At 66.1% G+C, this 115343-nt stretch carries 87 protein-coding genes and 2 pseudogenes (2 of these 89 only partly in view); 55 read left to right on the top strand and 34 right to left on the bottom strand.

What is annotated here, in order from left to right; genetic code table 11:
- From ABIA73_RS10330 to ABIA73_RS10320, 3 genes are all read right to left on the bottom strand, one after another.
- On the bottom strand, positions 1-1214 hold the 5' portion of the coding sequence (locus ABIA73_RS10330) for a UdgX family uracil-DNA binding protein (RefSeq protein WP_354275733.1). Its footprint begins 286 nt before the window's first position; the window shows 1214 of its 1500 coding nt (coding positions 1-1214); it begins with the start codon at positions 1212-1214; its stop codon lies beyond the left edge, outside the window.
- Complete coding sequence (locus ABIA73_RS10325) at positions 1195-2478, bottom strand: putative DNA modification/repair radical SAM protein (protein ID WP_105163373.1); 1284 nt, start codon at positions 2476-2478, stop codon at positions 1195-1197. The genes ABIA73_RS10330 and ABIA73_RS10325 overlap by 20 nt, the downstream gene beginning before the upstream one ends.
- Before the next feature lie 130 nt (positions 2479-2608).
- A complete protein-coding gene (locus tag ABIA73_RS10320) occupies positions 2609-3736 on the bottom strand; it encodes a PilT/PilU family type 4a pilus ATPase (RefSeq protein WP_025878450.1) in 1128 nt (375 codons plus the stop codon).
- Between the two features lie 121 nt (positions 3737-3857).
- Between ABIA73_RS10320 and ABIA73_RS10315 the strand changes: the two genes are divergently transcribed.
- The 14 genes and pseudogenes from ABIA73_RS10315 to ABIA73_RS10250 all read left to right on the top strand — a co-directional run bounded on the left by ABIA73_RS10315 (position 3858) and on the right by ABIA73_RS10250 (position 20979).
- A complete protein-coding gene (locus tag ABIA73_RS10315) occupies positions 3858-4223 on the top strand; it encodes a DUF4398 domain-containing protein (RefSeq protein ID WP_099820401.1) in 366 nt (121 codons plus the stop codon).
- Entirely contained in the window at positions 4220-5104 is an 885-nt protein-coding gene (locus ABIA73_RS10310; protein WP_025878452.1) for an OmpA family protein, read from the top strand. Before ABIA73_RS10315 ends, ABIA73_RS10310 begins: the two co-directional genes overlap by 4 nt.
- 323 nt (positions 5105-5427) lie before the next feature.
- Positions 5428-5664 carry an HP1242/YdcH family protein gene (locus ABIA73_RS10305; RefSeq protein WP_025878453.1) on the top strand — a complete coding sequence of 79 codons (237 nt, stop codon included), beginning with the start codon at positions 5428-5430 and terminating at the stop codon, positions 5662-5664.
- A gap of 353 nt (positions 5665-6017) precedes the next feature.
- Positions 6018-7388: a pyridoxal-phosphate dependent enzyme gene (locus ABIA73_RS10300; protein ID WP_025878454.1), complete on the top strand. Its 1371-nt coding sequence runs from the start codon at positions 6018-6020 to the stop codon at positions 7386-7388.
- A gap of 123 nt (positions 7389-7511) precedes the next feature.
- Complete coding sequence (locus ABIA73_RS10295) at positions 7512-8696, top strand: cystathionine gamma-synthase (protein WP_025878455.1); 1185 nt, start codon at positions 7512-7514, stop codon at positions 8694-8696.
- A 3-nt stretch (positions 8697-8699) separates the two neighbouring features.
- The gene (locus ABIA73_RS10290; protein ID WP_080278351.1) at positions 8700-9482 is read left to right on the top strand and encodes an ABC transporter permease; all 783 of its coding nucleotides are present in this window, start codon (positions 8700-8702) and stop codon (positions 9480-9482) included.
- Positions 9479-10711 carry an ABC transporter ATP-binding protein gene (locus tag ABIA73_RS10285; RefSeq protein WP_025878457.1) on the top strand — a complete coding sequence of 411 codons (1233 nt, stop codon included), beginning with the start codon at positions 9479-9481 and terminating at the stop codon, positions 10709-10711. The genes ABIA73_RS10290 and ABIA73_RS10285 overlap by 4 nt, the downstream gene beginning before the upstream one ends.
- Positions 10677-10958, top strand: a pseudogene (locus ABIA73_RS10280) (class I SAM-dependent methyltransferase); the annotation flags it as partial. The gene ABIA73_RS10285 and the pseudogene ABIA73_RS10280, both read left to right, overlap by 35 nt.
- A gap of 48 nt (positions 10959-11006) precedes the next feature.
- On the top strand, positions 11007-11918 hold the full coding sequence (locus ABIA73_RS10275; protein WP_025878458.1) for a hypothetical protein: 912 nt from the start codon (positions 11007-11009) through the stop codon (positions 11916-11918).
- A gap of 241 nt (positions 11919-12159) precedes the next feature.
- Positions 12160-13806 carry a glycosyltransferase family 2 protein gene (locus ABIA73_RS10270; protein WP_025878459.1) on the top strand — a complete coding sequence of 549 codons (1647 nt, stop codon included), beginning with the start codon at positions 12160-12162 and terminating at the stop codon, positions 13804-13806.
- Entirely contained in the window at positions 13803-15056 is a 1254-nt protein-coding gene (locus tag ABIA73_RS10265; RefSeq protein ID WP_218788613.1) for a rhamnosyltransferase WsaF family glycosyltransferase, read from the top strand. Before ABIA73_RS10270 ends, ABIA73_RS10265 begins: the two co-directional genes overlap by 4 nt.
- A gap of 16 nt (positions 15057-15072) precedes the next feature.
- Positions 15073-17367: a hypothetical protein gene (locus tag ABIA73_RS10260; protein WP_154879284.1), complete on the top strand. Its 2295-nt coding sequence runs from the start codon at positions 15073-15075 to the stop codon at positions 17365-17367.
- A gap of 34 nt (positions 17368-17401) precedes the next feature.
- Positions 17402-18403 (top strand): glycosyltransferase family 2 protein, encoded by a 1002-nt coding sequence (locus tag ABIA73_RS10255; RefSeq protein WP_154881307.1) that lies wholly within the window; start codon positions 17402-17404, stop codon positions 18401-18403.
- 197 nt (positions 18404-18600) lie between these two features.
- Positions 18601-20979: a hypothetical protein gene (locus ABIA73_RS10250; RefSeq protein WP_218788617.1), complete on the top strand. Its 2379-nt coding sequence runs from the start codon at positions 18601-18603 to the stop codon at positions 20977-20979.
- Positions 20980-21019: 40 nt separating this feature from the next.
- On the opposite strand, the gene ABIA73_RS10245 is transcribed toward ABIA73_RS10250, so the two are convergent.
- The 13 genes from ABIA73_RS10245 to ABIA73_RS10185 form a co-directional block, all read right to left on the bottom strand.
- Positions 21020-21424 (bottom strand): GtrA family protein, encoded by a 405-nt coding sequence (locus tag ABIA73_RS10245; RefSeq protein ID WP_025878464.1) that lies wholly within the window; start codon positions 21422-21424, stop codon positions 21020-21022.
- Between the two features lie 58 nt (positions 21425-21482).
- The gene (locus ABIA73_RS10240; RefSeq protein ID WP_154879286.1) at positions 21483-22769 is read right to left on the bottom strand and encodes a hypothetical protein; all 1287 of its coding nucleotides are present in this window, start codon (positions 22767-22769) and stop codon (positions 21483-21485) included.
- A 123-nt stretch (positions 22770-22892) separates the two neighbouring features.
- Positions 22893-24215, bottom strand: coding sequence for an NAD(P)/FAD-dependent oxidoreductase (locus tag ABIA73_RS10235; protein ID WP_025878466.1), 1323 nt, complete (start codon positions 24213-24215; stop codon positions 22893-22895).
- A gap of 29 nt (positions 24216-24244) precedes the next feature.
- The gene (locus tag ABIA73_RS10230; protein WP_088101619.1) at positions 24245-25189 is read right to left on the bottom strand and encodes an NAD-dependent epimerase/dehydratase family protein; all 945 of its coding nucleotides are present in this window, start codon (positions 25187-25189) and stop codon (positions 24245-24247) included.
- Between the two features lie 29 nt (positions 25190-25218).
- Positions 25219-25890, bottom strand: coding sequence for a class I SAM-dependent methyltransferase (locus ABIA73_RS10225; RefSeq protein ID WP_025878468.1), 672 nt, complete (start codon positions 25888-25890; stop codon positions 25219-25221).
- Between the two features lie 26 nt (positions 25891-25916).
- A complete protein-coding gene (locus tag ABIA73_RS10220) occupies positions 25917-26648 on the bottom strand; it encodes an SDR family oxidoreductase (RefSeq protein ID WP_025878469.1) in 732 nt (243 codons plus the stop codon).
- Between the two features lie 2 nt (positions 26649-26650).
- Positions 26651-27964: an FAD-binding oxidoreductase gene (locus tag ABIA73_RS10215; protein WP_218788619.1), complete on the bottom strand. Its 1314-nt coding sequence runs from the start codon at positions 27962-27964 to the stop codon at positions 26651-26653.
- Complete coding sequence (locus ABIA73_RS10210; protein ID WP_354275734.1) at positions 27961-29352, bottom strand: UbiA family prenyltransferase; 1392 nt, start codon at positions 29350-29352, stop codon at positions 27961-27963. Before ABIA73_RS10210 ends, ABIA73_RS10215 begins: the two co-directional genes overlap by 4 nt.
- Positions 29353-29421: 69 nt before the next feature.
- Positions 29422-30456 (bottom strand): lysylphosphatidylglycerol synthase transmembrane domain-containing protein, encoded by a 1035-nt coding sequence (locus ABIA73_RS10205; RefSeq protein ID WP_025878472.1) that lies wholly within the window; start codon positions 30454-30456, stop codon positions 29422-29424.
- A 219-nt stretch (positions 30457-30675) separates the two neighbouring features.
- Positions 30676-32454 (bottom strand): LTA synthase family protein, encoded by a 1779-nt coding sequence (locus ABIA73_RS10200; protein ID WP_025878473.1) that lies wholly within the window; start codon positions 32452-32454, stop codon positions 30676-30678.
- Between the two features lie 396 nt (positions 32455-32850).
- On the bottom strand, positions 32851-33234 hold the full coding sequence (locus ABIA73_RS10195) for a GtrA family protein (RefSeq protein WP_025878474.1): 384 nt from the start codon (positions 33232-33234) through the stop codon (positions 32851-32853).
- Positions 33235-33293: 59 nt separating this feature from the next.
- Positions 33294-34232, bottom strand: a complete 939-nt coding sequence (locus ABIA73_RS10190) for an electron transfer flavoprotein subunit alpha/FixB family protein (protein WP_080150063.1) — start codon at positions 34230-34232, stop codon at positions 33294-33296.
- Positions 34232-34978: an electron transfer flavoprotein subunit beta/FixA family protein gene (locus ABIA73_RS10185; protein ID WP_025878476.1), complete on the bottom strand. Its 747-nt coding sequence runs from the start codon at positions 34976-34978 to the stop codon at positions 34232-34234. Before ABIA73_RS10185 ends, ABIA73_RS10190 begins: the two co-directional genes overlap by 1 nt.
- Before the next feature lie 288 nt (positions 34979-35266).
- Here ABIA73_RS10185 and rfbB point away from each other — a divergent pair, with 288 nt between their 5' ends.
- From rfbB to rfbD, 4 genes are read left to right on the top strand one after another with little or no spacing between them, the layout of a single operon-like run.
- Entirely contained in the window at positions 35267-36322 is a 1056-nt protein-coding gene (rfbB, locus tag ABIA73_RS10180) for a dTDP-glucose 4,6-dehydratase (protein ID WP_059065941.1), read from the top strand.
- Between the two features lie 14 nt (positions 36323-36336).
- Positions 36337-37224, top strand: coding sequence for a glucose-1-phosphate thymidylyltransferase RfbA (gene rfbA / locus ABIA73_RS10175; protein WP_025878478.1), 888 nt, complete (start codon positions 36337-36339; stop codon positions 37222-37224).
- Complete coding sequence (gene rfbC / locus ABIA73_RS10170; RefSeq protein WP_025878479.1) at positions 37221-37778, top strand: dTDP-4-dehydrorhamnose 3,5-epimerase; 558 nt, start codon at positions 37221-37223, stop codon at positions 37776-37778. The genes rfbA and rfbC overlap by 4 nt, the downstream gene beginning before the upstream one ends.
- Positions 37775-38671 carry a dTDP-4-dehydrorhamnose reductase gene (rfbD, locus tag ABIA73_RS10165; protein WP_354275732.1) on the top strand — a complete coding sequence of 299 codons (897 nt, stop codon included), beginning with the start codon at positions 37775-37777 and terminating at the stop codon, positions 38669-38671. Before rfbC ends, rfbD begins: the two co-directional genes overlap by 4 nt.
- A 91-nt stretch (positions 38672-38762) precedes the next feature.
- Here the strand turns inward: rfbD and ABIA73_RS10160 are convergent, their stop codons facing one another.
- The 3 genes from ABIA73_RS10160 to ABIA73_RS10150 form a co-directional block, all read right to left on the bottom strand.
- A complete protein-coding gene (locus ABIA73_RS10160) occupies positions 38763-40166 on the bottom strand; it encodes a mannose-1-phosphate guanylyltransferase/mannose-6-phosphate isomerase (RefSeq protein ID WP_025878481.1) in 1404 nt (467 codons plus the stop codon).
- Between the two features lie 14 nt (positions 40167-40180).
- Complete coding sequence (locus ABIA73_RS10155; protein ID WP_025878482.1) at positions 40181-41527, bottom strand: phosphohexomutase domain-containing protein; 1347 nt, start codon at positions 41525-41527, stop codon at positions 40181-40183.
- Positions 41528-41622: 95 nt separating this feature from the next.
- On the bottom strand, positions 41623-44244 hold the full coding sequence (locus ABIA73_RS10150; RefSeq protein WP_354275731.1) for a DEAD/DEAH box helicase: 2622 nt from the start codon (positions 44242-44244) through the stop codon (positions 41623-41625).
- A 173-nt stretch (positions 44245-44417) separates the two neighbouring features.
- Here ABIA73_RS10150 and ABIA73_RS10145 point away from each other — a divergent pair, with 173 nt between their 5' ends.
- Together ABIA73_RS10145 and ABIA73_RS10140 are read left to right on the top strand one after the other, a co-directional pair.
- Complete coding sequence (locus ABIA73_RS10145; protein ID WP_025878484.1) at positions 44418-45149, top strand: CoA transferase subunit A; 732 nt, start codon at positions 44418-44420, stop codon at positions 45147-45149.
- A gap of 1 nt (position 45150) precedes the next feature.
- Positions 45151-45783 carry a CoA transferase subunit B gene (locus tag ABIA73_RS10140; RefSeq protein WP_025878485.1) on the top strand — a complete coding sequence of 211 codons (633 nt, stop codon included), beginning with the start codon at positions 45151-45153 and terminating at the stop codon, positions 45781-45783.
- 38 nt (positions 45784-45821) lie between these two features.
- Here ABIA73_RS10140 and ABIA73_RS10135 read toward each other — a convergent pair whose 3' ends face one another.
- The gene (locus ABIA73_RS10135; protein WP_354275730.1) at positions 45822-47879 is read right to left on the bottom strand and encodes a glycoside hydrolase family 99-like domain-containing protein; all 2058 of its coding nucleotides are present in this window, start codon (positions 47877-47879) and stop codon (positions 45822-45824) included.
- 118 nt (positions 47880-47997) lie between these two features.
- Here ABIA73_RS10135 and ABIA73_RS10130 point away from each other — a divergent pair, with 118 nt between their 5' ends.
- On the top strand, positions 47998-48585 hold the full coding sequence (locus tag ABIA73_RS10130; RefSeq protein ID WP_025878487.1) for an alpha-ketoglutarate-dependent dioxygenase AlkB family protein: 588 nt from the start codon (positions 47998-48000) through the stop codon (positions 48583-48585).
- 85 nt (positions 48586-48670) lie between these two features.
- Here ABIA73_RS10130 and ABIA73_RS10125 read toward each other — a convergent pair whose 3' ends face one another.
- The 4 genes from ABIA73_RS10125 to ABIA73_RS10110 are packed head-to-tail and all read right to left on the bottom strand — an operon-like array spanning position 48671 to position 52189.
- Complete coding sequence (locus tag ABIA73_RS10125; protein WP_033830299.1) at positions 48671-49312, bottom strand: ABC-type transport auxiliary lipoprotein family protein; 642 nt, start codon at positions 49310-49312, stop codon at positions 48671-48673.
- A complete protein-coding gene (locus ABIA73_RS10120) occupies positions 49309-50235 on the bottom strand; it encodes an MlaD family protein (RefSeq protein ID WP_025878489.1) in 927 nt (308 codons plus the stop codon). The genes ABIA73_RS10125 and ABIA73_RS10120 overlap by 4 nt, the downstream gene beginning before the upstream one ends.
- 3 nt (positions 50236-50238) lie before the next feature.
- The gene (locus tag ABIA73_RS10115; protein WP_080150051.1) at positions 50239-51066 is read right to left on the bottom strand and encodes an ABC transporter ATP-binding protein; all 828 of its coding nucleotides are present in this window, start codon (positions 51064-51066) and stop codon (positions 50239-50241) included.
- 1 nt (position 51067) lies between these two features.
- Positions 51068-52189 (bottom strand): MlaE family ABC transporter permease, encoded by a 1122-nt coding sequence (locus ABIA73_RS10110; protein ID WP_177177018.1) that lies wholly within the window; start codon positions 52187-52189, stop codon positions 51068-51070.
- 92 nt (positions 52190-52281) lie between these two features.
- On the opposite strand from ABIA73_RS10110, the gene ABIA73_RS10105 reads away from it, so the two are divergent.
- Positions 52282-53541, top strand: coding sequence for a threonine/serine exporter family protein (locus ABIA73_RS10105; RefSeq protein WP_025878492.1), 1260 nt, complete (start codon positions 52282-52284; stop codon positions 53539-53541).
- A gap of 136 nt (positions 53542-53677) precedes the next feature.
- Here the strand turns inward: ABIA73_RS10105 and ABIA73_RS10100 are convergent.
- The 3 genes and pseudogenes from ABIA73_RS10100 to ABIA73_RS10090 all read right to left on the bottom strand — a co-directional run.
- Positions 53678-54055, bottom strand: a pseudogene (locus ABIA73_RS10100) (H-NS histone family protein); the annotation flags it as partial.
- 223 nt (positions 54056-54278) lie between these two features.
- Positions 54279-55982 carry a proline--tRNA ligase gene (locus ABIA73_RS10095; RefSeq protein ID WP_354275729.1) on the bottom strand — a complete coding sequence of 568 codons (1704 nt, stop codon included), beginning with the start codon at positions 55980-55982 and terminating at the stop codon, positions 54279-54281.
- Between the two features lie 637 nt (positions 55983-56619).
- Positions 56620-56997, bottom strand: coding sequence for a DUF4124 domain-containing protein (locus ABIA73_RS10090; protein ID WP_354275728.1), 378 nt, complete (start codon positions 56995-56997; stop codon positions 56620-56622).
- 80 nt (positions 56998-57077) lie between these two features.
- Between ABIA73_RS10090 and pssA the strand changes: the two genes are divergently transcribed.
- The 3 genes from pssA to rimI are packed head-to-tail and all read left to right on the top strand — an operon-like array spanning position 57078 to position 58860.
- Positions 57078-57857, top strand: coding sequence for a CDP-diacylglycerol--serine O-phosphatidyltransferase (gene pssA, locus ABIA73_RS10085; protein WP_025879365.1), 780 nt, complete (start codon positions 57078-57080; stop codon positions 57855-57857).
- On the top strand, positions 57854-58366 hold the full coding sequence (locus ABIA73_RS10080) for a hypothetical protein (protein ID WP_033830302.1): 513 nt from the start codon (positions 57854-57856) through the stop codon (positions 58364-58366). The genes pssA and ABIA73_RS10080 overlap by 4 nt, the downstream gene beginning before the upstream one ends.
- The gene (gene rimI, locus ABIA73_RS10075) at positions 58363-58860 is read left to right on the top strand and encodes a ribosomal protein S18-alanine N-acetyltransferase (protein WP_032952160.1); all 498 of its coding nucleotides are present in this window, start codon (positions 58363-58365) and stop codon (positions 58858-58860) included. Before ABIA73_RS10080 ends, rimI begins: the two co-directional genes overlap by 4 nt.
- A gap of 58 nt (positions 58861-58918) precedes the next feature.
- Here rimI and ABIA73_RS10070 read toward each other — a convergent pair whose 3' ends face one another.
- The 5 genes from ABIA73_RS10070 to ABIA73_RS10050 form a co-directional block, all read right to left on the bottom strand.
- Positions 58919-59740 carry an EamA family transporter gene (locus ABIA73_RS10070; RefSeq protein WP_354275727.1) on the bottom strand — a complete coding sequence of 274 codons (822 nt, stop codon included), beginning with the start codon at positions 59738-59740 and terminating at the stop codon, positions 58919-58921.
- A gap of 129 nt (positions 59741-59869) precedes the next feature.
- The gene (locus tag ABIA73_RS10065) at positions 59870-62713 is read right to left on the bottom strand and encodes a valine--tRNA ligase (RefSeq protein WP_354275726.1); all 2844 of its coding nucleotides are present in this window, start codon (positions 62711-62713) and stop codon (positions 59870-59872) included.
- A 34-nt stretch (positions 62714-62747) separates the two neighbouring features.
- Complete coding sequence (locus ABIA73_RS10060) at positions 62748-62939, bottom strand: YqaE/Pmp3 family membrane protein (RefSeq protein WP_025879360.1); 192 nt, start codon at positions 62937-62939, stop codon at positions 62748-62750.
- 19 nt (positions 62940-62958) lie between these two features.
- Positions 62959-63384 carry a DNA polymerase III subunit chi gene (locus tag ABIA73_RS10055; RefSeq protein ID WP_025879359.1) on the bottom strand — a complete coding sequence of 142 codons (426 nt, stop codon included), beginning with the start codon at positions 63382-63384 and terminating at the stop codon, positions 62959-62961.
- A 97-nt stretch (positions 63385-63481) separates the two neighbouring features.
- Positions 63482-64960, bottom strand: coding sequence for a leucyl aminopeptidase (locus tag ABIA73_RS10050; RefSeq protein WP_025879358.1), 1479 nt, complete (start codon positions 64958-64960; stop codon positions 63482-63484).
- A 104-nt stretch (positions 64961-65064) separates the two neighbouring features.
- Between ABIA73_RS10050 and lptF the strand changes: the two genes are divergently transcribed.
- Positions 65065-66147 carry an LPS export ABC transporter permease LptF gene (gene lptF, locus ABIA73_RS10045; RefSeq protein WP_032977254.1) on the top strand — a complete coding sequence of 361 codons (1083 nt, stop codon included), beginning with the start codon at positions 65065-65067 and terminating at the stop codon, positions 66145-66147.
- Entirely contained in the window at positions 66144-67250 is a 1107-nt protein-coding gene (gene lptG / locus ABIA73_RS10040; protein WP_025879356.1) for an LPS export ABC transporter permease LptG, read from the top strand. Before lptF ends, lptG begins: the two co-directional genes overlap by 4 nt.
- 82 nt (positions 67251-67332) lie before the next feature.
- On the opposite strand, the gene ABIA73_RS10035 is transcribed toward lptG, so the two are convergent.
- Positions 67333-67821: an RDD family protein gene (locus tag ABIA73_RS10035; protein ID WP_080150045.1), complete on the bottom strand. Its 489-nt coding sequence runs from the start codon at positions 67819-67821 to the stop codon at positions 67333-67335.
- A gap of 56 nt (positions 67822-67877) precedes the next feature.
- On the opposite strand from ABIA73_RS10035, the gene xerD reads away from it, so the two are divergent.
- Both xerD and ABIA73_RS10025 read left to right on the top strand, forming a co-directional pair.
- Positions 67878-68855 carry a site-specific tyrosine recombinase XerD gene (gene xerD / locus ABIA73_RS10030; RefSeq protein ID WP_033830309.1) on the top strand — a complete coding sequence of 326 codons (978 nt, stop codon included), beginning with the start codon at positions 67878-67880 and terminating at the stop codon, positions 68853-68855.
- Positions 68856-68955: 100 nt separating this feature from the next.
- Positions 68956-69747, top strand: a complete 792-nt coding sequence (locus ABIA73_RS10025) for a thioredoxin fold domain-containing protein (RefSeq protein ID WP_025879353.1) — start codon at positions 68956-68958, stop codon at positions 69745-69747.
- Positions 69748-69866: 119 nt separating this feature from the next.
- Here the strand turns inward: ABIA73_RS10025 and ABIA73_RS10020 are convergent, their stop codons facing one another.
- Positions 69867-71978, bottom strand: a complete 2112-nt coding sequence (locus ABIA73_RS10020) for a glycosyl hydrolase family 18 protein (protein ID WP_223483413.1) — start codon at positions 71976-71978, stop codon at positions 69867-69869.
- 834 nt (positions 71979-72812) lie between these two features.
- On the opposite strand from ABIA73_RS10020, the gene purL reads away from it, so the two are divergent.
- The 26 genes from purL to bcsZ all read left to right on the top strand — a co-directional run.
- Positions 72813-76697, top strand: coding sequence for a phosphoribosylformylglycinamidine synthase (gene purL / locus ABIA73_RS10015; RefSeq protein ID WP_282280454.1), 3885 nt, complete (start codon positions 72813-72815; stop codon positions 76695-76697).
- 440 nt (positions 76698-77137) lie between these two features.
- Positions 77138-85594, top strand: coding sequence for an ESPR-type extended signal peptide-containing protein (locus tag ABIA73_RS10010; RefSeq protein ID WP_354275725.1), 8457 nt, complete (start codon positions 77138-77140; stop codon positions 85592-85594).
- A gap of 185 nt (positions 85595-85779) precedes the next feature.
- Positions 85780-87642, top strand: coding sequence for a S8 family peptidase (locus ABIA73_RS10005; RefSeq protein ID WP_099785925.1), 1863 nt, complete (start codon positions 85780-85782; stop codon positions 87640-87642).
- Positions 87643-87777: 135 nt separating this feature from the next.
- Positions 87778-89499: a type II secretion system ATPase GspE gene (gene gspE / locus ABIA73_RS10000; RefSeq protein WP_059065971.1), complete on the top strand. Its 1722-nt coding sequence runs from the start codon at positions 87778-87780 to the stop codon at positions 89497-89499.
- Positions 89500-89523: 24 nt separating this feature from the next.
- Positions 89524-90744: a type II secretion system protein XpsF gene (xpsF, locus tag ABIA73_RS09995; protein WP_025876710.1), complete on the top strand. Its 1221-nt coding sequence runs from the start codon at positions 89524-89526 to the stop codon at positions 90742-90744.
- A 49-nt stretch (positions 90745-90793) separates the two neighbouring features.
- Positions 90794-91237, top strand: coding sequence for a type II secretion system major pseudopilin GspG (gene gspG, locus ABIA73_RS09990; protein WP_032951922.1), 444 nt, complete (start codon positions 90794-90796; stop codon positions 91235-91237).
- A 6-nt stretch (positions 91238-91243) separates the two neighbouring features.
- Positions 91244-91738, top strand: a complete 495-nt coding sequence (xpsH, locus tag ABIA73_RS09985; protein WP_025876706.1) for a type II secretion system protein XpsH — start codon at positions 91244-91246, stop codon at positions 91736-91738.
- Positions 91735-92154, top strand: coding sequence for a type II secretion system protein XpsI (xpsI, locus tag ABIA73_RS09980; protein ID WP_025876704.1), 420 nt, complete (start codon positions 91735-91737; stop codon positions 92152-92154). The genes xpsH and xpsI overlap by 4 nt, the downstream gene beginning before the upstream one ends.
- Positions 92151-92783, top strand: a complete 633-nt coding sequence (locus ABIA73_RS09975; RefSeq protein WP_032977169.1) for a type II secretion system protein J — start codon at positions 92151-92153, stop codon at positions 92781-92783. Before xpsI ends, ABIA73_RS09975 begins: the two co-directional genes overlap by 4 nt.
- On the top strand, positions 92780-93643 hold the full coding sequence (locus ABIA73_RS09970; RefSeq protein ID WP_025876700.1) for a type II secretion system minor pseudopilin: 864 nt from the start codon (positions 92780-92782) through the stop codon (positions 93641-93643). The genes ABIA73_RS09975 and ABIA73_RS09970 overlap by 4 nt, the downstream gene beginning before the upstream one ends.
- Positions 93640-94809 carry a PilN domain-containing protein gene (locus tag ABIA73_RS09965; RefSeq protein ID WP_354275724.1) on the top strand — a complete coding sequence of 390 codons (1170 nt, stop codon included), beginning with the start codon at positions 93640-93642 and terminating at the stop codon, positions 94807-94809. The genes ABIA73_RS09970 and ABIA73_RS09965 overlap by 4 nt, the downstream gene beginning before the upstream one ends.
- Positions 94784-95503, top strand: coding sequence for a type II secretion system protein GspM (gene gspM / locus ABIA73_RS09960; RefSeq protein ID WP_099841886.1), 720 nt, complete (start codon positions 94784-94786; stop codon positions 95501-95503). The genes ABIA73_RS09965 and gspM overlap by 26 nt, the downstream gene beginning before the upstream one ends.
- Positions 95493-96281, top strand: a complete 789-nt coding sequence (locus ABIA73_RS09955; protein WP_248151373.1) for a type II secretion system protein, XpsN-like — start codon at positions 95493-95495, stop codon at positions 96279-96281. The genes gspM and ABIA73_RS09955 overlap by 11 nt, the downstream gene beginning before the upstream one ends.
- A gap of 9 nt (positions 96282-96290) precedes the next feature.
- Complete coding sequence (gspD, locus tag ABIA73_RS09950) at positions 96291-98501, top strand: type II secretion system secretin GspD (protein WP_354275723.1); 2211 nt, start codon at positions 96291-96293, stop codon at positions 98499-98501.
- A 560-nt stretch (positions 98502-99061) separates the two neighbouring features.
- Positions 99062-99916: a glycosyltransferase family 2 protein gene (locus ABIA73_RS09945; RefSeq protein WP_025876690.1), complete on the top strand. Its 855-nt coding sequence runs from the start codon at positions 99062-99064 to the stop codon at positions 99914-99916.
- Entirely contained in the window at positions 99913-100752 is an 840-nt protein-coding gene (locus tag ABIA73_RS09940) for a glycosyltransferase family 2 protein (protein ID WP_025876688.1), read from the top strand. The genes ABIA73_RS09945 and ABIA73_RS09940 overlap by 4 nt, the downstream gene beginning before the upstream one ends.
- Before the next feature lie 109 nt (positions 100753-100861).
- A complete protein-coding gene (gene pncB, locus ABIA73_RS09935; protein WP_025876686.1) occupies positions 100862-102049 on the top strand; it encodes a nicotinate phosphoribosyltransferase in 1188 nt (395 codons plus the stop codon).
- Between the two features lie 238 nt (positions 102050-102287).
- Positions 102288-103826: a BcsE family c-di-GMP-binding protein gene (locus tag ABIA73_RS09930; protein WP_134831988.1), complete on the top strand. Its 1539-nt coding sequence runs from the start codon at positions 102288-102290 to the stop codon at positions 103824-103826.
- Complete coding sequence (bcsF, locus tag ABIA73_RS09925) at positions 103823-104002, top strand: cellulose biosynthesis protein BcsF (RefSeq protein ID WP_025876682.1); 180 nt, start codon at positions 103823-103825, stop codon at positions 104000-104002. Before ABIA73_RS09930 ends, bcsF begins: the two co-directional genes overlap by 4 nt.
- A complete protein-coding gene (gene bcsG, locus ABIA73_RS09920; protein WP_025876680.1) occupies positions 103999-105627 on the top strand; it encodes a cellulose biosynthesis protein BcsG in 1629 nt (542 codons plus the stop codon). The genes bcsF and bcsG overlap by 4 nt, the downstream gene beginning before the upstream one ends.
- Entirely contained in the window at positions 105627-105806 is a 180-nt protein-coding gene (gene bcsR / locus ABIA73_RS09915) for a cellulose biosynthesis protein BcsR (RefSeq protein ID WP_025876678.1), read from the top strand. Before bcsG ends, bcsR begins: the two co-directional genes overlap by 1 nt.
- Positions 105803-106558 carry a cellulose biosynthesis protein BcsQ gene (gene bcsQ, locus ABIA73_RS09910; RefSeq protein ID WP_025876676.1) on the top strand — a complete coding sequence of 252 codons (756 nt, stop codon included), beginning with the start codon at positions 105803-105805 and terminating at the stop codon, positions 106556-106558. The genes bcsR and bcsQ overlap by 4 nt, the downstream gene beginning before the upstream one ends.
- Positions 106555-109179, top strand: coding sequence for a UDP-forming cellulose synthase catalytic subunit (bcsA, locus tag ABIA73_RS09905; protein ID WP_025876674.1), 2625 nt, complete (start codon positions 106555-106557; stop codon positions 109177-109179). Before bcsQ ends, bcsA begins: the two co-directional genes overlap by 4 nt.
- Positions 109176-111548: a cellulose biosynthesis cyclic di-GMP-binding regulatory protein BcsB gene (bcsB, locus tag ABIA73_RS09900; RefSeq protein WP_354275722.1), complete on the top strand. Its 2373-nt coding sequence runs from the start codon at positions 109176-109178 to the stop codon at positions 111546-111548. Before bcsA ends, bcsB begins: the two co-directional genes overlap by 4 nt.
- Before the next feature lie 6 nt (positions 111549-111554).
- Positions 111555-115127, top strand: coding sequence for a cellulose synthase complex outer membrane protein BcsC (gene bcsC, locus ABIA73_RS09895; protein WP_354275721.1), 3573 nt, complete (start codon positions 111555-111557; stop codon positions 115125-115127).
- Positions 115111-115343: the 5' portion of a cellulose synthase complex periplasmic endoglucanase BcsZ gene (bcsZ, locus tag ABIA73_RS09890; protein ID WP_312310791.1), read on the top strand. The gene runs 901 nt beyond the window's last position; only the first 233 of its 1134 coding nucleotides appear in the window; it begins with the start codon at positions 115111-115113; its stop codon lies off the right edge, out of view. The genes bcsC and bcsZ overlap by 17 nt, the downstream gene beginning before the upstream one ends.

Raw genomic sequence — 115343 nt, 5'->3', positions numbered from 1 at the left:
ATCTCGCCCTGCAGCCACGGCCGGCAGGCATGCACATGGCGGCTCTCAGGGCGCTTATGCAGGCGCACCTTGCCTCGGCGCTCGTGATGGAAGTGCTTCACCGCGTTGGTCAGGTACAGGGCGCTGCGTTCGATGCCCAGCTCCTGCAGCGCACGGTCCAGCAGCTTGCCCGCCGGCCCGGCGAAGGGGCGCCCACTCAGGTCCTCGACATCACCGGGCTGTTCGCCCACCAGCATGATGCGTGCATCGGCACGACCTTCGCCGAACACGGTCTGGGTCGACGCTTCCCACAGCGGGCACTGCCGGCAGACGGCGGCCTGCTGGCGCAGCGCCTGCAGGCTGCCATTGTCCGCAGCGGCATCGGTTGCATCATTCGGCCGTGCGGGAATACGTCGCTGCGGTGCCTGTGCCGGTCGATCATGCATCTCCTGCACGCGGCCGGCTGCGTCGCGCACAAGACCCGGCAACAGGTGCGCTTCGGGAAGATGCTTCCAGTAACGGGCGGGCATTTCCTGCTGCATCATCCGCGTGTTGAGCCGGGCCGGATTGAAGATGCTGGCGTAATAGGTCTGCCACAGCGTCTCACGGGCGTCTTCGGCGGGTGCATCGCGACGGCTGCCGCCATCACCGAATGAGAGCGCGCTGCCATCCCAGCGGACACTGCGCGCGGGTGTCAGGATCGCCCAGCGCATGCCGGCAAAACGGCGGGCGAAAAACGGCGCGATCCGGTCGACGATGTTGTGATCGGGCTCGAACCAGGCGATGAACGCGTCGGTCTCGCCGGGCACCTCCCGGAAGCGTACGAAGGCCTTCATCTTGTGCGTGTCGCGGCGCACCGCCTGCGCCAGCGCCATCAACCGCAACACATCGGCGTCGGCCGGGTTGGACAGCACCGTGCGTTCGCCATGCGCGATGCGCCACAGCAGGCGGTACAGCAGCGGCAGGCGCTGCGGATCGCGATGGCACAGGCAGGTAGCGGCCAGTTCGACGAAGTCGCGCGGCACGTTCGGGACGGTGGCGCCGTCGAGCAGTGGCGCCTGCTGCACCGCCGGCGCGTCCAGCAGCGACGCTTCGCTGCCCGTGATCCAGTCCAGCTGTTCCGGCAGCACCCCGCGCAGCAAGGCCTCACGCGCCGCACCGCGCCAGGCATCCAGCGACCACGGCGGGTCTACGCGCAGCGACCAGCGCTGCAGCTCAGGCAGCGGGCGTGGCATCGAACAGCGAGCCCTGGCGGGGTGGTGGCGCCAGCTTCGCGCGCAGCGCCGCCGGATCATCCAGCGCACTGCGCGGATGGTGGTCGGCCAGCTGCACGAACGGCAGCAGTTTGCTCATCGGCGCCTTCAGTCGGGCAACGTCGGCCACCCGCAGGCGACCGTGGCGGCGTGCCATCAACACGCGCTTGACGTTGCGCACTCCCAGGCCTGGCACCCGCAGCAGCAGCTCCTTCGGAGCAAGATTCAGGTCCACCGGGAAGCGTTCGGGATGGCGGATCGCCCAGGCCATCTTCGGATCGATGTCCAGATCCAGCATGCCACCCTGGGTGGTGTCGGTGATCTCCTCCACGCCGTAGCCGTAGAAGCGCAGCAGCCAGTCGGCCTGGTACAGCCGGTGCTCGCGCTGCAGCGGAGGAGGCTGCAGCGGCAGCTGGCGGCTCGCATCGGGAATCGGGCTGAAGGCGGAGTAGTACACCCGCCGCATGCGGTAGTTGCCGTAGAGGCTGTCGGCACTGGTCAGGATCTGCTGGTCGCTGGCACCGTCGGCGCCGACGATCATCTGCGTGCTCTGCCCGGCGGGTGCAAAGCGGGGAGGGCGAGGACGCGCGCCGCGGCTGGAAACCGGTGCGATCACTGCCGGCGCCTTGCGGGCCTCCTTGGCTTCTTCGATGCGCCAGCGCAGTTCACCCATCGCGCCGCGGATCGATGTGCTGGTCTTTTCCGGGGCGAGGGTGGCCAGGCCCGCCTCGGTGGGCAGTTCGACATTGATCGACAGGCGATCGGCGTAACGACCCGCAGCGGCCAGAAGTTCTGGCGATGCCTCGGGGATCGTTTTCAGGTGGATGTAGCCGGCGTATCGGTGCTCCTCGCGCAGCCGACGAGCCACCTCCACCATGCGCTCCATCGTGTAGTCCGCGTTGCGGATGATGCCGCTGGAAAGAAACAGCCCTTCGATGTAATTGCGCTTGTAGAAGTCCAGGGTGAGCGTGACCACCTCGTCCACGCTGAAACGCGCGCGCGGCACGTTGCTGGACACCCGGTTCACGCAATAGGCGCAGTCGTACACGCAGAAGTTGGTCAGCAGGATCTTCAGCAGCGACACGCAGCGGCCATCGGGCGTGTAGCTGTGGCAGATGCCCATGCCCTCGGTACTGCCGATGCCGCCGGAGGCGCGCGAATCGCGCTTGCCCGCACCACTGGAGGCGCAGGAGGCATCGTACTTGGCGGCATCTGCAAGGATGGCCAGCTTGCGTATGGTTTCCATTGAAGAAACCTACGCACGAGGGGTCTCATTGGATGAGACCGCCCCTTAACTCTTCAGGATTCCGCCGGGCATGGACCGGCGCTACCACCACGCGTCCGGTAGCGCCGGGCCATGCCTGGCGGGCGCGCCGTCAGAACCCGTGGGTAATGCTCGGCGCGCCGGCCGAGAAGTCCGCATACGGATCGTGCTCGCCGCTGCCGCCTTCTGACAGGCGGAACTTCAGCGCCAGGCCATCGCGCGAGTCGGCCGCGCGCAGTGCTTCTTCCTGATCGATGGTGCCGTTCTTGGCCAACCGGAACAGGCACTGGTCGAAGCTCTCCATGCCTTCTTCCAGCGAAGCCTCCATCGCCGCCTTGATCTCGTGTACCTGGCCGCGACGCAGCAGGTCGCGGATCATCGGCGTGTTGATCAGTACTTCGGTGGCCGGCAGGCGGCGCCCCTCCTTGTTCTTCACCAGACGCTGGCTGATCACCGCACGCAGGTTCAGCGCCAGGTTCATCAGCACGTTCTTGTGCGCGCTTTCCGGGAAGAAGTTGAGGATGCGCTCGATGGTCTGGTCGGCGTTGTTGGAGTGCAGGGTGGCCAGGCACAGGTGCCCGGTTTCGGCGAAGGCGATCGCCGCCTCCATCGTTTCGGCATCCAGGATCTCGCCGATCAGGATCACGTCCGGCGCTTCACGCATCGCGTTCTTCAGCGCATTGTGGAAGGCATGGGTATCGAGCCCGACCTCGCGCTGGTTGACGATGGACATCTTGTGCTTGTGCAGGTATTCGATCGGGTCCTCGATGGTGAGGATGTGACCGGTGGTGGTGCTGTTGCGATGGTCGATCATCGACGCCAGCGAGGTGGACTTGCCCGAGCCGGTGGACCCCACCACCAGCACCAGCCCACGCGGGGTCATGATGACGTCTTTCAGCACCTGCGGCAGGTTGAGCTCTTCGATGCTCGGAATCCGGCTGCGGATCGCGCGGATGACCATGCCCACTTCACCGCGCTGCTTGAACACGTTGACGCGGAAACGCCCGGCATCGGCCAGGGCGATGGCCATGTTGAGTTCCAGCTCGCGCTCGAACTGCGGCACCTGGCCCTCGTCCATCAGCGAGTAGGCGATCTTTTTCACCATTCCCGGCGGCAGGCCGGTATTGCCGAGCGGATACAGCTTGCCCTCGATCTTGATGTACACCGGCGCGCCGGTGGTCAAGAACATGTCCGAAGCGTTCTTTTCGGTCATCAGCTTCAGGAAGTAGCCGATATCCATTGCGAATTTTCCCCAACGAAACTGCCGGTGCCCGTTGCAAGCACGGTACCGGCTTGACGACAATGGCCGCGAACCGACAACCGGTACGGCCTCCCCAATGAAACGACTTAGCTTCGCACGAATGCGCCACAGCCTGTATGTGATGGCGTTTGCATTCGCACTCTCTGCTCCCGCCTGGGCGCAGGATGGCGCGTTGGAACTGGCCCAGGCCCGGCAGGCGGTGGACAAGGCCACCCAGGCCGACGCCGACCAGTACGCCCCGGACCTGATCGGGTTGGCCCGCCAAGGGCTGGAGCAGGCCCAGCGTGCCGCTGGCGACCGCCGCGAGCGCAAGAACGCACCGGCGCTGGCCCTGCGTGCCGCCGTTGACGCCGATCTGGCCCGTGCCCGCAGCGAGGAAGCCACGGCGACCGCACAGCTGCAGCTGCGCCGCAACGAGGTCAACCAGCTGCAGCGCCAGTTGTCGACCGGGGAGGACCGCCGATGAAGACGATTTCCGCGCTGACCCTGGCCACGCTGCTGGCCCTGCCGACGCTGGCACTGGCCGCTGACAACCCGATGGTCGGCCAGCTGAGCCAGCGCCTGATGGCGATCCAGGCCAATCCGGACACCGCCGAACTGGGCGCCTTCGAGCGCATGCAGGCGCAGCAGGCCATCGCCACCCTGGAAAAGGCCAAGCGCCGTGACCAGGAGCTGGCGACCTATCTGGCCGAGCGCCGGGTCGAGATCGCCGAGACCGCCGTGCGGGCTGCGCTGGCCGCGCGCGAGGTCGACCGCCTGGAGCGCACCCGCGGCGATCTGCTGATCGAGGCCAGCCGCCGCGATGCCGCCCGTGCCCGCCAGGAAGCCGAACAGCTGCGCATGCAGGCGCAGATGCAGGCAGAAGAGGCCGAACGCCTGCGCCAGGCGGCCGAGGCCGAGACCCTGGCCCGCCAGGATGCCGAGAACGCCCTGACCAGCGTGGCCGGCAAGCAGCAGCAGCGCCTCAGCTCGGCCCAGCAGAACGCGGCCAAGCTGGCCCGTGAGGAAGCCGAGCTGGTGTCCGGGCAGAAACTGCCGGGCTCGAAGTTCGATGGCCGCGGCGAGGTCTTCACCTTTGCCGGTGACGCGTTTGCGGCCGGGGCCTCGAGCCTGTCCGGTGGCGCCCGCAACCAGGCCAAGGCCCTGGCCGAGTACGTGAACATCGGCAAGAAGGGCAGGATCCGCATCGAAGCCTATGACAGCGCCAATGGCGTCGGCCAGAAGCGCGCCGAGGCACTGCGCGACGCGCTGGTGTCGGCCGGTGTCGCCAGCAGCCGGATCCAGGTGGCTGGGAAGAAGGCCGCCTCCACCCGGGCCCGCTCGGCCGAGGTCGTCATCGCGCCGTAATTGATTGATATTGTTTGTTTTTCGTTGTGTTGAGTATTCAGCCTGAACCCCGCCTCGGCGGGGTTCGGTCTTTTTGCCGCAGGGGCTTGAACCCCGTCCAGAGCAAGCGTAGGGTCAATTGTCCGGGACGCAATAACGCGGACCGGACGATGGGAGGGCCGGGCCGATGCAAGCAGGGCGCGAACCGCAGCAGATCGAAGTGCGCAGGCCAGTGCCGCACGTCGTTGTGGGCACCCATGTGGGCATCGACCGGCACTCCTCCATGAACAACGCCCCGTGCCTCGCGGCCGGGGCGTTCGTGTATCTGTCGAAGGAGGTCCATCATGTTTGAAGATCAGCCCCAGAGCGAGATCGACGCCCGTCGCGCGCGCGATCCGGAGTTCCGGGCACTCCATGACCAGCACCGCAAGTTGAACAAGAAGTGCATGGATGCGGAGTTGGGTGTACTCCCGATCGATGATGTCACCCTGGGTCGAATGAAGCGCGAGAAGCTGCTGGCCAAGCAACGCCTTCTGCGAATGTACGAAACACCGCTCGCAACCTCGTCCCCCACGCATTGACGCACCCCTGTCGTGCCCGGAATGGCATGACCTGGCCATCGATGGCCCTGCCAGGCTCTCCTGACCTGGCAACGCGGCGCCGCTGAACGCAGGCGTCGCGCCAAGGCACCACACGCGGTGGTGCCTTGGCCCCGCAGGCACGTCCCCCGATGCGGGCGGTACCGGTCTCCTCGTCGATCCGGGGCCGTCCGCATCCCCTTGGGCCGCCAGCCGAGCTGGTGGGTGCCGACCGTGGGTCAGCACGCCTCCCGCCGGGCATGGCCCGGCGCTACAGAAACGGCTCCTGACTTTCGTCGCCATCCGTCGGATAATCACCGGTCCGGCCCTGTGTGGCGCGAACCGAAGTCCCCCGAATGCCCATCCATTCTTCCGTCCTCGAACTCATCGGCCAGACCCCTATCGTCAAGGCCCAGCGCCTGGATGCTGGCGTCTGCGAGCTCTACCTGAAGCTCGAAAGCGCCAACCCGGGCGGATCGATCAAGGATCGCATCGGCCTGTCGATGATCGAAGCGGCAGAGAAGCGCGGCGACCTCAAGCCCGGCGCCACCCTGGTGGAAGGCACCGCCGGCAATACCGGCCTGGGCCTGGCGCTGGTGGCCCAGCAGAAGGGCTACAAGCTGATCCTGGTGGTCCCGGACAAGATGAGCCGGGAAAAGATCTTCAACCTGAAGGCGATGGGTGCCGAAGTGCGCCTGACCCGCTCGGACGTGGCCAAAGGCCACCCGGAGTACTACCAGGACCTGGCCAAGACCATCGCCGAGCAGACCCCGGGCGCCTACTTCGTCAACCAGTTCGGCAACCCGGACAACCCGGCCGCGCATGAATTCGGCACCGGCCCGGAGATCCTCGAGCAGATGGATGGCGATCTGGATGCCATCGTGTTCGGCTGCGGCAGCTCCGGCACCATGACCGGCCTCTCGCGCGCCTTCGCCACGCTGTCGCCGAAGACCGAGCTGGTGCTGGCCGACCCGGTCGGCTCCATCCTGGCCGAGTACATCAACGACGGCGTGCTCAACGACAAGTCGGGCAGCTGGCTGGTGGAAGGCATCGGCGAGGATTTCCTGCCCTCGATCTCCGATTTCAGCCGTGTGAAGAAGGCCTACGCCATCACCGATGCGGAGAGCTTCCATACCGCGCGTGAGCTGCTGGGCAAGGAAGGCATCCTCGGTGGCTCCTCGACCGGCACCCTGCTGGCGGCGGCGCTGAAGTACTGCAAGGAGCAGACCACGCCGAAGAAGGTGCTGGTGCTGGTCTGCGACACCGGCAACAAGTACCTGTCGAAGATGTACAACGACTACTGGATGCTGGACAACGGCTTCCTTGAGCGCCCGCAGCACGGTGACCTGCGCGACCTGATCCTGCGCCCGTACGGCCAGCGCGACACCGTCGTGATCGGCCCGAACGACCTGCTGACCACCGCCTATCAGCGCATGAAGCTGTATGACGTGTCGCAGCTGCCGGTGCTGGACGGTGACCAGCTGGTCGGCATCGTCGACGAAAGCGACGTGCTGCTGCACGTCTACGGCGACGAAGCACGCTTCCGCGACCCGGTGGCCACCGCCATGGTCAGCAAGCTGGACCGGCTGGACGTGAAGTCGCCGATCGAGGCGCTGCTGCCGGTGTTCGACCGCGGCCAGGTGGCCATCGTGATGGACGGTGACACCTTCCTCGGCCTGATCACCCGCATCGACCTGCTGAATTACCTGCGTCGGCGCGTTCAGTAAGGCGTTTATCGCCGCAGATCGCTGCTGAATCCCGGTTTATCCGCGTCAAAGCTCGTTAAGGCCGCGCTGATAGACTCCCGCTCCTTCGACGGCGCCGGTCATCGGCGCCAATCAGGAAACGACATGTCCAACGCTTCTTCCCCGGACCGCGCGCTGGCGCTGGCCACCCTGGCCATCCATGGCGGCCAGTCGCCCGACCCGAGCACCGGCGCGGTGATGCCGCCGATCTACGCCACCTCGACCTACGCGCAGTCCAGCCCGGGCGAGCACCAGGGCTTCGAGTATTCGCGTACCCACAACCCGACCCGCTTCGCCTACGAGCGTTGCGTGGCCTCGCTGGAAGGTGGCACCCGTGGCTTCGCCTTCGCGTCGGGCATGGCTGCCAGCTCCACCGTGATCGAGCTGCTGGATGCCGGCAGCCACGTGGTGGCGATGGACGACATCTATGGCGGCAGCTTCCGCCTGTTCGAGCGCGTGCGTCGCCGCACCGCTGCGCTGGACTTCAGCTTCGTCGACCTGACCGATCTGGCGGCCTTCGAAGCGGCGATCACGCCGAAGACCAAGATGGTCTGGATCGAGACCCCGACCAATCCGATGCTGAAGATCGTGGACATCGCCGCGGTCGCCGCCATCGCCAAGCGCCATGGCCTGATCGTAGTGGTCGACAACACCTTCGCCTCGCCGATGCTGCAGCGTCCGCTGGAGCTGGGCGCGGACCTGGTGCTGCATTCGGCCACCAAGTACCTCAACGGCCATTCGGACATGGTCGGTGGCATGGTCGTGGTCGGCGACAACGCCGAACTGGCCGAGCAGATGGCCTTCCTGCAGAACTCCATCGGTGGCGTGCAGGGCCCGTTCGACAGCTTCCTGGCCCTGCGCGGTCTGAAGACCCTGCCGCTGCGCATGAAGGCGCACTGCGCCAACGCGATGGCGCTCGCACAGTGGCTTGAAAAGCACCCGGCGGTGGAGAAGGTGATCTATCCGGGCCTGGCCTCGCACCCGCAGCATGAGCTGGCGGGCAAGCAGATGGCCGGCTACGGCGGCATCGTCTCGATCGTGCTGAAGGGTGGTTTCGACGCGGCCAAGCGCTTCTGCGAGAAGACCGAACTGTTCACCCTGGCCGAGTCGCTGGGCGGGGTGGAAAGCCTGGTGAACCACCCGGCGGTGATGACCCATGCGTCGATCCCGGTGGCACGCCGCGAGCAGCTGGGCATCAGTGATGCACTGGTAAGGCTGAGCGTGGGTGTTGAGGACCTGGGGGATCTGCAGGTGGATCTTGAGCGGGCGCTGGAAGCAGGGAATCGCTGATCCATGCAGAAGCATGCCAATCTCCTGTTCCTGTTCCGCCAGCTGCTGGGGCGCGAGTTGGCAGCGCGGTATCGCACCACCGTGCTCGGTGTGTTGTGGCTGGTGTTGCAGCCGCTGCTGATGCTGAGCGTCTATACGTTGGTATTCAGTGGCGTCTTCAAGGCCCGATGGGCTGGCGCCGAATCCACCGGTGATTTCGCGTTGATGTTGTTTGCCGGCCTCGTACCGTTCACGTTGTTGTCAGAAGTACTGATCACTGCGCCGGGCATCATCGCCGGTCAACCCAACTTCGTTAAGAAGGTGGTGTTCCCGCTTCCAGTCCTGTCAATGGTGAAGGTCGCGGCCGCGCTGACCACTTCGGGCATCGGCTTGGCCATTCTGCTGATTGTGTTGACCTGGCAGTCGGGTCCGCCGTCTCCGTGGGCACTGGTCTCGCCGCTGATCCTTCTGGAAATGACCCCCATGCTGCTGGCCATCGCCTGGTCGCTGTCGGCATTGGGTGTTTACCTGCGCGACATCGGCCAGTTCGTCGGTATCCTCAGTAGTGTGCTGCTGTTCCTTAGTCCGATCTTCTTTCCGGCACATGCGATGCCGGAAGCTGCGAAGGGGCTGGTGTACTTCAATCCGCTGGTGACTCCAATCGAACAGTTGCGAGCGGTGACCTTGCAGAACACGGCCCCCGACCTGGCCGTGCTGCTGCCGCATTTCCTGCTGTCGATTGTGGCGGCCATGGTTGCCTACGCTCTATTCCGTCGCTTGTCGCGCGGTTTTTCGGACGTCCTATGAACAATACGCAGCCCGTCCCGACGCAGGGCAGCGCCGATGCGGCCATCGAAGTGCGGGGCGTGACCAAGGATTACCCGGTCTACGCCAGCCCACGTGATCGCTTGCTTTCGCTGCTCAAACCTTCAGGTGACCGCGCCAGCCGGACGTTCCGCGCCTTGGACGGTGTCAACCTGGTGGTACCCAGAGGCGAAACCGTCGGCATCATCGGTCGCAATGGCGCCGGTAAATCCACCTTGCTGCAGATTCTGTGCGGCACCGTTCGTCCGACCTCCGGCACGGTCGCCATCCATGGCCGTTTTGCGGCCTTGCTCGAACTCGGTGCAGGATTCAATCCGGATTTCTCGGGTCGAGACAATGTCTACCTGAGTGCTTCCCTGCTTGGCTTGAGCCGCAAGGAAGTGGACGACAAGCTGGAGTCGATCATCGCCTTCGCCGACATCGGCGACTTCTTCGATCGGCCGGTCAAGACCTATTCCAGCGGCATGTACGTGCGCCTGGCATTCTCCGTGGCCATCCATACCGAGCCGGACGTGTTGATCATTGATGAAGCGCTGTCGGTGGGAGACATCCGCTTCCAGATGAAGTGCCTGGCAAGGATCGAGCAGATCCGCGCGCGGGGCGCCACGATTCTGTTCGTCTCCCATTCGTTGGAGCAGGTCAAGCGTTTCTGCCAGACAGCGCTGTGGCTGGAAGGTGGCAAGGTCAAGCTCCACGGTGAGGCGAGTTTTGTCGCCGACCGTTTCCGCGATTACGAGCTGGGGCGCGAACAGGCCAGCGAGGCGGCGACCGAGTCGTGCCGCACACCGCGTCCGGACAGCATCCCCGCGCATCTGGAGACGGTTGCGTTGAGCACTGACATGCTTGCGCCGTTCGAGCCGCTGAGCGTTGACATCAGCTACACGGTGGTCGACGAGGCAGTGCAGGGGCTGTTGCTGGGGGTGGCCATCAAGGGCATGGATGGTCTGCACATCTTCGGACCCAATACCTATCTCGAGCGCGTGCAGATCCCGACTTCACGCGGGTCTCATCGGGTTACCTACCACATCCCGTCGATGACCCTGCTCACCGGTACCTATCGTATCGATGTTGGCCTGTTCACCGACAAAGGGCTGGTATGCCTGGACTATCTGTCCGAAGCCAGCGTGTTCACCGTGGCCGCGCCGTATTTCAGTGAAGGCGTGGTCTATATCCCCCATGAGTGGAAGGTCCATGACGTCGACGCTTCTTGATATTCCGTTCGACCACTACCAGCGTTACGGTGCGGCCGCGTACCTGCTGAACGCTCTGGACCTGGCCGCACCGCGCGTTCTCGAGGTCGGTGCCAACCGCCAGCGATTGCTGGGTCAGTTCCTGCCGGAAGCTTCGTTCCTTTACACCGATCTGCACGCCGAAGGCGACGAGAAGGATTTCATCGTTGCCGACGCGACGGCCCTGCCGTTCCCGGACCAGGGTTTTGACGCGGTGGTCTCGCTGGACGTGCTCGAGCACATCCCTGCGCCGCTGCGGGCACGTGCTGCCGCCGAAATGGCGCGCGTGGCCGGTCGGGCTGTCATCGTCGGATTCCCGCCGGAGCAGGCTTGGGTCAAGGACGCCGAGCTGGATGCAAACAACCGCTGGTTCGAGCTGTTCGGCGAGGATTACGTCTGGTTGCAGGAGCACAAGGAATTCGGCCTGGTCGATACTGCCGAGATCGTGGCCACATTCGAGGCCGCAGGCTTGACCGTGCTGCGTTTCGGTCAGGGCAATGCCGAGCTGTGGTCCAGCCTGATGGGGGCACATTTCATCAAGGTGAAGTTCCCCGAGCTGGAACCGCTGGTGAGCGCAGCCGATCGCCTGTACAACAGCCGCGTGTTCGCTGGCGACCATAGCGACCAGCCCTATCGCGAGTACTGCGTGGCACTGCGTCTTGACAGCGATGTCGATCGGTTGCGGGCGGATCCGCCCTTCCAGGCTGGGCAGGACGAAGAGGCCACCTCGCTGCTGAAGGGCTTGGCCCGTGGCCTGCGCGACCTCGCCGTGCGTACGCGCAATTCGGAAGCCGAATGGGAGTCGACCGCGCGCGCACTGGATGCCTACATCGTGGACCTGGACTCTGCCAAGCGCGAATGGGGCGGCACGGCCCGATATGCGCTGGAGCTGCAGGCGGCCAAGGACGCAGGCGATGCTGATTGGTTGGCGCGGCAGCAGCAATGGGAGCAGCGGGACCGGGAAGGCGCAGAGGAGCTGGCGCTGGCAAAGGAGCGCAACGAGCAGTTGATCGCGGAGGCATCAGCCATCGAGCAGCGTGCCGAGCAGGCCCGGCAGAAGATCGCTGATGAGTTCGAATACCAGGCCGCCGCCTACGCGCGTTCGCGCAGGAAGTGGAAGGTCGCAATGCTGCTGGTAGGCATTGCTGGCGCCGCTGCAGGGATCCTGCTGGGCTGGGCGGTCCTTTGAGCCACTACCAATTCTGCAGCGTGTACCTGCTGAACAAGAGAGGAAACACTTGATGTCCAAGCTGCGCAACCTGACCAGAGGAATCTACTGGGGCCTGCGCCGGGCAAAGAGCCAGGGCATTCCCTTGCGTTCGATCTTTTCCGCCCTGGTGCGCGCTTCGCGCAAAGGGCCGCGTCATCTGGTGCGCTCCATCCTGGCTTATGCCAACGGGGGCCATCGGGTGGCGATTACAGCAACCACGATCGATGCCTATGAGCGGTGGTTCAAGGCGCAGCCCCCGTTGCCGGTGCCGGCCGATGCCGGCCTGATCAGCATCGTGATGCCGGTCTGCAACACGCCGGAGGCGTTCCTGCGTGAAGCGGTGGCCAGCGTTGAGGCACAGACCTATCGCAACTGGGAGCTGTGTGTCCATGATGATGCCTCCGACAAGCCGCACGTCGCGCGTGTGCTGGAGGAATTTGGCGAGCGGCTGCCGAACCTGCGGATCTCGCGCTCGGCCACGCGCCAAGGCATCGCCGCGACCACCAATGCAGCGGTGTCGCTGGCCGAAGGTCGCTGGATCACGTTCCTTGATCACGACGACCTGCTGGAGCCGGACGCGCTGGCGGCCGTTGTCGCCTGCCATCTGGAAACGTCCGCCGACGTGGTCTACACCGACCACGACGTGCTGGGCGAAGATGGCCGGCTGCGCAATCCCTATTTCAAGCCCGACTGGAATCCTGACCTGTTCCTTTCGCAGATGTATCTGGGCCATCTTGTGAGTTTCGAGTCCGGCCTCGTCCGCCGGCTGGGAGGCCTGCGCAGTGATTGCGACGGTGCTCAGGACTATGATCTGGTGCTGCGCTGCGTGGCAGCAGGTGCGCGCGTGGCACATGTGCCGCGGGTGCTCTACCACTGGCGCGCGCATGCCGGGTCGACCGCGGCCAATGCCGCTTCCAAGCCCTACGCGCATCACGCCGGCCAGTTGGCGTTGCAACAGCACGTGCAGACCGGCCACCCGGGTGCCCGGGTTGAAGAGGGCGAGCAGCTGTTCTGCTATGACGTGCGCTATTCCTATGCCGATGAGGGCCCGCTGGCCAGCATCATCATTCCCACACGCGATGGGCTTGACCTGCTGCGGACCTGTGTCGAATCGCTGTATGCCAAGACCCAGTACCGTGATTTCGAGATCATCGTCGTCGACAACGGATCGACCCAGCCCGAGACCCTGCAGTGGCTGCAGGCCATGTCACGGCGACGCAACTTCCGGGTGATCGATGCCGACGTGCCGTTCAACTGGTCGGCGCTGAACAACCTGGCCGCGCGTGAAGCGCGTGGTGAGGTCCTGGTCTTTCTCAATAACGATACCGAAGTGATCGACGGTGAATGGCTGCAGCGGCTGGCCGAGAACGCGTTGCGGCCGGACGTTGGGGTGTGTGGTCCGCTGCTGTTGTACGGGGACCGCACCATCCAGCATGCTGGCGTGGTGATCGGCATGGGTGGCTGGGCCGACCACGTGTTCAAGGGCGAGCCCCCGATCCACTTCCAGAATCTGTTCGTGTCGCCAGTGCTGCAGCGGCAGGTTCTCGCTGTCACCGGTGCCTGCATGGTGGTGGCACGCGATACGTTCGAGTTGCTCGGCGGTTTCGATGAGAGCTTCATCGTCTGCGGAAGTGACGTCGAGCTGTGCCTGCGTGCGCACGCGCGTGGCCTTGCAACGGTCTACGTGGCGCGGTCGGTGATGATCCACCACGAATCCAAGACTCGCGACCCGCGTGCGATTCCTGAAAGTGATTTCGTGCGCTCGGCGCAGGCATATTCACCTTATCGCGAAGAGGGCGATCCGTTCTTCAGCCCGAACCTGGATTACATGGCCTCATCGCCGCGTCTGCGTGGGGGCGTGCAATGAGCCGTATCGGCCAACTCCTGCGACGCATCGCCGCTCGTCTGGAAGCCAGCGCGCCAGGGACCCCCACCCCCAGCACGAATGTCGCCGAGATCACCCCTTGCACGCCACGCCATGACCCGTGGGTAGGCCAGCGGCTGAATCTGGTGCTGCCCTCGATCAACAAGCAGCATTACTTCGGTGGCATCCATACGGCGGTGCTGATCTACCGAGAACTGTGCAGGCACTTTCCGGCATCGCGGATCATCCTGGTAGACAGTTCGCCGGATGAAGAGGCGCTTTCGCGCTTCTCCGACCATGTGCTGGTGCCTGCGGACCAAGCCTCATCGGCGCTGCGCCAGATCGTGCCGTTCAGCGATCGCTACCAAAAGACGCTGCCGGTTGCCGACGAGGACATCTGGGTCGCCACTGCCTGGTGGACTGCGTACGCGGCCCAGCGCATGTCGCAGTGGCAGGGGGAAAATGGTGGCGTTGATCGCCCGATGGTCTACCTGATCCAGGATTTCGAGCCGGGCTTCTATGCCTGGTCAAGTCAGTACGCACTGGCATTGAGCACCTATCGCCGTGATCGGGATATCGGCATCTTCAATACCGGCCTGCTGGCTGACTTCTTTGAACAGCATGGCCTGCGTTACACGCAGCGTTCGGTGTTCGAGCCCGTGCTGCATGATGGCCTGCGTCCGGCACTGCAGCAGGTTCGACAGGCACCGGCCCCGCGCAAGCGTCGCATTGTTGTCTACGCACGCCCGGGTACGCCGCGCAACGCGTTCGAGCTGATCTGCGAAGGCTTGCGCCTGTGGGGCTGGAAGGATCCGCGCGCGGCGCAGTGGGAGGTGGCGGCGCCGGGTGAACTGCAGGCGGACCTCGACCTGGGACCATTCGCGCTGAAGGCTCTGGGCAAGCTGGACATCGACGCCTATGCAGAACTGCTTTCCAGCTCTGCCATCGGCCTGTCGTTGATGGTTTCTCCCCACCCGAGCTATCCCCCGCTGGAAATGGCGGCGTTCGGCATGGGCGTGGTGACCAATCGCTATGACAACAAGCGTCTGGATGAAACCATGGCGAATGTAGTCTCCCTGGACGCAATGACGCCTGAAGCAATCTGCAGGGCATTGATGGGGCAGGTTGACCTCTGCGAGGCTCGGGGTATGCACCCGGGTGTGACCGCTGGCGAGGATGATCCGCTGCTGCAGGTTGGTAGCTTCGACCGCGTGGCGGACGACGCGGCAGCTGCGCTGGGTTTGTCGATATAAAAGCAATGGACCTGTAATGCTGAAGAATCGTTTTGCCTGGCCCGGGAACGGCCGGTTGATGCGTGCCCCTGTGCTTACCGCGTTGGCGGTGTTGCTGCTGGCCTCGCCCTTTATCCACAGCTTTGATCAGGCAAGATTCCTGGTGCTGCTGGGAATTTCCATGGCGGGCATGGGCTGGCTGGGCGGGATGAGTGCCCGTCTGCTCAGGCTTGAGGTATTGATTGCGTCTCCGGCCCTGTTCACCCGGATCCTGCTGGGTCAGGTGGCATTGGTCGTGATGTGGTTGTTGCTCTCGCCATTGACCTTGTTGTGGTCGCGTGGGCTGGGCCTGTCCCATGGCCTCCCGCTGGTCATCATGGGGCTGATGGCAGGTACGTTGTGGTGGCGTCGCGGGCAGCTGTCCACCTGGAAGCATGCGGCCTCCCACGTCGATGGCGCGTGGCTGCTGATCGCGCTGCTTGCCACGATGGTGTTGCTGAAGGCGGGCACCCATTATTCCCTGCGTGCGGGTGCATTGGGCCTGGATACTCACCAGCACATCGCCTTTGCACTGGACCAGTTCACCGCTGGTTATCCGAAGCTGTCGGCCGGACACACGCTGTGGCTGGAAAAGTATCCGAAGATGCTGCATGTCCTGGCCGCCTTATGGGCCTGGCCGGGGTTTGGCCTGCATATCGGGCCCTTCCTGAAGATCCAGCCGGTGCTGCAGGCCACGTTGGCAATCTTCGCCATTGCCGAAGTCGTCCTGCTCTGGATGCGTCAGCGGCAGGTGTCAGTGCCGATGTCCCGCGCCTGGGCTGTCATGGTGGTGGTCGTTCTGGGGTACTGCATCCTGCGCGGCACCAGCTTCCTGTATCCGGTGGATGACCTCAACAGCACCGGTCGCCTGGCCGCCATCTCCACGCTGTTGTTCCCAGTGCTTTGCGCGATGCTTTGCTGGTTGGAACCAGCGAAGAGTGGTAGGCCCTGGGTGCTGGCTTGGCTCAGTCTACCGCTGGCAGGGGCGATGGCGGCAAAGTTGAATCCTTCGCTCGCCATTGCTTTTGTCAGTTTCGCGGTGCCGGCATGGGCGTTGTTGATGCTTCCCTTGTGGTTCCGGGTCGATGGATTGCGCGGAAAACTTGGCCTGCCGTTGCTTGGCCTGCTGGCTGGCGGAGTACCAGGAGTACTGCTGCTGGTGACCGATCCCTACTACCTGCAGTTGCTGGCCGAGGCCTCGCCAGTGGTGCGTCGGTTCGTCGAACAGACGCTGGGGCTTCGACTGCTGGTGGCGCCTGTCGAGTTGGGGCGGTCGTCGGCCGAGGTCGTCGAGCGCCTGGTCCAGGTGCTGCCCTGGGAGCTTTGGTATGGGCCGCAGCCTTCGATGGGAGGACAGTACCTACCCGATTCACAACAGGTGGTAGCCCACACGCTCCTCCCGCTGACCCGCCCACTCGCCGTGTTCACCTTCCTGGTGGGCATGGCGATGATGACCATCGCTCCTGCTTCGATCCGAAGCCGTCGGGCCTTCGGACTGCTGGTCATCGCCCAGTTTGCGCTGGCGGTGGCGGTGGCTGTCGCCCTGCGAGTCTCCAATATCACTACCCTGACGCTTGGACACGACACGCTCGAAGCGAGCCTGCTCAGCACTTATACCCAACGCTACATCGGTCTGCTGACCATGTACGCGGTGTTTCTGCAGTGGATCCTGATGCTGGCGATACTGGTGATGGCGGTTGATGCCGGGCTTCAATGGCGTATGCCCCGTGTGCTGCAGGGCAGGACAACGGATCTGGTGAGCCGGTGTGCGATGGCGGTGGCGGCACTGGCGGTGGTGGCCAGCTTCATCAGCATTGATATCAAGGGGGTGACACCTGCAGATCAGGGTTGGACCTTCCCGATCAATGAGTCCGACGTACGCGCCTTCCAGGCTGCCGAGCGCGCGCTGCCCGACGACGCCGTAGTGCTCGCCCCAGCCTATGCCATTGTTCTCAACGGACGCGAGGACTGGGTTCTGCCGTCCATGTACGTGACGCCCTACCTGCCGTTTGCACACCGCGACTATTTGTTCAATGTCAGGCTGGGCTCCGGGTATGGGTTCTTCGCCAAGGATCTGCGCTCGATGTTCTGCCGCTCGCAGGTGCAGCAGACCCGTGAGATCCTTCGTCGAGCCGGCGTAACGCACCTGCTGGTGCATCGCTGGGAAGGGCAGGGTGACGAGCGGGCGCTGGATGGACAGTACTGCCTGACCGGTTACCGGCAGTTGGGCGCAGCTGGCAAGCCAGTAGCTACCGGTCCAGACGGCCTGGTGTTCTACCGTCTGGATCCTTGAGGCAGAGATGGGTAACAACGAAGAGGAGAGGGATATGCTCGGACAGTCCGACAGCGCGCTGAAACGGGGAACGCAGGCAATTGCCGTGGTCATTCCCAGCTACAAGGTCACCCGGCATATCCTGGGCGTAATCGCTGGCATCGGTCCCGAGGTGGATGCGATCTACTGTGTCGATGATGCCTGTCCGGAGCAGTCCGGCCGCTTCATCGAGCAGAACAACATCGATCCCCGCGTTCGCGTGCTTTACAACCAAGTCAATCAAGGCGTAGGCGGCGCGACCATGACCGGCTACCGCCAGGCTGCCGCTGACGGCATGGCCGTCATCGTCAAGATCGATGGCGACGGCCAGATGGACCCTACGCTGCTTCCGTCGTTCGTTGCGCCGATCCTCAATGGTGAAGCCGACTACACGAAGGGGAACCGTTTCTGGGACCTATCCCAGATCAGCCAGATGCCGCTGCTCCGTCGCTTCGGAAACTTGGGGCTCTCGTTCCTGGCCAAGGCATCCAGCGGATATTGGCGGCTGTTCGATCCAACCAATGGCTATACCGCCATCCATGCCGCAGTCGCCCAACGCTTGCCGATGGAAGCGATCAGTACGCGTTACTTTTTCGAGACCGATCTACTTTTCAGGCTCAACGCCATGCAGGCAGTGGTCCAGGACGTGCCCATGGATGCGCGTTACGGCGACGAAGTGAGCAATCTGAAGGTCAGCCAGGTGCTTGGTGAATTCGCGCTCAAGCACGCCAGGAATTTCTGCAAGCGAATCGCCTATCGCTATTATCTGCGCGATCTGACCATCGCTTCGCTTGAGCTGGTTGCTGCGCTCGCGCTTCTTGCTGGCGGCACACTCTACGGTGGCTGGCATTGGATCGCCGCTGCCGGTGCCGGCGTGTCTGCGCCCGTGGGTACGGTCGTGCTGCCTGCCATCGCCATTGTCAGCGGCCTGCAGTTCCTGCTTGCATTCCTCAGTTACGACATCGCCAATCAACCCGTGACGCCGGTTCATCGGTCGCTGATGGGGCTGCGCCGCTGAGTCCCCCATCGATGGGGCGGTGAGCAGGGCAGAACCTAGCTCTGCGCTGGTTATGCCGAGAGGGCGCCTGCTACTATCCCACTCCTCGATTCTCCAAGAATCGTGCGGGTGGCTGCTGGCATGCTGCATCGTAGTTCGTTCGCATGTGACATAGCCAATCCCATATCCACACCGTTTCTGTATTTTCTGGAAGTAAAATGGACAACAACAGCACGTCGGCGCGGGCTTCCACCCTGACAAAGTGGGGCTGGGGCGCCTCGATCATCGTCGGCATGCTGATGGTGCTGCTGTTGACACCATTCGCCTCACCGATGCCGAGCGCGGGCCTGGATGGCTCCTGGTCCTTCGCGATGAATGTCGCGACGGCTGAGCACCTGCGCTTCGGCAAGGACATCATCTTCACCTTCGGTCCCTGGGCCTCGGTATATACCAATGTCTATCACCCCGGCACCGATGGCCTGATGATCGGTGGTTCGCTGCTGATTGCAGTTGCGATGTCAGCGGGTCTGTTCGCGGTCGCCCTGCCAAGACGGCGCATTCTGCTGTTGCTTTTCCCGCTCGTTGTTGGCCTGATCTGGCTGCCCTATGGGAGCGGATGGCGGGACGCAACCCTGATGCTGCTGCCTCTCCTGCTGCCTTTGGCGGTTGTGCGCGGCATCGAAGCGGGGCGTCAGCAAATCGGTATTCTGTGCGTACTGGCTGCGGCAATTGCGATACTGCCGTTGGTGAAGGGCAGCTTCAGCCTTCTGGCGGCGGGCTCAAGCTTGGTCGCTGTGTTGATGTGCTGGCGGACGTCGCCACGACTGGCGATCGTCATTGTCATCACCGAAGTACTGGCCATGGTTGCAGCATGGCTGATCGCTGGGCAAGCGCTGTGGGATCTGCCGGGTTATTTCATTGCCCAGGCTGCGATCGTTTCCGGATACACAAATGGCATGTCGGCCTCCGGTGATCCGAAGTTGACGAGCCTTTTCCTCTTCCTTGCAACGGCCGTTGTGTTGGTTGGCATTTCCGCTTTCGGCAATGTGCGGCGTCGATGGTATGCGCCGATTCTATTTGGCCTCTATCTGTTTGTAACGTTCAAAGCCGGCTTCGTCAGGGGCGACCAGGCGCATGCGATGATCGCATCGACAGGGTTGCTATTGCTTGGGTTGCTGCTTTGCATTGCGCCGGGCAGTGAGCACGGCCGAGGCATCGCTGCGCTCGCGGTCGGAGTGCTGGGTTCTGCACTTATCGTTTTCTCCTACGAAACTCACAACCCTGCGACAGCCGTGGCTAATCTGGGCGAAGCGGTCAAGTCGCCTGCAAAGGGCCTCTGGCAGCGCCTTTCCGACGGCCAAGCGCTGGAAGACAGCTTCCAGAGGCGTGTCGCAGAGTTGCGCGCAGAGTCTCCCTTCTCGTCGGAGAGGGGAGAGGTGGACCTGTACTCTTATGACCTCACGCAGGTACTGGTTGCGGAGGGTCTGAAATGGAAGCCGCGCCCCGTCCTGCAGAGCTACACCGCTTACGCGCCGTCACTGATCCGGACCAATGCCGAGCATCTGCGCAACAATCCACCGGCGCGGATATATTTCAACGCAGACACCATCGATCATCGATATCCCGCTCTTGAAGACGGCGCAAGTTGGCTTGAACTACTTGGCAGCTTCAGGCCGCAGCGGGTCGATTCCGGGTACGCGGTGCTGGAACGTCGCGCTGGATCGGCGGCGCCTCTGCAGCCTCAGCCTGCGAAGGAGATTGAAGTCCGCCTTGGCCAGGAAATTGCAGTTCCAGGATCACAAGGGCCGGTGTGGGCGACGCTGGACATTCAGCCTACCTTGCTTGGGAAGCTGCACGGCGCGTTGTATAAATCTCCGCAGTTGGTGCTGTCGGTGCGCTATGACACGGGTGAAGTCGCAACGTTCCGAATGATTGCGGGTATGGCTTCGACCGGCTTCATGCTCTCACCGACGGTGACCGACGCTACCGGATTCGTCGCGTTGGGCTCGCATTATCGCGATGACCTCTTGGGCGAACGTAAGGTTGTTGCGATGAGCGTACGTGGTGAGAGTGGTACGCGTTTCATGTGGAAGGGCTCTTATCGCGCCACGTTGGCGCCCCTGGAGATTCCCATGACGGCCGATGCAGACCGTGCCCTGACCGGCACATGGGAGGAAGGGCTGCCTTCCGATGCCTACGTTACGGGTGGCAACTGCAATATCGAGGAAGTCAGCGGACAAAGCGTCACCGTCGAATCAATGGCGCTGCCCGGCCGTTTGTTCAAGGTGCGTGGCTGGGCAGCAGTGAACGCTGAAAAGGGTGTCGCCAATCAGGGCGTTTCCTTGCTTGCCGCGATGCCTGACGGCCGCACGCTCATCCTGCCTGCGAGGAATGTGCCGCGCCTGGATGTGTCTGCCCATTTCAAGAAGCCCGCACTCGCGTATGCCGGATATGAGGCCTATGTAGATGTACGCAAGCTGCCCTCGGAAGTGCATTTCCGTGTGCTGCAGAGCGATGGCCGCCAGTGGTTGATCTGTCACCCGCCACTATTGACCATTCACCGCACCGATACGCTGGCCGCGCCCCCCAGCAACTGATGGCGGGCACCTGAAGGCTGCCGCTGAGCGGATACGCCGCTCAGCGCCGGAAGGAAAACTTCTTGTGGCCGATATAGCTGGTGATGGCCGGAATCATCACGCCGATCGCATGGGCGATGGTTTCATTGTGGAAATCAATTCTCAGCGCGGGGAGCAGCCAGCGAGCGGTGATCAGGCTGGCCAGCACCGTCTGCGCGACCGCTGCAAGGTTGATCAGCAGGAACCATAGGAATTGATGGTGCAGCCGATTGCTGGACTCGCTGAATACAAACACTTTGTTGAGTGAGAATGCAGTGATCAGGCCAAGGCAGAACGCCAAAAGTATTGCCGGAACATAGGGCATCCAGTGGCTGAGTATGATGCGAGAGCCAACATTGACCAGGGCGGCAACGCCGCTGGCCATCAGGAAGCGCATGAACTGGGTAGAGGGGGGGCGTACTTTCATGCTGCTTCTGCCATTGGGTGGTTGCCGCGGGGAGTGCCGCGGGTAGGTGGAGCAACTGTCATTTTTTCTCGTCTGGCACTGCGGTTTCCACCTCGATCTTCCAATCGTAGGGATTGACGGGAATGGTATGCGGGCCCGGTTGCTTGAGTTGTGCCGACTGACCCTTCCAATCGAAATCCTTGAATGGGGGCCGGCGGAGGTACTGCGCATTGGTCAGGGCGAACAGGCTGATCAATGCGGTGGTCATGGCGGTAGCATTGGCGCGGCCGCGTCGCGTCTGGCCACTCAACGCGAGCCATACGGCCCACCACCAGACCACCTTCACCAAATAGAAATAGCGATCCCCATTGAGTGGAACAAGGTCTGATGGAGTGGTCATCCTGAGCATCGGCACAAACGTCTCGACGATGGCAAATGCGATGAAACCAAGTACCGTCAGACGTGCATGGCCGTCGATACGGCGTGCCAGCAACAGCGTACCGATCAGCATGCCGTAAAGCAGGAGCCAAGCTGTGCCGGTAAGGAAGTCGACGCCGAAGATGTGAGGCGGCACCAGTTTGGTGAACGTTGTATCGAGCACCCAGGCCGGTCCCATTCCAGCCAGACGCTGGGCTTCGGGATAGGACAGGATAACCACGGCCTGTACGATGCCGCCGATCGTCATCGCGGCCACGGTCGGCCAGTCGCGGTTGGCCATGAAACCAGACAGGGCGCCATTGAAGGGATCGATGCGCGTACGTTTCGCCAACCAGGCTGCGGCCGCGATCGCACACATGACCGCAAGCAGCAGGGTGGAGAAAGGCCCTGTAAGGGCGATGAGCATGATCAGAACCGCGCGCATCCAAGGGGTGATGCGCGATGTCGAAGCCTCAGCAGGCAGCAGGCAGCAGGCGGCCATCGCAAACTGCAGGAACCACTGGACATTGGTGATCGTGCCGAAGATCTCGCCATTGGTCGGCACCGCCAGCATCGACAACGCGACGATCCAGGCTGGTATATGTCCGCGTAGGCGCCGGCAGGTGTAAGTTATGGCCATCGTCGAAAAAAGGATGGCCGCAGCGTTGTAGATCAGTGGTGCCTTGGCAACTGGTAGCCAAGCGGCGATCCAAGCAACCAGGCGCGGAATCGCCAGCAGATAGCCGGCGTAGGGAGCGAATATCTGCGGCAATCCCTGCCCGTACTGATCGGTGAAGAAAACCGTGGCATCTTCCGCCCAGAACTGCGGAAGACTCAGCGCGTCGTTGCTCTTGTAGGCCATCACGAAGAGAACGACCAGGAAGGTTCCCAGCCGCTCCCCGAGTGTGCCTTCACGGCGTCCCGGTGTGGTCAATGAAAGCGAGGTCATGGAAGTATCCGCAAAGGGAGAGCAGATCCGGGAGGCGGCGGAATTGGTTTGGCATCTCCTTCGCCCCTAGATCATCGAAGAACTGTGGGTCCAACGTGCGGATGGCCGGCCGGGGGCGGCCCGCTACTTGCCGCTCGTTGCTTGGCGAAGCCGTGTGTTGCCCGCGGCGGCGGCCAATGCCGAGCCGACCGCAATACTCTCATTGATCGAGCGATCTTCCGGGTAGTAATACGCCGTATCGGCCATGAAGAAGCCCTGCAGCGGTGTCTTCATTGGCGGCAGCATGTCCTGGAAGCCGGGCGGGCAGATCGTCTGTGCGTACTCATAGCGATGGCAATGCGTGGCCTTGATCCATTCCTGCTTGAATGCTGGATTGATCATCGGCAGGTAACTGATGACTTCGTCGATCAGTTGCTGGTTGCTCCACTGCCACTTGGGGTGCGATTTGGGCATGTAATAAGGCGCGTACACGATGTGTTCGCCCGGACCCTTGCCTGGGTTGAGGTTGCTGTACTCGATCAGCCCTGGAATCTCGATGCGGTCGTCGCTGATATTCATCCAGAAGTTCTCGCTGACTGGCCGCGAGAGCTTCAGGATGACGCAGGCCACCGGGATGTTGTCGATGGCACCAACCTTATCGGCGAATGCCTTCGGCAGGCCAGGAACCAGCTTCGGTACGTACTGGATGGGGGCGGTGGACACCACCGCATCATAGGTGTGGTGTCCGACCGGAGTGCGGATGCCGGTCACCTTGCCGTCTGCAGAGGTCACTTCATCGATCGGCTGTGAGAGCAGGATGCGGCCGCCACGACGCTGGACGTCGGCGGCCATCTTCTCCAGTAGCACGGCGGAGCCGCCTTCCAGATAGCCCATGCTCTCGTTCAGCAGGTTGCGTCGGGACAGCGCCACACGCTTGATGCGGGTGCCGATCCATGACGCGGACAGGCGATCCTGATATTCGAAGAACTTCAATGCGAACGCTTTTTCCCACATCACCTTGTAGGCCTTCGGGCCGATCCAGCGGGTGATCCAGTCGCGTGCGTTTTCCTTGTCCAGTGCTGTCCAGTCCTGGATGCCCTTGGTGTGCATTACATGCAGGGCATAGCGCACCTTGTCGATGATGCCGAGGTGCGGGAAGCCCAGCAGGGCGAACGGCGTGCCCCACTTGTGCAGCTTGCCCTGGTAGTAATAGCCCATCTTCGTGTCCGTCCAGTGCAGGCGGTCGGACAGCTGCATCTCATCGAGCAGCTTGAAGAGCGGATAGTCGGTCTTGCAGATGAAGTGGTAGTAACGCTCGATGCGCAGGCCGTCGAAATCGAAGTCTGCCGACATGCCACCGATGCGATCGTCGCGCTCGTACACGTCGACCTGGTGGCCCTGCTTCAGCAGCTCCAGGGCTGCCATGAGGCCCATCGGGCCACTGCCGATGATGGCGAAAGTGCTCATTTGAATGGATTCCCGTGTGATCTTCTGGGTCAGCGCTGCAGCACGATATGGCTGTAGCGCGGGTCGGTGTAGCTCTCGCGGATCGCATCCTCGAAAGGAGTCTGCCTCACCCCGAACACCGCCTCGGTATCAATGCCCTTGAAGTCATCACCGGCGCTGAGCGCTTTGAGCTGGTCTGCGGTGAACGGCGGCTTGCTGCTGAACAGGCTGTAGACCTTCAGCAGGAAGGCAAAGAAGCCGATCGGAATGTGCACGATCCAGGTGCGCAGGTTCTTCACCCGCTTGATGGTACGGATGATGTCCACGTAGTCCACGCGGGTATCGCCAACGATGTCGAAGACTTCGCCGTCGGGCTCGGTCTCGATGCACTTGGCAATGCAGCGGCAGAAATCGCGTTCGTACAGCGGCTGACGCATGAATCTGCCGTCGCCGGGAATCGGGAATACCGGCGTGCGCGCCATGAAGCGCGACAACCAGCCCAGGTGCTTGGGATCGAACCAGCCGAACATCAGCGTCGGCCGCAGCACGCAGTGGCGCTGGCCGCTGGCCACGACCATTTCTTCCTGCTCGCGCTTGGTGTTGGTGTAGTCATCCTTGGCCACCGAGTTCACTACCGAGGAACTGATGTGAACCATGTACGGCACGGCGGCATCCTGGGTTGCCTTCAGCACTTGTCCAGTAGCGGTGATGTTGTTGCGCACGAACAGGTCGGTGGTCTTGCCGGTGATCTGCGCGTGCAGTTGTACAACCAGTCGCGCACCGGCAAAGCGTTCGGCCCAGTCGCCGGGCTCGGCCAGATCAGCCAGCACTGTCTCGACCTCCGGGTGCAGCTGGCGAAGGATCTCCAAGTTGTGCGCATGCTTGTCGATCGCCACCAGCCGGGTGTAGCCCTGCTGCTTCATTTCCACGATGAGGTTCTGCCCCACCAGGCCGGCTGCGCCGGTAATGACGATCTTGTCGTTCTTCTGTGCCATGGACCAACTCGACTGCTAAGGGAATGGGGTCAGCGCGGCTTGTACGCCACAACCAGCGCCTGCTTGCCCAGGATGTGCCACGCCAGCGGGATCTTCAGGTACAGCGACACCAGCCAAGGCGCCTGTGGCAGACGGCTTTTGGTGGTGTAGGGCAGGAACTTCGGGATAACGACCCTTGGCTCCAGGCCTGCCATCAGCACACCTTCCACAAGGCTGCGATCACTCAGGGCGGTGTGATGGTCGAAGTAGTCCCAGTATTCGTCGTACAAGAAGCGGATATTCGGCTGCAGGATGATCGCTCGGCCACCGGGCTTGAGCATGCGCGCGCTCTCCCGCAACGTCTGCAGCACCAGGTCCTTGCTTGGCAGGTGTTCCAGGAAATTACTCATGAACACCGCATCGACGCTGGCGTCGGGGATGGACGCTACCGCAGTGCAGCTTTCGTTGATGATGCGGACACCGTCAGAGGCGAATTGGCGGACGTCTGGATTCAGATCCACCGCAATCTTTCCGGCTGCCGGAATGTTGTTGATGAACTCGCAGTAGCCCGCACCGATATCGACCACGGTGTCGGATGGATTCACGAACCGGCTGAAGTACTGGCTGCACAGGACCTGCCAGATCCGGTTCTTGTTTGCGAGCTCTTCCTTGGGAAAACGGTGTTGATACAGTACGTCGAGGTCGCGATCGATATCCGGCATGTGGAGCATCCAGGTTCTGGTTCGGGTCAGAGGGAGATTCGGCGGAACACAAATTCGGGAATGTTCTTGATGATCATCATGATCGCCCACCAGAAGCCAGGCAGGTAGGCCACGGCTTTACGCTTGTCGATGGCCGTGAGGATACCGGCAGCTACCCTGTCCGGCGTCGCCCACAGGGCGCCCTTCTTGAATGCGGCGGTCATCGGGGTGTCGACGAAACCGGGCTTGATGACCAGAACGTTGATGCCGGCCGGGCGCAGGCGTTGGCCGAGACCGCTCAGGTAGGCGGTGACGGCGGCCTTTGCGCTCCCGTACAGGTAGTTGCTGGCACGGCCACGGTCACCGGCCACCGAGGAGATGACCGCCAGGCTGGCACCGGACTGCAAGCGCTGCGCAAGCGCCGCGGACAGGGCGATGGTGGAGGTGCCATTGGTCGCGAATTCCCGCAGGGACAGGTCGACCGAGGCATCGCAGGCAGCCTGGTCAGGCAGGGTGCCGTGGGCGATCAGGACGGTGTCCACACCGCCCAGCGCAGCCCAGGCATTGTCCAGCAGGGCACCATGGGCAGCCACATCGTTCACGTCCAGCACGCCGTTGTGCACGTGCGGGGCACCGCGCACGCGCAGGTCGGCAGCGATGGCATCCAGCTTGGCGGCACTGCGGCCCACCAGGTAGAGCGCGGCACCGCGTGCGGCGTATAGACGCGCTACCGACTCGGCAATGGCAGAGGTGGCGCCGATGATCAGGATCTTCTGCATGATTACTCCATCACCCGGCGCCAGAAGCCGGATGAGAATCGAGGGTCGATGAAGCGGGAGAATGCTTCCCAGGCCGGGTAGGCCTGGCGGAACAGGGCGCCGGACATCCGCGCATCCTTGGCGGGATACACTGCGCCGCCGGCGTCACTGACGATGCGATCAAGTCGATCGAGCATTTTCAGCAGGTCCGGCCCGTCATTGGGGAAGTCAAGCGCCAGGGTCGTGCCCGGACGCGGGAACGACATCAGGCCCGGTGAGGGACGGTCGCCAAATTCCTTCAGCACTGCCAGAAACGAGCCACGTCCGCTGCGGGCGATTTCCGCCAGCAGTGCTGCCGTGGCATCGCGGGCGGTTGCCGGAGGCAGCACGCATTGGTGCTGCAGGAAACCGCGCGGGCCATACATCCGGTTCCAGTGGTTGATGCCATCCAGCGGATAGAAATAGCTCTGGTAGTGCGATATTTGGCGGGCGTGGCGCGCCGGCTGCCGCCAGTAGTACAGCGTATTGAAAGGACGCAGGGTCAACCGGTTGACCAGCGACACTGGCGGTACCAGTGGCATGCTGCGTCGCGGTGCCGAACTGGGCGTGGCGGCCTGTGCATCGCCGGGTGCATGGTCGCCCCGGAGGAAGTGGCCGCGGCCGAGGTTGGCGCCCTTGGCCAGGCAGTCGATCCAGGCCACCGTGTACTCGAATCCTTCGGCCGAGTCGCGCGACAATTCGAAGAATTCATCGAGATTGTCGAAGCGGATCGACTCGGTTTCGATCCACGGGCCAGGCACACGGCGAAGCTGCAATTCGACCCAGGTGATGAATCCGGTCAGGCCCAGCCCGCCAGCGGTGGCCGCGAACAGGCCGCTGCTGTCGGCAGGCGTGAGTTGCTGGCGCGAACCATCGCTACGCAGCAGTTCGATGCAGCGCACGTGATGGCAGAACGTACCTGCACGGTGATGATTCTTGCCATGCACGTCATTGCCGATGGCGCCGCCAACCGTGGCGTAGCGCGTACCGGGGGTGACCGGCAGGAACCAGCCACGGGGCAGGGCGATATCCAGGATGTCGGCCAAGGTGACGCCCGCCTCGCAGCGTACGACGCCGGTGGCGGGATCGAAATCGATGAACCGGTCCAGGTTACGGCTGGTCAGCAGCGTGGCGCCGGGGTTCAGGCAGCTGTCACCGTAGCTGCGGCCATTGCCATGCGCCAATACCGTACCCCCGTCTGAGGGCAGCGGCAGGGCGCCATTGCGGTCGAGCACCGGGATGATCCGTTGCTCCACGCGCGGGTAGCGCCCCCAGGATTGGCCGATCGCCCGACTCATATCGCCAGCAGTACGATGAGCACACACAGGCCGATGACGATCTGGCTGCTGCGGTCCATGGCCGCGAACACGATCGGGTCGTCATGCATGTCGCCGCGGTGGGACACGATCCACATGCGGCTGATCCAGTACAGCAGGATGGGGCACAGCAGCCAGAGCAGTTTGGGGCTCCTGTAGAGCTCCAGGCTCTCCGGGCTGTTGATGTACAGCGCGAAGACCAGTACACCGATGTAGCCGGCGGCTGCGCCCAGCGACTGCACCAGCGGCAGGTCGGCGACGGAGTAGCCGCGACCGATCGCCATTTCCTTGCCGTTTGCCAGTGCCGAGGCCAGTTCGGTATAGCGCTTGAGCATGGCCAGGCTGAGGAACACAAACATTGAGAACGCCAGCAGCCAGAACGACAGTTCGGAGTTGATCGCAACCGCGCCGCCGATGATGCGCACGGTATAAAGCGCAGCGAGCATCACCACATCGATCATCACGATGCGCTTGAGCTTGAGCGAGTAGCTCAGGGTCATTACGTAGTAGCACAGCAGGACGCCGGCAAAGGCCGGGCTGCAGAGCAGTGCCAGTGCGAAACCGGCCAGGGTGATCAGTGGTGCCACCAGCAGGCCATGCAGCAGCGGCAGTGTGCCGGCCGCGAACGGCCGCCTGCGCTTGCGCGGATGCATGCGGTCCGGGGTCAGGTCCAGCAGGTCGTTGAGCAGGTAGACGCCCGACGCGCACAGGCCGAATGCCAGGAAGGCCACGCCGGCATCAATGACGGATCCGATGTCGAAGAACCGGTGAGCTGTCAGCAGCGGCACCAGCACCAGCAGGTTCTTCAGCCACTGGTAGACGCGCAGGGCCTTGACCCAGGTCAGCAGACCGCCGTTCTGCGGGGGCAGGTGGGCCAGAACTTCGGTCTGGCGGGCGGCATCCCGGGCCAGCGCCGTGCCGTTGTTCACCACGATCGCGCCGCCGGCGTGGGCCCAGACTTTCAGGTCGACGCGGCCGTTGCCCATGTAATCGAAGCCGCGCTCACCGAAACGCTCGGCCAGCGCCGCGCCCTTGTTGTTGCCCGACAGGTTGGTGTGGCCATCGCTGGCCATCACTTCTTCGAACAGGCCCAGGTGGTCTGCAATCGGCTGCACCAGCAGGCGGTCCGACGCCGTGCACAGCACGCGCGGACGTTGCGTAGTGGTGCGCAGGATCTCCAGCACCCGCTCGTCGTAGGGCAGCGTTTCGGCGGGCAGCTGCACGCGCGAGGCCAACTGGCGCTTCACGTAGGCTTTGCCACGGAGCAGCCAGAACGGCACCAGGAACAGGTACAGCGGATTGTGCGCCAGCAGGGTCAGCAGCGATTCGTAAAGGATGTCACTGCGCAGAAGCGTGCCATCAAGGTCCACGCAGAGGGCACGAACGTCAGTGGCCAAGGTCGGGGGCTCCAGGAAACAATCGGTACATGGGGACTTCTATCAAGAATCGGATGCGCGTTCGGTGGATACGGTGGCGATGGCGCTGGCCTGTCTGGAGTACTGCCGAGCCGGGCAGATTTCCATGCTGGTCATGGCCAGCATGCCCACCGCGATTGCCAGCCATAGGCTTGCAAGCCGTATACCGATTGCGGCGGCGATAGCAACGTCCATGTTGGCGCCCGCCGCACTCAGCATCAGCACGATGGCGGCTTCGGTCGTGCCTACACCGCCGGGGACGAAGGATGCCGCACCGGCCAGCATTGCCATTGGATAGATGCCAAGTGCCTGCGGCCAGCTCAGATGCATACCGAGCGCAGAGCAGAGAACTGCGAATGCGAGTGCCACGAGAAGCCATGCGAAGGTGCCCAGTGCGAGCCAGGGCAGAGAAACGCGCGGGCTCAGCAGCGGGCCGACACCTCCGATACCGGCAATGATAAAGGACGCCAGGCGACGGCTCCACGCGAACGGAAGGCGACCTCCGGCCGCGGCCAGTTGTTCCAGCAACCATGGCCAGCGACTGGCAAGGTAGAGTACCCCTAAACAGCACGCTACCAGCATGACCAGTGCGCCAAATCCGGGAATCAACGCGGTCGTCCCAATCCCGAGTACGGTGATGATCAGCAGGTCCAGACTCCGTTCCACGATGAAGGTCGACAGCACTGCATGTGCTGGGACGTTCAGGTCCCCGAAGTAGCGGATGCGGAGTAGTTCGCCGGCTTTGCCTGGTGAGGCCGTGAAGGCGAACCCGGCCAAGTAGGCGCGCAGACCTTCACGCCAGAGCAGCTCATGCCCCTGGACGCGGAGGACGCAATACCAGCGTTGGTAGCGCACGACGAAGCTGCCGAGTACCAGCAAGGCACACAACGCCAATGTCCCCGGTAGTTCGGCGAGGCGTGAGAGCACGCGGGTATCACGGTCCACGTAGAGCATCAATGCCACGTAGGCCGAACTCAAGATCAGCAGAAAAGCGAAGCCATGCCACCGGGAGCGCAGCGCAATGGTTGACACCGGATGCTGGTCAGGGAGCGGACGCAAGTTGGCGGGGCTCCGGTAGACGGCTTAAACGGCCTGGCCGGGCATTCTAACGGTATTTTTTAACAAGTTTTCGCCTGCCCCCCGCGACCGCCGCCACGCTTCACTGGCCAGGCCTGGCGGCCGCCTCTGCCCCGCCTTCCCCAATGGTGAACTTCGGGCAGGCGCAGGTCAGCTGCCTGCCCCACCTGCCAAGGGGAGATCTGCCAAGACGCTGTTCGTTCAGTGCTCCTGGGTGTCGATTACCAGGTCCATCGATTTGTAGCGTTCGATGGTCTGCTTTGCCCGGTCGTAATGCGCCTGCTTCTCTACCGGGACATCTGATTCTCGGTAGGATCCGTGCGCATCGGTCAGGATGTACTCGCCGCCGATGTTGGAAATACGGTCCAGTTGGCATTGCTCGAAGAACGTGCAACCCAGGAACAGATTGTGGCTCTTCCTGGCGCCCAGCAGGCTCAGGAGTGAGGGAGCAAGGTCCAGGGAGTTCTTGCCGGCCACATCAATTACCCGGTGCTCGATGCCTTTCCAGTAGATCAACAGCGGGATGGTGTCAACAAAGTATCCGTTGATTCGGCTATCCGCATCGACGGTCACTGGTTCAGGGAACGTCGAGTGGTCGGCTGTGACCACGAGAATGGTGTTCTCGTGCAGTTGGCTGGCCATGAAGCGGTTGATGAAATGACCTATGTCGCGATCATACGTATGGAAACGATTGAGGACGATATTGCCACCGTCACCATATTTTTGTTCGCCGTCCAGGAAGGCATGGGTCTGGAAGTTGTATGCTGCGGCGAAAAATGGCTTGTCCCGGGGTTGTGCTTCCAATTCGGAAAGCATGCTGTTGAATAGTTCCTGGTCACTCAGGTACTTGGGCATGACGGATGTGGCATCGCCACGCACATGGGACTCATAAAGGTAGTCCCGCCCCAGCGTGCGGTCGAACCCTAGGGTCTCGATCATTTTGTTGATGTACTCCTGCTGAGACAGGAAAAAAATGCTGCGATAGCCGTGTGCACGCAGAATCTCCGGCATGCTTATTCGCGATACCGCAGTGATGTCCCCTGATACATCGCGTTGCCCGATCCCGGTGCCTTCCTTGTTGTAGCCATCAATTTCCTGATGGCCGGAAGTGAGCTGGCCCCGCAGGCCACGGAATGTTGCTGCAGTGTGATTGTAATAATTGGTGAGTACCAACGAGCCCCCTGCCAGTCGATCAAGGTTGGGGGTCAGTCCCGGATGGATGCTGCCATAGGTTTCCATCCAGCGCGCGGACATGCCCTCGGTGAAAACCACTATGACATTCGGTCGTGGCCCAAGCGCGTTGACTATTTCTGGTGGGAACCCGGTCTGATAGGTCGTCCGCCGCGAGAATTCAGCACGTGCATCGACCAGTTCCGCTGCGCTGAGCTGCACTCGACGACTCATGCCGATGTACGCCGTGTACGCCCGGGCCAGCGAGGCCACCGGAGCTTCGCCACGCGCAACGATGATACCGCGGGCCAGCGGCTGGTCGTGGATCATGCCGGTATAGGCAGTCGCAGCCACGCCCAGGCAGACCAGGGAGGTGCGCAGATTGAAGCGTGGCTGGTCAGCACGATGGAAGAACGCAAAGGCAATGAAGGCAAAAAGGTAGGCAGCCAACATTGCGTAGACACCGTTGAACGCAATAAGGCCAACCACTTCTTGGTTGGCAAAGGCGATGGGTGGAATCAGCCCTCCCGAAAGCCAGATTGAATACAGCTGGGCAACGTAGATGAAGCCGGCAGTCGCTGGCAGCAGCAGGGCGGTAATCCGCATTCCGCGATTGCGCAGGCCGAGGGCGAGGTGGGTCACCAGGTCGATCAATACCAACTCCAACAGGAAGCTGGTGGACAGGTACAGGAGATCCGCGGGAGCGTAATAGCGGCTCATCCGCAACAGCAGGACGCCGGTCAGCAACGCTGCGACGCAGGTTCCCCATGCGGGGAATCGTCGCGAGATATTCAGGATATTGATGCTCATCAGCCAAACGGAAGAATCTCCAAGGAATCCTTCCTTGTTGCCTCTCTAGAATGTGGAAAACAGCATTGGAGGCTGATCTGCAGCAATGGGCTTCCATGCCAGCTCCAATCATACGGCGTTCGTCACGCCGTTTGCACATTGGTGAACGTATGAGGGCTGGTTGCCTTGTGACTTCTTTCGATACTCAGGGATACATTCCGGCGTCGAACATTTGTTACTTTGCTGATCGTGGCGGAAACACTTCACTGAGGACGCTTTTTCGTATCCCTGCAAGGAAAAAGGCCAGCATCTCCAGATGCTGGCCTTCGACGTTGGAACGCAGTGTTCTCGTTACGGGCTTTTGCATGCGCATGCAGTCTGCACTTTTCGTTGCAACTCCCGCAGGCCGAGCGCGCGCTACGTGGCCGGCTTCCTGAAAACCAGTCGCGAGAAAATAAGATAATTCCACGCCGCGATCATTCCCATTACCAGGAACTTCGCGATCAGCGGATGGATATCTGCGGGGCCAACCAGCAGGAAGATTGCCAGATTGCCAGCGGCGAGATTTATTGTCGCAACGATGCCGTACTTGAAAAGCTCGCTTCCCATGTGGCCGTGGCTTTGGAACACCCAGTGGCGATTCAGCAGGAAACTCACCACGAACCCGCAGCCGAAACTCAGCGACTGATTGGCGAAAAGCCATTTGTCGCTGAGCGCCATCTGCAGGGCAATGAACACGGCATATTCGACTGCAGCGGCCGAGCCGCCGGAAATCAGGAAACGGAGAAGTCGTTGTTTCATGGGGTTTCCAGGCGGGGGCCAGGGTATCGAGTGATACCCTGGCCTTCAGCCTTTGAGACTCAGAGCGCCTTTTCCAGCTCCGGCAGGATCGCAAACAGATCCCCGACCAGGCCGATATCGGCAATTTCAAAGATCGGCGAATCCGCATCCTTGTTGATCGCCACGATCGTGCCAGCATCCTTGATGCCCGTCAGGTGCTGGATGGCGCCGCTGATGCCGACGGCCACATACAGCTCCGGCGAGATGATCTTGCCGGTCTGGCCGACCTGCAGGTCGCTGGGCACATAGCCGGCATCCACGGCGGCGCGCGAGGCACCCACGGCGGCGCCGAGCTTGTCGGCCAGCTGGAAGATGACCTTGAAGTTCTCTTCCGAACCAACACCACGGCCACCGGAGACCACGCGCTTGGCGCTCTGCAGGTCCGGGCGGTCGCTGGCGCCGGCGGCCAGGCCGACGAAGCGGGTGTGGACGGGCAGGGTGGCATCGACGCTGGCGGCTTCAACCGAGGCACTGCCGCCCTGGGCGGCTTCCGGCCACGACGCGGCACGCACGGTAGCGACCACGATCTGGTCGGCCGGGACTTCGACAGTGATGATGGCGTTGCCGGCGTAGATCGGGCGCTTGAAGGTGTGGCTGCCTTCGACGGCCATCAGGTCGGAGACCTGGTTGACGCCGAGCAGGGCGGCCACGCACGGCATCAGGTCCTTGCCGAAGGTGGTCGACGGGCCGAACACGTGGGTGTAGCCCTTGGCCAGCTGCGCGATCTGCGGGGCCAGTACTTGGGCCAGCGCCTGCGCGTTGGCGGCATTGGCCACGGTCAGGACCTTGGCGACGCCGGCGATCCTGGCCGCTTCAGCCGCAACGGCGGTCGGGTCGGCGGCCAGCACCAGCACGTCAATGCTGGCGCCGGAAATGGCGGCGGCCGCGCTGACGGTCTTGGCGGTAGCGGCGTTGAGCTTGCCGTCGTGGTGCTCGGCGATGACGAGAATCCTGCTCATTACAGCAACCCCTTCTGCTTGAGTGCGGCAACCAGTTCGGCCGCGTCCTTGACCATCACACCCTTGCTGCGCTTGGACGGCGCGGCGTACTGGGTGGTCTTGAAGGTGTCGGCAGCTTCAACGCCGAGGTCGGCCAGCTGCAGGGTTTCCAGCGGCTTGGCCTTGGCCTTCATGATGTCCGGCAGCTTGATGAAGCGCGGCTCGTTCAAGCGCAGGTCGGTGGTGACCACGGCCGGCAGGTCCACTTCCAGCGTTTCCAGGCCGGCGTCGACCTCGCGGGTCACCATGGCCTTGCCATCGGCAATCTCAAGCTTGCTGGCGAAGGTCGCCTGCGGACGGCCCCAGAGCGTGGCCAGCATCTGGCCGGTCTGGTTGGCGTCATCGTCGATGGCCTGCTTGCCCAGGATCACCAGGTCCGGCTGTTCCTTCTCGACCAGCTTGAGCAGGGTGCGGGCGGCGGTCAGCGGCTGGATGGCCTGATCGGTGACCACATGAATGGCGCGATTGGCGCCCATGGCCAGACCGTTGCGCAGGTGCGCCTGGGCGTCGGCCGGGGCGATGGTGGCCACCACGACTTCGCTGGCGATGCCCTTGTCGCGGAGGCGCAGGGCCTCTTCCAGGGCGATTTCATCGAAGGGATTGGGAGACAGCTTGACGCCATCGGTGACCACGCCGGAGCCGTCCGGCTTGACCTGAATGCGGACGTTGTAGTCCACCACGCGCTTGTACGCGACGAGGATTTTCATCTGGTACGAGATCCTTGTAGTGCCGGTCGCTGGCCGGCTCGCATTTGCTGGAGAACGTCCGGTCCTGCAACAGCAACCGGTTCGGGGGTGGGACCCCGATTCTAGCTGGCTTGGGGCAACCATGCGAATGCGTATGGTCTACTTGTTTCCTGGTGCGATGCAGCAATCCAGTGGGCGCCAGTTCACCTGTGTGATCGCCCGCTACAGGAACTGCGTTGTATCCTTTCAAGTTGCATTGTCGGGGCCACGAGGGCCCTGTCCCGCGAATCATCATCAGGAGAACAGGTAGTGCCCACATGGCTTGTCACCGGCGGCGCCGGATTCATTGGCGGTAACTTCGTTCTCGAGGCCGTCGCACGCGGCGTCAAGGTCATCAACCTCGATGTGCTGACCTACGCCGGCAACCTGAAGACCCTGTCCAGCCTGGACGGCAATCCCAACCACGTGTTCGTGCAGGGCGACATCGGCGACAGTGCGCTGGTTTCCCGCCTGCTGGCCGAGCACCAGCCCGATGCGGTGCTGAACTTCGCCGCCGAAAGCCACGTCGACCGTTCGATCGACGGCCCTGGCGCCTTCATCCAGACCAATGTCGTCGGCACCCTCGGCCTGCTTGAGGCAGTGCGGGACTACTGGAAGGCGTTGCCGCCCGAGCAGGGCGCGGCGTTCCGCTTCCTGCATGTCTCCACCGACGAGGTGTACGGCACCCTGGGGGAGACCGGCAAGTTCAGCGAAACCACCCCGTATGCCCCGAACTCGCCGTACTCGGCGTCCAAGGCCGCCTCGGACCATCTGGTGCGTGCGTTCCACCATACCTACGGGCTGCCGGTGCTGACCACCAACTGCTCGAACAACTATGGTCCGTACCACTTCCCGGAGAAGCTGATCCCGCTGGTGATCGCCAAGGCGCTGGCCGGTGAGCCGCTGCCGGTGTACGGCGATGGCAAGCAGGTGCGTGATTGGCTGTTCGTGTCCGACCACTGCGAAGCGATCCGTACCGTGCTGGCCAAGGGCCAGGTGGGCGAGACCTACAACGTCGGCGGCAACTCCGAAAAGCAGAACATCGAAGTGGTGCAGGCGATCTGCGCGCTGCTGGACCAGCGCCGCCCGCGTGCGGACGGCCAGCCGCGCAGCAGCCAGATCACCTACGTTGCCGACCGCCCGGGCCATGACCGCCGTTACGCGATCGATGCCTCCAAGCTGAAGAACGATCTGGGCTGGGAGCCGGCCTACACCTTTGAACAGGGCATCGGCTTCACCGTCGACTGGTACCTGGACAACCAGGAATGGGTGAACGGCGTGCTCGACGGCAGCTACCGCCTGCAGCGCATCGGCACCGCGGCCTGAACCAAGGACACGACATGACCCAACGCAAGGGCATCATCCTCGCCGGCGGTTCCGGCACCCGGCTGTATCCGATCACCAAGGGCGTCAGCAAGCAGCTGCTGCCGGTGTATGACAAGCCGATGATCTATTACCCGCTCAGCGTGCTGATGCTGGCGGGCATCCGTGAAGTGCTGATCATCAATACCCCGCACGAACAGGCCTTGTTCCAGCAGTTGCTGGGCGATGGCTCGCAGTGGGGCATGGACATCCAGTACGCCGTGCAGCCGAGCCCTGATGGCCTGGCCCAGGCGTACCTGATCGGCCGCGATTTCGTGGCCGGCAAGCCGAGCTGCCTGGTGCTGGGTGACAACATCTTCCACGGCCATGGCCTGCGCGAGGTGCTGCGCAATGCCGATCAGCGCGACCACGGCGCGACGGTGTTCGGCTACTGGGTCAATGATCCGGAGCGTTACGGCGTTGCCGAGTTCGACAAGTCTGGAAAGGTGGTCGACCTGGTGGAGAAGCCGGAGAACCCGCGTTCCAACTATGCCGTGACCGGCCTGTATTTCTACGACGGCAATGCCAGCCATCATGCGGCCGAGCTGAAGCCGTCGCCGCGCGGCGAGCTGGAGATCACTGATCTGAACCAGCGCTACCTGCGTGAAGGCAACCTGCATCTGGAGGCGCTCGGCCGCGGCTACGCGTGGCTGGATACGGGTACCCACCAGTCGCTGCTGGAAGCGTCCAACTTCATCGAGACGATCCAGACCCGCCAGGGCCTGCAGGTCTGCTGCCCCGAGGAAATCGCCTTCGGCCAAGGCTGGATCAGCGCCGAGCAGTTGGAAGCGCTGGCTGCACCGCTGATCAAGAATGGCTACGGCCAGTACCTGCACAAGCTCGCCCTGCGTGGAGTCGTTCCGTGAAAGTGATTGAAACCAAGTTGCCCGGCTGCGTAGTGATCGAGCCGGCCGTGTTCGGCGATGCCCGTGGTTATTTCTTCGAAACCTGGAATGCCGAGCGCTTCGCAGCGCTCGGCCTGCCGGATCGCTTCGTGCAGAGCAATGTTTCCACCTCGGCGCAGGGCGTGCTGCGCGGCCTGCATTACCAGTGGCCGCGCCCGCAGGGCAAGCTGGTCAGCGTGCTGGAAGGCGAGGTCTACGACGTGGCTGTGGACATCCGCCGCGGTTCGCCGACCTTCGGTCAGTGGGAAGCGGTGGTGCTGAGCGCGGAAAACAAGAAGCAGTTCTGGATTCCGGAAGGTTTCGCGCATGGTTTCGCGGTGCTGTCCGAACGCGCGGTGTTCAGTTACCTGTGCACCGAGGTCTACCTCAAGGACTTCGATGCCGGCGTGCGCTGGAATGACGCCGATATCGGCGTGGACTGGCCGGTCAGTGCACCGACGCTGTCGGCCAAGGACGAGAACGCTCCCTTCCTGAAGGACATTGCTGAAGACCGCCTGCCGGTCTACGTGCCATGACCGTTCTGGTATTCGGCGGCAACGGTCAGGTCGGCCAGGAGCTGCTGCGCGCGCTGGCACCGCTGGGCAAGGTGGTTGCGACCACCCGCAGCGGCGTCCTGCCCGATGGCAGCGCCTGCGAAACCGCCGATTTCGGCCAGCCTGACAGCCTGCCGGCGCTGCTTGACCGGCTGCAACCGTCGATCGTGGTCAATGCGGCCGCCTACACCGCCGTCGACCGTGCCGAACAGGAGGTCGACGCCGCCTTTGCGGCCAACGCGCAGGCGCCGGGCGTGATCGCGCGCTGGTGTGCGGCGCATGGCGTACCGTTCGTGCATTACTCCACCGACTATGTGTTCGATGGCCAGGGCACGGCTCCGTACCGCGAGAATGAACCGACCGCGCCGCTGGGGGTCTATGGCACCAGCAAGCGTGATGGCGAAGACGCCGTGCGCGCTGCCGGCGGCCGTCATCTGATCTTCCGCACGGCATGGGTGTATGCCTCGCACGGCGCAAATTTCCTGCGCACGATGCTGCGGGTGGGCGCTGAGCGCGATCAGCTGCGTGTGGTGGCCGACCAGATCGGCACGCCGACGCCGGCGGCAATGATCGCGGATGTCACCGTGCAGGCGCTGCAGCATCCGGGCGCGCTGTCGGGAACGTGGCATCTGACGGCGTCGGGCCAGACCAGCTGGCATGGTTTTGCCGAAGCGATTTTCGCCGAAGCACTGACGACGGGCGTGCTGGCCAAGGTGCCGTCGGTTGAAGCTATCCCCAGTTCCGAATACCCGACCCCGGCCAAGCGTCCCGCATGGTCGGTGCTCGACAACCGCAAGCTGCAGCAGGACTTTGGCATCGCGCTGCCAACGTGGCAGGACGGCCTGAAGCGGGTCATGGCTGAACTGGCCCGCTGACGGTAGCGCCGGGCCATGCCCGGCGGATGCACATTGCCGCTGCGCTCGCCGGCCATGGGCCGGCGCTACCCAGAATGCAGCGGGTTCCGGGTCAACTCCGCCCGTAGGTATCCTCGAACCGCACGATGTCATCCTCGCCGAGGTAACTGCCGGACTGCACCTCGATCAGTTCCAGCGGCAGCTTGCCGGGGTTGCGCAGGCGATGGGTCACCCCCAGCGGGATGTAGGTGCTCTGGTTTTCGCTCAGCAGGATCACCTCGTCGCCACGGGTGACTTCGGCGGTGCCGCTGACCACGATCCAGTGCTCGGCACGGTGGTGGTGCATCTGCAGGCTCAGCGTACCGCCGGGCTTGACCGTGATCCGCTTGACCTGGAAACGCTCGCCGTTGTCGATTGAATCGTAGGCTCCCCACGGGCGGTAGACCTTGCGGTGCCAGGTCGCTTCGCTGCGGCCGTCAGCCTTCAGCTTCGCCACCACCGTCTTGACCTCCTGCATGCGGTCGGCCTTGCCGACCAGCACCGCGTCGTCGGTCTCGACCACGATCACATCATCCAGCCCGACCATCGCCACCAGGCGTTGGCCGTAGGCATAGGTGTTGCGGCAGTCGATGGCGATCACATCACCCTGGTGCGCATTGCCGTCGCCGTCCTGCTGCGATACATCGCGCAGTGCGGTCCAGGAGCCGACATCGTTCCAGCCGGCATCCAACGGCACCACCACTGCATCGGCGGTCTTTTCCATCACGGCGTAATCGATCGAATCGGACGGCACGGCAGTGAATGCGTCCTTGTCCAACCGGGTGAAATCGGCATCGCGGCGTGCGCTCTGCCATGCGTCGCGGCAGGCCGACAACATGGCCGGCTGCAGGCGTTCCAGCTCCTGCAGGTAACGCGAGGCCTTGAACAGGAACATGCCGCTGTTCCAGTAGTACTGGCCGCTGGCCACGTAGCCGGTGGCGGTGTCCAGATCGGGCTTTTCGACGAAACGCTCAACCGCGCGCACGCCTTGGCCGTCGGCGGCTTTGATGTAGCCGTAGCCGGTTTCCGGGCCGGTCGGCACGATACCGAAGGTGACCAGCTTGCCGGCTTCAGCGGCGCCGGCAGCAGCCTGCACCGCAGCGCGGAACGCGGCTTCGTCGGTGATCACGTGGTCGGAGGGCAGTACCAGCAGCAGTGCATCGTTGCCATCGCGGGTCGCCTCAAGCGCGGCAACGGCAATGGCCGGGGCGGTGTTGCGGCCGACCGGCTCAAGAATGATCGCCGCGGGCTCGGCGCCGACCTGCTGCAGTTGTTCGGCCGCAACGAAGCGATGTTCCTCATTGGCAATGACCAGCGGGCCACGGCTGGCAATGGGCGCCACGCGCCGCCAGGTCGCCTGCAGCATCGTCAGCTCACCGGCCAAGGGCAGGAACTGCTTGGGATACGCTTCGCGCGAGAGCGGCCACAGACGGGTGCCGGAACCACCGGAGAGGATCACGGGCTGGACGGTGTTCATCGGAACATCTCCGCTCAGGCCTTCAACAGCGTGGCGATTTCATCGGTGCGTGCCTGCATCAGCGCCGCATCCCCACGCGATTCCACGTTCAAGCGCAGCAGCGGCTCGGTGTTGGAACTGCGCAGGTTGAAGCGCCAGTCGCCGAAGTCGGCACTGATGCCATCGGTATGGTCCAGCGCCGGCGACTGCGCGGCGAAGTGTTCCATCACGCGGGCCACGGACGCCTTCGCATCGCTGACCTTGAAGTTGATTTCGCCGCTGCACGGATAGGCGGCCATGCGGTCTTCAACCCAGTCGGCCAGCGAACGGCCGCTTTCGGAAATGAGCTGGGCGATCAGCAGCCAGGGGATCATGCCCGAGTCGGCATAGGCGAATTCGCGGAAGTAATGATGGGCACTCATTTCGCCGCCATACACCGCGTCCTCTGCGCGCATCTTCTCCTTGATGAAGGCATGGCCGCTCTTGCACAGCACCGGCACACCACCCGCCTGTTCGACCATCTCCACGGTATTCCAGACCAAGCGTGGGTCATGCACGATCTTGCCACCCGGGTTACGGTCCAGCGCCGCCTTGGCCAGCAGGCCGACGAGGTAATAGCCCTCGATGAAGCGCCCGTTGTGGTCGAAGAAGAAGCAGCGGTCGAAATCGCCATCCCAGGCAATGCCGAAGTCTGCGCCGTGCTCGCGGACCGCCTCGGCCGTGGCAGCGCGGTTCTCCTGCAGCAGCGGATTGGGAATGCCGTTGGGGAAGCTGCCATCGGGTTCGTGGCAGATGCGGATGAACTCGAACGGCAGGTGCGGTGCGAGCAGGTCGACGATGGCGCCGGCGCCCCCATTGCCTGCATTGACCACCAGCTTGAGGGGCTTGAGCTTGGTGCTGTCCACATAGGACAGCAGATGCTGGATGTAGGCGCTCTTGTCGTGCTCGCTGCGTTGGCCTGCGGTCGGCGGCTGCGGTGTTGCGCTGTCGGCTGCCACGGCATCGGAGATCGCGAACAGGCCGGTATCGGAACTGATCGGCCGGGCGTTCTCCTTGACCAGCTTCATGCCGTTGTAGTCCATCGGGTTGTGGCTGGCGGTAACCATCACACCGCCCGCTGCACCGCGATGGTCGGTCTGGAAATAGACTTCCTCGGTGCCGCACAGGCCGATGTCGATCACTTCCCGGCCCGCGCCGCGCAGGCCGGCTGCCAGGGCATCCTGCAGCGCCGGACTGGTCAGGCGGACGTCGTGCCCCACCACCACTGGCCCGGGTGACAACTGATCGGCCAAGGCCACGCCGATCCGCCGGGCGAGGTCTTCGTTCAGTTCTTCCGGCACGCGGCCGCGGATGTCATAAGCCTTGAAGGCGGGCAGGGGCATCGCTGGAATCCTTTGTCAGATCAGTTGGCTAGTGTAATCCCAGCCTTGTATGGGAATCGTTTCCATAGACCCAACGCTGCCTGACCGCCGAGTGGTCACGTGCGGGTGGCCCTGCGTCTGCCTGCCGCGCGTTTGGCCGGCGCGCCGGGCAGGGGAGACAGCAGGGCCTCAAGATCGGCTGCGTCGAAACGTGGGCCTGTGCCGCCACTGCCCTCCAGGATCGCGTCGGCCAGGTCGGCCTTGCGCTGCTGCAGCTCGGCGATCCGTTCCTCGACGCTGCCGGCGGTGATCAGCTTGTAGACGAACACCGGCTGGTCCTGGCCGATGCGATGGGCACGGTCGGTGGCCTGGTTCTCGGCGGCCGGGTTCCACCAGGGATCGAAGTGGATGACGGTGTCGGCGGCCGTCAGGTTCAGGCCCACGCCACCGGCCTTCAGGCTGATCAGGAACACGGGAACCTCGCCCTGCATGAAGCGCTGCACGGGCGTGACCCGGTCCTGGGTATCGCCGGTGAGCTGCACGTAGGGCAGGCTGAGTTCCCGCAGGGCCTGGCCGATCAACGCCAGCATGCCGGTGAACTGCGAGAACAGCAGGATGCGCCGCCCTTCCTCGACCATGGCAGGCAACATCTCGCGCAGCAGGTCCAGCTTGGCCGAACCGGCAGCGCGCGCGGGTGTCTCGCCTGGCAGCAGGCGCGGATCGCAGCAGACCTGGCGCAGCTTCAGCAACGCGTCCAGTACCACGATGTGATTGCGCGCCAGCCCGCTGCCGTTGATCGCATCGCGGACCTGCTTTTCCATCGCCACGCGCACGGCTTCGTACAGATCGCGCTGGGCGCCTTCCATTGCCACGGTGCGGGTGATGACCGTCTTCGGTGGAAGCTCGGAAGCGACCTGGTCCTTGCGCCGGCGCAGGATGAAAGGTCGCAGCCGCTGGGCCAGCAGCTGAGCACGCCGCTGGTCGCTGCCGCGTTCGATGGGATGGCGCCAGTGCTGGTTGAACTGTTTTTCGCTGCCGAGCAGGCCGGGCAGCAGGAAGTCGAACTGCGTCCACAGCTCGCCCAGATGGTTCTCCAGCGGGGTGCCGGTCAGGCACAGGCGATGACGCGCCTGCAGCGTGCGCAGTGTGGCCGCCGCGCGCGATCTGGGATTCTTCACCTGCTGTGCCTCGTCCAGGATCAGCAGGTGATAGGAATGGGCCTGCAGCGCCGGTTCGTCGCGCCAGAGCAGGGGATAGGTGGTGAGTATCAGATCATGGGCGGCAATGGCGTCGAACTGCGTGTCACGTGCGGGGCCGTGCAGGGTCAGTACACGCAGATCCGGGGTGAAGCGCGACGCTTCGCTCTGCCAGTTGTGCAGCAATGAGGTTGGCACGACCACCAGCGCCGGTTTGTCCAGGCGGCCACTCTGCTTTTCAAGCAGCAGATGGGCCAGGGTCTGCAGTGTCTTGCCCAGGCCCATGTCATCGGCCAGCACGCCGCCCAGGCCCTGCTGGCGCAGGTACTGCAGCCAGGACAGGCCTTCAAGCTGGTAGCTGCGCAGCGTCGCGCGCAAACCCTGGGGCGCTGGGACAGCGCTCATCGCCGGGGCGTCCAGCAGGCGCTGCACGCGTGCACGGGTATCGTTGCTGCTGTGCAGCCGTAACTGCGCAGCGTCCTGCAGGGCCTGCAGGCGGCCGCGATCATGCGCCTGCAGGCGCAGCGGTTGCCCACGGTCGCCGAACAGATCCGCAAGCAGCGCGATCACCGGCTTCAGCCGCGCTGCCCGCAGGGCAAGACGTTCATTGTCTGCCGTCGTCAGCAATACGTTCTCGTCATCGCCAATGGCATCCAGCTGGCCGCGCAGCCAGCGCGGATCGGACTGCAGTACACCCTGCAGCAGCGGAACCAGCGCAATGCTGCGGCCATCGACGTCGATGGTCAGGGCCAGGTCGAGCTCGTTGCTGTCAGCGGACACCGACCGGACATCCAGGTCGATGTCCTCCACGCGGGTGATGCGGTGGCGGAAGGCGTCGTCAGTCTCGATCTTCCAGCCCAGTGCTTCCAGCCGCAGCACATCCTCCAGCAGGAAGCGGGTCCAGTCGAAACTGCGCAGCTCGAACAACGGGCCGCCGCCGTCCAGCACGATGCGCGGTTGCCGCTCGCGGTGCAGGTGGACGCTGTTCAGTTCAGCCTCGCGCCGTGCCTCCCCGGCCAGGTCACGCGGCAGCAGGTAGAGCTGGCCCTCGGCGTCATGCACGAACAGCGAGGGGTCGTCGAGAAAACGCACGTGTTCGTCGTACTCGAACGCGACGGTGGCGACGTCGAGCCATTGCGAGGGGTCACGTTCGGTGAGCCAGGCAGGTCGGTATTCCATGCTGTGCAGATGCAGGATCGGTGTCATCGCCTGGATCTGCAGGGTAGGCAGTATCGGATCGGCGGCCGCACGCAGCGAACCCGGTTCACCCTCCAGTGAGTTCTGCAGTGCGGCCAGCAACACCGCGGCGACATGCTCGCAGTGCGTGCCAGCCGGGCAGGTGCAGCGACTCTGCAGGGGGCTGTGCGGGGTGCGGGCGCTGGCATCCAGGTCGATCGCCACCTGCCAGCCCTCGACCTGGGCGGTCAGCAGCGGTGACCGGTAGCGCAGCTCGCGCACTGCCGACACCTGGTGGTTGCCCTTTTCCAGCGTCCCGGCATCCAGCCAGCGGGACAGTTCCCCTCCGGTGAATACTTCGGCCATGCGTCGTCCTGTCCTCTCCATCTACAGCACGCGTTGCCAAGGGCACCGCAAGCGGGAAAGGGAACATTCTACGGATTGGCAGCCCGGCATGCCGGTTCATGCTGCGGCGCATCCCAGCCGGTAACGGGTGTGCCGCTAGAATGGCGGCATTCTCACCGGGTAGGGCAGTAGAGATGCAGCAATCAACTTCCAGCGGCACGCGCAGCAAGCGTTTCGCCTCTGCGGCGCAGGCCCTGCAGGGCGTGGTCGCCGATGGCCAGACCCTGGCCGTGGGGGGCTTCGGCCTGTGCGGCATCCCCGAGGCACTGATCGCCGCGTTGCGCGACAGTGGCGCCAAGGGCCTGACCGTGATCTCCAACAACGCCGGCGTCGATGGCTTCGGCCTGGGCCAGCTGCTGGAAACCCGGCAGATCAGCAAGATGATTTCGTCGTACGTGGGCGAGAACAAGGAATTCGAACGGCAGTTCCTGGCCGGCGAGCTGGAGCTGGAATTCAATCCGCAGGGCACCCTGGCCGAGCGCCTGCGTGCCGGCGGGGCGGGTATCCCGGCGTTCTTCACCGCCACCGGTTACGGCACCGTGGTCGCCGAGGGCAAGGAAACCCGCGAGTTCGATGGCAAGCACTATGTGATGGAAACCGCGCTGCGCGCCGACGTTGCCCTGGTCAAGGCCTGGAAGGCCGACGAGGCCGGCAACCTGGTGTTCCGCAAGACCGCGCGCAACTTCAACCCGGCCTGTGCAATGGCCGGCAAGGTCTGCATCGTGGAAGTGGAGGAGGTGGTGCCGGTCGGCAGCATCGATCCGGACCAGGTGCACCTGCCGGGCATCTATGTGCACCGCATCGTGCACAACCCCACCCCTGAAAAACGTATCGAACAGCGCACCATCCGTGCGGAGGGCAATTGACATGGCATGGACCCGCGATGAGATGGCGGCGCGCGCTGCGCGTGAGCTGACCGATGGCGCCTACGTGAACCTGGGCATCGGCCTGCCGACGCTGGTGGCCAACCACATTCCCGAAGGCGTGGACGTGTGGCTGCAGTCGGAAAACGGTCTGCTGGGCATCGGTCCGTTCCCCACCGAGGCCGAGGTGGACGCCGACCTGATCAATGCCGGCAAGCAGACCGTCACCGCACGTGCGGGCGCCAGCTACTTCGGCAGCCATGACAGCTTTGCGATGATCCGCGGTGGCCACGTCAACCTGGCCATCCTCGGTGCGATGCAGGTGACCGACAAGGGCGACCTGGCCAACTGGATGGTGCCCGGCAAGATGGTCAAGGGCATGGGCGGTGCGATGGACCTGGTGGCCGGCGTGCAGCGCGTGGTGGTGCTGATGGAGCACACCGCCAGGAACGGCGAACACAAGATCCTGGCCGAATGCACGCTGCCGCTGACCGGTGTGGGCGTGGTCGACCGCATCATCACCGACCTGGCGGTATTCGATGTGACCGATGACGGGCTGGTGCTGGTGGAGACTGCAGCGGGCGTGGGCGAGGATGAGTTGAAGGAAAAGACCGGCGTCGCGTTCAAGCGCGCCTGATTGAGCAGTGACAGGAGGCGCCAGGTGCCTCCTGTCGATCAGCCGCGTTGGGCGTAGGCATATTCTTCGCTACCGCTGGCGTCGGGCTCACCAACGCACGCGGCCGCTGTCGCCACCCGTAGTCCGGCGTGTTCACAGCATGTACCGAACACGCGTTCAACGGCGTGGGCCAGCGTCCCATCTATCTGGCCGTGCTCAGCATCGAAGTTGCTTCGATACAGGTGCGCGTCCAGCAGCGGGCGCAGGGCCTGCAGCCGCCACCAGCCCATGCTGCCGGCACCGAACCGGCCGTCGCCTGCCGCAGCGTGCAGGCCGAGCCGCACCTGCAGCCGTTGCAGCGCCGGACCATTGCCTCCAACGTACTGGGCAACCGGCAGAAGGTGGCCTTCGGCGACGACCATGCCCAGTCCGGGATCGGCCTGGAACGCGGCGTGGATGCGCGCGGCTCGGCCGTCCTGCACGAGGCGCTGCAGCAGTTCCTGCCGCCACTGATCGCCATTGGAGCGATGGCTGGAACGTTTCGTATGCAGCTTCAGGATCACATCGTGTTGGCCCTGTAGCAGTTCAGCCACTTCAAGGAACGGCAGGATGTCCCGGCCATGGTTGTCCACAGCCATGACCTCGCCCTGCAGGCCATGTGCAACAAGTGCCTGCTGCACGGCGTCCACCTGCTGGGCCGGAGTAGTGACCACGATCCGCCACGGCAGTGCTGCATCGCGCAGTGCGGACAGGACCTCGGGGAGTGTCTCCAGGTACCAGGCATGGAGATGGACCGCCGGCTGCTGGATCGGTTCGGCGGCCGGTGACAGCGCATCGCGGGTAGCCTGCAGCCATGCATGACCCAACCGTGCATCCGGCTCCAGCACGGCGCCCTCGGCCCATTCGTTCCAGGCGTTGATGAAGACCATGCGCTGCTTTGCCGGTACTGCCGACAGCCGTTGATGCACCGTGGTGCGCAGCCAGTCGCGGTAGCCGCGTGGCGATGCATGCAGGTAGACCCGGCCGCGGCCGGAGCGCCTGGCTTCGTTGTCCCAGCCCGGGTTCACGCCCGGATACAGCGGATAGTCCGGCAACGGGCGGGCGCCAATCTCGGCCGCGAGTTCACGCCAATCGCGCACGTCGCCGTTGAAATCGGGATTGAGCAGCCATTGCTGTGCCGACAGCGAAGAAGGGTTGCTCATGTTTGGAGGGAATTCGACGGCAGCGTCGAATCCGATGTCACGGGGGTCGGGGCGTTCAAAGCCTTGAACGTAGGCCAGATGGACCTCGCCCACGCCATTCTCGCGGCACCAGCGGCGCCAGCGCTCGGCGGTGGCACGTGCATCGGGCAGCAGATGGGGGCGGTAGACCAGCAGCATCGGCCGACCATCGACCTTCAACGCGCGACGGTCACGCAGATAGGGCGCGATGTGGGCGATGAAGGCCAGATCGTCTTCGGCGCTGTGCTGCTGGCCGATCAGGATGTCATCGTCGCGCCCGTCCCAGCGGCGTGCCCAGTTCTCGTTGGCCCAGCACAGGCAGAACGGCAGGTCGATGCTGTCGTCGTCCAGCCAATGGCGCAGCGGGTCTTCCATCAGCGTGCGGCCGCTGAACCAGTAGTAGTAGAAGCAGAACGCGCCGATACCGTATTCGGTCGCGAGGCGCGCCTGGTCACGCATCACCTGCGGATTGCGCAGGTCGTAGAAACCCAGATCGGCAGGCAGGCGTGGCTGCACATGGCCTTCGAACTGCGGCAGAGCGCGGGTGACGTTGCGCCATTCGGTAAAGCCCTTGCCCCACCAGGCATCGTTTTCCGCAAACGTGTGGAACTGCGGCAGGTAGAACGCCACCAGCGTTGCCGGCAGCGGCGAGGGCAGCGTGCCCTCGCGCCAGGCAACGTGGCCGATCGCGGGCTCGTCCGCACGCCAACGCAGCTGCGCAGCGGCGCTCGGTCCACCAGCGTTCTGCTGTCCTTTGGGCGGTGGCGGCACCCAGTCGCCATGGCGGGCCAGAAGGCGGGTGCGCAAACGGTCACGCTGCCCCTGCGACAGCGGCAACGCCCGGAAAGCTGCACGCAGCAGCGGGAACAGAGCCTGACGCAAGCGGCTGTTGGTCATCGGACGCGTTCCGGAAAGGGGGAACGGAAACCCGGCATCGCATGGAGAGCATCGATCATGCCCCCATTTTCGGCGTTGGCGGCCATGGCGGCAAACATGGCCGTGCTAGCGTGGGGGGATGCTGTTCCCGACCGACATTCCCGACGCTGACGTCCGCCATTTGCCAAGCTGGTTGCCTGGCGGGCAGGCTGATGCCCTGCAGCAGGCCCTGCAAGCCGAAATCCCGTGGGAAACCCACCGCATCCGCATGTTCGGCAACTGGGTGGATTCACCACGCTTGAGCTGCTGGATCGGCGATCCGCAGGCACGTTATCGCTATTCAGGTACCGAGTTCGTGCCGCATCCGTGGCCGCCACGGCTGTCCGCGCTGCGCGACCGGCTACAGGCCGAGGGCGTCGGTCGATTCAACAGCGTACTGCTCAACCGCTATCGCGGCGGCACCGACTACATGGGCTGGCACAGCGATGACGAGCCCGAGCTGGGGCCGGCGCCGCTGATCGCTTCGTTGAGCCTCGGCGCAGCGCGGCGGTTCCTGCTGCGCCGCCGCGATGACACCACGCGCAAGGCGGAATTCCTGCTCGGTCATGGCGACCTGCTGCTGATGGGCGGCGCTACCCAGCGCCATTACCAGCACGCGCTGCCGAAGATGGCGCGGGTGCAGGGCGAACGCATCAACCTGACGTTCCGCTGGATCCATCCGCGTTGACCGGGCTTCGCCGGGCATGGCCCGGCGCTACCAGGAACAGGTGGCGGTAGCGCCGGGCCATGCCCGGCGTGCGAAACGGGCAACCTCAGCGCTTCAGCGCCTGCTTGTCATTCTGCCCGCTGGTCAGCGTCCAGCCCACCACGTCCTGCGCTACCTGCTGCAGGCCACGCTCGAACGCCGCTGCCACTGCCGACACATCGGTGCTGCCCACCGGCTGCAACTGGCGGAAGGTGCGGTCGGCGACCACGCGCTGGTTGGTGACGTCGATCAGCTTGGCGTTGATCTCGATGACGACCGTCGGCGTTGCCTGGCCCTGGTAATCCGATTCGAAGCGACGGATGTCGGTGGACAGCTTGTAGTCGGCGCGGATGCCGGCGGCAACGCGGGCCACGCCGTGGATGCGGCCGGAATCCTCGAAGCCACGCAGCAGGGTGTCTTCGATCATGTCGGTGGCCGGCTGCGCCCAGCTGGCGCCCTTGTAGATCTCCAGCTCCGACGGCGTCGGCCGTACGTTGATGCGCGGGCTGTCGACCATGCGCGCGGCGCTGGGCTTGGCCAGCACCAGCTGCCAGTCGGCCTGCGGCCAGCTGGGGTCGACCTTGACCTGCACAGCCGGCGAATACAGGGTGACGGGATTCTTGTCGCCGCTGCCGAGGATCGAGCAGCCACCCAGCAGGGTGGCCAGCGACGCTGCCAGCAACAGGCGCGGAAGGGTGGTCGGGCTCATTTGGGTTCGAACTCCTTCGGGGCGTCGCGGCCGAGCAGGTAGCGTGCGGGATTGTTCTCGAGGCGGTCGCTGACCCGGCGCAGGTCGCGGATCAGGCCACGCAGTTCACCCAGGGTCGGGCCGAGCTGGCCCAGGCCGTCATTGGCGAAGCTGTTGATGGCGGCGCGGTTTTCGCCAAGGATCGAATCGGCATTGCCGGCCGCCGAATCAAGCTTGGCCAAGGTGGCGTCGAGCTTGTCGATGATGCCCGGCAGCTGCTGCACCAGGTTCTTGTCCAGGCGCTCGATGGTGCCGTTGGTGGTCTTCAGGGTGGCGTCCAGGCTGCGCGCGGCATCGCGCGCGCTGAGCAGCAGCGACTGCGTGCCCTGGTCGCGGTCGGCCAGGCCGCCACTGATGGTTTCCAGGTTGGCCAGGGTGGCGTTGATCGAGGCGACGTTGCGGTCGCTGAGGATCTGGTCCATGCGCTCGACGATGCGGTTGGCCACGTCGGTGATGTTCTGCAGCGCCGACGGCGTGGTCGGGATGATCGGTGCCGGGTCCTTGTTGACCGTGGTCAGCGCCGGCGACTGCGGCGTGCCGCCGCTGAGCTGGATGATCGACGGGCCGGTCAGGCTGGTGATCGCCAGCTTGGCGCGGGTATCGGTCTTGACCGGCGTGGTCGAGTTCAGGCGGATGCGTGCGACCACCTGGCGCGGGTCATCCGGTACCAGGTTCAGTTCGGTGATCGAGCCCACCGCGATGCCGTTGTACTGCACCGGGCTGCCGACCGACAGGCCGGTCACCGCTTCGCGGAACACCACCCGGTATTCCTGCCAGGTGCGGTCGGAGGAGTACTTGGCGGCCCACAGGCCGAAGGCCAGCAGGGCCAGGCCGGTGATCAGGGTGAACGCGCCGATCAGCACGTAGTTGGCTTTTGTTTCCATGGCTCAGGCACTCTCGATCTGTTCGCCACGCGCAGCGCGCGCGCGGGGTCCGTGGAAGTATTCCTGGATCCACGGATGATCCAGTCTCTCGATTTCCGGCAGCGGCGCATTGGCCACCACCTTGCGGTCGGCGATGACCGCCACCCGGTCGCAGATCGCATACAGCGTGTCCAGGTCGTGGGTGATCAGGAACACGGTCAGCCCCAGCGCTTCCTGCAGGGTCTTGATCAGGCGGTCGAACGCCGCCGCGCCGATCGGGTCCAGGCCGGCGGTGGGCTCATCCAGGAACAGCAGGGGTGGATCCAGCGCCAGCGCACGTGCCAGGCCGGCGCGCTTGCGCATGCCGCCGGACAGCTGCGAGGGCAGCTTGTTGATGGCATCGGCGGGCAGGCCGGCCAGTTTCACCTTCAGCAGTGCCAGTTCGTAATGCCAGCGCTCGGGCAGTTCGCGGTGGTGTTCCTTCAGTGGCACCTGCACGTTCTCGCCGACGGTCAGCGACGAGAACAGGGCGCCGTCCTGGAACAGCACGCCGGTGTTGCGCTCGATATGCAGGCGGCTCTCGGGATCGTCGGCGCGCGCATCGCGGCCGAGCACCTCGATCTGCCCTTCATCCGGCACGCGCAGCCCGAGGATCGAGCGCATCAGCACCGATTTGCCGGTACCCGAGCCGCCCACCACGCCAAGGATTTCGCCACGTCGCACGTCCAGGTCCAGCCCTTCATGCACGGTCTGGCTGCCAAAGCGGTTGACCAGCCCGCGCACGCGTATGGCCAGGTCGTGGCCTTCGTCGTCCTGCATGGGCACGTCTTCGGGGGTCGGATGCGTAGTCATGTCACCAGTCCATGTGCATGAACCACAACGCCGCGAAGGCGTCGATGATGATCACCAGCGAGATCGTCTGCACCACGCTGGAGGTGGTGCGTTCGCCGACCGACTGCGCGGTGCCTTCCACCTTCAGGCCTTCCAGGCAGCCGATCAGGCCGATCACCAGCGCGAACACCGGCGCCTTGGACAGGCCCACCAGCATGTGCCGCACTTCCATCGTTTCGTGCATGCGCGCGATGTACATCTGCGGCGGGATGTCCAGGTCGAACGCGCCGACGGTGATGCCGCCGGCCAGGCCGGCGACCATCGCGATGAAGGTCAGCAGCGGCAGGGTCAACAGCAGCGCGACCAGGCGCGGCAGTACCAGCAGGTCGATGGGATCGAGCCCCAGGGTGCGCATCGCATCGATTTCCTCGCGTGCCTTCATCGCACCGATCTGCGCGGTGAAGGCACTGGCGGTGCGGCCGGCCAGCACGATCGCGGTCAGCAGCACGGCGAATTCGCGCAGGAAGGCGATGTTCACCAGTTCGACCACATAGATCTCCGCACCGAAGTCGCGCAGGATGGTCGAACCGAGGAAGGCGATCACCGCGCCGACCAGATAGGACAGCAGCGCCACCAGCGGCACCGCATCCAGCCCGACCTGTTCCATCTGGTGCACGGTCGCGGTCAGGCGGAAACGTCGAGGTTCCTTGACCAGGCGCGCACCCTTGACCAGGTTCTCGCCGAGGAAGCTGCACAGTGCCTTGATGTTGTGGCCGGTGGCATGGACGCTGACACCCAGCCGCTCCAGTGCGGCCAGTACGCCGAAGTCACGCTTCGGCTTCGGGCGGTCGTCGGCTACTTCTTCAATGGTGCACACCAGCGCCTGGTGGTCCGGGCGGAACTGCAACGCGTCTTCGCTGAGGTCAGCGCGATGGGCGACGCGCAGCACCTGCAGCACGCCGGCCGAGTCGAGCAGCTCGATGCCGGTGGCGTCGATGCCGGTCAGCTTGTCCGGAACGCCACGCAGCACTTCGGCCGCGGCCAGCGCGGTCTTCAGGGTCCAGTGGCCGGACAGCCGGATCAATCCCGGATCCTGAGCGTCCTGTTCGAGCTGGGGGGCGTGGGTCGGGGTCATGGGGGCCATTCGGGTCGCAGCATAACCGTTCTGAATTGCACGTCGCGTCGAACCAGGATGAATTTCTCCAGCAGAGCCTGACGTAGGTAATACTACGGCGCATGTCCGCAGACGCTCACACGATCCCCACGCCCCAGGCCACCTACGCGCAGCGCGTGGCCTTCGTTTCCGAGATCGCCGGCCGCCTGCACAGCTACGGCACAACGGCCCAGCGCCTGGAAGCGGCGGTGGTTGCATTGGCCCGGCAGCTCGATCTGGATTGTGAACCGTGGTCGAACCCCACCGGCATCATCCTCAGTTTCAGCGATCCGGCGCAGGCCATCGGCTCCAGCGACATCACCCGGGTGATCCGCTTGGCGCCCGGCGAGAACGACCTGCACAAGCTCAGCGTGGCTGACGGGATCGCCGAAGAAGTGGCCAACGGCCGCATGAGCATTGCCCAGGGCCACACCGCGCTGCGCCAGCTGGACAAGGATCCGGGCCGGCGCGGCAAGCTGCGCACCATCCTGTCCTTTACCCTCGGTGCGGCCGGCGTGGCGGGCATGTGGAAGCTGCCGTGGCTGGACATCGCCACCGCCGGCGTCATCGGCCTGTTGATCGGCCTGCTCGGCATGGTCACCGACAAGCGCCCGGCCAGCCGGGAAGCGGCCGAAGCGCTGGCGGCGCTGCTGGCCGGCCTGGTCGCCACCGTGGTTGCCACGTTCGTGGGTGCCCTGAATCTCAACACGGTGATCATCGCCTCGCTGGTGGTGCTGCTGCCGGGCATGTCACTGACCAATGCGGTCAATGAACTGGCCAGCCAGCACTGGGTGTCCGGCACCGCGCGCTTTGCCGGCGCGTTGACCACGATCATGAAGCTCAGTGTCGGCGCGATGATCGCGGTGACCCTGGCCGATGTGCTGGGGCTGGACCCGATGATCCGTGCCTCGCGGCCACAGGGGCCGTGGGTGGAGTGGGGCTCGCTGCTGACGGCGGCGTTCGCCTTCGCGATGTTGTTCAAGGCCAACCGCCGCGACTATCCGTGGGTGATCGCCGCCTCGGTGGCCGGCTACGCGATCTCCAAATTTGGTGGTCATGCCTGGGGTACGCCCGCCGGCATCTTTCTGTCGGCGATGCTGCTGACCGCCGGCGGCAACCTGTTCGGGCGCGTGGTCGGCCGCCCCGGTGCGATCATCCGCCTGCCGGGCATCATCATGATGGTGCCCGGCAGCACCAGCCTGCGCGGCGTGCTGACCCTGGTCCAGCAACAGGACGTGGGCGCCGGCCAGAGCGTGTTCCTGACCGTGTTGAACGTGGTGATGGCGCTGGTCGCCGGCCTGCTGTTCGGCAACCTGCTGATGCCGGCGCGCAAGACGCTGTGACCAGGCGGTAGCGCCGGGCCATGCCCGGCGGATCGGGAAACCAACCGCTGCGCTCGCCGGGCATGGCCCGGCGCTACCCCAAAAAAACGCCGGCTTTCGCCGGCGTTTTTCATTCCTGCTGCAGCTGGCCTCAGGCCTTCTTGATCAGGAAATCTTCCGGCTTCTTGCTGCCCTTGGCGGTCAGCTCGGCCATCCAGCGCGGCTGCTTGCCACGACCGGTCCAGGTTTCCTTCGGGTTGGCCGGGTTGCGGTACTTCGGCGCAACCTTGCCCAGCTTGCGGCCGGCAGCCTTGGACGGGGCCTTGGTGGTCTTGGCGACCTTGCGCGCGCGCGGTGCGGGTTCACCACCGAACAGTTCCTCGATGGTGTAACCCTCGGTCTTGGCCAGCTTGCTCAGCTGGGCACGAACCTTGGTGATCGGGCGACGCTTGGCGACGATGGTCTGCTGCTTCTTGGCTGTGCGGATCAATGCGCCCAGCTCACGTGCAGACAGGCCGGTCAGGTCGATGCTCATCAACGATTACTCCAGAAACTAATTTAGGGACAGGGACGAGCCGGTCCGTGGCGTCGCAGGACAGAGTAATGAGGAATTAATCCCAGCACAAACAGTTGCGGTCACCGTCTGTCGGCTGGCTGGCCCGGTTGCGACCATTTTGACCGGATTATGTCCGTTGCGGTTTTCCCGGGGCGGCCAGCCGCAAAAAAAAAGACCGGGGTATACCCCGGTCTTTTTCCGATCAGCCCTGCAGGCGCTGCAGCAGGGTGGCCTTGTCCAGGCTCTCCGCTTCGGCTGCGCGACGCGAGCGGTACTCGAAGGTGCCTGCGGCCAGGCCGCGCTCGCTGACCACCACGCGGTGCGGGATGCCGATCAGTTCCATGTCGGCAAACATCGCGCCCGGGCGCAGGCCGCGGTCGTCCAGTGCGGCATCCAGGCCGGCATCGCGCAGCTCCTGCAGCAGAGCTGCAGCTGCATCGGCCACGCCTGCGTCGCCCTTCGGATTGATCACGCAGACCACCACCTGCCACGGCGCCATCGCGTCGGGCCAGATGATGCCGGCGTCATCGTGGTTCTGCTCGATGGCTGCGGCGACAACACGCGAAATACCGATGCCGTAGCAGCCCATCGTCATTACCGCGGCCTTGCCATTCTCGTCCAGCACGGTGGCATCGAGCGCCTTCGCATAGGTGCGGCCCAGCTGGAACACGTGGCCGACTTCGATGCCGCGGGTGATTTTCAGTTCGCCGCCGTCCAGCGCACGATCACCGGCGCGCACGTTGCGGATATCGGCCACTTCCGGTTCGGCCAGGTCGCGGCCCCAGTTGACGCCGGCCAGATGGAAACCGGCCTCATTGGCACCGACGACGAAGTCGGACATCGCCGCCACTTCGCGATCGGCGACCACGCGGATCGGCTTGGCCGGGGCGACCGGACCAAGGAAGCCCGGCACGCTGCCGAGGTATTCGGCGATCTCTGCTTCGCTGGCAAAACGCTGCTCGTCCAGGCCAGCAACCTTGCCCAGCTTGATTTCGTTGACCTCGTGGTCGCCACGCACCAGCGCCAGCACGAACTGCTGTGCCTCGCCTTCGCCGGCGATCAGCGCCACCGACTTCACCGTACGCTGCAGATCGATGCCCAGCAGCGCGGCGACGTCTTCGCAGGTCTTCTGGGTCGGGGTCTCGACCTTGCGCAGCGCTTCGCTGGCCGCAGCACGCGCGGCCGGATCGGCGGCGATGGCCGCTTCCATGTTGGCCGCGTAGTCCGAACCGGTGGAGAAGACCAGCGCGTCCTCACCGGAGTCGGCGATCACGTGGAATTCCTGCGAGGCGTCACCGCCGATTGCGCCGGAATCGGCCTGCACCATGCGGAAGTCCAGGCCCAGGCGGGTGAAGATGCGGCTGTAGGCCACCTTCATGTTTTCGTACTCACGCACGAGGTCTTCGTCGTGCAGGTGGAACGAGTAGGCGTCCTTCATCAGGAACTCGCGCGCGCGCATGACACCGAAGCGCGGGCGGATCTCGTCGCGGAACTTGGTCTGGATCTGGTAGAAATTCACCGGCAGCTGCTTGTAGCTGGACAGTTCGCTGCGCGCGAAATCGCAGGCCGCTTCCTCGGCGGTGGGGCTGTAGCAGAAGGTCTGTTCCTTGCGGTCCTTGATCTTCAGCAGCTGCGGGCCGAATTTCTGCCAGCGGCCGGTCTGCTCCCACAGTTCCTTCGGCTGGATGGTCGGGATCTGGAATTCCACGGCACCGGCGCGGTCCATTTCCTCGCGGACGATGCGTTCGACCTTGCGCAGCACGCGCAGGCCCAGCGGCGACCAGGTGTACAGGCCGGATGCGAGCTTGCGGATCATGCCCGCGCGCAGCATCAGCCGGTGGCTGGTCAGCTCGGCGTCGCTGGGGGTTTCCTTGGTGGTGTGCAGGTGGAACTGGGAGAGGCGCATCGTCGGCTTCGGATTACGGCAGAGATACCTATTCTGCCAGCCCGGCCGGGGGAGGGGTATCGGCCGGGCGGCGCCCGGCACCCGCAGAGGCAACGGCTGGAGCAACGGCAACAGCAACAGCAACAGCAACAGCAACAGCGGGGTTGCTGTGGGATGGCGGGGTGGGTCCGGTTGCGGGGGACGCCGTAAACCCATCCGTGGGGGCTTGGCCGCGGCATCCATGCCGCGGACACCCCCGCAACCGGACCCACCCCGCCTTCGACAGATCTCCGCAATCTGTCGGGATGGCATGGCCTGCTCTATGGCATGGCCTGCTCTTGGTGGGTGTCGACCTTGGTCGACACGTAGATCCACGCCATGCGTGGATGTTTTTCGTCCCGATTTCGAAATATTCGATTTCGATGGAGATGCATCCACGCATGGCGTGGATCTACTGGCCACCGGGAAACTGTCGAAGACGGGGCGGTGTCGGATTGCGGGGTGTCAGCCGCATGGATGCGGCTGCCAAGCCCCCACGGATGGGTTTACGGCGTCCCCGCAATCCGACACCGCCCCGTCATCCCACGGAATGCCCGCTTTTGACGTTGACGTTGACGTTGATTCGGCGGGTGCCGGGCGCCGCCCGGCCGATCCCCCCTCAACCCGCCGGAGGGCAGTACGCCTTGATCGCCGCCTCGGCCAGGCCCTTTTGCGCGCTGCGCTGTTCCGGGGTAAGCGCGGTATCGGCCTTGCCATCGCCATCGGTGTCCTGCATCACCGGGCCGGTGCCTTCCAGCAGCGTCACGTTGGCGCGGGCGGTGCTGCATTGTTCCGGCACCGGCGCGGCGGCAGGTTCGGGGGCCGCGTCCGTCGCCGCTGTCCTGGCCTGGGCACGGGTCTCATACTTTGCCCCGGCCGGCGGCGTTTCCGAATACTGGGTCACGCCCTTGGCGTCCTTCCACTTGTAGACAGGGCCGGCCAGCGCAATGGTACTGGCCAACAGCAGCAGGCAACCCAGGCAGGACAGGGCACGCATGGCAAACTCCGCAGAATGGGCGTAGAACGCCGATTGCAGCATTGGCGCCGACCGCTGGCAAGTCGATTAAACTGGATTCCATGGACCCGATCACACCGCCGCCGCGCTCGCGCACGATTTACCTGCTGCCCAACCTGTTCACCACGGCTGGGCTGTTCTCTGGTTTCTACGCCATCATCGCCGCGGCCAACGGGGATTTCGTCAACGCCAGCATCGCCGTGTTCGTGGCGGCGGTGATGGACGGCCTCGATGGCCGTGTCGCGCGCCTGACCGGTACCAGCAGCGAGTTCGGCGTGCAGTACGATTCGCTGGCCGATCTGGTCAGCTTCGGCATGGCACCGGCCCTGGTGATGTATCACTGGTCCCTGTCGGAACTGAAATACGACGGTGAGCTGGTCGGTCGCCTGGGCTGGGCGGTGGCGTTCCTGTACGCCGCCTGCGCGGCGCTGCGCCTGGCGCGCTTCAATACCCAGGTGGCCGTTGTCGACAAGCGCTGGTTCGTTGGCCTGGCCAGCCCGGCTGCCGCCGGCCTGATGATGTCCTTCGTCTGGGCCTTCGCCGATGGCACGCTGGGCTGGAACGGCAACGAGCTGCGCTTCGTGGCGTTGGCGGTGACCCTGGTCGCCGCACTGTTGATGGTCAGCCGCATCCGCTTCTGGAGCTTCAAGGGCGGCGCGGCCAAGCAGGGCGCGCGCTCGGACCGTGTCCCGTTCCTGGTGCTGGCACTGGTGCCGATCGCCATCGCCATCGCGGTGATCGACCTGCCCCGCGTGCTGTTCGTCGTCGGCATCCTGTACGCCCTGTCAGGCCCGGTGATGTGGGGCGTGCAGCGCCTGCGCAAGAAGCCCGAGGCGGCGTGAGCCAGGACCTGCCCGTGTTGTGGTCCCCGGCCCAGCAGGCCTGGCTGCAGGCCATGGGCTACACCGTCTATCACGACGGCCAGTTGGCCGCCGAAATGGACGCGGCACTGCAGCTGAGCGTGGCTGAAGCCGCAGCGTCGGCACCCGTGCCGGTCGAGGCGACGCGCGCGGCTCCACCTTCGATGCAGCACGCACCCAGCCAGCGCGGTGCGGCGCCGGAGCCTCGGCTCGAGCGCGCGCCACCACGCACTGCCGTGCCGGTAGCGGCGCCGGACACCGTCCCGGCTGCGGCCCGTCCGCTGCCCACCGGCAACGCGCGCCAGCCGCTGGTGCGCCTGCCTGACCGCCTGCAGATCGCGCTGTTGCGTGCCTCGGGCTGCAATCCCAACGACCCCGCCACCCAGGCACTGATGGACAGCTGGCCGCTGGAGCAACTGCGTCGCGACCCCGCAGCCAAGCGCGCGTTGTGGCCGCAGCTGCGCGCGCTGCGCAAGGGCGGAACCGCATGAGTGCGGTCAGCCAGCCCGGGCCGGTGGCGCTGCGTGCGCTGCGCGAGAGCGATCTCAACGCGGTGATGGCCATCGAAGTGCGTGGCTATCCCTATCCCTGGACCCGCGGCATTTTCCTGGATTGCCTGCGTGCCGGTTACCCCGGCCTGGCCATGGAGCGCGATGGCCTGTTGATCGGCTATGGCGTGCTCAGCCTTGCTGCCGATGAAGCACATGTGCTGAACATCTGCATCGATCCGCTGGTGCAGTCGCGTGGGCTCGGCCGCCAGCTGCTGCGTGCGCTGGTCCGCCTGGCCGGTGATCGAGGCGCGCAGCGGGTGTTCCTGGAAGTGCGTCCGTCCAATACCCCGGCGCTGGCGCTGTATCACAGCGAAGGCTTCAACGAGATCGGCCGGCGCCCCCGCTACTACCCTGCTGCGCAGGGGCGCGAAGATGCGCTGGTGATGGCGATCGAGCTGGTGGACGGCGAGCTGGAGACAATGCCGCCGCTGTAATGGGCGTCGCGTGGCCGCTGCGCTCGCCGGGCATGGCCCGGCGCTACCGATGCGTTGTTTACGCCAGCCGCAGTGCCAGCACACCGCCGACGATCAGCGCGGCCGCCACCCAGCGTGCACGCGGTACCCGCTCGCGCAGCAGGAACACCGAGATCAGCAGCGCGAACAGGATCGACGATTCGCGCAGCGCCGACACCATTGCCACCGGCACCTGGGTCATCGCCCACAGCGCCATCGCATACGAGGCGGTGGTACCGATGCCGCCGGCCACGCCCAGCGGCCAGTGCTGGCGCGCATACGCCAGCAGCTTGCCGCGCTGCCGATGCAGCGCCCACAACGGCAACGGAATGCCCGACAGCAGGAACAGCCACAACGTGTAGCTCAGCGCATTGCCGGACAGTCGCGCGCCCTGCGCATCGACCAGGGTGTAGGTGGCGATCATCGCCGCCGTCAGCAACGGCAGCCGCAGCTGGCCGCCACGTGCGCCGCGGGCCATGCACAGGATGCCGCCACTCACCAGGAGGACACCGAGCCAGGCCGACGGCGGCAGGCGTTCGCCGAGCACGGCGCCGGCCAGCGCAACGAGGATGGGCGCGCAACCACGCATCATCGGATACGCCAGGCTCATGTCGACCTGCTGGTAGCAGCGTGCGACCAATGCGTAGTAGGTCACCTGCAGCAGCGCCGAGACGGCCAGCCACGGCCAGCTTGCGGCGGTGGGCATGGGCAGCAGGGGCAGGGCGATGGCCGACAGCAGTGCAGCGCTGCCGGTGACCAGCACCGTGCCGAGGAACTTGTCCGGCCCGCGTTTGACGATCGCGTTCCAGCTGGCGTGCAGTGCGGCGGCGGCGAGGACCAGCAGGAAGATGGAAAGCGGCATCAAGCGATGATGCCAAAAGACAGGGGTGGGTGCCGACCTTGGTCGGCACATCGTTTTGCATGGCAGGTGCCAACCTGGGTTGGCACATCACAGCGGTGCGGACCAAGGTCCGCACCCACCCGGGAGGCGTTACAGCTTCGCGCGCTGTTCGCGCAGGCCGGCCAGCTGGTTGTTCCAGTCGACCAGGCGCACGCGTTCCTGCTCGATCACCGCCGGCGGAACCTTGTCGGAGAACTTGGCCAGCTTGGTCTCGCTCTTCTCCTGTTCGCCTTCCACGCGCTTGATCTCCTTGTCCAGGCGCGCGCGCTCGGCATCGAGATCAACCAGGCCTTCCAGCGGCACCAGCAGCTTCAGCTCACCGACGATCGCGGCGGCGGCCGGCGGCGCACTCTGTGCGTCGGCCAGCCACTGGATGCTGTCCAGCTTCAGCAGGAACGACAGCGAAGCGCTGAAGCGCTCGATGCGCTCGCGGTCCTGGCTCTGCCCGGCATGTTCCTGGCCGGCCAGCAGGCGCAGCGGCACCAGCCTGGACGGGGCGACGTTCAGCTCGCTGCGCACGCGGCGCACCGCACTGATCACTGCCTTCAACCATTCCACGTCGGCCTCGGCCTGGGTGAAATCGCCCTCGAATTCGGCGGCGGTCGGGTACGGGCGCAGTGACAGCGTGGTTTCGGCCAGGCCCAGGCGCGGTGCCAGCTGCTGCCACAGCTGTTCGGTGATGAACGGGGTCAGCGGGTGCAGCAGGCGCAGCAGCGCTTCCAGCACGTACAGCAGGGTGTGGCGGGTGCTGTCGGCGTCGGCGGCATCGGCGCCGTTCAATGCCGGCTTGCTCAGCTCCAGGAACCAGTCGCAGAACGCGTTCCAGGCGAATTCGTACAGGCACTGCGCCAACAGGTCGAAGCGATAGGCGGCGAAATGACCCTGCGCTTCGGCGGTGGTAGCGGCCAGGCGCGAGAGGATCCAGCGCTCGGCATCGGTCCGCGGCGTCGGCACGCCGGTGAACGCCGCACCTTCGGTGTTCATCAGAGTGAAGCGGCTGGCGTTCCACAGCTTGTTGCAGAAATTCTTGTAGCCCTCGGCGCGGTTCATGTCGAACTTGATGTCGCGGCCATGGGTCGCCAGCGCGGCGATGGTGAAACGCAGCGCATCGGCACCATGGGCGGCGATGCCGTCCGGGAACTCCTTGCGCGTGGCCTTCTCGATCTTCTCGACCATGCGCGGCTGCATCAGCCCGCCGGTGCGCTTGGCCACCAGATCATCGATGGTGATGCCGTCGATGATGTCCAGCGGATCGAGCACGTTGCCCTTGCTCTTGGACATCTTCTGGCCCTGGCCGTCGCGGATCAGGCCGGTGAAGTAGACGTCCTTGAACGGGATCTTCCCGGTCAGGTTGTCGGTGGCCATGATCATGCGCGCCACCCAGAAGAAGATGATGTCGAAGCCGGTGATCAGCACCGACGACGGCAGGTAGCGGTCGAAACCGCGCTCGGCCATCGCCTGCTCGTTCGGCCAGCCCAGGGTGGAGAACGGCCACAGCTGCGAGGAGAACCAGGTCTCCAGCACGTCGCTTTCCTGGCTCAGCACGACGTCGCTGCCGAGATTGTTTTTCGCCCGCACCTCGTCTTCGCTGCGGCCGACGTAGCAGCTGCCGGTGGCGGCATCGAACCATGCGGGAATGCGGTGGCCCCACCACAGCTGGCGGCTGATGCACCAATCCTGGATGTTGGTCATCCAGTGGCGGTAGGTGTTGATCCAGTTCGGCGGCACGAAGGAGATGCTGCCGTTCTCGACCAGCTCCAGGCCACGCTTGGCCAGCTCGTCCATCTTCACGAACCACTGGTCGGTCAGGTACGGCTCGATCACCTGGCCGGTACGGTCGCCGCGCGGCACCTGCAGCTTGTGCGCCTTGGTCTCGACCAGGATGCCCAGGTCTTCCAGTTCAGCCAGCACGGCCTTGCGCGCGTCGTAACGGTCCAGCCCCTGGAAACGCTCCGGCGCGTTGTCGTTGATCGCGGCCACCGGCGTGAACAGGTTGATCATCGGCAGGCTGTGGCGCACGCCCACCTGGTAATCGTTGAAGTCATGCGCCGGGGTGACCTTGACCACGCCGGTACCGAACGCACGGTCCACGTAGTCATCAGCGATCACCGGCACGCGGCGGCCGGTCAGCGGCAGCACCACGCTCTTGCCGATCAGGTGCAGGTAACGCTCGTCTTCCGGATGCACCATCACCGCGGTGTCGCCCAGCAGGGTTTCCGGGCGGGTGGTGGCGACCACCAGGTAATCGCGGGTTTCGCGCAGGGTCTCGACGCCGTCGGCATCGCGCTCGACGTGCTCGTAGCTCAGGCCTTCATCCAGCTGGTAGGCGATCGACCACAGGAAACCCTCTTCCTCGGCGCTCTCCACTTCCAGGTCCGAGATCGCCGTCTTCAGCACCGGATCCCAGTTGACCAGGCGCTGGCCACGGTAGATCAGGCCCTGCTCATGCCAGCGCACGAAGGCTTCGATCACCGCTTCGGACGGCTGCGGGTCCATGGTGAAGGTGCTGCGCGACCAGTCGGCAGACGTGCCCAGGCGGCGCATCTGCCGTTCGATGATGTCACCGGACTGCTGCTTCCATTCCCACACCTTGCCGATGAAGCCCTCGCGGCCCAGCGAATCGCGGGTCTCGCCATTGCCTTCCAGCGCCAGGTTGCGGCTGACCACCATCTCGGTGGCGATGCCGGCGTGGTCGGTACCGACCTGCCACAGCGTGTCGTAGCCGCGCATGCGGTGGTAGCGCACCAGCGCATCCATCAGGGTCTGCTGGAAGGCATGGCCCATGTGCAGGGTGCCGGTCACGTTCGGCGGCGGCAGCAGGATGGTGTATGGCTCGCCCTTGCCGGACGGCTTGAAATGGCCGGCCTTCTCCCAGGCCTCGTAGAGGTCGGTCTCGAAGGACTTCGGGTCGTAGCTGGAGGCGAGTTGGGTCATGCGGGGGAACCAGTCATCAAGGCGGGAAGGGAGATCAGCGCGACCCGAGGGTGCGCCGGATCTTCTGGTCGGTGTGGTACTGGCTGACCGAATAGGCAGCCCAGATCGCGGCGGGCAGCCAGCCGATCAGGGTGATCTGCAGGATCAGGCAGACGATGCCGGCAAACGGCCGGCCGATGGTGAAAAAGGACAGCCAGGGAAGAATCAGGGCGATCAGCAGGCGCATCAAGGGGTCCTCGCAGGGCTTACATGTCGTGCTTGTTCAGGTCGTAGCCGGCGGTCTTGTACTGGCGCCAGCGCTCGCGCAGTGGTTCGCGCGCCTCCGGATCGGCCGGGACCACTTCCAGCACGCGCTCGCACTGGCCCAGCCAGGGTTCGTCGCGCAGGTTGATCACCAGCGGCCGCACGGGCGCCTCGCCGCCGGGCGGGGCGATCAGTACCAGGGCTTCTTCCTCGTCCACGTCCTCACCTACGATCTGGTGCGGAATGTAGGCATCGTCGTCGAATGACCAGAGAAGTTCGTCAAGTTCTTCGGCCTGGGCCTGGTCGCGGGCGAGGACCAGGGTGAACAACCCGGCGTCGTTGGCCTTGCGCGCCAGCTCGCAGACCAGGCGCAACGGCTCGGTCAGGAAACGGGGCTTGGCGATCAGGTAGAAGTCGGCGCGGGGCATGGCGGCATCCAGGTGAGGCAGGTGCCGGTCCATGCCGGGTGGCGGCTGGACCGGCGAGGCCCCGGCCGGCGGTTGCCGGCCAGGGTCAGGTACAGCGTCAGGCGCGGGCGACCTGGTCCAGCAACCACTGGCTCAGCAGGCCGACCGGACGGCCGGTGGCCATGCCACGCTTGCCTTCATCGCTGGCCACGCCGGCGATGTCCAGATGGGCCCAGCGCTGGCCTTCGGCGAAGCGCGACAGGAAGCAGCCGGCGGTGATGGCACCGGCCCAGCGGCCGCCGATGTTGTAGACGTCGGCGAAGCTGGAATCCAGCATCGGCTGGTACTCGTCCCACAGCGGCAGGCGCCAGGCGCGGTCGAAGACCTGCTCGCCGGCGGCCAGCAGTTCGTTGGCCAGGTCGTCGTGCTTGCTCATCAGGCCTGCGGTCTGGTGGCCGAGGGCGACCATGCAGGCACCGGTCAGGGTCGCCACATCGACCAGCGCCTGCGGCTCGAAGCGCTGCGCGTAGGTCAGTGCGTCGCACAGGATCAGGCGGCCTTCGGCGTCGGTGTTGCCCACTTCGATGGTCTTGCCCGACATCGAGGTGATGACGTCGGACGGACGGTAGGCATTGCCGTCGATGGCGTTTTCCACCGCCGGGACCACCACCACAAGATTCAACGGCAGCTTGGCCTTGACCGCAGCGACGAAGGTGCCGATGACGTTGGCGCCACCGCACATGTCGTACTTCATCTCTTCGATGCCGCCCTGGGTCTTCAGGTTGACGCCACCGGTATCGAAGGTGATGCCCTTGCCGACCAGCACGTAGGGCTTGGCGTCGCCGCCATTGCTCCACTTCAGCACGACCAGGCGCGGGCGGTTGGCCGAGCCACGGGCCACGGCCAGCAGCGAGCCCATGCCCAGCGCTTCCATCTGGGTCTCGTCGAGGATCTCGGCTTCGGCACCGTCATGCTCGCCGGCGAATTTCACGCCCACTTCAGCCAGATAGGCCGGGGTGCAGTAGTTCGGCGGCAGGTTGCCCAGCTCGCGGGCGAACTCGACACCGGCGGCGATGGCCTGGCCCTGGGCCAGGGCCTGCGCGTCATCACCGGCGATGGCCAGCTGGGCCAGGCCGGCATCGTCGGCCTTCTTCTTGCCCAGGGTGGCGGTGTAGCGGTAGGCAGCGTGGTCGGCGGCGATCACCGCCTGGCGGATCGCCCAGGCCGCGTCGCGGTCCTTCACTGCCACTTCGGACAGGGTGAACAGTGCGCTGCGGGCAGCGCCGGCCTTCAGCGCGCGCACGGCATCGCCGACCGCCTTCAGGTACTGCGGCACGCCGAAGCGGGCGGCATCGCCGAGGCCGACCACCAGCACGCGCGGGGCGGCGACGCCCGGCAGGTCGTGCAGCAGGGTGGTGGCGCCGGTCTTGCCGGACAGGTCGCCGCGCTGGGCCAGGGCGGCCAGGCGGCCACCGCTTGCAGCATCCAGTGCCTGCGCGGACGCAGTCAGGGTATGGTCGGCATAGGCGCCGACGACGATGCAGTCAACGGCGGCCGAAGCCGCAGCGAGGTGGTTCAGGGTGAATTCGAGAGCCATTGAGCAGATTCCATTGGCAAGTCCGTACAATCGCGGACCGTTTACGCCCAGACGCTAGACTGGGCGGCACCGCGAACGAACCTGAGAGTTTAAACCACCGCCCCATGTTGAAGCTCGACCGCTATCTATTGGGCGATTTCGTCCAGAGTTTCCTGGCTACCCTGATCGTCCTGCTGGTGGTCAGCGTGGGCGGCGTGCTGGTGGACATCCTCGGCAACATCGCCGACGGGCGGCTGCCGGCCAAGCTGCTGTTCTCGCAGCTGGGCCTGCAGTTCATCGTCTACATGCCGCTGATCCTGCCGCTGGCACTGATGCTGGGCCTGCTGCTGGCCATTGCCCGCCTCTACCGCGACTCGGAAATGGCGGTCATCACCGCCATCGGTGTCGGCCCCCGGCGCCTGCTCAAGCCCCTGCTGATGCTGGTGCTGCCGGTGATCGCGGTGGTCGGTGCCTGTTCGCTGTGGCTCGGCCCCTGGGCCGGGCGAACCGCCGAACAGATGGTGCAGGACGCCAACCGCAGCGTGCTGATGGCCGGCCTGGAGCCGGGCCGGTTCACCCCGCTGCCCAATGGCGGGGTGGTCTATGTCGCCTCGATCTCGCCCGATGGCAGCCAGCTGGGCCGGGTGTTCCTGCAGCGGCAGAAGGAGGATCGCCTTGAAGTGGTGTCCGCCGCCAGCGGCCGCATGTACTTCGAAGGCGCCCGCCAGCGTTTCCTCGAACTGGATGATGGCCACCAGCTGGAAGGGCCGGCGGCCGGCGCACTGGACTACCGCCTGGCGACCTTCGCCCGCAACGACGTGGCGCTGCCCGACGGCAGTGAGGCCCGCAAGAGTGATGACCCCGAACTGATGCCGACCACCGCGTTGTTCGGTGACAAGCGCCCCGAGGCCCAGGCACAGCTGCACCGTCGTCTGGCGCCGCCGCTGATCGCGCTGGCCTTTGCCCTGCTGACCGTGCCGCTGGGACGCAGTTCGCCGCGCCAGCAGCGCTATGGGCGGATGATGCTGGCCCTGATGGCCTACATGGTCGGTACCAACCTGATGTTCATCGGCAGTGGCTGGATCGCCAATGGCCAGATTCCGCCGGCGCTTGGCCTGTGGTGGCTGACCCTGCCGCTGCTGGCACTGGCGATCTGGATGTACGCGCGTGACGGCCGCATGGCCCGCCCGAAGGGAGCCCGCGCATGATGCTGCGACCGATGCGTTTCGATCTGTACCTGGGCCGGGCAGTGCTGGGTACCGTGCTGCTGACCTGGGCGGTGCTGGTGGGCCTGGACGTGCTGATGGCCTTCTCCGGTGAGTTCAAGGACATCGGCAAGAACGGCTATTCGTTGGGCCATGCTGCCGCCTGGGTGCTGTACACCGTGCCGCGCCGGGCCTACACGATGTTCCCGACCGCGGCGGTGATCGGCGCGCTGATGGGCCTGGGCCAGCTGGCCGCGACCTCGGAGCTGACGGCGCTGCGCGCGCTGGGCCTGTCGCGCAAGCGCCTGAGCGTGTCGGTGGCGATCGCCCTGTCGCTGCTGACCGGGCTGATGGTGATCAGCGCCGAGACCCTGGGGCCGTGGGGCCAGAACCGCGCCGATTCGCTGAAGATGAGTGCCAAGTGGGGCACCGACATGGCGGTGGCGCGTTACTCCGGCCTGTGGGCGCGTGAGGGTGACACGTTCCTCAATGCACAGAGTGGCGAAGAACAGCTGGTCGGCGACAAGGGCACCCGGCTGATTCTGCGTGACGTGCGCCTGTACAAGATCGACGAAGAGGGTCGGATCGGTACGCTGACCCATGCGGCCACCGCCGAGCATGACAAGGATGGCTGGGTATTGACCGGCGTGCGCCGTGACACCTTCGGCGAGCGCTCGGCAACGCGCCAGGAAGCGGCCCGTGAGCCGTGGAATTCCAAGCTGGATGCCGGCGCCCTGGCCACCGGCATCGCCAAGCCGCGCAACCTCAGCGTGTCCGAGCTGAGCACCAGCATCGCCTACCGCGAGCGCAACGGGCTGGATGCACGCGACTATGAGGATGTGTACTGGAGCCGCTGGTTCTATCCGTTGAATGTGCTGGCGCTGTGCCTGGCGGCGGTGCCGTTCGCGTTCGGTTCGCTGCGCAGTGGCGGCATGGGCAAGCGCTTGTTCCTGGGCATCCTGTTCGCGCTGGCGTTCTGGCTGCTGCAGCTGTTCTTCGGCCGCATGGCCGGTGCGCTCAAGTTCGACTACCGCATTGCCTATGCGCTGCCGCCGATCGTGATGCTGGCCGTGTCCGGGTTGTTGTTCCGGCGCAAATCGGGCTGATTCCGGTAGCGCCGGGCCATGCCCGGCGAAGGTGTGCGATATCCCGCGTCCGCCGGGCATGGCCCGGCGCTGCCAGGACAGGTCAGCGCTTCGGCATCCGCAGCAGCTGCGTGGCACTCGCGCGGTCGTGCCAGGTCAGCCGCTGGCGATCCACCAAGGCCCACCAGAAGCCCAATCCGCCCAGCAGCAACGACAGCGTGGCCACCGCGAAGCGCAGCCACAGCTGGCCGCGTCGCAACGGCGTGCCATCGCGTGATTCCAGCTTCAAGCGCCACGGGCGCATGCCCAGCGTCTGCCCACCGCGCCGCCAGCTGGCGGTGGCATACCACCCGGTCACAGCCCAGCACACCGCCCACAGCAGCCATTGCCAGGCACTGAAAGGCGCGATGTTGTCGCGCTGCGCATGGCCGCTGAACGTATAGGCCAGGGTGAAGGCCGTGCCGGCCAGCATCCACAAGGCCAGCACCGGCAGCGCGTCATAGATCATCGCCAGCAGGCGCCACAGCAGCAGCGCGCGCGGGCGGGGCGTATCAGCGGCGACGTGGGCCGCATCGGTGGCGGGGCTCGACATGTGCCGAGCATACGCAATGCTGGCCGTGCCCGCAGTTGGCCTCGTATCCTGCGTGCATGGCCGTCACTTCCACCCCCGCCGAACGTCGTCAGCTGGTCCAGCAATTGCCCGAGCTGCGCGGCGAGGACAGTCAGCGCATCCAGCGTTTCCTCGATGCGATCTGGGCCGAGCACGGTCTGGCCCGCGCCACCCTGGACAGCTATCGCCGCGACCTTGAAGGCCTGGCGCGCTGGTGTGACGGGCGCGACGGTGGTCTGGCCGGTGTTGAACGCGCCGGTCTGTTCGATTACCTGGCCTGGCGCACCCGCCACAACTGGTCGCCGCGCAGCAACGCGCGGTTGCTGTCGGCGCTGCGCGCGTTCTTTGCCGATGCCGTGCGGCGTGGCGAACGCAGCGAGGATCCCAGCGCACTGCTGGACCCGCCGAAGCTGCCACGGCTGCTGCCCAAGGCACTGGCAGAGAGCCAGATCGACGCGCTGCTGGCGGCACCGGATATCGACAGTCCGCTCGGCCTGCGCGACCGCGCCATGCTGGAGCTGATGTATGCCGCCGGGCTGCGGGTGAGCGAGCTGGTGCTGTTGCCCGCCACCGCGGTGAACCTGCGCCAGGGCGTACTGCGGGTGACCGGCAAGGGCAGCAAGGAACGCCTGGTGCCGCTGGGCGAGGAGTCGCAGTACTGGCTGGAACGCTACCTGCAGCAGTCGCGACCGCAGCTGGTGGGGAAGGGCAAGGTGCAGGCGCTGGCCGACGGGCAGACGCCCCTGTTCATCGAACCGGCGCTGCATGGCTTGACCCGCCAGGCCTTCTGGCACCTGGTCAAGCGATACGCGGCGGTGGCCGGTATCGACCCGGCGCGGATCAGTCCGCATGGCCTGCGGCACAGTTTCGCTACCCACCTGCTGAACCGTGGCGCCGACCTGCGCGCGCTGCAGATGCTGCTGGGCCACAGCTCGCTGTCCACCACGCAGATCTACACGCTGGTCGCACGCGAACACCTGCAGAAACTGCACGCCCGCCATCATCCACGCGGCTGAGCCCGCGGCTGAACCCCTGCCGGGCCTGTGCGCGGCATCGCGGACCGCTCAGGATGGCTGTGTCAGAATCCGGGGTCTTCTTTCTGCTGCGGACTGCTCCATGCTCCGATTCGCCATCGCCGCCGTGTTCGGCGCGCTCAGCCTGAGTGCCTGCGCCCAGCCCGCCCCGCCCGCCGCAAAGGCCCCCGCTGCAGCGGCAGCCAAGACCGGCCCTGCCGCCACGGCCAATGCTCCGGCCGAGCAGGCCGTGCGCAAGGCGCTGACCGAGCTCAACCCCGGCTTCCAGGTGGACTACATCGGTGCCGCGCCCTTCCCGGGCTTCCGTGAAGTGGTGGTCTCCGGCCAGCTGCTTTACGTCTCCGACGACGGCCGCTACCTGTTCCAGTCGCAGCCCTACGACACCCGCGCCAAGAGCCCGGCCAACAGCGAAGGCCTGCTGGGCTACCGTCGCGACCTGCTGGCCAAGGCCAACCATGGCGACCGCATCGTGTTCGCCGCGCCGAACGCGAAGTACACCATCAGCGTGTTCACCGACATCGAATGCGGCTACTGCCGCAAGCTGCACCAGGACATCGCCGAGCTCAACCGCAACGGCATCACCGTCGAATACCTGGCCTTCCCGCGCATGGGGCTGGGCAGCAAGGATTACACCGACATGATCTCGGTCTGGTGCGCGGCCGATCGCCGCCAGGCGCTGACCAATGCCAAGCGTGGTGGCACGGTGGCAGCGAAGAACTGCACCAACCCGGTGGCGATGCAGTACGCCCTGGGCCAGCAGTTGGGCGTGAATGGCACGCCGGCGATCTTCGCGCCCGATGGCACCCAGCTCGGCGGCTACCTGCCGCCGGCGCAGTTGCGTGCTGCGCTGGAGAAGCTGTCGGCCAAGCGCTGATTGAAACGCCGCCGGGCATGGCCCGGCGCTACTTTGGATGGGCGGGTAGCGCCGGGCCATGCCCGGCGGATGCATCAGACAGAAAGCCGGGGACGCAGTGCGCCCCCGGCTTTTTTTTTTTACTTCAACCCATCACTGACCGCCTTGGTCAGCGTGCCCTGCGCATCGTCGCCGCTGAACTCCCAGACGAACGCACCGCCCAGTCCCTGGGTCTTCACGTAGCCCATCTTGCGGGTGATGTTGGCCGGGGTATCGAAGCTCCACAACGTGCTGCCGTTGTAGATCCAGGTGGCACCGGCGGTGTTGTCGGTGTAGCTCGGCCACGCCAGGTTCTTCAGCACCTTCCAGTCTTCAATGCCAGCCTCGTAGGTACCCGGTGCCGCACCGGTGGCGCTCTGGTACAGGCCGTTGTTGGCGTTGGTCACCCCGGTCCAGCCGCGCCCGTAGTAACCGATGCCCAGGTTGAGCTTGGCGGCGGGAACACCACGGCTGATGAAGGCCTCGATGGCGTCGTTGCTGTTGTACAGCTTCTGGTCGCCGGTGGACGGATCATTCGGCGAATCGAACAGCGCCGACTGGTGATTGGTCTTCGCATCCCACGCGCCGTGGAAGTCGTAGGTCATCACGTTGATGTAGTCCAGGTACGGGTGGTACGCGGCCGGATCGGTGACGCGGATCTTGTCGATGCCGGCGCCGACTGCCACCGTCAGCAGCAGGCCCGGGCGCACCGCATCGAGCTGGCGGCGGAATTCGGCCATCAGCGCGGTGAAGTTGGCGTTGTCCTCGGGCGTGCCGCAGGCGATACCGCAGGCCACCGGGTATTCCCAGTCGATGTCGATGCCATCGAACACCCCCAGCGCCGCACCGGGGCCACCGGCACCGTCGGTCACCGGCAGGTTGCCCTTGATGTAGGCGTCGATGCACGAAGCGACGAAGGCCTGGCGGTTGGCCGGTTGCGCCGCGCTGGAGAAGCCGCGCGACCAGGTCCAGCCACCCAGCGAGATCAGCACCTTCATGCCCGGGTACTTGGCCTTGAGCTGCTTGAGCTGGTTCCAGTTGCCGCGCAGCGGCTGGTCCCAGGTATCGGCGCTGCCGCTCACGCTTTCGCCGGCACCGAAGGCCTTGGTGTAGTCGGCGAAGGCATCGCCACCGGCACCGCTGTTCGGGTCCGACGCCTGGGTGATGCCCACTTCGCAGCGGTTGTTGCGCACGTTGCCGAAGGCGTAGTTGATGTGGGTCAGGCGCGCGGCCGAACCGCTGCTGTCGATGTTCTTGACCCGGTAGTTGCGGCCGTAGATGCCCCACTGGGTGAAGTAACCGATGACCCGCTTGCCGGTGGTGCCACCGTCGCCGGCCAGGGTGCTGGCGGTCACTGCCGTGCCCTGTGCCGACGCATTGCCGGCGTTGTCGCGGGCACGCACGCGGTAGCTGTAGCTGGTCGACGCAGTCAGGCCGCCATCGACATAGCTGGCGCTGGACGGCGAGCCGACCAGGCTGCCATTGCGGTACACGTCGTAGCCGGCCACGCCGCTGCCACCGGTGTTGTCGGTGGAGGGGCTCCAGCTCAGGGCGATGCTGTTGGCGGTGCGGGTGCCCACGGCCAGGCCACCGGGCACGCTGGGCGCGGTGGTATCGCCACTGGCCGCGTTGACGGTGATGGTGATGGTCGCGGTGCTGGCGGTGGCGTTGTTGTTGTCGGTGGCGACCGCGCGCAGGGTGTGGCTGCCGGCGCTGGCGTTGGCCCAGCTGGCGCTGTACGGCGCGCTGGTGTCGATGCCCAGCGAACTGCCATCGCGGAAGAACTCGACCTTGCTGACGCTGCCGTCCGCATCACTGGCGTTGGCGGTCACGTTGACCGTGCTGCCGGCGCTGAAGGTGGCGCCGTTGGCCGGCGAGGTCAGGCTGACCACCGGCGGCTGGTTGGCCCCGCCGCCGTCGCAGGCGCCGAGGTTGGTGTAGTAGGGCGCCCCGGCCGGATGGTCTGGCGGCGCATTCCAGATGTCCTGGTTCGCCCGGTAGAGGACCCCTCCCTTCTGCAGGGTGTCGCCACTGCGGTAGATCTTGGCCTGGTCCCATTCGGCCACGCCAGCACAGCTGGCGGCCTGGGCCAGGCCGGGCAGGGCGACCGCCCCGGCCAGGGCCAGCAACCAGGCCAGACGGCGCGGGCGACAGCGATGAAGGGAAGGGTGGGCACTGCGTACATCGGCACTCTGCACAAGCGGGTCGTACATGGTGTGTCTCCGATCGATGGTTGGCGCGCGGGCCAAGACGGCGCCGCACGTAACGCAGGGTCCGGACGTCGCCCGGGAAGGCGACGGAGGGGGCGGACGGAGGTACCTGGTGGGCCGGGGAGAGAGTCCGGCGCCAGGTGGGGACAACGTTGTCATCAATTGCGTGGTCAATCCGTGAGCGAGTGCATGGTTCGGGGATTTGGCGGAGAGTGGCGCTGGCGCGCGGTCGGCAGCCATCGGCGGAGCCCCTCGTGGCTGGGGCTTGCCGCGAACAGCGGATTTCTGGGGGATGGCCGGGCGGGTGGGCTCAGGCGGGGACGCCGTGAACCCGTCCATGGGGGCTTGGCCGCGGCATCCATGCCGCGGACACCCCGCCTGACCCCACCCGCCCGGCCACGGACAGGTTCCTGTGCGGTCAGCCACGGAAGACAGAACAGAAAATCAAAAGCAGAAGCCGGTCGCTGCGCTCTTCAATGCCTGATTTCTGATGTTCCCTGGTTGCCGGCCAGCGGCCGGCATTACCGCAGAGCATCCACGCATGGCGTGGATCTACCGCAGATCGCGGAAATCTGTCGAAGGCGGGGTGGGTCCGGTTGCGGGGGCGTGAGCCGCATGGATGCGGCGACCGAGCCTCCATGGACGGATTCACGGCGTCCCCCGCAACCGGACCCACCCTGCCATCCCACGGAATGCCAGCTTCGGCTGTTGCTCTTGAGGTTGCCGGCCAGCGGCCGGCACTACCGCTTCGGCGGGTGCCGGGCGCCGCCCGGCCGAAGCCTACCCCCCGCTTCCGGTACAATGTCGGGCCCGTTTCCCAACTACGGTTCCCCGGACATGATGGTCCTCGAGGGCGCGCCCGCCCTGTCGCCGTTCCGCCGCGAACGTCTTGAATCCCGCCTGCAGTCCATCGCTCCCTCCCTGCGCATCAGCGGTGCCTGGCACGTCTACTTCGTGCAGGCCGAGGGCACTGCCGCCCCCGACGTCGATACCCTGTGCCGCATCCTGGAAGCCCGCCCGCAGTCCGAGGCGGTCGCTGACGGTGCGGTCAGCCGCATCGTGGTGCCGCGCCTGGGCACGCTGTCGCCGTGGTCGAGCAAGGCCAGCGAGCTGGTCCGCGGTGCCGGCCAGCCGGTGAGCCGGGTCGAGCGTGGCCTGCGCATCGACGTGCAGGGCTGGCCGACAGACGCTGCCGCCCAGCAGGCGCTGGTCAAGGTGCTGCACGACCCGATGACGCAGTCGGTGCTGGAGCGCGTCGATCAGGGCCACTCCCTGTTCTCGACCCCGGCCCGTGGCGAACTGGAGCGCGTGCCGGTGGACCAGCTGGAGGCCGCCAACCAGCGCCTCGGCCTGGCCATGGCGCAGGACGAGATCGACTACCTGCGCGAGCGCTTCACCGCGCTGGGCCGGTCGCCGTCGGACGTGGAACTGATGATGTTCGCGCAGGCCAATTCCGAGCACTGCCGGCACAAGATCTTCAACGCCAGCTGGACCATCGACGGCCAGGAGCAGGACCGCTCGCTGTTCCGGATGATCAAGAACACCCACCAGCAGACCCCGCAGCACACGCTCAGCGCGTACAGCGACAACGCGGCGGTGATCGAAGGCCATCCGGCCTCGCGCTATCGCCCGGACCCGGCCAGCGGCGAGTACCGCCGCGAACCGCAGGTGCCCAGCGCGTTCCAGATCAAGGTGGAAACGCACAATCACCCGACCGCGATCGCGCCGTTCCCGGGCGCGTCGACCGGCGCTGGTGGTGAAATCCGCGACGAAGGTGCGACCGGTCGTGGCGGCAAGCCGAAGGCCGGCCTGAGCGGATTCTCGGTCTCGCACCTGCGCATTCCCGAGCTGCCGCAGCCGTGGGAAGCGCCGCGTGCGCTGAACCCGCGCATGGCCCCGGCGCTGGAGATCATGACCGACGGCCCGCTCGGCGGCGCCGCGTTCAACAACGAATTCGGCCGCCCGGCGCTGCTCGGCTACTTCCGCAGTTTCGAACTGCCGGAAGGCGCCGACCTGGTGCGCGCCTACGACAAGCCGATCATGCTGGCCGGTGGCCTCGGCGCCATCGATCGCGTGCAGGTCGACAAGATCCTGCTGCAGGACGGCGATGCCGTGATCGTGCTCGGCGGCCCGGCGATGCTGATCGGCCTCGGCGGCGGTGCCGCCAGTTCGGTCGCTTCCGGTGAGAGCGCCGAGGACCTGGACTTCGCCAGCGTGCAGCGCGACAACCCGGAAATGGAGCGTCGCTGCCAGGAGGTCATCGATCGCTGCGTGGCGATGGGCGCTGACAATCCGATCAAGTTCTTCCATGACGTCGGTGCCGGTGGCCTGTCCAACGCCATTCCCGAACTGCTGCACGATTCCGGCGTGGGCGGCATCATCGACCTGGGCAAGGTGCCCACCGACGATCCGTCGCTGTCGCCGATGCAGCTGTGGTGCAACGAGTCGCAGGAGCGCTACGTGCTCGGCGTGGCGCAGGAGCGTCTGGCTGAATTCGCCGCGCTGTGCGCGCGCGAGCGCTGCCCGTTCGCTGCGGTCGGTGTCGCCACCGCAGCCGAACACCTGGTGGTGGCCTATGGTGCCGTGCCGGGCAACATCCCGGCCGATGCGCCCATCGATTTGCCGATGGACGTGCTGTTCGGCAAGCCGCCGAAGATGCACCGCGATACCGCGCACCCGCCGGCACCGCGCTGGCCGGCATTGAAGACCGGTGGCCTGGATCTGCAGGAAGCCGGGCTGCGCGTGCTCGCACACCCGACCGTGGCCTCCAAGAACTTCCTGGTCACCATCGGCGACCGCAGCGTGGGCGGCCTGACCGCGCGCGAGCAGATGGTCGGCCCGTGGCAGCTGCCGGTGGCCGACGTGGCGATCACCCTGGCCGATTTCGACGGCGTGGCCGGCGAGGCGATGGCACTGGGCGAACGCACGCCGCTGGCGCTGCTGGACGCGGCTGCCTCGGCCCGCATGGCCGTTGGCGAAGCACTGACCAACCTGTGCGCGGCCCCGGTCGATGCGCTGGATGAAGTCAAGTTGTCGGCGAACTGGATGGCCGCTGCCGGCCACCCGGGCGAAGACGCGCTGCTGTACGACGCGGTGAAGGCGGTGGGCATGGAACTGTGCCCGCAGCTGGACATCAGCATCCCGGTGGGCAAGGACTCGCTGTCGATGCAGGCGCAGTGGCACGACCAGGGGCAGGCGCACAAGAGCGTGTCGCCGGTGTCGCTGGTCATCACCGCGTTCGCGCCGGTGGCCGATGCGCGCCAGCAGTTGACCCCGCTGCTGGACCGCGATATCGACAGCGAGCTGTGGCTGATCGGCCTCGGTGCCGGCAAGCAGCGCCTGGGCGGTTCGATCCTGGCCCAGGTGCATGCCGACCACGGCGACCTGCCGGCCTTCGCCGGTGCCGCCCCGGACCTGGACGACCCGCAGCGCCTGCGTGGCTTCTTCGAGCTGATCCGCGATGCACGCCAGGCCGGCCTGCTGCGCGCGTACCACGACCGCAGCGACGGTGGTGCGTTCGCCGCGCTGTGCGAAATGGCCTTCACCTCGCGCCTGGGCCTGGACATCACCCTCGATGCCTGGGGCGATGACCCGTTCCGCAGCCTGTTCAATGAAGAGCTGGGCGCCGTTGTGCAGATCGCCCGCGAAGACCGCGCCGCGTTCGCCGACCTGGTCGAGCGCCATGCGCTGACCGAGTGCGCACAGCGCATCGCCAAGCCGACCACTGCGCCGGTGGTGCGGGTGTCGCTGGGCGGTGAGTCGCTGGCCGAATGGCGCTGGGAAGCGCTGTTCGATGCCTGGTGGTCGGTCACCCACGCCATGCAGAAGCGCCGCGACAATCCGGCCAACGCCGATGCCGAGCGCGAGATCGCCCGCGCCTTTACCGCGCCGGGCCTGAAGCCGAAGTTGAGCTTCGATCCCAATGAGGATGTTGCCGCACCGTTCGTGCAGACCGGGGCGCGTCCGCGCGTTGCGATCCTGCGCGAACAGGGCGTCAACGGCCAGATCGAAATGGCCAACGCCTTCGAACGTGCCGGCTTCCGCGCGTTCGACGTGCACATGAGCGACCTCATCGAAGGCCGCGTGGCGCTGCAGGACTTCACCGGCCTGGTTGCCTGCGGCGGCTTCAGCTACGGCGACGTGCTCGGTGCCGGCCGCGGCTGGGCGACCTCGATCCTCGAGCGTACCGCGCTGCGCGATGCCTTCGCCGCGTTCTTCGCGCGCGAGGACAGCTTCGCCCTGGGCGTGTGCAACGGCTGCCAGATGATGAGCCAGCTGAAGGACATCATCCCCGGTGCCGAACACTGGCCGCAGTTCCGCCGCAACGCCAGCGAGCAGTTCGAAGCCCGCACCGCGCTGCTGGAAGTGGTGGAGTCGCCGTCGATCCTGCTGCGTGGCATGGCCGGGTCGCGCCTGCCGGTGGCGGTGGCACATGGCGAAGGCCAGGCGGTGTTCGACAACGCCGTCGACCAGGCCACAGCCCGTGTCGCACTGCGCTACATCGATGGCAACGGCAACGTCGCCAGCCAGTACCCGCTGAACCCGAATGGCTCGCCCGACGGCATCACCGGCCTGACCAGCACCGACGGCCGGGTGACCATCATGATGCCGCACCCGGAGCGCACCCCGCGCGCGCTCAACCTGAGCTGGGCCCCGTCCGAGTGGCAGGGCGATTCACCGTGGATGCGCATGTTCCGCAACGCACGGGTGTGGTGCGGTTGATCGCACGCGCATTGCGCAGCTGACGATGCCATCGCGTATGGAGAACCCGCCGGGAAACCGGCGGGTTTTTCTTTGTCCATACGGAAACTCCTGAACTGGCCATCAGTTACATGCGTTTTCATAAGTGAGGATTTCCTCACGTGCGCCTAACAAAATGCGTACATAAACAAGTGAAACAGTGAACTGCTTCACGGCAATGGGTTTTGCTGCGTCAAACTCTTGACGATCCGCAAAGATGCCGTTAACACTTGACCCCCGTTTCAAATCTGTTCATCCCGCAGTAACCGCACGGCGCATGCGCTCGGTTTTCTGTCCCTGCGCGCCGTTCGGCAATACCCGCAGTAAATCACGCGAATAAACGCCCCCAGGGGACGTTGGGCCACGAAGGCTCGGCGGTGGCGTTGCTTTGCCCAAAACCAGTCCAATCAGGAGCCGTACCGATGAATCGGATTTATCGCAAGGTCTGGAACAAAGCATTGGGTCAGTTGGTGGTGGCCTCGGAACTGGCCTCTTCCAGCTCATCAGGCGGGGTCGTCGACCAGCGCCGCGGTGCGACCGATGCCGCGCCGGCACGACTGGCTGCAGCGCTGGCCTTGGCAATGGGACTGGGCATGACCGGCATCGCTGCGGCGCAGTCGGTCGAGATTGGGGGCAGCGCGAACTGCGTGGTGCTCAACAGCAAGGTGCTGGACAAGTGCGCGGTCGATGGCAGCGCCAGCGCCAAGGGCAGCAACGCGGTGGCGATTGGTGCGGGTACCAGCGCCACCGGCGCCAACAGCGTGGCGCTGGGCGCCGGCTCCAAGGCAACGCGCGCCAACACCGTTTCTGTCGGTGATGCAGGCAAGGAACGGCAGGTGACCAACGTCGCCGCCGGTACCGCCGCCACCGATGCGGTGAACAAGGCACAGCTGGACGCACAGGCGCGCGCCACGCAGGCCGCGCTTGCGCAGGCGGCGGCCGAGGGCAGCCGCTATTTCAAGGCCGATGGCGCTGGTGATGACAGCGACGCGGCAAAGATCGAAGGCCAGGGCGCCATCGCGGTCGGTAGTGGCAGCCAGTCGCTGGCCAACGCCACCACCGCGGTCGGCACCCAGGCGATTGCCGCAGGACTTGGTGCCAGTGCTTTCGGCCAGAACGCGCTCGCCTTGGGTGATGCCAGCGTAGTGGTCGGGCAGAGTGCGGCCGCCTTCGGCCTTGGCGATACGGCGGTAGGCGCAAGTGCCGTGGCCGCCAGCGAGAACGGCGCAGCCACCGCGTTGGGTGCACTGTCCGAAGCCAGCGCCGATGGCGCTACCGCGGTCGGCGCGGGCGCCGTGGCGATGGGCCCCGGCAGCACCTCGCTGGGCCGCGGTGCGACCGCCGCCAACGAAGCGTCGATTGCCGTCGGTGCGTTCAGCACGGCGGTGGGCGAATACAGCACCGCGCTGGGTTCCAATTCGGCGGCCGTGGCTACCGGCAGCGTGGCGCTGGGCGCCGGCTCGCTGGCCGACCGCGTCGATACCGTGTCGGTGGGTGCGGTCGACTACGGCTTGACCCGGCAGATCACCAGCGTTGCCGCCGGTACCGAAGATACCGATGCGGTCAACGTCGCTCAGTTGAAGGACGTGGCAGCGGTAGCCGATACCACCGCCAAGCGATTCCAGGCCACCGGCAGCAGCAACAGCGATGCCGGTGCGTTGGCCGAGGGAGATGACGCGCTCGCCGCTGGCGAAGCCGCCAATGCGATCGGCAACGGTACGACCGCCGTCGGTGCAGGTGCGACCGCCGTCGCGCAGAACGCCACCGCCGTCGGCAACAACGCGCTTGCATCTGGCCAGAACAGCGCGGCCTTCGGCAACAACGCGCAGGCAGTCGGCCCGGGCAGCGTCGCCGTCGGCGGTGCTGCGGTGGATGCCGATGGCAATCCGCTGATCACCAGTGGTGGCGTGCCGGTAGAGACCGGCGCCACCAGTGCCGGGGTCGGTGGTACCGCCGTCGGCGCCAGCGCCGATGCCGGTGGTTTCGCAGCGTCGGCGTATGGTGTGGGAGCCTACGCGGCAGGCGCACAGTCGTCGGCGTTCGGTGCTGTCTCCAATGCCATCGGCGACTACTCCACGGCCGTCGGTACGCAGAGCAACGCTACCGGCACCAGCAGCGTGGCCATCGGTGGCCCGGCCGATCTGATCCCGGGCCTGGGCTTCTTCGTGCAGACCCAGGCCAGTGGCGAAGCGGCCACGGCCGTCGGTGCCGGTGCCATCGCCAGCGGCGACCAGGCCGTGGCCAATGGCAGCCTGACCGAGGCCTCCGGTGCCGAGTCGGTCGCAGTGGGCTACTTCGCCTATGCACCGGGCGAGAACGCCAGCGCGCTGGGCGCGCAGACCTGGGCCAGTGGCACGCAGAGCACCGCCGTCGGCTACTACGCCACTGCGCGTGGTGCCAACAGCGTTGCACTGGGCGCCAATTCCGAAGCGGTGCGCGCCAACAGCGTGGCCGTGGGCAGTGCCGGCAACGAGCGGCAGATCACCAGCGTGGCGGCCGGCAGCGAAGCCACCGATGCAGTGAACAAGGCCCAGCTGGACGCCGTGGCCAGCACCGCCGACACCACCGCGCGCTTCTTCCAGGCGCAGCCGGAAAGCGGCAGCGATGCCGGTGCGTACGCAGAAGGCGAGGGTGCGGTAGCGGCGGGTTCGGCCAGCAACGCCATCGGTGCCGGCGCGCTGGCACAGGGCGCAGGCGCTGCGGCCATCGGCGCCGACAGCGTGGCGCTGGGTCGCAATACCTTCGCCGACGGTGACGGTGCGGTAGCCGTGGGTGGCCTCGGCCAGGCCTACGACGAATACAACCAGCCGCTGCTGGATGAGCAGGGCAACCCAGTGCAGATCGGCACCACCGCTTCGGCCGGTTCCACCGCCGTCGGCAATGCCGCGCAGGCGACCGGTGCCAGCAGCAGCGCCTTCGGCAATGCGGCACAGGCCACCGGCGACAACAGTTTCGCGGCAGGCGGCAAGTCGCGCGCTACCGGCAGCTATGCCGTCGCCGTCGGCGACAGCGCCTTCGCCAAGGCCGATGACAGCACCGCCGTGGGTGGCTACAGCACTGCCAGCGAGGAAGGCGCCACCGCCTTCGGTGCCGGCGCGTGGGCCACCGGCCGCAATGCCTCCGCGTTTGGTCCGGCGGCATGGGCCAGCGCCAACGGTGCCACCTCCATCGGCTACAACAGCTGGGCCAACGGCACCAGTTCCACCGCCGTCGGCCGTGGCGCCTTCAGCTACGGCGACAACAGTGTTGCGCTGGGCTTCCAGGCGCTGGGCAACAGCATCAACAGCATCGCCATCGGCACCAACACGGTGGCCGGCGGTGAAAGTGCGATCGCCCTGGGCGCGGGCAGCACGGCCAGCGGAAACAACGCGGTTGCGCTGGGTGCCGGTTCGGTGGCCAGCCGCGACCGCAGCGTGTCGGTGGGCAGCGCGGGCAATGAGCGGCAGATCACCAGTGTGGCGGCCGGTACCCAGGCCACCGATGCGGTGAACAAGTCGCAGCTCGACGCGGTTGCAGCCAGTGCCGCGACCACCGGCAAGTACTTCCAGGCCAGCGGCAGTGCCGACAGCGACGCCGGTGCCTACGTGGAAGGTGACAACGCGCTGGCCGCGGGTGAATCGGCCAATGCCATCGGCAACGGCGCAACCGCCCTCGGCAGTGGCGCCAATGCACTGGCCGGCAACGCACAGGCCATCGGCTTCAATGCCCTGGCCAGCGCGGCCAATGCCAGCGCCATCGGTGCCAACGCACAGGCGACCGGCGAATACGCCACTGCTCATGGTGCCGAGAGCGAAGCCAGCGGCGAGCAGAGTGCGGCCTTCGGCGCGGCCTCGGTGGCCAGCGGCGCTGGCAGCACCGCCAGCGGCGTGCTGTCCGAAGCCAGCGGCGAAGAAGCCGTGGCGGTAGGCTACTTCAGCAACGCCAGCGGTGAGGCCGCCACTGCGGTCGGCAGTGAAAGCGTGGCCAGTGGCACCGCTTCGGCAGCATTCGGCATCGGTGCCGAAGCGACCGGTGGCTACAGCACCGCCATCGGCGGTTACGCCAACGCCTCGGCATTCAACGCCACTGCCTTCGGCAACTTTGCCAACGCGTCCGGTTCCAACAGCGTCGCGCTTGGTGGCGATTCGGAAGCGTCCGGTGCCTACAGCACCGCCACCGGCCAGGGCAGCCTGGCTACCGGCACCAATGCCGTGGCCGTCGGTGGATCGTTGTTCGGCCTGCTGGCGACCGAAGCATCCGGCGACTATTCCACCGCGGTCGGTGGCGGCGCCTATGCGCCGGGCATCAACAGCACCGCGCTGGGCAATGCGGCTGAATCGCGCGGTGCCAACAGCGTGGCGCTGGGTGCCGATTCGATTGCCGAGCGCGACAACACCGTGTCGGTCGGTGGCGGCGGCAACACCCGCCAGATCACCAACGTGGCCGCCGGTACCCAGGGTACCGATGCGGTGAACAAGGACCAGCTGGACGCGGTGGCCGCCGAAGGCGCAAAGACCAGCAAGTACTTCCAGGCCAGCGGCAGCGCCGACAGCGATGCCGGTGCCTACGTGGAAGGTGACAGCGCGCTGGCCGCCGGTGAGGCCGCCAATGCGATCGGCACCGGCGCCACCGCACTCGGCAGTGGTGCAACAGCGGTAGCGGCAAACGCTACGGCGGTAGGCTTCAACAGCCTGGCCAGCGGCGGCAGTGCGGCTGCGGTGGGCAACAACGCACAGGCGACGGGCGAAGACAGTGCGGCGCTCGGCAGCGGCGCGGTGGCCAGCGAAACCAGCACCACCGCAACCGGTGCAGGCGCGCAGGCGACGGCGGTGTACAGCACGGCCAACGGTGCCGAGGCGGTCGCCAGCGGTGCGCAGTCGCTGGCCAGTGGCTTCCGTTCGGCAGCCTCTGCAGACGGCACCACCGCAGTCGGCGGCTACAGCGAAGCCAGCGGTCGCCTCGGCTCGGCGCTGGGCTATGGCACCGTGGCCAGTGGTGCCAACAGCACCGCTGCCGGCGTGTTCGCTGCGGCGTCGGGCGCCAGCTCGGTGGCGATGGGTGATTCCAGCGAAGCCAGCGGCGATGAGAGCGTGGCCATTGGTGGCAGCACCTTCTTCGGCCTGGTGCCATCACGTGCCAGTGGCTACGGCGCAGCGGCGTTCGGTGCCGGTGCCTGGGCCACCGAGGACTACGCCACTGCAATCGGCTGGAATTCGTGGGCCGATGGCGCCGAGTCGACGGCACTGGGCGCCAGCGCTACCGCCAACGGTGCCAACAGCGTCGCCCTGGGCGCAGGCTCCAAGGCCGACCGTGACAACACGGTGGCCGTCGGCAGTGCCGGCAGCGAACGCCAGGTGACCCACGTGGCGGCTGGCACCGAAGGCACCGATGCGGTCAACAAGAACCAGCTCGATGCTGTCGCCGCAACGGCGGACAACACCAGCAAGTACTTCCAGGCCAGCGGCAGCGCCGACAGTGATGCCGGTGCCTATGTGGAAGGCGACAACGCACTGGCTGCCGGTGAAGCGGCCAATGCGATCGGCAATGGCGCCACCGCGCTCGGCAGTGGTGCCACGGCCGTGGCCGCCAACGCGACCGCCGTGGGCATCAACTCGCTGGCCACGGGCAGCAATGCGGCTGCGGTAGGCAGCAACGCGCAGGCCACCGGTGAAGACAGTGCCGCACTCGGCAACGGCGCGGTAGCCAGTGGCATCAGCGCCACCGCTACCGGCACCGCTGCACAGGCCAGCGGCGTCTACAGCACCGCCAACGGTGCGGAGGCCGTCGCCAGCGGTGCGCAGTCGCTGGCCAGCGGTTTCCGCAGTGCCGCTTCGGCCGATGGCACCACCGCCATCGGTGGCTACAGCGAAGCCAGCGGCCGCCTCGGCACCGCACTGGGCTACGGCTCGGCGGCGACCGGTGCCAACACCACGGCTGTCGGCTTCGGAGCGGCGGCAGCAGGCAGCGGCGCCGTCGCCGTCGGTCAGTCCAGCGAAGCCAGTGGCGCAGAGAGTGTCGCCATCGGCGGCAGCACCTTCTTCGGCCTGATCCCGTCGCGTGCCAGCGGTACCGGTGCGGCGGCCTTCGGTGCCGGTGCCTGGGCGACCGATGACTACGCCACCGCGATCGGCTGGAATGCATGGGCCGATGCGGCTGACAGCACCGCCCTGGGTGCCAGCGCGACCGCCAACGGTGTCAACAGTGTCGCCCTTGGCGCGGGCTCGAAGGCCGACCGTGACAACACGGTGGCCGTCGGCAGCGCGGGCGGTGAACGCCAGGTCACCCATGTTGCCGCCGGCACCGAGGCCACCGATGCAGTGAACAAGGGCCAGCTGGATGCCGTGGCCAGTGTCGCCGACAAGACCAGCAAGCACTTCCAGGCCAGCGGCAGTGCCGACAGCGACGCCGGTGCCTACGTCGAAGGTGACAATGCGCTGGCGGCCGGTGAAGCGGCCAATGCGATCGGCAATGGCGCCAGTGCGCTCGGCAGTGGTGCCACCGCGGTCGCGGCCAACGCCACCGCCGTCGGCTTCAATGCGCTGGCCAGTGGTGAAGACGGTGTGGCGATCGGCAGCAGCGCCAGCAGCACGGCCGGTGGCGCGATTTCCATCGGCGTGGAAAGCAGCAGCGCAGGCCCGGCCAGTGTGGCCCTCGGTGCGCAGTCCCAGGCGCAGGGCATCGGTGCGGTCGCCGTCGGCGGCATCGCCCAGGCCAACGGGCTGGCCGCAACGGCCGTCGGTTATGGCGCAACCGCTGATGGTCGCGAAGCCACCGCCGTCGGCAACTTCTCGTCGGCCAACGGCTGGCAGTCCACCGCCTACGGCGCCGGTGCCACGGCCGCCTTCTTCGGCACCGCGCTGGGCAGTGGCGCGCAGGCCGCCGAAGTGTCCACAGCCGTGGGCCAGGGCACCGTCGCGCAGATCGCCGGTGCTGGTTTCGGCGTGCAGGCGCGCGCCGGCCAGTTCGGTACCGCACTGGGCAACAATGCCACCACCGGGCTCAATGGCGTGGCGGTCGGCTTCAACGCGCTGGCCGGACAGGACGCCAACAGCGTTGGCACGGGCCAGCACACCACCGCGATCGGCAGCGAGGCATGGGCCACCGAGGACGGTGCCACCGTGGTCGGCTACAACAGCTATGCGCAGGCCACCAATGCCACCGTGCTGGGCAGCAATACCTGGACCACCAAGGACGCCGACAACAGCGTGGCGCTCGGTGCAGGTTCGCTGGCCGACCGTGCCAATGCGGTATCGGTGGGTGCGGCGCAGGAGTGGGTCGATGCTGCCGGGGTCAGCCACAGCGCGATCAACCGCCAGGTGACCAACGTGGCCGCCGGTACCCAGGCCAACGATGCGGTGAACAAGGGCCAGCTGGATGCGGTGGCCTCCACCGCCGACGCCACCAGCAGGCACTTCCGTGCCAACGGCAGCGGCACCGCCACTGCCAGCGGTACCAACGCAGTGGCGGTGGGCTCCAGTGCCACTGCCAGTGGCAACCGCAGCAATGCACTGGGCAGCAACGCCAGCGCCGTCGGCAACGCATCACTGGCCGTAGGCGCCAATGCCGCCGTCACCGGCAGCAACTCAGTGGCACTCGGTGCCGGCGCGCGTGCGGTGGATGCAAACGTGGTGTCGGTCGGCGGCGGCAACGGCACGGATGGTCCTGCTACACGCCGCATCGTCAACGTTGCCGATGGCCGTATCGCCGCCGGCAGCAGCGACGCCGTGACCGGTTCACAGCTCAACGTCACCAACCAGCGCGTGGGTGCGGTGGAAACCCGGGTCGGTGATTTCGACTCGCGCATCGCCACCGTTGAAACCAGCGCGGCCAGCTCGGTCGGCTACGACGATGCCAGCCGTGACCGCCTGACCCTGGCCGGTATCCAGGGCACCACCATCGACAACGTCGGCGCCGGCAGCATCGCCTCCGGCAGCCGCCAGGCGATCAACGGTGGGCAGCTGTTCCAGTCGCTCAGCGATGCCGCCAGCTTCCTCGGCGGCGGTGCCAGCGTCGGCATGCAGGGCGTGTTCGTCGCGCCGAACTATGTGATCCAGGGGTCCACCTACAGCAACGTCGGCGACGCGCTGGGCGCACTGGACCGCAAGGTCAGCGAGATCGATCGTCGCACCGCCAGCGGCACGCGTTCCGGCGCGGCCAGCCTGCGTTCGATGGCCGCTCCGCTGGACGCAGACGCGTCCAACGTGGCCACGGCGTCGGCTGCCACCGACGCGAGCCTGGCGGATGGCGGATCGGCGACGGCCCGTGTGCAGGGCACGCCGACCGCTGCCAGCGCAGGCAGTGCTCAGCCAGCACTGGTCGCAGGCGGTGGCGTCAACGCCGTCGCGATGGGCGATGGCGCAGTCGCCAGCGGTGCATCGTCCACCGCTGTCGGCCAGGGCGCGAGTGCAACGGCGGCCAATGCGGTGGCGCTGGGCCAGGGCTCGGTTGCCGATCGCGCCAACACCGTCTCGGTCGGCAGTGAGGGCAACGAACGCCAGGTCACCAACGTGGCGGCCGGTACCACCGCAACCGATGCGGTCAACAAGGGCCAGCTGGATCGTGGCATCACCACCGCCAACAGCTACACCGACAGCCGCGTGCAGGCAGTCACCGACAGCTTCGATGTGTTCAAGGGCGAAGTTGATGGACGCCTGCGCCACATGGATCGCCGCATCGACCGCCAGGGCGCGATGAGCGCAGCAATGCTCAACATGGCCACCAGTGCCGCCGGCATCCGCACCCAGAACCGGGTCGGCGTCGGCATCGGTTTCCAGGGAGGCGAGTCGGCCATGTCGCTGGGCTACCAGCGTGCGATCAGCGATCGCGCCACGGTCACCGTCGGTGGTGCCTTCAGCAGTGATGACAGCTCGGTCGGCGTGGGTGCCGGCTTCGGCTGGTAAGTGCGCAACAACGTGCCGGTGGGCAACCCATCGGCACGTCGAGCAGTGAGCGCCAAAGGGGCGTGGCATGGCAACCCTGGTGGGCCAGCCAGGGCAGTCGCAGGGAGTGATGGCCGTAGTGAGCTCCGTCCGTGCAACGGGCGGAGAAGGAAAGCTCAACCATGACCTTGAAGAGGATTTCGAACGTGACCAAGAAGCAGACCCTTCGCATCAATGTGCTGGCTGCCGCCGTGTTGTCGCTGACTGTCGGCGTCGGTGCGGCGCATGCGGCCAAGCCGGGCGTGGCCAAGGAACCGGCGCGCGTGGCCAGCACTGCCCAGCAGAGCGTGGACGGCATCATCGTGAAGTACCGCAACGGCACCGCGGCCGCCAGCGATCGTTCGACCAAGCTCTCGGTCGTGCAGTCGGCACTGTCGCGTGCCATCGTCAGCAGCGGCACCACCAGCCGTGCTGCGGCACTTTCACCGCTGGTGGAGCGCAAGCTCGGTACCGGTGGCGACCTGATCCGCCTGAAGTCCCGGCTGGGCTCGGCCGACATGCAGAAGGTACTGGCTGAACTGAATGCCGATCCGTCGGTGCAGTACGCGGTGGCCAACGTGCGCCTGCAGCGCTCGGACCTGCGTGCCACCAATGCGCAGCCGGCACTGGTGCCCAACGATCCCAACTACGCGCAGTACCAGTGGAACTTCTTCAACGCCACCGGTGGTGTGAATGCACCGGCCGCGTGGGATCTCTCGCAGGGCGAGGGCATCGTGGTCGCCGTGCTCGATACCGGCATCCTGCCGGGCGTGCCGGATTTCGGCAGCAACCTGCTGGAAGGCTACGATTTCATCAGTGACAAGGAATCCTCGCGCCGCCCGAACGATGGCCGCGCACCGGGTGCCACCGACTACGGCGACTGGGTGGAAACGGCCAACGAGTGCTACACCGGTTCCGAACCGGAAGGCAGTTCCTGGCACGGCACGCACGTGGCCGGCACCATTGCCGAGGTGACCAACAACGGCAGTGCCCTGGCAGGCCTGGCCTACAAGGCCAAGGTGTTGCCGGTGCGCGTGCTGGGCAAGTGCGGCGGCACCCTGGCCGACATCAGCGACGCCATCACCTGGGCGTCGGGCGGCACCGTGCCGGGCATTCCGGCCAACACCAATCCGGCGGAAATCATCAACATGAGCCTGGGTGGTGGTGGCGCCTGCGATGCCGCCTACCAGGACGCGATCAACGGCGCCGTGTCGCGCGGCACCCTGGTGGTGGTCGCGGCCGGCAATGAAACCGACAACGCATCCAAGTACCGTCCGGCCAGCTGCAACAACGTGGTGGCGGTGGGTGCGACCCGTGTCACCGGTGGCATCACCTATTACTCCAACTACGGCACCGCGGTCGACCTGTCGGCCCCGGGCGGTGGCGGCAGTGTCGACGGCAACCCGAACGGCTACATCTGGCAGGTCGGTTCCAGTTCGGAAACCACCCCGGACGCCGGTGAGTGGGTGTTGATGGGCAAGGGCGGTACCTCGATGTCCTCGCCGCACGTTGCCGCGGTGGCTGCCATGGTGCAGAGCGCGCTGATCGCCAAGGGCAAGGAGCCGCTGGCGCCGGCCGCGCTGGAAACCCTGCTCAAGCAGTCGGCGCGCAAGTTCCCGGTGACCATCCCGGCGGCCACCCCGATCGGTACCGGCATCCTCGATGCCAAGGCCGCACTGGATGCTGCGCTGAAGGAGCCGTGCACCGAGAACTGCGAGCCGGAAGGCATTCCGCTGACCAACAAGGTGACCGTGGGCGGGCTGGCCGGTGCGGCCGCCAGCGAAACCGTCTATACCTTCGAAGCGGCCGCCGGCAAGACGCTGAGCGTGCTGACCTACGGCGGCAGCGGCAACGTGTCGGTGTACCTGGCGCAGGGCCGCGTGCCCACCGCGACCGACAACGATGCCAAGTCGACCCGCCCGGGCAATACCGAAACCGTGCGCGTGGCCAAGCCGGTGGCCGGTACCTACTATATCAAGGTGGTGGGTGAGGCCGCTTACAGCGGGGTGAGCATCCTGGCGACCCAGTAATAACCGACTGTCGTAAATGAACAAGCGGGGCCCGTCACCTGTGTGACGGGCCTCGTCTTTCTACGAAAGAAGAACCGGAGAGGGTGGAAACCACGGCTTAACTGCTAAAGTCGGGACGATCGACAGGAGAGTCATGTGAACGCGCTCGCTGCCACTGCCACCGACGACACTGAAGGCCGCATCCTCGATGCGCTGCTGGCACGTGGTCGGCTCAAGGAAGGAGATCTGGCACGTGCGCGGCCGCTGCATGCCGAGTCCGGTGGCAGCCTGCTTGGCCTGCTGGTACGGCTTGGGCTGGTGTCCGAACGTGACCAGGCGCAGGCCAGCGCCGATGTGCTGGGCCTGCCGCTGCTGGAAGGACGGCAGCTGCCTGAATCGCCACCGCAGGCGCTGGCCGAAGGCCTGCCGCTGTCGCTGCGCTTCCTCAAGCAATTCCACGTGTGCCCGCTGGCGCTGGATGAACACGGCGTGCAGCTGTGGTTGGCCGACGCCCACGATCCTTACCCGCAGCAGGCCGTGCAATTGGCACTGGGTGTACCGGTCACGCCGCTGCTGGGCATGCGCGCGGAGATCGATGATCTGGTCGAGCGCTGGTTCGGCCAGGGCCGCAGTGCGATGGGCGCGATCGTGGAAACGGCCGATGGCGAGGGCGGCGCAGTGGACGATATCGAGCACCTGCGCGATCTCGCTTCCGAAGCGCCGGTGATCCGCCTGGTCAACCTGGTGATCCAGCGCGCGGTCGAACTGCGCGCGTCGGACATCCACGTAGAGCCGTTCGAAAACAGGTTGAAGGTGCGTTACCGCGTCGATGGCGTGCTGGTCGAAGGCGAGAGCCCGCCGGCCAACCTGACCGCCGCGGTGATCAGCCGCATCAAGATCATGGCCCGGCTCAACATCGCCGAGCGCCGCCTGCCGCAGGATGGCCGCATCATGCTGCGCGTGCAGGGCAAGGAACTGGACCTGCGTGTCAGCACGGTGCCCACCGCGCACGGCGAAAGCGTGGTGATGCGCCTGCTTGATCGCGAGACGGTGGTGTTCGACTTCCATCGGCTGGGCTTCACCGATGCCTTCCTGCCGCAGTTCCGCAAGGTGCTTGAACAGCCGCACGGCATCCTGCTGGTGACCGGCCCCACCGGGTCGGGCAAGACCACCACGCTGTACACCGCGCTGAGCCAGCTCAACACCGCCGACGTCAAGATCATCACCGTTGAAGATCCGGTCGAGTACCAGATCGAAGGCATCAACCAGATCCAGGCCAAGCCACAGATTGGGCTGGATTTCGCCAATGCGCTGCGCAGCATCGTGCGCCAGGATCCGGACATCATCATGATCGGCGAAATGCGCGACCTGGAAACCGCGCGCATCGCGATCCAGTCAGCGTTGACCGGCCACCTGGTGCTCTCCACGCTGCACACCAACAATGCCGCAGGCGGCATCACCCGCCTGCTCGACATGGGCGTGGAAGATTATCTGCTCACCTCCACCATCAACGGCATCCTGGCCCAGCGCCTGGTGCGCCGGCTGGAGCCGACCCACGCCGAACGCTACGAAGCCTCGCCGGAAGAGATCGAACGCTTCGACCTGCGCCGCCTGCAACCGGATGGAACGATCTACCTGTATCGCCCGAAGCCTTCGGCGCTGGCGCCGACCGGCTACCTGGGGCGCACCACCATCATGGAATTCCTGGTGATGAACGACGCGCTGCGCCGTGCGGTGATGCGTCGCGATGGCATGGGCGAGATCGAGCGCATCGCCCGCGAAGCCGGCATGCGCACCATGTACGAGGACGGCCTGAGCAAGGCCCTGAGCGGGCAGACGACCCTCGAGGAAGTCCTGCGCGTGACCGAGGAAGGCTGATGCGCGTGCAGGGACGACGCTGACATGCCGAACTACCGTTACAAGGCACTGAACCCACACGGTGAAGTGTTCGACGGACAGATGGAAGCGGCCAGCGAGGCCGAGCTGGTCGCGCGCCTGCAGGACCAGGGCCATCTGCCGATGGAAACGCAGCTGGCCGACGGGGGGGCGGTTGGCGGCAGCAGCCTGCGCGGCCTGTTCCGCCAGCGTCCGCTGCAGGGCGCGGCATTGCTGCAGTTCACCCAGCAGCTGGCCACCCTGCTCGGTGCCGGGCAGCCGCTGGACCGCGCGCTGTCGATCCTGCTCAGCCTGCCCGAAGACGAGCGCTCGCGCCGCGCGATCACTGACATCCGCGACGTGGTGCGTGGTGGCGCGCCGCTGTCGACTGCGCTGGAACGCCAGCACGGCCTGTTCTCGCGTCTATACGTGAACATGGTGCGCGCCGGCGAAGCCGGTGGCAGCCTGCACGACACGCTGCAACGCCTGGCCGACTACCTCGAACGCAGCCGTGCGCTGCAGGGCAAGGTGATCAACGCGCTGGTCTACCCGGCGATCCTGCTGGTGGTGGTGGGCGGTGCGCTGCTGTTCCTGCTGGGCTACGTGGTGCCGCAGTTCGCACAGATGTACGAAAGCCTGGACGTGGCGCTGCCATGGTTCACCAACCTGGTGCTGCAGCTGGGCCTGTTCGTGCGCGACTGGTGGGTGCTGCTGCTGGTGGTGCCGGGCGTGCTGCTGCTGTTGTTCGAACGCAAGGTGCGGCAGCCCGCGTTCCGTCTGGCGCTGGATGGCTGGCTGCTGCAGCGCCGGGGCATCGGCCGCCTGCTGGGCGAGCTGGAAACCGCGCGGCTGGCGCGCACCCTGGGCACACTGCTGCGCAACGGCGTGCCGCTGCTGGGGGCGCTGGGCATCGCCCGCAACGTGCTCGGCAACCGCGCCCTTGCCGCAGACCTGGAGACCGCCGCCGACGAGGTCAAGAACGGCACCGGCCTGTCGCTGGCGTTGTCGCGCGGCAAGCGTTTTCCCCGGCTGGCGCTGCAGATGATCCAGGTCGGCGAGGAGTCCGGCGCGCTCGATACCATGCTGCTGAAAGCTGCTGATACCTTCGAACAGGACAGCGCCCGCCGCATCGACCGCCTGCTGGCGGCGATGGTGCCGGCGATCACCCTGGTGCTGGCCTCGGTGGTCGGCGCGGTGATCGTGGCCGTGCTGGTGCCGTTGTACGACCTTACCAACGCCATCGGCTGATGATGGCCTCCTTCGCAACCCCGACATCCCGTACCTGAAAGGACCGACCATGATTGCTTCCCGTCGACCGATCCGCCTTTCCTTCACCGCCGCACGCCACCAGTCGGGCATGAGCCTGCTGGAGATCATCATCGTCATCGTGCTGATCGGCGCGGTGCTGACCCTGGTCGCCAGCCGCGTGCTCGGCGGCGCCGATCGAGGCAAGGCCAACATCGCCAAGGCGCAGGTGCAGACCGTTGCCTCCAAGGTCGACAACTACCAGATCGACACCGGCAAGCTGCCCGCCTCGCTCAACGACCTGGTGACCGCACCGGCCGGCGTCGGTGGCTGGCTGGGCCCGTATGCCAAGCCTGCCGACCTCAACGACCCGTGGGGCCACGCGCTGGAGTACCGCGCACCGGGCGAGGGCCAGGCGTATGAACTGATCAGCCTGGGCAAGGACGGCAAGGCTGGCGGCAGCAGCGTCGACGCTGACATCCGCTACCAGCCGTAAGCACGCATGCTGCTTTTCCTGCCGCGCCGGGTGTCACGCCCGCGCCTGCACGGCAGGCGCGCGGCGGGCCTGTCGCTGCTGGAAATGCTGCTGGTGATCGCGTTGATCGCGGCCATCGGCCTGATCACCGCCGCTGGCATGTCGCGCGGCTTTGCCGGCATGCAGCTGCGCAGTGCCGGCAAGGACATCGCCAACCAGCTGCGCATGGTGCGCGCGCAGGCCATTGCCCGCGGCGAACCGCAGCGCTTCGTGATCGAACCGGCGCAGCATCGTTGGCAGGGCGCCAGCCAGCGCCACGGTGAAGTGCCGGCCAAGCTGAAGGTGCAGTTCGAAGGTGCCGCGCAGTTGGCCACCGCGCCCGGCCAGGGCGTGATCGAATTCCATCCCGACGGCGGCTCCAGTGGCGGCCGCATCCGCCTGCAGCTGGAGAGCGCCGAGTGGCGCATCGATGTCGGCTGGTTGACCGGTGAAGTCCGTTCCGGACCGTGGCGGGCGCAATGAGGTCGCGCGCCCGTGGTTTCACCCTGCTGGAAGTGATCGTTGCCTTCGCCTTGCTCGGGTTGGCGCTGACGCTGTTGCTGGGCAGCCTGTCCGGTGGCGCGCGGCAGGTGCGCGACGCCGAGCTGCGCACGCGCGCGGTGCTGCACGCGCAGTCGTTGCTGGCCGCCGCCGGGGTGGAAGCACCGCTGCAGGCCGGCAGCCAGCAGGGCGAGTGGGAGCAGGGGCGTTATCACTGGCAGCTGCAGGTGCAGCCCTGGGCCGAGCCGCGCAGTGGTGCGCTGCCCGCTGCGCAGTCGCCGGGCGCACCCTGGCTGGCGGAACTGCAGCTGCAGGTGCGTTGGGGCGACAGTGAACGCGAGCAGTTGCGCTGGCGCAGCCTGCGTCTGTTGCCGCCCGCGCTGGAGAATGCGCGATGAGGCGCCGCGCACGCGGCTTCACCCTGGTCGAAGTGATGCTGGCCACGGTGCTGCTGGCAGGCGGCCTGGCGCTGGCGTTCGCCAGCGTGCGCTCGGCGATGGCGATCAGCCAGCGCGGCGAGCAGATTGCCGCGCAGAGCGAACGCATGCGCGCAGTGCAGGCCCTGCTGCGGCGGCAGCTCGCCAGTGCCCTGCGCAGCCCGCTGGAAGTGCCCGATCCCACCCGCGAACCGGTGTTCTTCCAGGGTGACGATCAGGGCATGCAGTTCGTTGCCGACCTGCCGGGCTATCTCGGTCGTGGCGGTCCTTACCTGCATGCGCTGCAGGTGGATGGCGCAGCCGGCCACCGCCGCTTGCTGCTGGGGCTGGTGCTGCTGCAGGAAGGCGAGCGCATCGAAGAGAACCCGCCGCGCCCGCCCGAAGTGCTGGCGGAGGAGTTGAAGGACGTAAGGCTGCGCTACCGCGGTGTCGACGCCAGCAACGGGCAGCTGACCGAATGGTTGCCACGCTGGGAGGACACCCGGCGCCTGCCATTGCTGGTGGAAGTGCAGATCGTGCCGGCCAGGGGCACGCCGTGGCCGCCGCTGGTGGTGTCACTGCGGGCCGGTGGCAGCGGAGGTGCGCGATGAAGCGTCCACGTGGTGCCGCGCTGGTCCTGGTGCTGTGGTTGATCGCGCTGATGACCGCGCTGGTCGGCGCCTTTGCGCTCAGCGCACGGGTCGAACACCTGCAGCAGCGGGTGCTCGGTGACGACGCACGCGGCCAGGAGCGCGCCCGCGCCGGCCTGGAATACGCGTTGCTGCGGCTGCAGCCGGACCCGCAGCGTCCGCCGTGGCAGGCTGATGGCCGCGCCTATCGCTGGCAGTTCGACGACGCCCGCATCGAGATCCGGGTGCTGGACGAGAACGGCAAGATCAACCTCAACCTGGCCGATGCGGCCCTGCTGTCCGCATTCATGCAGGCACTGGGCGAGCCGGCAGAGAGCGCCAGGCAGCTGGCCGGTGCGATCATCGACTGGCGCGACGAAGACAGCCTGCTGCAGCCCGGTGGCGGTGCCGAGGCGCCGGAGTACGCCGCCGCAGGCCTGCCCTATGGCCCGCGCAACAAGCGCTTTGAAACCCTGGGCGAACTGCAGCGGGTGCTGGGGATGCGCGGGTCGCTGTATGCCGCGATGCTGCCGCACCTGACGCTCTACAGCAGGCAGGCGCGCCCGGATCCACGTTTCGCCAGTGGACCGGTGTTGACGGCATTGGGCCTGGATGCGGAACAACTGCTGGCGCAACGCGCCCAGCAGGAGCGTGACGGAGATAACGCTGCGGGTGCATCAGCGCTTGCCAGCGGCAGTGGCACCTATAGTATCGAGTCCCGCGCCACTGACGGCAGCGGACGCCTGTCGGTGCTGCAGGCGGTGGTGCGCAACGGATCGGGCGGGGTGCCCGGCCGGACCTACACAGTGCTTCGCTGGGAGCAGGGAATGGCAGCAAGATGACGGCGTGGCAGGACAGTCTGCGGCAGGTGCAGGGCCAGATCGGCCCCGGTGCCGGCCGTTTCCTGCGCTGGTGGCGGCAGTCGTTGCTGGCCTGGGTGCCGATGCGTTGGCAATGGGCGCTGGGCTGGTCGCAGACCCGCCTGCTGCTGCAGTGCGAGGACGGGCAACTACAGGTCTGGCGTGAAACCGGCGACGGTCTCGAGCCCGTGGCCCGCCTGCCGTGGCCGCTGCAACCGGCGGACCTGGACCGCGTGCTGGAGCCGCGCCTGCGCAGCCTGCCACGGGTGTGGCTGCTGCCGGCCGGGCAGGTCCTGCGGCGGAATCTGCGTCTTCCTGCCGCAGCCGCTGACCGCCTGCGTGCGGTGGTCGGCTACGAGATCGACCGGCAGACACCGTTCGAAGCCAGCCAGGTCAGCTATGACATCCGTGAGCTGGGCAGTGCCGGCGAAGGCCTGCTGCAGGTGGAGCTGGTGGCCTGGCCGCTGCGCCAGCTGGATGACTGGCGCGCGCAGATCGGAGCGTGGGCCGACGTGCTGGCCGGTGTCGATGCGATCGATGCCCAGGGCCGCGCGCTGCAGGTCAACCTGCTGCCGCCCGCGCAGCGTCAGCAGCGACCGGACCCGATGCGGCGCTGGAACCTGCTGCTTGCCATGGCTGCGCTGGTGATGCTGGTGCTGGCGGCGATGCAGTTGCTGGACAACCGTCGTGACGCCGTCGATGCGCTGCGCGCAGACGTCGAGCGCAGCGCCCGCAGTGCGCGCGGCGTGGCCAGCGAACGCAGCCAGCTGCAGGCGCTGCTGGATGGAGCGGCGTTCCTGGAAACACAGCGCAACCAGCGCGCCAGTACCGTCGAAGTCTGGAGCGAGCTGACCCGACGCCTGCCCGATGGCACCTACCTGGAAAAACTGGCGATCGAGAACAACAGCCTGCAGTTGATCGGCCTCAGCAGCGAAGCATCGCAGCTGGTCACGCTGCTGCAGGACGCGCCGCAGTGGCGCAAGGTCAACCTTACCGGCGTGCTGCAGGCTGACGGTGCCGCCAGTGGCCGCGACCGCTTCACCCTGACCGCCGAGCTGCAGCCATTGCCTTCGGCGGCAGCGGCGCCGGCACCCGCCCCGACTGCAACCACGGAGGCGGCCAATGCCGATGCCAAGCGCACGCCGTGACCGCTGGCTGGCACTGGCACTGCTGTTGGCAGTGCTGGGCCTGGCCTACCTGCTGCTGGTGCACCCGTGGTTCACCCAGCCGCTGCGCGCCATCGATGCCGATGCCGCCGCCCTGCGCGAGCGCCAGCAGCGCGTGCAGGCGCAGCTGCAGCAGCAGCCGCAGATCGAACAGCGGCTGCGCGCAACCCGCGACGCCCTGCAGCAGCGCCCGGGGTTCCTGCAGGAAGCCACCGCCGAGGCCGCCGCGGCCGCGCTCGGCGCACGCCTGCAGGATGCGGTGGCGATGGCCAGCCCGGGCAACCGCAGCTGCACCATCAGCAACCGCACGCCGTTGAGCGACAACCGTCGCGATGCTGCGTTCGTGCGCGTGGCCATGCAGGTGCGCCTGCGCTGTGGCGTGGCCGAACTGGCCACCGTGCTGCACAGCCTGGAGACCGGCAGCCCGCGCCTGTTCGTGGACAACCTCAACCTGATCGCACAGCGCTTCCAGCAATCGCCCAACGAATCCGGGCTCGGCCTGGATGTGTCCTTCGAGCTGGCCGGCTATCTGTTGCCGGCGGCTGCTGCCGATCCCTCGACAGCACCCGTGGCCACGCCGCCTGCAGCAGCGCCGGTGGCGTCGCCGCCGGCACCTGTGCCGTCACCGGCGGAGCAGCCTGCCACCGATGCGCAGGAGGTGGCCGATGAAGCTTGAGCAGATCAGCCTGCGCACCGGGCTGTTGCTGGCGCTGGCCGGATGGGCCGCAGCGCTCTGGCTGGCCACCGGCTTCGGTCTTGGCAGCCAGCTGCCCACGGTCAGTGCGGAGGGCGACGCGCAGGCCGCGCTGCCGGCGCTGCCCGTGCTGGCGCCCGAACGCATGGCCGGTGCAGACAGCTACAGCGTGATCAGCGAACGGCCCCTGTTCGCAGAAGACCGCAAGCCGCGCCCGTACCTGCTGGGGGGCAGTGAAGCCGCCGCCAGTCCGGCACTGCGCCTGACCGGCGTACTGATGACCGGCGACTTCAGCATGGCCACCTTCACCACCGAGCAGGGCCGGTCGCTGCGCCTGCGCCTCAACGGCGATGCAGTCGATGGCTGGCAGCTGGTGGCATTGGAACCGCGCCAGGCCACGGTGATCGGCTCCAGTGGCAGCCAGGTGCTGGAACTGGCCGTGTTCAATGGCCAGGGCGGTGAAGCGCCGACCGCGCTGCGCGGAGCCACTGGCACACCGCCTGTGCCTGGCGCGGTGGTTCCGCCGCCGCCACCGCAGCCAACGCCCAGCCAGACGCTGCCCACCCCCCGTGCCGCCGATGGCAACGTGGCTCCCGCCTCGCCTGCACCGGCCGCGGCCGCCGCACCCCCTGCAAACACCAACGGTCCCAGCGAAGCGCAGATGCAGGCCATCCGCGAACGCATCCAGGCCCGCCGCCGTCAGCTGCAGCAACAGCAGCAACAACCGTCGCCGCCCCCGGGCGATGGCACCAACCGATAGAGTGAATGCATGAATCTGCGTTTTCTTCCCTGGTCCTTCGCCCTGACGCTGCTGGTCGGCTGCAGCACCGTGTCGGCCCCGCATGTGCAACGCAACGGCAACCTGCAGCCCTCGGCCAGTGCCGGCCAGGCTGCCGTCGATGCGCAGACCGAAGCGGCCGATCAAGCCAAGGGGGCGCCGCAGGCGGTGATCCGCCGTGGCACCGGCACCATGATCAACCGCGAAGCCGCGCGCAAGCCGTCGCCCGCGCTGCATGCGGCCAGCTCCGGTGAGGCGACCTTCAACTTTGAAGGCGAGTCGGTGCACGCGGTGGTCAAGGCCATCCTCGGGGACATGCTCGGCCAGAACTACGTGATCGCCCCGGGGGTGCAGGGCACGGTGACGCTGGCCACGCCCAAGCCGGTATCGCCGGCACAGGCACTGAACCTGCTGGAGATGGTGCTGGGCTGGAACAACGCCCGCATGGTCTACAGCGGTGGCCGCTACAACATTGTCGCCGCCGACCAGGCACTGGCCGGCACCGTGGCGCCGAGCACCGCGCCGGCCTCCAGCGCACGCGGTTTTGAAGTGCGCGTGGTGCCGCTGCAGTTCATTTCCGCCACCGAGATGAAGAAGGTGCTGGAGCCCTATGCGCGGCCCAATGCCATCGTCAACGTCGACAGCGGCCGCAACGTGATCACCCTCGGCGGTACGCGTGCGGAACTGGAGAACTACCTGCATACCGTCGAGATCTTCGACGTCGACTGGCTTTCGGGCATGTCGGTGGGTGTATTCCCGATCCAGTCCGGCAAGGCCGAGCAGGTCGCGGCGGATCTGGAGAAGGTCTTCGGCGAAGAGAGCAAGACGCCCAGCGCCGGCATGTTCCGTTTCCTGCCGCTGGAAAACGCCAATGCAGTGCTGGTGATCACCCCGCAGGTGCGCTACCTGGACCAGATCCAGCAGTGGCTGGACCGCATCGATACCGCCGGCGGCAGCGCGCGCCTGTTCTCGCATGAACTGCGATACATCAAGGCACGCGACCTGGCCGAGCGCCTCAGCGAAGCCTTTGCCAGCAGCGGCAACCGCGGCGGCTCCGGCTCGGCATCGCTGGCGCCGGGTGCCATTCCCTCGCAGCTGGGCAGCGAGGGCGACCGCGGTATGGACGCGGGCAACAGCAGCAGTTTCAACAACCAGGTCGGTGGCGGCAGCAGCAGTGGTAGTGGCAGCAGCGCCGGCAGCCTGAACCTGCCGCAGCGCCAGTCGGGCAACGTCAGCATCAGCCTGGAAGTGGAAGGCGATCGTGTCGGCGTGTCGGCGGTGGAGGAAACCAACACGCTGCTGGTGCGTTCGACACCGCAGGCCTGGCGCTCGATCCGCGAGGTGATCGAAAAGCTGGACGTGATGCCGCTGCAGGTACACATCGAAGCGCAGGTGGCCGAAGTCGGGCTGACCGGCGACCTGAAGTACGGCGTCAACTGGTTCTTCGACAATGCCGTGGCGGGGCGCGCGCTGACCGGCGCGCTGTCCGGGTTGACCCTGCCAGCAGCGGCCGGCGGCTCCTGGAACACCTTCGCCGGTGCGGTGACCGGTACCGATGGCGCCGGCTGGGCGTTCACCGGGCACAACGGTGCAGCCGTGGTCAGTGCGCTGGACAAGGTCACCGACGTGCGCCTGCTGCAGACGCCCTCGGTGTTCGTGCGCAACAACGCCGAAGCCACCCTCAACGTCGGCGACAAGGTGCCGATCAACACCACCACGGTCAACACCGGCATCGGCACCAGCAGCTACAGCTCGGTGCAGTACATCGACACCGGCGTGATCCTCAAGGTGCGCCCGCGCGTAACCCGTGACGGTACGGTGTTCCTGGATATCGTGCAGGAGATCAGCAGCGCATCGGACGTGCCGGAGAACTGCAATCCGCAGGAGCGCAACTGCAATCCGCGCATCTCCACCAAGAAGCTGGCCACCGAGGCGGCGGTGCAGAGCGGGGACACCATCATGCTGGCCGGCCTGATCACCGATTCGGCCACCGATGGCAGCAGCGGCATTCCCGGCCTGAGCCGGATTCCGGTACTGGGCGCGCTGTTCGGCCAGAAGAGCCGCACCAGCCGTCGTTCGGAAGTGATCGTGCTGCTGACCCCGACCATCGTCCGCAACGGCCAGGAAGCCCGCACCCTGACCGACGAGTACAGCCAGCGCTTCCGCGCGATGGAACCGCTGAACCAGCCGCGCAGGAAGTAAGCCGGCCGGGCTGCGCCCGGCACCCTCCGAAGCCGAAGCTGAAGCCGAAGCCGAAGCCGAAGCCGAAGCCGAAGCCGAAGCAACGGCAACGGCAACGGCAACAGCGGGCATTCCGTGGGATGGCGGGGCGGTGTGGGCTGGCAGGACACGCCGTAAACCCGTCCCTGGGGGCTCGATGGCGCCATCCATGGCGCCAACGGTCCTGCCAGCCCACACCGCCCCGCCGCCGACAGATTCCGTGGGCTGTTGGTAGGTGTCGACCTTGGTCGACACATCTTTCAGATATCGAAATACAGGAATGGGGTCAGACAGTTCGCGGAAAACTGTCGAAGGTGGGGGGGGTGTCGGATTGCGGGGTGTCAGCCGCATGGATGCGGCTGCCAAGCCTACAAGGACGTACTTGCGGCGTCCCCGCAATCCGATACCGCCCCGCCATCCCCCAGGACCCCAGCTGTTGCTGTTGCTTCGGCCCTGGCTTGAAGCCTCTGCGGGTGCCGGGTGCAACCCGGCCGACACCCACCCGATGCTACGCTGTGGCCACCGACAACCACGGAGGCGGGATGGGGGCGATCGTGTTGTTGCCGCTGGGCGTGGACGACGCGGTACTTGACCGCTGCCTGGCCGCGCTTGATGCCGGTACCGCAGCGGGAACATCGATCTGGCTGGCCGATGACGCACAGGCCGGGCCACGTGCACAGGCGGTGGTGGAACACTGGCTGGCACATACGCCGTTGCAGGCCGAGTACACCCGCCGCGCGCGGCCGCTGGGCGAGGTTGCCCATCTGGACGAAATGCTGCGTGCCTGCGATGGCCTGGACGTGGCGGTGCTGGCCCCGGACAGCGTGCCCGCACCGGGATGGCTGCAGCAGCTGCAGGCCACGTTTGCACGCGACGCGGCCATTGCCACGGCCACGCCGTGGTGCAACGTGGGCGAAACCGCGGCTTGGCCGCGCTTGGGCGAGCTCAACCCCGAACCGGGCGACCCGGCGCTGTTGGCACATGTCTGCGCCGCACTGCCGAGCCTGCATCCTGAACTCCCTTCGGCGGTCACCCACGCCGTGCTGGTGCGCGCCAATGCTCGGCGGCGCGCCGGCGGCCTGGATGCAGAAAGCTACCTGGGCTGGAACGCGGCGCTGGTCGATCTGAGCCTGCGCATGGCTGGTCTCGGTTGGCGCAACGTGTTGTGCGAAAACGCCTTCGTCAGCCGTGCCAGTGAAGCGCCCAGCCGCGACGGCGATCTGGAAGCACTGGCCGCGCGCTGGCCGGGCTGGGTACCGCGGCTGGCTGACTTCCTGATGCACGACCCGCTGCACACGCTGCGCCAGGACCTGCAGCACGGCCTGCAGCAGGCGATAATGCCGCGCGGGCAGGGCGACCTGTTCGTCCCGCCATCACCGTTGGAGCCGCCTGTTTGAATTCCGCCATTGCCGCCATCGTCGTCACCTACCAGAGCGGCAGTACCATCGATGCGTGCCTGTCGCGGCTGCGCCAGGCGCAGGACGTGGCCGAGATCCGGGTGGTCGACAATGGTTCGCTGGATGACACCCTGGAAGTCGTGCAACGCCACGCCAGCCACGATCCGCGTGTACGTTTCATCGCCAACCCGGACAACCCGGGTTTTGCCGCGGCCAACAACCAGGGCGTTGCCGATTCACGCAGCCCGTGGCTGGCCTTCATCAATCCCGACCTGATGGTCGAAGTCGATACGCTGGCAGCCCTGCGTGACTGCGCCAATGCGGTGGGCGACAGTCTGCTGGGGGTGGAGCAGGTGGACGAGCAGGGCCAGGCCGATGAAGCGGTACGGCGCCGTGATCCGGACTTCCTTGCCATGCTGCGCTCACCCGGTCGTGGCGCGCGGTTGGCCATTGCCCGCGACCCGGCGCAGCCATTGCAGCAGGTGCCGGCATTGTCCGGTGCGCTGCTGCTGATGCCGCGCGCCCTGTTTGATCGCATCGGCGGCTGGGATGCCGGCTACCGGCTGCACGCCGAAGACCTGGACTTGTGCCGCCGCGTGCGCGAGGCCGGTGGCGTGGTCGCCATCGCCAACGACCTGAAGGTGACCCACGTGCGCGGGGTGTCCAGCCGCTCGCGCCCGTTCTTCGTTGAATGGCACAAGCATCGCGGGCTATGGCGCTATTTCAGCAAGTTCGAAGCGCCGCAGCGGTCGTTGCCGGTGCGGGTGGCGGTGTGGGGGGCGATCTGGGCCCATGCACTGGTGCAGGTGCCGAGGTTGCTGCGCAGGTCGCTGTAACGCGCTGCCACAGGATCATCCACACATGGCGTGGACCGACTGCAGAGCGCGTGAGGGCGCCACCTCCATCACGGACCCCTGTTCACCCGAACGGGCGCATAATTCCCCCATGCCTATCATCCAGTCCCTGCTCGACACCGACCTGTACAAGTTCACCATGATGCAGGCGGTGCTGCACCAGCACCCCGGCGCGCAGGTTCAATACCGTTTCAAATGCCGCACCCCCGGTATCGAGCTGGCCCGCTACATCGACCAGATTGATGAGGAGATCGACCACCTGTGCAGCCTGCGCTTCAGCAATGAAGAGCTGGATTACATGCGTGGCCTGCGCTTTGTGAAGCCCGATTTCGCCGACTTCCTCGGCCTGTTCCACCTGGACCGCAAATACATCCAGCTGCGCGCGTCGAAGACGGTGCCCGGCGAGATCGAACTGGACATCACCGGTCCGTGGCTGCACACGATCCTGTTCGAAGTGCCGCTGCTGGCGATCATCAACGAAGTCTGGTTCCGCAACACCACCACGGCGGATTTCGCCGAAGGCGAACGCCGCCTGCAGGCCAAGGCCGCGCTGCTGCGCGATACCCCTGGCTTCGAGCAGTGCCGCATCGCCGACTATGGCAGCCGCCGCCGCTACTCGCGCGACTGGCATGCCCGCCTGCTGCCGCTGCTGCGCGATGCGCTGGGCCCGCAGCTGGTCGGCACCAGCAACGTGCACTTCGCGCGCCTGTACGGCATGACGCCGCACGGCACCATGGCCCACGAGTACCTGCAGGCGTTCCAGGCACTGGGCCCGCGCCTGCGCGATTCGCAGGTGGCGGCGCTGGAGTCGTGGGCGCGCGAGTACCGCGGCGACCTTGGCATCGCCCTGTCCGACGTGGTCGGGCTGGATGCGTTCCTGCGCGACTTCGACATGTATTTCTGCAAGCTGTTCGACGGCGTGCGCCATGATTCCGGCGACCCGTTCGACTGGGGCGACCGCATGCTGGCCCACTTCCAGCTGCGCCGCGTCGACCCGCGCAGCAAAGTACTGGTGTTCAGCGATGGGCTCGACATCACCAAGGTGATGCGCCTGTACGACTACTTCCGTGGCCGCTGCCAGGTGGCGTTCGGCGTGGGCACCCACCTGACCAACGATCTGGGGCCGACCCCGCTGAACATCGTCATCAAGATGGTCCGCTGCAACGGCCAGCCGGTGGCCAAGCTCAGTGACTCGCCGGGCAAGAGCATGTGCGACGACCCGGGCTACCTGTCCTACCTGCGGCAAGTATTCGAACTGCCGGATCCGGCCCAGACCTGATCGCGGTCGGTCCGGGGCCGCACCGCGGCCCGTGGCTGCCCTGCATGTGGTGATTGCCGCACATCGCGGGTGGCAGTAATTGACTGTGCCTTGATGCCGCAAGCATCAGGATCGACGGTATGATGCGCCCACAACCACACGAATGTGACGTGCGTCATCAAATGAGTTCCCTTCGCTGCAGTATCCACCCTGCAAGTCTGCCAATGGACCCACCGATGGCCGCTGAAAGGAACAACGCGTGACGGCGCCCCATCTTGCCATTGCCGGCATGCCGGCCGAATTCGTCGAAATGCGCGGTGGCAGCGTGTACTGGGTCGTTGCTGCTGGCAGCGCGCCGGCCGATCTGCTCGGCGCCAGTGCGTTGATCGGCGCGGGCGATCTTGATGACGTAGTGCTGGCAACGCTGGGGCGCGGCGTCGAGCCGATGTTGTCTCTGCTGACGCCCGAACAGGGCCCTGCACGGGTGCACATGTTCCAGTGCTCGCACCAGGGCATGCAGTTGGCCCTGCGCGGCCTTGCCGAGGACTTGCCTCGCGCTTCAGGCGCCACAACGCGCATGTGCATCGTGCAGTTCCCCGTGGCTGCACTGGACGGTTGGGACGACGCGCGTTTGTCGCGCTGGTGCCAGCGCCTGCAGCAGTGGGCGCAGAACGCCGCGCAGGTCCTGCTGCTGCTCTGCCATGGCGAGGTGGCCACGCTCGCTCCGCGTCTGTTGCCCTTGAACCGGAGCTGCGCCGGTGTCGCCCAGTTGCATCCACACCGTGGTGCACTGCAGCTGTTGCTGCATTACTGGACCAACAGCCACGGCGTCGTCGCACAACGTGCCTTCACCGTTGAACAAGTCGAGCAGCGTCTGCAGCGCTTGGTCGACCCCGAGGTTGAAGCGCCGTCAGTGGCGGGCGAGGGCGGCAGCGACCGCGACCTGTTCCTGGCCCAGGCCGATGTACTGGAAGGTGCCCCGCCGTTGTCGTCGGCCTGGCGCCTGTATGAAGGCTGGGCTGGCCTGATGCCTGCCGCGCTGCAGGCACGCGAAGCCACGGTGGTGGTCGCCATCAGCGAAAACGCACAGGTCGACGCCCTGGCGCGATTGCTGCATCGCCTGCGGCGTGAGCGCGGCGATGCTGTGAAGCTGGTGGTACGCGAACTGCAACCCTGCCTGCGCTACGCCGATGAGCGGCTGTTGCTGCAGTGCGGCGGCAGCCTCGTGGTGCCTGCCCACACCCCTTTGCCGCGCCTGTTGACCTTGCTCGATACCGTGCAGCGGCAGCGCTGGCAGGGCCAGTTGGCTGACGATCCGGAACCGTTGATCCGTGCGCACCGGCCGCCGTCGATCAGTGGCCAGGTCAGTGCGTCGCGCTTCCGCCAGATCGCCAGTGAACGCATCGACCAGGACGGCAGCGCCGTGGAGAGTGCAGTGCTGGCATTGCAGCCGGTGGCTGGCCTGCGCGCCGAGCAGACGCTGCAGCAGCTGCGCATCCGCCGCCAGGGCGACCTGGCCTGCGTGTACCGCGGGCAGGTGCGCCTGTTCCTGTTCGGCTGTCGCCGCGATGCCATCGAACAGGCGCTGGGCAACCTGTTCCGGCTGCCCTGGCGCGAGCTGTTCGACGGTTACCAGCGGCTTGCCGAATACGATATCGCGGCGATGAACGCCAGCGGCAGCGATCCGGAGACGGAGCTGCTGCCGCAGCCTGCGGAACCCGCGCCGGTCGCAGTTGCGACGGTTGTAGCAGTGCCATTTGCAACGCCAACACCGTTGCGGCTGGGAGACGACACATGACCACCGACCAGCAGCTGTGGACGTTGATCGTCGCCTGCGCGGTATTGATGATTCCGTTCGGCGCGATGCTGGGCGTGCTGTGGCGAGGCCTGCGCCGACGCGTCGGTGGGTGGTTGCCGCCACGTCACCTGCGCCGGGCGGGCGTGCGCCAGCGCGCACCGCGGAGGCCGGCATGAGTCCGCAGGCATTGCCCGCATCGCCGTTCGCCTGGGCCGACCTGCGCGGCTGGAACCTGTACTTCCTGTCCAAGGTGGTGCTGGCCTGGATGGGTGCGCTGGACCTGAAGATCCTGCCCAACCTGCTGTTCCTCGGCGCGCTGCTGGTGCCGCTGCGCTGGCGCTGGGCGCGTATCGCGCGGACGGTGGTGGCTGTCCCCGTTGGCGTGGCGCTGTACTACCAGGACACCTGGTGGCCGCCGTTCCAGCGATTGCTGGCGCAGCCGGGCGTGCTCGACTTTTCTGCCGACTATTGGCTGGAACTGGCCCAGCGCTTCATCAACTGGCAGATGGTGGCGGTGCTGGCCCTGCTGCTGGTGGCCTATTACCTGCTGAAACCGTGGCTGCGCATCACCACCCTCAGCGTGCTGGGCATGCTCGGCATGGCGGTGGTTGCGCTGCCGCTGCCAGCAGACCTGGTCGCGCGACAGGGCCAGGCCGTGGCCGCCACCGGCAATACGGGCTCCGGTCGTGCGCCGCTGGCACCGGCCAGCAACGACAACCTCAACGCCTGGCTGGCAAGCTTCTACCAGCAGCAGTCAAGTTTGAAGACGGCCTTCCCGGCGCCGGCCAGCGGCGCGCCCTTCGACGTCATCATCCTCAACATCTGCTCGCTGGCCTGGAGCGACCTGGACGAAGTGGGGCTGCGCCAGAACAACCTGCTCGACCGCATGGACGTGGTCTTCGACGATTTCAATTCGGCAACCGCCTACAGCGGGCCGGCGGCCATCCGCCTGCTGCGCGCCAGCTGCGGGCAGACTTCGCACACCGCGCTGTTCGACCCGGTACCGGCCGAGTGCCAGCTGTTCTCCAACCTGCAGCGCCTCGGTTTCCAGAGCGAGCTGGCCATGAATCATGATGGCCATTTCGACGATTTCATCGGCGAGCTCTCCAAGTACGGCGGCCTGCAGGCCAAACCGATGGACATCAATCCACTGCCGCGCGCGCTGGTGGCGTTCGACAAGTCACCGTTGCGTCGCGATGGCGACGTGCTGAACAGCTGGTTCAAGCAACGCCAGGCCGAATCCACCCAGCAGGTCGCGCTGTTCTACAACACGATCTCGCTGCACGACGGCAACCGCATCGTCGGCGCCGATGGTCGTGCCAACGCTGCCGACTACAAGGCGCGTGCGCAGATGGTGCTCGGTGACATGGCCGGCTTCGTCGACGCGGTGGAGAAGAGTGGGCGCCGCGCCATGATCGTGGTGGTACCCGAACACGGTGCCGCACTGCACGGCGATCGCATGCAGATCCCGGGCATGCGTGAAATTCCCAGCCCGTCGATCACCCACGTGCCGGTAGGCGTGAAGCTGGTCGGTATGGGGGCACCTGCTGCCGGCGGCCCGCGCCACATTCCCGAACCGAGCAGCTACCTGGCCATCTCCGAGCTGGTGGCACGGGTCTACGCGCTCAACGCGCAGTCGCCGCCGGCCGACCGTGACTGGGACAGCCTGCTGAAGGGGTTGCCGCGAACGCCATCGGTTTCCGAGAACGAAGGCGCCAAGGTCATCGACTACGACGGCAAGCCGTGGCTGCAGCTGCAGGGCAGCCAGACCTGGAGCCCTTATCCCGAGGACAAACGCTGATGGCTGCCGACATTCTCGCGGTGCCCACCACCCTGTCGGTCGAGGAAGACGACATCGACCTGCTGCGGCGCAGCCTGAACATGCCGGAGATGCCCTACGTGGACTTTTCGGCGCAGCGCGAGCGCGAGCAGGCGCTGGCGCGCTGGCCGCTGCTGGCGGAGCTGGAGCAGCAGCGATGAACACGCTGTTGTCCCTGCAGGGCGTGCATGGCGGCACCGGGGTAACCACCGTGCTGGCAGCGCTGGGCCAGGCCCTGCATGCGCAGGGCCAGCGCGTGCTGCTGGTCGAATGCAGCCCGGACCAGATGCTTGGCCTGCACCTGGGCCTGCCCGCAAAGGAAGCGGGTGGCTGGGCGCGTGCCCAGCTTGACGGAGGCGACTGGCGCGCGGCGGCCTTCGCCTGCGCGCCTGGCTTGGCCGTGCTTCCCTATGGCCGCGTCGATGACGCTGAGGCACTGCAGGTAGAGCAGTGGCTGCAGGCGGCGCCGGCCACCTGGGCCGATCGCATGCCGCTGTTGGCGCCGCAGTTCGACTGGGTGATGTTCGACCTGCCACAGCGGCTGCCTGCACACGTGGCCGCGATCAACCAGCATGCCGCTTGCACCTTGCCGCTCCGCCTGGCCTGTGTCGATCCGGCCAACCATGTGGCGCTGCAACGGCAAGGTGCCGACGCGCGCCGTGTGCTGGCCAATCGCTACGATCCTGCTGTGCCGGTACAGCGCGACCTGATGCAGTTGTGGCTGCACTCGCATGCTGCGCGCCTGCTGCCGCAACCGCTGCATGAGGATGCGCGGGTACCGGCGGCGTTGGCCAGCAAGCAGCCGTTGGGCCGCTACGCGGCCGATTCGCTGGCCGCCGCTGATATCGATGGCCTCGCGTTGTGGTGCCTGGCCGAGTCTGCCCGGCGGCAGGCGGAGGGCGCGCACGGATGAGCGCGCGGGTGTACTACCTGCATTGGAGCCGCCTGCGTGATCGGGTACATGCGCCGTGGGCGACTTGCCTGGTGCTGTGGCTGCTGCAGGCCATCGGCTGGGCGTTCCTGCGCCTGGAAGCTCCGGCATGGCAGGCATTGGCGCCGCGCCTGCGCGGTGCCTTCCCGCAGTTGCAGGGTGACCGTCGCTGGCGCCCCGGCGATCCGATCCGCTTGCTGATCCAGGCGCTCTGGTTGTCGATCGTGCGCTTGGTGCCGCGCCCTTCGCAGCGCCGGCAACGCTTGGCGCGCGCGCGCCGGCAACGCATCGCCGAGCTGCGCGGTGCCGCCGGGCGTGGTCACCTGCGCTACGTGCGCGCAATGCGCGATGCACCCAACGAGGTCTGGAACAGCCGCTTCATGGCCTGGGCAAGCCAGCGCCTGCAGGGGCTGTCGCCGCGTACGCGCAATCTGCTGACGTTCCTGATCGGCCTGGTCACGCTGGGCCTGGCCGTGCTGTGCATCACCCAGCCGTTCACCTACTTCGCGCAGTTCGTGTTCGTGCTGCTGCTGTGGGTCATCGCCCTGCTGGTGCGGCGCATGCAGGGGCGCTACGCCACCCTGGTGCTGGTGGTGCTGTCGATCACCGTGTCCTGCCGCTACCTGTGGTGGCGCTATACGGCCACGTTGAACTGGAACAGCACCTTCGACCTGATCTGCGGGCTGGTGCTGTTGGCTGCGGAAACCTACTCGTGGCTGGTGCTGATGCTGGGGTATGTGCAGGTGGCCTGGCCGCTGCGCCGTCGCCCGGCGCCGCTGCCCGCCGATGTCCAGCAGTGGCCGACGGTGGATGTGCTCATTCCCACCTACAACGAAGACCTGGCCCTGGTGCGGCACACCGTGTACGCGGCGATGGGCCTGGACTGGCCGGCCGACAAGCTGCGCATCCACATTCTCGACGACGGCAGGCGCGAAGAGTTCCGCGCTTTCGCCGAACGTACCGGAGTGAACTACATCACCCGCACCGACAACCGACACGCCAAGGCGGGCAACCTCAATCACGCCCTGACCTTGATTGATGGCGAACTGGTGGCCATCTTCGACAGCGATCATCTGCCGGTGCGGTCGTTCCTGCAGGTCTCCTGCGGCTGGTTCCTGCGCGACCCGAAGCTGGCGCTGGTACAGACGCCGCACCACTTCTTCTCGGCCGATCCGTTCGAGCGCAACCTGCAGGTATTCCGCAGCGACCCCAACGAGGGCGAGTTGTTCTACGGTCTTGTGCAGGATGGCAACGACCTGTGGAACGCGGCCTTCTTCTGTGGCTCCTGCGCGGTGCTGCGCCGCGAGGCGATCGATGCCATTGGCGGCTTTGCCACCGAGACCGTCACCGAGGATGCGCATACTGCGCTGCGCCTGCATCGCAACGGTTGGAACTCGGCGTACCTGCGTATCCCGCAGGCGGCTGGCCTGGCCACCGACAGCCTGGGAGCGCATGTCAACCAGCGCATCCGCTGGGCGCGCGGCATGGTGCAGATCTTCCGCATCGACAATCCCCTGATCGGCAAGGGCCTGAGCCTGTTCCAGCGCTTCTGCTACGCCAACGCGATGCTGCACTTCCTCGCCGGCATTCCACGTCTGGTGTTCCTCACCGCGCCGCTGGCGTTCCTGCTGCTGCACGTCTACATCATCTATGCGCCAGCACTGGCCATCCTGTTGTTCGTGGTGCCGCACATGGCCCACGCCAGCCTTACCAACGCACGCATCCAGGGCAAGTATCGGCGGCCTTTCTGGGGCGAGGTCTACGAGACCGTGCTGGCCTGGTACATCGCACGGCCGACCACCATTGCGTTGTTCAGCCCGGGGCGCGGCAAGTTCAACGTCACCGACAAGGGCGGCACCCAGGCCGGTGACCGTTTCGACTGGCGTGTGGCACGGCCATACCTGGTGCTGGCGCTGTTGAACGTGCTGGGCCTGTGCTTTGCGGTCTGGCGCTTCATGCACGGCCCGGCTGATGAACGCGGCACCGTGGTCGTCAGCTCGCTGTGGGTGCTGTACAACCTGCTGATCATCGGTGGCGCGCTGGCCGTGGCCGCCGAGGTGCAGCAGGTGCGCCGCACCCATCGCGTGACGACACGCTTGCCGATGGCCCTGCAGGTTCCCGATGGTCGCCGCCTGCGTGGCGTCATGCAGGATTACTCCAACGACGGTGTCGGCATCGAGCTGGGCGACGACCCGCAGCTGCTTGAGGGGCAACCGGTGCAGGTGCTGCTGGGCCGGGGCCGCCGCGAGTTTGCGTTCCCCGCACGGGTGCAGCGCAGCGTTGGCCATCGCCTCGGCCTGCTGTTGACGTTCGAGAATGAACGCCAGCGCGTGGAATTTGCCCAGTGCACCTTCGCCCGCGCCGATGCGTGGCTCGACTGGCACGCCGGCTATCAGCCCAAGAGCCTGCCACGCAGCCTGTGGAGCGTGCTGGTGCTGGGTTGGCGCGGTTACCGGCGGATGGGCGACTTCACTCCGTTCGACCTTGACCGTCCCGCGCACTGGAACCGTCGCCTGCTGCGCTGGCTGGCCAGTTTCGCCCCGCAACGTCCGCTTCCATCCCACCCGGCTGACCCAGCCGCTGATCCAGGGCTTCGTCCATGAGCATTCCGTCCTCTCTGCGCTGGCTGCTGCTGCCTCTGCTGGCCTTGCCTGTGGCCTCGGGCAACAGTGCGCCGGCCCCGGCACGCATGCCGACCACTGGTTCCACCCCGGACGCACCGGCTGCCCAGGTCGCCGTACCGACCCCGGTGGCGGCTGCAACGGTTCCTGCGCAGCGCAGTGAAGCTGCACTGCCGCAGACCTGGGCAGGCAGTGCCTGGCCTTGGCAACGCGAAAGTACCTTCGCCCAGTTGGGTCGTCGCCAGGACACGCTGTTGTCGGGCGTGCGCAACGCGACCACCTTCGAATTCCAGGTGCGCCGCGACCGGCTCGCGCGCGAGGCCGAACTGGACCTGAGCTTCACACCGTCGCCGTCGCTGCTGCCGACCCTGTCGCACCTGCGGGTCTATCTCAACGATGCGTTGATGGGCGTGGTGCCGATCAGCAACGACCAGCTTGGCCGCCCGGTGCAGGCCAAGCTGCCGCTGGATGCGCGCCTGATCGCAGACTTCAACCAGGTGCGGCTGGAATTTGTCGGCCATTACACCGACATCTGCGAAGAACCCACCCACAGTTCGCTGTGGGTGAACCTGTCCAGCAACAGCACGCTGCGCCTGGGCGGACAGCTGCTGGCGATGCAGGATGACCTGGCCAACTTCCCGCTGCCGTTCTTCGATCCACGCGACACCGCGCGCCTGGAGCTGCCGGTGGTGTTCGGTGCCGCACCGACGTTGGCCCAGCAACGCGCCGGTGCCATGATGGCCTCTTACTTCGGCAGCCTGGCCGGCTGGTGGCGGCAGGCGCGTTTCCCGGTCAGCTTCGGCCAACTGCCGGCGCAGGGCCATGCCGTGGTGCTGGCAGTCAATGGCAAGTTCCCGCCGGTGATCGCCAACCATGCACCGGTGAAGGGCCCGGTGGTCGAGCTGATGGCGCTGCCGGAGGATCCGCAGCGCAAGCTGCTGCTGGTGTTGGGCCGCAACGATGACGATCTGCAGAAGGCGGTGGCGGCGATGGCGGCGGGCAACGCGTTGTTCCGTGGCCGCCAGGTCAGCATCGACGAGGTCAAGCCGTTGGCCCCGCGCAAGCCGTACGATGCACCTAACTGGGTGCGCACCGACCGGGCCGTGCGCTTGGCCGAACTGCTCGACTACCCGCAGCAGCTGCATGCAAACGGCGTGTCGCCGCAGCCGATCACGGTCAACCTCAACCTGCCGCCGGATCTTTTCATCTGGCGCAACCAGGGCATTCCGCTGAACCTGCGTTACCGCTACACGCCGCCGTTCGGCAGCGATGAATCGCGATTGGGCGTAGCAATCAACGACCAGTTCATTTCCAGCTTCCCGCTGGTGCGCCGCAACGGCAAGCAGGGTCTGGAGGAAATCCGCCTGCCGGTGCTGGCCGGCGACGCCGGTGCCGACGACGGCCGCCTGCTGATTCCCTCGCTCAAGCTGGGCGACCGCAACCAGCTGCGCTTTGATTTCAACTTTGCCAGCGTGATGGGCAGTGCCCAGCGCGACCACTGCCAGACGGTGCTGCCGCCGAACCTGCAGGCGGCGATCGAAGAAGATTCGACCATCGACTTCTCCGGTTTCCACCACTACATGGGCCTGCCGGACCTGTCCGCATTCGCGCTCAGCGGTTTCCCCTTCAGCCGCATGGCCGATCTGTCCGAGACGGTGGTGCTGGTGCCGGCAACGGCGAGCGAGTCGCAGGTCAGCCTGCTGTTGAATCTGGTGGGCGGCCTGGGCGTACAGACGGGGTACCCGGCCTATGGCCTGCGCCTGTCCGACGACTGGAAGCAGGCCAGCGCACTGGATGCCGACCTGCTGATGCTGGGTGCAATGCCGGCAGAGCTGCGTGGCAGCGATCAGTTGTCGCTGCTGATCGATGACCAGCGTACGCGCCTGCTCAATGGCCAGTCACCGTCGCCGCAGCTGGCGATGGAGCAGGCCCGTCGCGGCAGCCGTGCCGGTGATCCGGCAGTTACCCAGGTGGCGGTCACCGCCGAAGCGCCCTTCGCGGCGATCATCGGCCTGCAGTCGCCGCATCACGCGCAGCGCAGTATCGTCTCGCTGGCGGCCAGCAATGCCGCCGACTACGGCCTGCTCGACGAAGCCCTCAGCGATACCGGCAAGCGCCAGGCGATCGCCGGTTCGGTGGCGATCCTGCGCAGTTCGGGCATCCACAGCCAGTTCGTCGGCGACCATTACTACGTTGGCGCGCTGCCGTGGTGGCTGCTGCTCTGGTACCACCTGGCCGACCACCCGGCACTGCTGGCGGTGCTGGCCACGGTGGTGGTGCTGATGGTGGCATTCCTGTTCTGGCGTGTGCTGCGCTGGGTGGCAGCCAAGCGGCTGGATCCGGGGCACTGATTGATGGTGCGTCCGCCGCCGTCGCTGGTCGCCGCCTCCGGCCTGGTCCTGATCGGGCTGGCGGGCCCGTGCGCGGCGCAGGTGCTGCCAGCCACGCCCGGCGGCACTGTCGCCGAGCAGCGGCAATGGCTGCTGCAGCAGGTGCGCATCGGCGAGGCCAGCGGCCGTCAGGGGCTGATCGAAGATGCCCTGGCCCGGCTGCGCATGCTCGCACCGGACGACCGCAGCACCCTGGTGGCGATCCTGGAAGTGCAGCTGTCGCAGCAGAAGATGGAAGATGCCGATGCGACCCTGCAACGGCTGCGCCAGCTCGGCGCCGGCAGCCGCGAACTGGCCGCCGGTGAGCGCCTGTGGCGCGCCTATCGCGGCGACCTGCAGCAGGAACTGCAGCAGGCACGGCTGTTCGCCGCCGGTGGTCGCAGCGATGAAGCGTTGCTGATCTACCGCCGTCTGTTCAACGACGATCCACCGGGGCTGCAGCTGGGCCTGGAGTACTGGCGCCTGCGCGGCACGCAGGCCAGCGGGCGCGATGCCGCAATCCGCGAACTGACCGCGCTGGACCGCAGTTACCCCGGCAACACCACCCTGTTGCAGACACTGTCGCAGCTGTTGTTCGCAGCCGGGCGTGATGCCGATGCGCTGGCGGCGCTGCAGCGCATGGGGCGCAATCCGGAAGCGCGCGCGCTGGCGGCCGATGCCGAATGGGGCTACCTGCAGGACCAGCCTGCCGACGAGCGCAACGTGCGCCGCCTGCAGGAGTTCATCACCCGCAACCCCACCTTCAGCGACATTGCGCTGGTGCGCGAACGCTATGCCGAACAGCACAAGCGGGTAAGCGATCCCTCCTGGCGCGCAGGCCTGCGTGGCCAGCAACTGCTCGACGCCGGTCGCAATGCAGAGGCCGAGCGCGCATTCCTGCAATCGCTGCGCGGCTATCCGCGCGAAGCGGAGTTCCTCGGTGGGCTGGGCATGGCCCTGATGCGGCAGGGGCGCCGCGAGCAGGCCATCGCCTATTTCCAGCGTGCCGTGCAGGCCACACCCGCGGGTGATACCAGCGACAGATGGCGCGACCTGATCACCAGCACCCGCTATTGGCTGCTGCTGGACCAGGCCGACACCGCGCTGGCCGCTGCCAGGCTCGATGATGCTCAGGCACTGTATTCGCAGGCGCGCCGGCAGCAGCCGCGCGAGATAAACGCCATCCTCGGCCTGGTTGATGTCGCGGTGGCGCGTGGCGACGATGAGGCCGCCGAGCGGCAGCTGCAGGCCGCGCGACGGATCGCCCCGCGCGATGCCAATGTGATCCGCAAGCTGGTGCAGCTGTATGGCCGTACCGACCCGCAGCGTCTGGAATCCTTCATCAACGCCTTGCCTGCAGCGCAGCGCACCCTGTACGCCGAAGACCTGCGCCAGCTGCAGATCAGCCGGCTGCGTGAGCGTCGTGAGCAGGCGTTGGCCGCTGGTGATGCCGATGCGGCCATCACGTTGGGGCGTGAGCTGCGCCGCGAACTGCCCGGCGATGCCTGGCTGGCGTATGCGCTGGGCAATGAACTGCGGACGGCCGGCAAGCTGGATGAAGCAGATGCGGTGGTTGCCGATATGGCCACGCGCAATGCCGGCATCGAAGCGCGTTACGCGCAGGCGCTGTACCTGTCCGGTTCCGATCGCCTGCCACAGGCGCTGGCCGTGCTGGAAGGCGTGCCGCGCGCGCAGTGGGACGATGACATGCGCGCCTTGTCAGAACGCCTGCAGCGCCAGCAGCTGATCGATCATCTGTGGGAGCTGCGCGCGCAAGGCCGGGAAGCAGAAGCCATTGCCCTGCTGCAGCAACAGCCGCCCAGCGCGGACAACCAGCTGATCCTGGCCGAGTGGGCGCGCCTGCGTGATGATCATGCACAGGCGCTGCACTACTACCAGCAGGTGCTGGCGGTGCAACCGGACAATCTCGATGCGCAGTTGGGCCAGCTGCAGGCCTGGATCGGCACCGGCGACCTGGCCAGTGCCCGTCGGCAGATGCACGACGCGCCCCCCGTGGTGGCCGATGATGCGATCGGCCAGCAACGCCAGTTGGCGACCATCTGGACCGACCTGCATGAAGACGCCAAGGCGCTGCAGATCCTGCGCGCGCTGCTTGCCCGCAAGAGCGGACCGGACGCCCAGTCCTGGCGCGATGCGGCGCGTCTTGTACGGCGCGAAGATCCGCAGCAGGCGCTGGACATGTACGCACGGGCGATGGCCGACAATGGCTTGATCGCACCGTCGCAGGCGCAGCCACGTGACAACCGCGCGTTGACCCTGGCCAGCCGCGAAACCGCCAGCGACGACTGGTTGCGGCGCAGCCTGCGCAGCGACGTGGAAACCCTGTACCAGCAGGAAAATCCGACGCTGACCGTGATGCAGGATTCCGGCCGTCGCAGCGACGGCACGCCTGGCATCTCGAAACTTGCACGCGATACCCGCATCGCCCATCTTGACGCACCGTTCGCCGGTGGCCTTGGCTGGGCGCGCATTGAACAGGTGCATTTCGATGCAGGCCGTTTCCAGACCGATGCCGACGGCGCATACAGCGACGATTTCGGCAGCTGCGACCTGGACCTGCTGCAGGCCGACGGCACGCGGATGCAGGCGCCGGGCTGCACCCGCTACGTACACCAGCGGCGCAGTTCGGGTGCCGGCTTTGCCGTGGGCTGGCGCACCCTGGATGATCGCTGGAATTTTGATATCGGCCATTCGCCGTCCAACTACGTGGTGGGCAACTGGCTGGGCGGCGTCACTCTCAATGGTGACCTCGGCCGGCTGGGCTGGGGAGCGACCGTATCGCGGCGGCCGATGACCAATTCGCTGCTGTCGCAGGCTGGTGCGATCGATCCACGCAGTGGCATTGCCTGGGGTGGTGTCACCGCCAATGGCGTGACCGTCAGCCTCGGCTATGACGAAGGTGGACGCAACGGCGTGTGGTCGAACTGGAGCTGGCACCAGCTGACCGGCCACAACGTGGTGGACAACACCCGCGCGCGGGCGATGGTTGGCTGGTACCACAAGCTGATCCAACGCCCGGACATGCGCCTGGATGTGGGAACCACCGCGATGTATTGGCGCTACCAGAAGGACCTGGGCGGCTATTCGCTGGGGCAGGGCGGCTACTACAGCCCGCAGCGCTATGCGTCGCTGAGCCTTCCGGTGGGCTTCGCCTGGCGCAACGACGACTGGTCGGTGCGCGTTGATGGTTCGGTCAGCGTCTCCAACGCACGCACCCGCTCGATCAGCCGCTTCCCCGACGAGGCCCTCATCCAGCGCGTGATCGCACAGCTGGAACCGCAGTACGGTCCGCTGCAACTGGACCCGGATGGCCTGTACACCACCGATGGCAGCAGTACTGGTACGGGCTATCGCCTGTACGCGGCAGTAGAGCGGCGCCTGGGTGATCACGTCGTGCTGGGTGCGGCCGGTACCCTGCAGCGCAGCCGCGATTTTTCGCCGAACACGTTCCAGTTGTACCTGCGCTATTCCTTCAAACCGTGGCAGGGCAACCTGCCGTTGCCCGTCTCTCCGCTGGTGCCGTATGGCGAATTCCGCTGACCTGCAACGCCGCCGTCTGCTGCAGGCGACAGTCCTGCTGCCGCTGCTGGGCAGCGCCGGCGTTCGCGCGGCCACCACAGCATCGCGTTGGCCGGCCTGGCAGGTGCTGCAGGACAGCAGCCTGAGCCGCGATGGGCGCATGATCGACCGCAGCCAGGAGGATCAGCGCAGCACATCGGAGGGCCAGTCCTATGCACTGTTCTTCGCGCTGGTCGA

Source organism: Stenotrophomonas sp. 2694 (assembly GCF_040548715.1).
In the GTDB taxonomy this organism is placed as follows: domain Bacteria; phylum Pseudomonadota; class Gammaproteobacteria; order Xanthomonadales; family Xanthomonadaceae; genus Stenotrophomonas; species Stenotrophomonas indicatrix.
Note: the sequence above shows the minus strand (reverse complement) of the source record. Positions and strands in the feature narration are given on the sequence as shown.

Coding starts and splice junctions, on each gene's coding strand:
- ABIA73_RS10325 (WP_105163373.1), bottom strand. CDS start 2,478: ATGGAAACCATACGCAAGCTGGCCATCCTTGCAGATGCCGCCAAGTAC.
- ABIA73_RS10320 (WP_025878450.1), bottom strand. CDS start 3,736: ATGGATATCGGCTACTTCCTGAAGCTGATGACCGAAAAGAACGCTTCG.
- ABIA73_RS10315 (WP_099820401.1), top strand. CDS start 3,858: ATGCGCCACAGCCTGTATGTGATGGCGTTTGCATTCGCACTCTCTGCT.
- ABIA73_RS10310 (WP_025878452.1), top strand. CDS start 4,220: ATGAAGACGATTTCCGCGCTGACCCTGGCCACGCTGCTGGCCCTGCCG.
- ABIA73_RS10305 (WP_025878453.1), top strand. CDS start 5,428: ATGTTTGAAGATCAGCCCCAGAGCGAGATCGACGCCCGTCGCGCGCGC.
- ABIA73_RS10300 (WP_025878454.1), top strand. CDS start 6,018: ATGCCCATCCATTCTTCCGTCCTCGAACTCATCGGCCAGACCCCTATC.
- ABIA73_RS10295 (WP_025878455.1), top strand. CDS start 7,512: ATGTCCAACGCTTCTTCCCCGGACCGCGCGCTGGCGCTGGCCACCCTG.
- ABIA73_RS10290 (WP_080278351.1), top strand. CDS start 8,700: ATGCAGAAGCATGCCAATCTCCTGTTCCTGTTCCGCCAGCTGCTGGGG.
- ABIA73_RS10285 (WP_025878457.1), top strand. CDS start 9,479: ATGAACAATACGCAGCCCGTCCCGACGCAGGGCAGCGCCGATGCGGCC.
- ABIA73_RS10275 (WP_025878458.1), top strand. CDS start 11,007: ATGGCGCGCGTGGCCGGTCGGGCTGTCATCGTCGGATTCCCGCCGGAG.
- ABIA73_RS10265 (WP_218788613.1), top strand. CDS start 13,803: ATGAGCCGTATCGGCCAACTCCTGCGACGCATCGCCGCTCGTCTGGAA.
- ABIA73_RS10260 (WP_154879284.1), top strand. CDS start 15,073: ATGCTGAAGAATCGTTTTGCCTGGCCCGGGAACGGCCGGTTGATGCGT.
- ABIA73_RS10255 (WP_154881307.1), top strand. CDS start 17,402: ATGCTCGGACAGTCCGACAGCGCGCTGAAACGGGGAACGCAGGCAATT.
- ABIA73_RS10250 (WP_218788617.1), top strand. CDS start 18,601: ATGGACAACAACAGCACGTCGGCGCGGGCTTCCACCCTGACAAAGTGG.
- ABIA73_RS10245 (WP_025878464.1), bottom strand. CDS start 21,424: ATGAAAGTACGCCCCCCCTCTACCCAGTTCATGCGCTTCCTGATGGCC.
- ABIA73_RS10240 (WP_154879286.1), bottom strand. CDS start 22,769: ATGACCTCGCTTTCATTGACCACACCGGGACGCCGTGAAGGCACACTC.
- ABIA73_RS10235 (WP_025878466.1), bottom strand. CDS start 24,215: ATGAGCACTTTCGCCATCATCGGCAGTGGCCCGATGGGCCTCATGGCA.
- ABIA73_RS10230 (WP_088101619.1), bottom strand. CDS start 25,189: ATGGCACAGAAGAACGACAAGATCGTCATTACCGGCGCAGCCGGCCTG.
- ABIA73_RS10225 (WP_025878468.1), bottom strand. CDS start 25,890: ATGCCGGATATCGATCGCGACCTCGACGTACTGTATCAACACCGTTTT.
- ABIA73_RS10220 (WP_025878469.1), bottom strand. CDS start 26,648: ATGCAGAAGATCCTGATCATCGGCGCCACCTCTGCCATTGCCGAGTCG.
- ABIA73_RS10215 (WP_218788619.1), bottom strand. CDS start 27,964: ATGAGTCGGGCGATCGGCCAATCCTGGGGGCGCTACCCGCGCGTGGAG.
- ABIA73_RS10200 (WP_025878473.1), bottom strand. CDS start 32,454: ATGAGCATCAATATCCTGAATATCTCGCGACGATTCCCCGCATGGGGA.
- ABIA73_RS10195 (WP_025878474.1), bottom strand. CDS start 33,234: ATGAAACAACGACTTCTCCGTTTCCTGATTTCCGGCGGCTCGGCCGCT.
- ABIA73_RS10190 (WP_080150063.1), bottom strand. CDS start 34,232: ATGAGCAGGATTCTCGTCATCGCCGAGCACCACGACGGCAAGCTCAAC.
- ABIA73_RS10185 (WP_025878476.1), bottom strand. CDS start 34,978: ATGAAAATCCTCGTCGCGTACAAGCGCGTGGTGGACTACAACGTCCGC.
- rfbA (WP_025878478.1), top strand. CDS start 36,337: ATGACCCAACGCAAGGGCATCATCCTCGCCGGCGGTTCCGGCACCCGG.
- rfbD (WP_354275732.1), top strand. CDS start 37,775: ATGACCGTTCTGGTATTCGGCGGCAACGGTCAGGTCGGCCAGGAGCTG.
- ABIA73_RS10160 (WP_025878481.1), bottom strand. CDS start 40,166: ATGAACACCGTCCAGCCCGTGATCCTCTCCGGTGGTTCCGGCACCCGT.
- ABIA73_RS10155 (WP_025878482.1), bottom strand. CDS start 41,527: ATGCCCCTGCCCGCCTTCAAGGCTTATGACATCCGCGGCCGCGTGCCG.
- ABIA73_RS10150 (WP_354275731.1), bottom strand. CDS start 44,244: ATGGCCGAAGTATTCACCGGAGGGGAACTGTCCCGCTGGCTGGATGCC.
- ABIA73_RS10145 (WP_025878484.1), top strand. CDS start 44,418: ATGCAGCAATCAACTTCCAGCGGCACGCGCAGCAAGCGTTTCGCCTCT.
- ABIA73_RS10140 (WP_025878485.1), top strand. CDS start 45,151: ATGGCATGGACCCGCGATGAGATGGCGGCGCGCGCTGCGCGTGAGCTG.
- ABIA73_RS10135 (WP_354275730.1), bottom strand. CDS start 47,879: ATGACCAACAGCCGCTTGCGTCAGGCTCTGTTCCCGCTGCTGCGTGCA.
- ABIA73_RS10130 (WP_025878487.1), top strand. CDS start 47,998: ATGCTGTTCCCGACCGACATTCCCGACGCTGACGTCCGCCATTTGCCA.
- ABIA73_RS10125 (WP_033830299.1), bottom strand. CDS start 49,312: ATGAGCCCGACCACCCTTCCGCGCCTGTTGCTGGCAGCGTCGCTGGCC.
- ABIA73_RS10120 (WP_025878489.1), bottom strand. CDS start 50,235: ATGGAAACAAAAGCCAACTACGTGCTGATCGGCGCGTTCACCCTGATC.
- ABIA73_RS10115 (WP_080150051.1), bottom strand. CDS start 51,066: ATGACTACGCATCCGACCCCCGAAGACGTGCCCATGCAGGACGACGAA.
- ABIA73_RS10110 (WP_177177018.1), bottom strand. CDS start 52,189: ATGGCCCCCATGACCCCGACCCACGCCCCCCAGCTCGAACAGGACGCT.
- ABIA73_RS10105 (WP_025878492.1), top strand. CDS start 52,282: ATGTCCGCAGACGCTCACACGATCCCCACGCCCCAGGCCACCTACGCG.
- ABIA73_RS10095 (WP_354275729.1), bottom strand. CDS start 55,982: ATGCGCCTCTCCCAGTTCCACCTGCACACCACCAAGGAAACCCCCAGC.
- ABIA73_RS10090 (WP_354275728.1), bottom strand. CDS start 56,997: ATGCGTGCCCTGTCCTGCCTGGGTTGCCTGCTGCTGTTGGCCAGTACC.
- pssA (WP_025879365.1), top strand. CDS start 57,078: ATGGACCCGATCACACCGCCGCCGCGCTCGCGCACGATTTACCTGCTG.
- rimI (WP_032952160.1), top strand. CDS start 58,363: ATGAGTGCGGTCAGCCAGCCCGGGCCGGTGGCGCTGCGTGCGCTGCGC.
- ABIA73_RS10070 (WP_354275727.1), bottom strand. CDS start 59,740: ATGCCGCTTTCCATCTTCCTGCTGGTCCTCGCCGCCGCCGCACTGCAC.
- ABIA73_RS10065 (WP_354275726.1), bottom strand. CDS start 62,713: ATGACCCAACTCGCCTCCAGCTACGACCCGAAGTCCTTCGAGACCGAC.
- ABIA73_RS10060 (WP_025879360.1), bottom strand. CDS start 62,939: ATGCGCCTGCTGATCGCCCTGATTCTTCCCTGGCTGTCCTTTTTCACC.
- ABIA73_RS10055 (WP_025879359.1), bottom strand. CDS start 63,384: ATGCCCCGCGCCGACTTCTACCTGATCGCCAAGCCCCGTTTCCTGACC.
- ABIA73_RS10050 (WP_025879358.1), bottom strand. CDS start 64,960: ATGGCTCTCGAATTCACCCTGAACCACCTCGCTGCGGCTTCGGCCGCC.
- lptF (WP_032977254.1), top strand. CDS start 65,065: ATGTTGAAGCTCGACCGCTATCTATTGGGCGATTTCGTCCAGAGTTTC.
- lptG (WP_025879356.1), top strand. CDS start 66,144: ATGATGCTGCGACCGATGCGTTTCGATCTGTACCTGGGCCGGGCAGTG.
- ABIA73_RS10035 (WP_080150045.1), bottom strand. CDS start 67,821: ATGTCGAGCCCCGCCACCGATGCGGCCCACGTCGCCGCTGATACGCCC.
- xerD (WP_033830309.1), top strand. CDS start 67,878: ATGGCCGTCACTTCCACCCCCGCCGAACGTCGTCAGCTGGTCCAGCAA.
- ABIA73_RS10025 (WP_025879353.1), top strand. CDS start 68,956: ATGCTCCGATTCGCCATCGCCGCCGTGTTCGGCGCGCTCAGCCTGAGT.
- ABIA73_RS10020 (WP_223483413.1), bottom strand. CDS start 71,978: ATGTACGACCCGCTTGTGCAGAGTGCCGATGTACGCAGTGCCCACCCT.
- purL (WP_282280454.1), top strand. CDS start 72,813: ATGATGGTCCTCGAGGGCGCGCCCGCCCTGTCGCCGTTCCGCCGCGAA.
- ABIA73_RS10010 (WP_354275725.1), top strand. CDS start 77,138: ATGAATCGGATTTATCGCAAGGTCTGGAACAAAGCATTGGGTCAGTTG.
- xpsF (WP_025876710.1), top strand. CDS start 89,524: ATGCCGAACTACCGTTACAAGGCACTGAACCCACACGGTGAAGTGTTC.
- gspG (WP_032951922.1), top strand. CDS start 90,794: ATGATTGCTTCCCGTCGACCGATCCGCCTTTCCTTCACCGCCGCACGC.
- xpsH (WP_025876706.1), top strand. CDS start 91,244: ATGCTGCTTTTCCTGCCGCGCCGGGTGTCACGCCCGCGCCTGCACGGC.
- xpsI (WP_025876704.1), top strand. CDS start 91,735: ATGAGGTCGCGCGCCCGTGGTTTCACCCTGCTGGAAGTGATCGTTGCC.
- ABIA73_RS09975 (WP_032977169.1), top strand. CDS start 92,151: ATGAGGCGCCGCGCACGCGGCTTCACCCTGGTCGAAGTGATGCTGGCC.
- ABIA73_RS09970 (WP_025876700.1), top strand. CDS start 92,780: ATGAAGCGTCCACGTGGTGCCGCGCTGGTCCTGGTGCTGTGGTTGATC.
- ABIA73_RS09965 (WP_354275724.1), top strand. CDS start 93,640: ATGACGGCGTGGCAGGACAGTCTGCGGCAGGTGCAGGGCCAGATCGGC.
- gspM (WP_099841886.1), top strand. CDS start 94,784: ATGCCGATGCCAAGCGCACGCCGTGACCGCTGGCTGGCACTGGCACTG.
- ABIA73_RS09955 (WP_248151373.1), top strand. CDS start 95,493: ATGAAGCTTGAGCAGATCAGCCTGCGCACCGGGCTGTTGCTGGCGCTG.
- gspD (WP_354275723.1), top strand. CDS start 96,291: ATGAATCTGCGTTTTCTTCCCTGGTCCTTCGCCCTGACGCTGCTGGTC.
- ABIA73_RS09945 (WP_025876690.1), top strand. CDS start 99,062: ATGGGGGCGATCGTGTTGTTGCCGCTGGGCGTGGACGACGCGGTACTT.
- pncB (WP_025876686.1), top strand. CDS start 100,862: ATGCCTATCATCCAGTCCCTGCTCGACACCGACCTGTACAAGTTCACC.
- bcsF (WP_025876682.1), top strand. CDS start 103,823: ATGACCACCGACCAGCAGCTGTGGACGTTGATCGTCGCCTGCGCGGTA.
- bcsG (WP_025876680.1), top strand. CDS start 103,999: ATGAGTCCGCAGGCATTGCCCGCATCGCCGTTCGCCTGGGCCGACCTG.
- bcsR (WP_025876678.1), top strand. CDS start 105,627: ATGGCTGCCGACATTCTCGCGGTGCCCACCACCCTGTCGGTCGAGGAA.
- bcsQ (WP_025876676.1), top strand. CDS start 105,803: ATGAACACGCTGTTGTCCCTGCAGGGCGTGCATGGCGGCACCGGGGTA.
- bcsA (WP_025876674.1), top strand. CDS start 106,555: ATGAGCGCGCGGGTGTACTACCTGCATTGGAGCCGCCTGCGTGATCGG.
- bcsB (WP_354275722.1), top strand. CDS start 109,176: ATGAGCATTCCGTCCTCTCTGCGCTGGCTGCTGCTGCCTCTGCTGGCC.